Genomic DNA, 115343 nt, shown 5'->3' on the forward strand with positions numbered 1-115343 from the left:
GACGCGCGCGGGCGCGTGGCCGAGCTGCACGAGATCCGTGCGCAGGCGTTGGCCGGGCCGAGCGAGAAGGCGACCCAGGCGCAGCACGCCAAGGGCAAGCTGACCGCCCGGGAGCGTATCGAGCTGCTCCTGGACGCGGGGTCCTTCCAGGAGGTCGAGCAGTTGCGCCGGCACCGGGCGACCGGTTTCGGCCTGGAGGCGAAGAAGCCGTACACCGACGGTGTCATCACCGGCTGGGGCACGGTGGAGGGCCGTACGGTCTTCGTCTACGCCCATGACTTCCGTATCTTCGGCGGTGCGCTGGGCGAGGCCCACGCCACGAAGATCCACAAGATCATGGACATGGCCATCGCGGCCGGTGCGCCGCTGGTGTCGCTGAACGACGGCGCGGGCGCCCGGATCCAGGAGGGTGTCTCGGCGCTGGCCGGCTACGGCGGCATCTTCCAGCGCAACACCAGGGCCTCCGGCGTCATCCCGCAGATCAGTGTGATGCTCGGTCCGTGCGCGGGCGGCGCCGCCTACAGCCCGGCGCTGACGGACTTCGTGTTCATGGTCCGTGAGACCTCGCAGATGTTCATCACCGGCCCGGACGTGGTCAAGGCCGTCACCGGTGAGGAGATCACCCAGAACGGCCTGGGCGGCGCCGACGTGCACGCCGAGACCTCCGGTGTGTGCCACTTCGCCTACGACGACGAGGAGACCTGCATCGCGGAGGTCCGCTACCTCCTCTCCCTCCTGCCGCAGAACAACCGCGAGAACCCGCCGCGAGTGGAGTGCACCGACCCGGCCGACCGCCGCTCGGACGTCCTGCTCGACCTGGTCCCGGCGGACGGCAACCGCCCGTACGACATGACGAAGGTGATCGAGGAGATCGTCGACGACGGCGAGTACCTCGAGGTCCACGAGCGGTGGGCGCGCAACATCATCTGCGCCCTCGCGCGACTCGACGGGCAGGTCGTCGGGATCGTCGCCAACCAGCCGCAGACCCTGGCCGGTGTGCTGGACATCGAGGCCAGTGAGAAGGCCGCCCGCTTCGTGCAGATGTGCGACGCCTTCAACATCCCGATCATCACTCTTCTGGACGTCCCCGGCTTCCTGCCCGGCGTCGACCAGGAGCACGGTGGAATCATCCGCCACGGCGCGAAGCTGCTGTACGCCTACTGCAACGCGACCGTGCCCCGGATCTCCCTGATCCTGCGCAAGGCGTACGGAGGTGCCTACATCGTCATGGACAGCCAGTCCATCGGGGCGGACCTCACCTACGCCTGGCCGACCAACGAGATCGCCGTGATGGGCGCCGAGGGCGCCGCCAACGTCATCTTCCGCCGCCAGATCGCCGAGGCCGAGGACCCCGAGGCCATGCGGGCCCGCATGGTCAAGGAGTACAAGTCCGAGCTGATGCACCCCTACTACGCGGCCGAACGCGGCCTGGTCGACGACGTCATCGACCCCGCCGAGACCCGCGAAGTCCTCATCAGGTCCCTCGCGATGCTGCACACCAAGCACGCCGACCTGCCCTCGCGCAAGCACGGCAACCCCCCGCAGTAACCCAGCGGACTTTCCGCGGTGTCCCCGCGGAAACCTCTCTCACGGAGACTGACATCCATGGACACCCCTGACATCCGCGTCGAGAAGGGCCACGCCGAGCCCGAGGAAGTCGCCGCCATCACGGCGATCCTCCTGGCCCGCGCCGCCGCCCGCACCGCCGAGCCCACCCCGGTCCACCGCGGCCGCCTCCGGGCAGGCTGGCGCCGCCTGGAGCGCGAGCCCGGCTTCCGCGCCCCGCACAGCTGGCGCTGAGCGCCTCGCACAGGCCCCGGCCGCCCTCATGGCGGCCGGGGCCTTCGCGCGCGTACCGTGGCCCCCTTGAGGCCGACGGAGGGGGAACCGGTGGGCGTACCGGGCGACTTGGCGGACGAGGTCGAACTGATCGACGCGCTGTTGAAGCCGCTGGGGGAGAGGCCGGTGGACATCACCGAGCCCGGCTGGATCAGCGGGATGAGGGAGCGTCCGGCCCCCCTGGACGAGGCGAACGTCCGCGAGGAGGCGGAGGCGGCCCTGCGTGAGCTGCTCGCGCTCTACGAACGGGGTGACGAACGGACCCGGCGCGCCGTGCGGGCGCTGCTGAACCGCTGCGCCTCCTTCTGCTGGGCCGTGAGTGCGCCGCGGGGGCGGACCCCCGAGGCCCTCCGCCGGCAGCTGTTGTACCTGTCCGCGCGCGACCAGTGCCACGACCCCCGGGACGAGATGGTCTGGCTGAACGACCTGTGCGAGGAAGCCCGTGACGCACAGGTCGACATCCGGACTCTCCTGCTGGAGGTGGCCGCGCTCTCCAGTGCCGAGGACCGGTACGGGATGGGCTCCGTCAGGGACATCCTGCACAGGGCGGCCGGCCGCGATCCCGTCGGACTCTGGTAGCGCAGGGCAGCGGACAACAAGAACGGCCCCTGTGCCTCCCTCGGGAGGCACAGGGGCCGTTCTGTGGGTGTCCCTACCGCAGGCGGGCCATCAGCGCGTGCTCCACCAGTGTGATCAGCGCCGACTTCGCGTCCGCGCGGTGGCGGGCGTCCGTCGTGATGATCGGGGTGTCGGGGCCGATCTGGAGCGCCTCGCGGACCTCGTCCGGGTTGTACGGCTGGTTGCCGTCGAAGCCGTTGAGGGCGATCACGAAGGGCAGGCCGCTGTTCTCGAAGTAGTCGACGGCCGGGAAGCAGTCGGCGAGACGGCGGGTGTCCACCAGGACGATCGCGCCGATGGCGCCGCGCACCAGGTCGTCCCACATGAACCAGAAGCGGTCCTGGCCGGGCGTACCGAAGAGGTACAGGATCAGGTCCTGGTCCAGGGTGATACGGCCGAAGTCCATGGCGACCGTCGTGGTCGTCTTGTCCCCGGTGTGGGTGAGGTCGTCGATGCCTGCCGAAGCAGACGTCATGACGGCCTCGGTACGCAGCGGGTTGATCTCCGAGACGGCCCCGACGAACGTGGTCTTGCCCACGCCGAAGCCACCCGCCACCACGATCTTCGCCGAGGTGGTGGAGCGGGAAGGACCGCCGCTAGAGCTTGCGAAGTCCACTGAGCACCCTTTCGAGCAGTGTCACGTCTGGCTGGCCGCCGGCGTTCTCGTCGCCGCCGGGCTGATGGATGGCGACCAGTCCCGCCTCCGCCAAGTCGGCGACGAGGATCCTGGCCACGCCGAGAGGGATTGTCAGGAGGGCCGAGATCTCGGCTACCGACTTGATCTCACGGCACAGGTTGCAGATCCGCTGATGCTCGGGCAGCTGGCCCTGCATCTGGTGCGGCTGCGCAGTGGTGTGCACCAGCGCCTCGATGGCGAGCTGGTAGCGCGGGCGGGTCCGGCCGCCGGTCATGGCGTACGGACGCACCAGTGGGTTGTTCGACGCCCCGGCGGGCGCCGGCTCGGGGCCGCGGCGCTGCGGCTGCACGGGCTGGATACGCGGCGCCTGCGGCTGGTCGTACGGCGACGGGCCCGGACCCTGCGGGCTCTGCGGCGCGTACGGCTGACGCTGGCTCGGAGCGGAGGGGAAGTTGTAACGGTTCGCGTTCTGGGAACCGTCGCCCTGACCCTGGGCAGGGCCGTACGACCAGTTACCCGGATTGGAACCGCCTGGGGGTGTTGCCACTTTCTCTCCTCCTCCGACTGTGCCTGGCACCCATCACGTGGAAGCCGCGTCCCGAAACCCTACGGCCTCGGGACGCCAATACGCACCGTCCCGTTGTTAGTTGAGAAGGCTCCCTTGGAGCTCCGCACGAAGGTCGGGCGTCAGGACCGTACCGGCACGGTCCACCAGAAGGGCCATCTCGTACCCAATGAGGCCGATGTCCGCCTCGGGGTGGGCGAGGACCGCCAGCGAGGAACCGTCGGAAATGGACATGATGAAGAGGAATCCCCGCTCCATCTCCACAACCGTCTGGTTCACGCTGCCTCCCTCGAAGATCCGGGAGGCGCCTGCCGTCAGTGACGTCAGACCGGAGGCGACGGCCGCGAGCTGGTCGGCGCGGTCGCGGGGGAAGCCTTCGGACATCGCCAGAAGGAGTCCGTCGGCGGAGACCACCACCGTGTGGGACACCCCCGGGGTGTTGTCCACGAAGTTGGTGATCAACCAGTTCAGGTTCTGTGCCGCCTGGCTCATCGGGCTCACACTAACGCTCCTGGTTGTAGGTGCTGTCAGGACCGAAGCCCTGGCCGTTCGTTTCACTGCCTGCGTTGCGTCCGCGCTGGACGCCTCGACGCAGGTTGCTCAGCCTGCCTCGGACGTCCTCCGGGGCGCGGGAGACCTGTGGGCCTCCCTGGGGGGTGCTCTCGGCGGCGCCCTCGACCAGGTTGGCCTTGGGCACCCGCCGCGGCAGGCCGGAGGAGGTGACCCCGCCCGCCTTGGGCTTCCGGAGCTGCGAGGCCTGCTGCCAGCGCTCGTCGTTCGCCGAGCGCCAGTTGCTGTCGCCGTTGCTCTCCGGGGTGGGGGCCGGCGCTTCGCGGTTCACGGGCCGCGCGGCGCCGTTCGAACCGCTCGCCGCGATCGATCCACGGCGGGGCAGTCCGGCGTCGGTCAGCGCGTGGGCGGCGGAGGAGGCCGGTCCCGGACGGTCGAAGCCTACGCGGTCCTGCTCACTCGCGTCAGCGGCCTGCGTGGATTCCGCTTGCGGAGCGTACTGGTCCGGGTAGCCGTTCTGGTAGCCGTTCTGCTGCGGCCAGTCGTCCTGGTAGGGCTGCTCCTCGTACGGCGCGAAGCTCTCCGCCGAGGACGCCCGGTCCGGCGTGCGCTCCTCCTGGGCCGGCTCCGCATACGCGGGGTCGGGGTAGCCGCCGTTCGACGCGAAGGCGCCGTTCTGCGGCACACCGCCGTTGGAGGAGAAGTCCTCGCCCCGCGTCCCAGCGCCGTTCGACGCCAGGAACGGGTCCTCGTACGCCGGGCGCTGCCGCTCCTCGTACGCCGTCTGCTGGTCGTACGCCGCGGGCTGCTCGGCGTAGCCGGTGGCCCCGGCCGCGCCGGGGTCGTAGCCGTTCTGCGCGGCCGCGTAGCCGTTCTGGGCGTCGTACGCCGGCTGCTGCTGGGTCTGGTCGAAGCCCTCGGTGTACGCGGGCGTCTCGGGGGACTGCTGCTGGCCGGGCTGGCCGTGCGTCTGGGCCTCCAGGGCCGCCCGGCGCTCCTCGCGCATCAGGGAGCGGCCCACGGGGTCCAGATCGCGGAGGTCGTCGGGGACTTCGGTGTAGCGGCTGTCGTCGAAGCCGAGTTCGGCCGCCGTGCGCATCGGCTGGTTGAAGTCCTCACCCTGGTACTGCTGCTCCGGGATGATCTGCGAGACGGTGAACTCGTCGCGGTCGGCGGCCTGTTCGCCGCCACCGCCGTGCGTGATCGCGTCCGGCAGCATGACCAGCGAGGTGGTGCCGGCCTGCTCGCCCGAGGGGCGCAGCTGGACGCGGATGCCGTGCCGGTCGGACAGCCGGCCGACCACGAAGAGGCCCATGCGCTGCGAGATCGCGGCGTCCACCGTCGGCGGGTTGGCCAGCTTGTGGTTGATGTCGGCGAAGTCCTCGGCGGTGAGGCCGATGCCCTTGTCGTGGATCTCGATCATGACCCGACCGTCGGGGAGACGGGTGGCCGTCACACGGACCTTCGTCTGCGGCGAGGAGAACGTCGTCGCGTTCTCCAGCAGCTCGGCCAGCAGGTGCACGAGGTCGGTCACGGCGCGGCCGTGGATCTCGGCCTCCGGCACGCCCGACAGCTCGATGCGCTCGTACTGCTCCACCTCGGAGGAGGCGGCGCGCAGGACGTCGACCAGCGGGACCGGCTGGTCCCAGCGGCGGCCGGGCTCCTCGCCGGCGAGAACGAGGAGGTTCTCGCCGTTGCGGCGCATACGGGTCGCGAGGTGGTCCAGACGGAAGAGGTTCTCCAACTGGTCCGGGTCGGCCTCGTTGTTCTCCAGGTCGGTGATCAGGGTCAGCTGGCCCTCGATCAGCGACTGGTTGCGGCGCGACAGGTTGGTGAAGATCGCGTTGATGTTGCCCCGCAGCAGGGCCTGCTCGGCGGCGAGCCGGACGGCCTCGCGGTGGACCTGGTCGAAGGCGCGGGCGACCTCGCCGATCTCGTCGGTGGTGTTGATCGGGATCGGGGCGACCCGGGTGTCGACCCGGCCGGGGTCGGTGCGCGAGAGCTGGTCGACCAGCATCGGCAGACGCTGCTCGGCGATACCGAAGGCGGCGTTGCGCAGCTGGCGCATGGACTGGCTCATCTGGCGGGCCATGAGACCGGCGATGATGAACGCGGCGAGCAGGGCGATGACGACGATGCCACCGTTGACGATGGCGTCCTGCTGGGCGTCGGAGGCGATCTGCCCGGCGTCGGTGACCGCCCGGTCGATGAGTTCCTTCTCGACCTGGCTGTAGCCCTCGAACTTCAGGGTCGCGGCCGTCATCCAGGCCTGGGCGGTGATGCCCTGCTGGGCGAGATCGGCGGGCTTCTGGCCGCTGCCGATCGCCTGGATCATCTTGTCCATCGCGGGCGGGGCGACGTAGTCCTGACCCGCGGCGTCCGCCTTCGCCTTGGCGTCGGCGGCCAGCTTCGTGCCCTCCGCGGTCTTCTGCTGCATGACCTGGGTGAGCCGCGCGGCGTCCTGCGTGGTGCCACCGGAGACGTACTCCTGGATGGCGACGTTCTCGAGGTAGGCGTAGGAGGTGAAGGCCCTGACCTGCGCCGCGAAGACCGTCTCGTCGGGGCTCGGCCGGACCAGGAGGTGCATGCCGATCGCGCGCTGCAGCGACTCGGCGCCCTTGGCGAGCGCGATGGCGTACACGGTGCGGCCGTACGCGGTGATGTTGCCGGTGCCCAGGCCGAGCTCGTTGGAGAACTCCATCAGCAGGTGCTCGACCGCGACGTAGCCCTCTTCGGTCTTCACCGGGTCCATGGCCTGGGTGTAGGCGGCCGCGCGGATCTTCGCGAGGGCCGGCTCGGCCTTCTCCACCAGGTCCAGGCGGCGCTCCAGGCCCTGCTTGGCCGGCATGCCGACGACTTCCTTGTGGAAGGCGGCGGCCTTCTGGTCGGTGAAGGCGCGAGCGTCCTTGACGGTCTCGTCGTCCTTCTTGTTCTGCAGGAGCGGCTGGGCGGAGACGTCCCGCTCGTTGAGGAGTGCCTCGGCGTACTCACCGGCGGCGGCCACGATCTTCGCGACCTTCTCGGCGTCGCGGGCCTCCTGCCAGGTGTCGATCGAGCTCTTCACCTGGAAGCCGCCCATGACCAGGCCGACCAGCACGGGTATGAGCAGGATCGCGTTCAGCCGGGTCGGCACGCGCCAGTTGCGCGGGGAGAGACGGCCGCCGCTCTTCGCGGGTGCGGCCGTCGGCTCCGAGCCGGGCACAGGGGCGGGCGCCGCTCCGCGCGGCGGCGGGGTGAAGTTGCCCCGCGCCGCCGGCTCGGGACTTTTCTTGCTTCGCCTCACTCGACCAACAACCTCTCGGCGGTCGGCACCTACGTCGTGCCGCAGTGTCTCAGAGCCCGGTCAGCCATCGACCATGAGTACGTCATTGACTATTGGGCAGTTCAGGCATTCCAGCACGACGACCTGCGCTCTTCCAAACAGTGAGAAGTGCCGGTTCGACGTGATGTAAGCCCCAGATAAAACGGTCAAAAAGAACGAGCCCCGTCAAAAGACGGGGCCTTCGTGCGCGCAGCGAGACTGAGCGACCGCGACGCGTGGCCGTACCACCCGATTCCTCTGCCGAAACGTTATGAACACCGGAGCCGACCGTGTCAAAGGCCACAGTCGGCTCCCGAGTGTCTACGACAACTGCCGTACGGCACGGTCTGTTTGAGGGCTACCGCAGCCGTGCCATCAGCGCGTGCTCGACCAGCGTGATCAGCGCACTCTTGGCGTCCGCCCGGTGCCGGGCGTCGGTGGTGATGATCGGGGTGTCCGGCCCGATCTGCAGCGCCTCGCGCACCTCTTCGGGCTGGTACGGCTGCTGCCCGTCGAAGCCGTTGAGGGCGACGACGAACGGCAGACCGCTGTTCTCGAAGTAGTCCACGGCCGGGAAACAGTCCGCCAGACGCCGGGTGTCCACGAGCACCACCGCGCCGATGGCGCCGCGCACCAGGTCGTCCCACATGAACCAGAAACGGTCCTGACCCGGCGTACCGAACAGGTACAGGATCAGGTCCTGGTCGAGCGTGATACGGCCGAAGTCCATGGCCACCGTGGTGGTGGTCTTGTCCCCGGTGTGGGTGAGGTCGTCGATGCCCGCGCTCGCGGACGTCATGACGGCCTCCGTGCGCAGCGGGTTGATCTCGGAGACGGCTCCCACGAACGTGGTCTTGCCGACGCCGAAGCCGCCCGCCACCACGATCTTCGCGGAGGTGGTGGCCCGGCCTCCGTCAGAGCTTGCGAAGTCCACTGAGCACCCTTTCGAGCAGCGTCACGTCCGGAGCGCCGCCGTTGTTCTCGTCGCCGCCCGGCTGGTGGATGGCCACCAGGCCGGCCTCGGCGAGGTCCGCGACGAGGATCCGCGCCACGCCGAGGGGCATGGCGAGGAGCGCCGAGACCTCCGCGACCGACTTCACCTCGCGGCACAGGTGGCAGATGCGCTGGTGCTCCGGAAGGAGCCCCATGAGCGCTGCCGGGTCGGCCGTGGTGCTGATCAGTGCCTCGATGGCGAGCTGGTAGCGCGGCCGGGTCCGGCCGCCGGTCATCGCGTACGGACGCACCAGCGGCTGGTCGCCCTCGTCCCCGTACGGCTCCGCGTACGGATCATGAGAGGCGGTGGGCGGGGTCATGGATCCTCCGGGCGGGACAGCATGTCTCGGTCAGTCGTGCCGTCCGTCGAGGCCGGTGGGGGGATTGTGTCGGCCGGACGGTGATTTGGTGCGGTGGGTGTTGCCGGGACGGTCAGTGGAGCAGACTGCCTTGGAGCTCGGCGCGCAGGTCCGGGGTGAGCACCGCGCCCGCGCGGTCGACCAGCAGCGCCATCTCGTAGCCGACGAGGCCGATGTCGCACTCGGGGTGTGCGAGGACGGCGAGGGACGAGCCGTCCGAGACGGACATGAGGAAGAGGAACCCTCGCTCCATCTCGACGACCGTCTGTGCCACATGCCCGCCCTCGAAGATCCGGGAGGCCCCGGCCGTCAGCGAGGTGAGCCCCGACGCGACGGCCGCCAGCTGGTCGGCACGGTCGCGCGGGAAGCCCTCGGACATGGCGAGCAGGAGCCCGTCGGCGGACACGACGACGGTGTGGGACACCCCGGGGGTGTTGTCCACGAAGTTGGTGATCAACCAGTTCAGATTCTGTGCCGCCTGGCTCATCTGGCTCAACTAACGCTCCTGCTGGTGAGTGGGGTTCGGGAAGCTGCCGGTCTGGCCGTTGCCGACCTGACGACCCTGCGCGATACCCCGACGGAGATTGGTCAGCCGTCCGCGTACGTCGTCAGGCGCACGCGAGACCTGCGGACCGGTTTGGTGCTGTTGCTGCTGAGCCGTGCCCGGGACGAGGTTCGCCCGGGGCACCCGGCGCGGCAGGCCGGAAGTGGTGACGCCGCCCGCGGCCGGCTGCCGGACGCGCTCGGCCTGACGGACGAGCTCGTCGTTCGGCGACGTACGCCACGAGGACGTCGTGGCGCCGCCTGCCGCGGGACGCTGGGGAGCAGCCGGAGCCTGCGGCTGCTGTTGCTGCGGCGCCGGAGCGGAGCCGTTGCCGTTTCCGTTGCCCTGCTGCCCGCGGAACCAGTTGGTCTCCAGCGTGTCGTACAGCGGGGTACGGCCGTCACCCGGACCCGGGGCCGGCGGCAGTGCCCACCCGTCACCCCGCCCGTCGTCGGGTCGCGGCGCGGCGCCCCTGTTGTCGGGCTCGGGACGGGCGGCGGGGCGCGGCGGGACGGGCTGCTGCTGTGGGGAGCCGTAGCCGTTGCCGCCGTTGGTCTGGGGTCGTTCGAACTGGCCCGTGGACGCCGGGTCCTGGCGACCGGGCAGGGCGTGCCGGCCGGTGGTGGAGCCGTCGTAGCCGGGCGCGGGGAACTGACCGGTCGAGCCGTTGTCGTAGTCCTGCTGCGGGGCGAACCGGCCCGGACCCGCCGGGGCGTTCTGGCCGCCCGGGGCGCCGAAGACGTCGGAGCGGACGAAGCCGTCCTGCTGGCCGCCCGCGCCGGGGGCCGGGAACTGACCCGTGTCCTGGCTGCCGTTGACGGCCGGGAACCGGCCCGTGTCCTGGGCGCCGTTCACACCGGGACGGGAGAAGTCCGCGGGGCCACCGGGGTTCTGGCGCTCGTCGATCCGGGGGATCGCGGGTATCTCCGCGGTCGAGCCGGGACCCTGGCGGTCGTCGATGCGGGGCATGCGGGAGGTCTGCGCGACGTCCGGCTCCTCGTGGCCGCGCGGGGCGTCCAGCGGGGTGCGCGGCACCGGGGGCTGGGCGTTCTCGTCGCCCCAGCTCGCCGAACGCTGCTGGTTGCCGCCGGGCAGCTCGGCCCGTGGGCCGCCGCGCGGCGGAAGCTGCGCCTGACGGCCACGGCCGCCCTGCTCGCCCCGGTTGTCGTTCTGGCGCTGCGGCTGCGCGGGCGGACGGCCGCCGCCGAACATGTCCTGACCCTGGCCGGGCGCACCCGGACCGGTCGCCTGGAGACCCTGCGGCGCACCCGGTGCCTGTCCGCCGAAGCCGGCGCCCGCGCCGGCCGGAGCCGGGCGGCCCTGCTGCGGGGAGGCCGGACCTTGCGGTCCGCGCGGCGCACCGGGACGGCCACCGCCGTCCCGGCCGGGCAGCGCGGCCCGGGGACCCTGGCCGGGGGCGAGGCGGCCGCCCGCACCGGGACCGGCGCCGAGGGCACCGCCGCCGGCCGGCGCACCGCCGCCGAGGGCACCGCCCTGCTGGCCCTGGCGACGGGCCGCGGCGGCACCGGCGGCGGCCTGCGCGGCGGCGGGACCGCCGGACACGGCGCCCTGACCGGGCTTGGGCTGCGGCTTCTTGCCGCCCTGGGCGACGTCCACGGGCAGCATGACCAGCGCGGTCGTACCACCGGAGTCGGACGGGCGCAGCTGGATGCGGATGCCGTGCCGCTGCGACAGACGACCGACCACGAAGAGGCCCATGCGGCGGGAGACGGAGACGTCCACGGTGGGCGGCGAGGCGAGCCGCTCGTTGATCGCGGCGAGGTCCTCGGGGGAGAGGCCGATGCCGGTGTCGTGGATCTCGATCAGCACCCGGCCGTCGGGCAGCGCGTGACCGGTGACCTTGACCTTGGTCTGCGGGGAGGAGAACGAGGTGGCGTTCTCCAGCAGCTCGGCGAGCAGGTGCACGAGGTCGTTGACGACGCGGCCGGCCACTTCGGTGGTCGGCACGGACGCCAGCTCGATGCGCTCGTACTGCTCCACCTCGGACGCGGCGGCGCGGAGCACGTCGACCAGCGGGACCGGGCGGGTCCAGCGGCGGCCGGGCTCCTCACCCGCGAGGACGAGGAGGTTCTCACCGTTACGGCGCATACGCGTCGCGAGGTGGTCGAGCTTGAAGAGCGAGGACAGCTGGTCCGGGTCGGCCTCGCGGGACTCCAGTTCGGAGATGAGCGAGAGCTGACGCTGGATGAGGCCCTGGGAGCGGCGCGAGAGGTTGGTGAACATCGCGTTGACGTTGCCCCGCAGCAGGGCCTGCTCGGCGGCGAGGCGGACGGCCTCGCGGTGCACGTCGTCGAAGGCCGCGGCCACCTGGCCGATCTCGTCCCGGGAGTGCACACCGACCGACTCCACGGACGTGTCGACGTCCTGCGGGTCGGACTCGGACAGCTGCTTGACCAGCTCGGGCAGCCGGTCCTGGGCGACCTTGGTGGCGGTCTCCTGCAGGCGGCGCAGCGAGCGGATCATGGACCGGGCGACGACGAACGCGCCGACCAGCGACACACCGAGCACGAGCAGGATCAGCGCACCGGAGATGATCGCCTCGCGCTCCGACTCGGCGCGCAGCTCACGGGCCGTCTGCTCCATGTCCTCGAGCAGCGTGGTCTCGATGTTGGTCATCTGCCGGATCTTGGTCGAGCTGGCGTCGAACCAGTCCTGGTACGACCGCTTGTCCAGCGAGGAGAGACCACTGGCCGAGCTCAGCGCACGGGTGGCGTAGGTGTCGGCGTCCTCGATCGTCGGGCTGCCCTGCTCGATGGGCTGCAGCAGCTCCTCGGCGCCCTCGTCGCCGTAGATGCTGCGGAAACTGGCGAGCTCGGAGTCCTGGTTCTCCAGCGCGGCCTCGGCGTACTGCCGGTCGTTCTCGGAGAGCTTGCCGAAGTCGTCGTCGTTCACCGGCAGCGCGGCCGAGAGGGTGGCGCGCTGGACGGAGGCGTACTCCTTGGCGGAGGAGAAGGCGGCCAGCGCGCGGGTGCGCTGGATCATCTCCGGGTTGCTCGTGGCCTGCGCCATGTCCTGCGACAGGTCGAGCAGGGAGGTGATGAGGCGGTGGTAGGCCTCCACCGTCTGGGTGGAGTTCTTCGGCTCCGCGTAGGCCGTCTTACGGATCTTGGCGATGTTGCCGAGGTCGCCGAGGAGGCCCACGAGGCTGTCGCGGACGCCCTGGAGGTTGCCGTCCTTGCTGGAGGCGTCGATCTCCTCCGAGGCGTCGCTGAACGCGGACAGCTGCCGGTCGGTCTTCTCGCGGACGCCCTTGACGGTGAAGTCGGTCGCCTTCGCGCCGTGCGCCAGCGGACCGGCGGACCGGTCGCGCTCGTCCTGCAGCGCGGCGGCCAGGTCCGTGGCCTGCTTGGTCATGTCCGTCAGCAGCCGCATGTTGTCGAGCTGCTTGATGTCGTCCATCGACTGGCTGATGCGCAGGGTGCCCAGCGTGGTGGCCGCGACCACCGGGAGGGTCAGCAGCGCGACCAGACGCGTGGAGATGCGCCAGTTGCGCAGTGCCATGCGCGAGCCGGTGCTGGTGGGGCCGGCGGGCGGGGTCACCGTCGGAGTCGGGGGAAGGGCGCTCGACGACGTGGACGCGGCGGGGCGCCCGGGGCGCTCACCGCCGTCGCCGGACGGGGCCGGACCCGGGTTCTGGGCGTGCTGGGGCGAGGAACCGCGGTCGGTCCCGCCATGCGGCTCCGGCTCTGCCGAAGCGCTGCCATCCCTCTTGAAACGTCCCTGCACTAGCGTCGCAACCTCTGGACCAGGCGCCCCTCCGCGTCAACGGAAGGACGGTGTCGGCGTCTTGAAGGGCGTCCTGAATACGCCCTCCGAGTCGTGAGTGACCGGCGCTGGTTCCCCCTTCCGCCGCCACTCGGCGCTGCTGTGCGCCCTTTGCGCGCCGGCTCGATCCCGCGGCGGTCCGTGAGATTCCAGCACAGTGACGGATCTCCAACAAGGTGTGTTGGCCGGGCTGTGACATCCGTGACAGCCCGTAAGGGGTGGATCACCACACGTAGAAGGTGATCCAGGGTAACCCGGTCATACCAGGGCGAAGCCCGGATGGGTGACAGGTGTCCCAGTCGCCATGATCAGGAGCGGAATGAGGGCTTCAGGTGGCAGATGTCCGTTTCGTTGCGGTGCTTTGAGGGTCTGAATTGACCGTTTTAACCGTGGATCCGTGAGGAAACTCACACGCCGATCATGTGACCTTCACGCGATCAACGGGAATGGCGTGCCTAGCCTGAGGCTTTACAGAAATGGCAAAACCGACAAGCCGCGCCCACGCGCGGGCCGCGCCCCGGCCCGCCGGGCGCCCGGACAGGACAGGGCCCAGTACAACAGTGAAGACGACGACGATGTTCCACAAGATCGCCAACCCGCGGCGCACGACGCTGGCGCACCTCAGCGACGCCGACGACCTGACGCTCCCGGAGCAGCCGGAGCACTCCGTCGATCTGCCGGCCCAGACTGCCAACCCCAAGCGCACCATCCTCACCGAGGTCCCCGTCGGGGCCTCCGCCGCGTCTTCCGCGGAGTAGTACGCGCGCGAACCGCCGCATGCTCAAGGCGGCGGCCACGGATGTCAAGGGCGTCCCCGTCCGGGGGCGCCCTTCCGCGTTAGCCTGGAGCGTCACACTCCAGCCAGCTCAGCAAGGGGCCAACCAACCCGTGCGCATCGCCAGGTTCTCCATCGACGGGAACGTCGCCTTCGGCGCGGTCGAGGGCGACAAGCCGGACGAGCTCGTCCTCGACATCATCAAGGGCATCCCGTTCGCGGAACACGAGCTCTCCGGCACGAAGGTGCCGCTGAGCAAGGTCCGGCTGCTCCCGCCCGTGCTCCCCAACAAGGTCGTGGCCTTCGGCCGCAACTACGCCGAGCACGCGCGCGAACTCGGCAACGAGGTGCCCGACGCCCCGTTCGCCTTCTTCAAGCCCTCCACCTCCGTGATCGGCCCCGGGGACGACATCCAGTACCCGCCCTTCTCCGAGGACCTCCACCACGAGGCGGAGCTCGCCGTGGTCATCGGCCGTATGTGCCGCGAGGTCCCGCGTGAGCGCGTCAAGGACGTGATCTTCGGCTACACCTGCGCGAACGACATCACCGCGCGGGACGTCCAGAAGCGCGAGAAGCAGTGGGCGCGGGCCAAGGGCTTCGACTCCTCCTGCCCGCTCGGCCCCTGGGTGGAGACCGACCTCGACCCGAGCGACCTCACCATCCAGCTCACGGTCAACGGCCAGCAGCGCCAGCTCGGCCGCACCAGCGAGATGATCCACTCCATCGAGGACCTGATCGTCAACATCACCGAGGCCATGACGCTGCTCCCGGGCGACGTGATCCTCACCGGCACCCCGGCAGGGGTCGGCCCCCTCAACGTCGGCGACGAGGTCGCCGTCACCATCGAAGGCATCGGCACTCTCACCAACAAGGTTGTCAAGCGTGGCTAGCGCACCCGGCTCCCCCGTACGTGTCCGTTTCTGTCCGTCGCCCACCGGTAACCCCCACGTGGGCCTGGTCCGCACCGCCCTGTTCAACTGGGCGTTCGCCAGGCACCACCAGGGCACGCTGGTCTTCCGCATCGAGGACACCGACGCGGCCCGCGACTCCGAGGAGTCCTACGAGCAGCTCCTGGACTCGATGCGCTGGCTGGGCTTCGACTGGGACGAGGGCCCCGAGATCGGCGGCCCCCACGCGCCGTACCGCCAGTCGCAGCGCATGGACCTCTACAAGGACGTCGCGGCCAAGCTCCTGGACGCCGGCCACGCCTACCACTGCTACTGCTCCCAGGAGGAGCTGGACACCCGCCGCGAGGCCGCCCGCGCCGCCGGCAGGCCCTCCGGCTACGACGGCCACTGCCGCGACCTGAGCGCGGAGCAGGTCGAGCAGTACAAGGCCGAGGGCCGCGAGCCCATCGTGCGCTTCCGCATGCCCGACGAGACGATCACCTTCACGGACCTGGTCCGCGGCGAGCTGACCTTCACCCCGGAGAACGTCCCGGACTACGGCATCGTCCGCGCCAACGGCGCCCCGCTCTACACGCTCGTGAACCCGGTCGACGACGCGCTGATGGAGATCACCCACGTCCTGCGCGGCGAGGACCTGCTCTCCTCGACGCCGCGCCAGATCGCCCTCTACAAGGCACTGATCGAGCTCGGGATCGCCCAGCAGATCCCCCGGTTCGGCCACCTGCCGTACGTGATGGGCGAGGGCAACAAGAAGCTCTCCAAGCGCGACCCGCAGTCGAGCCTGAACCTCTACCGGGAGCGCGGCTTCCTCCCGGAGGGCCTGCTCAACTACCTGTCCCTGCTGGGCTGGTCGCTCTCCGCCGACCAGGACATCTTCACGATGGACCAGATGGTCGCGGCCTTCGACGTCGCGGACGTCAACCCCAACCCGGCCCGCTTCGACCTCAAGAAGTGCGAGGCCATCAACGGCGACCACATCCGCCTGCTGGACGTGAAGGACTTCACGGAGCGCTGCCGTCCCTGGCTGAAGGCGCCGTTCGCCCCCTGGGCGCCGGAGGACTTCGACGAGACCAAGTGGCAGGCGATCGCCCCCCACGCCCAGACCCGCCTGAAGGTGCTCTCCGAGATCACCGACAACGTCGACTTCCTCTTCCTCCCCGAGCCGGTCTTCGACGAGGCGAGCTGGACGAAGGCGATGAAGGAGGGCTCCGACGCCCTCCTGCGCACGGCCCGCGAGCAGCTGGACTCGGCCGACTGGACCAACCCGGAGTCCCTCAAGGAGGCCGTCCTGGCCGCCGGCGAGGCCCACGGCCTCAAGCTCGGCAAGGCCCAGGCCCCGGTCCGCGTGGCCGTCACCGGCCGCACGGTCGGCCTGCCCCTCTTCGAGTCCCTGGAGGTCCTGGGCAAGGAGGAGACGCTGGCCCGCATCGACGCGGCACTGGCGAAGCTGGCGGCGTAACGCGCACACGCGTGAGGGGCGGCGACCGGGTCACCGGCTGCCGCCCCTCGGCGTTCACCCGGACGGCGTCGCTCTCGTCGACGAGGCAGGCACTCCGCGTCGTACGTCGCGCGGGCCGTGACCGATCAGTGTGCCGGCCCACACCGCACCCCCGTCCCGACCGCCGGGAACGCCGGACGCGCCCCCCACTCGCGCGTTACGGTCGGTGGCATGGCGATCAGAGCCGTTGTCTGGGACGTCGACGACACCCTCTTCGACTACACGACCGCGGACCGCGAGGGCATGCGCAGCCACCTCGCGGCCGAAGGCCTCCTCGACGGGTACGGCAGTCCGGAGGAGGCGCTCACCCGGTGGCGGGAGGTCACCGACCAGCAGTGGGCGCGCTTCTCCGCCGGCGAGACCACCTTCGAGGGCCAGCGCCGCGATCGCGTACGGGTCTTCCTGGACCGGGAGATGACCGACGCCGAGGCCGACGCCTGGTTCCAGCGTTACATCGGTCACTACGAGGCCGCCTGGGCCCTCTTCCCGGACGTGCTGCCCGTCCTGGACGCCCTCGCCGCCAGCCACCGCCACGCGGTGCTCTCCAACTCCAGCATCCACGTCCAGGACCGCAAGCTCCGCGTCCTCGGTGTGCACGACCGCTTCGAGGCCATCCTGTGCGCCGCCGAGCTCGGCGTCTCCAAGCCGCAGGCCGCCGCCTTCCTCGCCGCCTGCGAGGCCCTCGCTCTGCCCCCGCACCAGGTGGCGTACGTCGGCGACCACCCGGAGATCGACGGACAGGGCGCCGCGGACGCCGGTCTGCTCTCCGTGTGGATCGACCGCTACGGCGCTACGGCCACCGTCGAGCTGCCGTCCGGACGCCACCGGATCGTCACCCTCGCCGAACTTCCCGCGATCCTCGGCACGGATAGTCGTTTTGGTGCGCAGTCCACCTTCGGGTAATGTTCTTCCTGCGCCGCCGAGGAGCGGGCCGAGAGGCCGGAACCCGGAGGCGCAAAGCTAGAACAAGATCCCCTCAGGGGCTTGCGTTCCAGTGGCCTATGGTGTAATTGGCAGCACGACTGATTCTGGTTCAGTTAGTCTTGGTTCGAGTCCAGGTAGGCCAGCTCGCAGAGCTCATCTGCACTCGCGGATCACATCCGCAAGCCCCCGTTGTGTAGCGGCCTAGCACGCTGCCCTCTCAAGGCAGTAGCGCCGGTTCGAATCCGGTCGGGGGTACTGATCTCGATCAACTCGGGATCGCTAGGGCCCCCGTTGTGTAGCGGCCTAGCACGCCGCCCTCTCAAGGCGGTAGCGCCGGTTCGAATCCGGTCGGGGGTACGACTGGTCTAAACCACATTGGTCTATGGTGTAATTGGCAGCACGACTGATTCTGGTTCAGTTAGTCTTGGTTCGAGTCCAGGTAGACCAGCTCGGACCTGCGGAAACGCAGAGTCCACGCCCCCGTTGTGTAGCGGCCTAGCACGCCGCCCTCTCAAGGCGGTAGCGCCGGTTCGAATCCGGTCGGGGGTACGCGAGACAAAGGCCCTCCACTTCGGTGGGGGGCCTTTTCGTGTTTCCGGCTCACTCGAAGCCGTATCTGCGCGCCGACTCCTCCTCCTGCGCCAGCCGGTGCAGCGCCTGGAGCATGGGCTCGACGAAGACGGCTCCCGCGACCGCCGTCTCGACCTTCTCGGCCTCCGAGGGCTGGGTCTCCACGAAGTCCAGGACGGCCGCCTGGTGCATCAACCGGCCGTAGGACCCGATCAGTTCGGGGTCCCAGTCGTAGCCGAGCCGCCGGAGCGTCGCCACCGCCACCACCAGGGAACGACAGGCGGGGGAGACGGCGATCAGGGCTTGGCCGTTCGACCAGCCCAGTGTCTCCAAGAGCTGTTCCACCTCACGGCGCGCGGCCCGCACGTGCTCGTCCTCCGTCTCCGGCTCCGGAACCTGCGGCAGGGCCCACCAGTGGCTCCCCGATCATGCTGTCGATGTTCCGCGTGCTGGGGGAGCTCGCGCGGGACGGCGACCGGGGGGCTGCTGGGGCGCGTGTTGCTCACTGCTTCACCGCGGACGTACTACCTGGCCCAGTACTGGGAGTCCAAGGAGAAGCTCTATGCGTACGCGGCCTCGCCCGGCATGTTCCACCATCGGGCGTGGGGGCGCCGACCGTAAGGAGCGGGTGGGGAAGGTGCGAGGCGACGTCGGGTTCCGGCACGAGGCGTACATCGTGCCCGAGGGGTCGTACGAGTCGATCCACGTCGACATGCCGCCCTTCGGCCTCGCGGCGGCCACGGGGGTGCCGCCGGTCGGGAACCGGGGGCGGCGGGCAGCGCAGCGGTTCGCGCACCGCTCGTCCGGGGCGGCCGGGGGACCGTCTGAGGGGGGCGGGGAACCGAGGGGGGCCTGCCGCGGCGTTGAGGCGGGCACCCTTTCGGTGACGTCCCGAAAGCCCCCGGGGGTCAGCCGGTGCGGCGCAGCGCCTCCGACAGGCGGGCCGCCGCGTCGATGACCGCCTGGGCGTGCATACGGCCCGGGTGACGGGTCAGGCGCTCGATGGGACCGGAGACCGAGACGGCGGCCACCACGCGGTTGGAGGGGCCGCGGACGGGCGCGGAGACGGACGCGACGCCCGGCTCCCGCTCGCCGATGGACTGGGCCCAGCCCCGGCGTCGTACGCCCGACAGGGCCGTCGCGGTGAAGCGGGCGCCCTGCAGGCCGCGGTGGAGGCGCTCGGGCTCCTCCCAGGCCATGAGGATCTGCGCCGAGGAGCCCGCCTTCATCGTGAGCGTCGAGCCGACCGGGACCGTGTCCCGAAGGCCGGACAGGCGTTCCGCCGCGGCGACGCAGATGCGCATGTCGCCCTGGCGGCGGTAGAGCTGCGCGCTCTCGCCCGTGACGTCACGGAGATGGGTGAGCACCGGGCCGGCGGTCGCGAGGAGACGGTCCTCGCCGGCGGCCGCGGCCAGTTCTGCCAGGCGCGGGCCGAGGATGAAACGGCCCTGCATGTCGCGCGCCACCATACGGTGGTGTTCCAGAGCCACGGCCAGCCGGTGGGCCGTGGGTCGTGCCAGTCCGGTCGCCGCGACCAAGCCCGCGAGGGTGGCCGGACCGGACTCCAGGGCGCTCAGGACAAGGGCTGCCTTGTCCAGAACGCCGACGCCGCTACTGTTGTCCATGCAACGATACTCACGTCTCACTCTGTGAAACGCAAGTTCAATTTTCCGTGGAACGCGCCACCCTGGATGTCACGAAGGCACAGTGGCCCGCGGATCGAAACGGGCCCGGCGGCGGGCGCCCGGACAAGGGGCGCGGGCGGCGGCCGCCTCCTCAAGATCTCTAGTTGGGCCGGTGGACGCTTGCCGGCCGAAGGGAAAGCGATGGGTAGGACACTCGCGGAGAAGGTCTGGGACGACCACGTCGTCCGGCGCGCCGAGGGCGAGCCCGACCTCCTCTTCATCGATCTGCACCTGCTGCACGAGGTGACGAGCCCGCAGGCCTTCGACGGCCTCCGCAAGAGCGGCCGCCGGGTGCGCCGTCTCGACCTGACCATCGCCACCGAGGACCACAACACCCCGACCCTCGACATCGACAAGCCCATCGCCGACCCGGTCTCCCGGGTCCAGCTGGAGACGCTGCGCAAGAACGCCGCCGAGTTCGGTGTGCGGCTGCACCCGCTGGGCGACGTCGAGCAGGGCGTCGTGCACGTCGTCGGCCCGCAGCTGGGTCTGACCCAGCCCGGCATGACCGTCGTCTGCGGCGACTCGCACACCTCCACGCACGGCGCCTTCGGCGGCCTCGCGTTCGGCATCGGCACCTCCCAGGTCGAGCACGTGCTGGCCACCCAGACCCTGCCGATGGCCCGCCCGAAGACCATGGCCATCACCGTCAACGGCGAACTGCCCGAGGGCGTCACCGCCAAGGACCTGATCCTGGCGATCATCGCGAAGATCGGCACCGGCGGCGGTCAGGGCTACGTCCTGGAGTACCGCGGCTCCGCCATCGAGAAGCTCTCGATGGAGGCCCGGATGACCATCTGCAACATGTCGATCGAGGCCGGCGCCCGCGCGGGCATGATCGCCCCCGACGAGACCACCTTCGAGTACCTCAAGGGTCGCCCGCACGCCCCCGAGGGCGAGGACTGGGACGCGGCCGTCGCGTACTGGAAGACGCTGAAGACCGACGAGGACGCCGAGTTCGACGCCGAGGTCGTCATCGAGGCCGCCGAACTGTCGCCGTTCGTCACCTGGGGCACCAACCCCGGCCAGGGCGCGCCGCTTTCGGCGGACGTCCCCGACCCCGCTTCGTACGAAGACGCTTCGGAGCGCCTCGCCGCCGAAAAGGCCCTGGAATACATGGGGTTGGAGGCCGGGCAGCCGCTGCGCTCCATCAAGGTGGACACCGTCTTCGTAGGCTCCTGCACCAACGGCCGTATCGAGGACCTGCGCGCCGCCGCCGAGCTCCTCAAGGGCCGCAAAGTCGCCGACGGCGTACGGATGCTGGTCGTTCCCGGCTCCGCGCGCGTGGGTCTGCAGGCCGTCTCCGAGGGCCTGGACGTCGTCTTCAAGGAGGCCGGCGCCGAGTGGCGGCACGCGGGCTGCTCGATGTGCCTCGGCATGAACCCCGACCAGCTGGCCCCGGGGGAGCGCTCCGCGTCCACCTCCAACCGCAACTTCGAGGGCCGGCAGGGCAAGGGCGGTCGTACGCACCTGGTGTCGCCGCAGGTCGCGGCGGCCACCGCGGTCCTGGGCCATCTGGCCTCCCCGGCCGACCTGTCCGACGCCGAGACCCGTACGCCCGCTGGAGTCTGATCAGTCATGGAAGCATTCACCACGCACACCGGCCGGGCCGTCCCGCTGCGCCGCTCCAACGTCGACACCGACCAGATCATCCCCGCTCACTGGCTCAAGAAGGTGACCCGGGACGGTTTCGAGGACGGGCTGTTCGAGGCCTGGCGCAAGGACGAGACCTTCATCCTCAACCAGCCCGAGCGGCAGGGCGCGACCGTTCTGGTCGCCGGTCCCGACTTCGGCACCGGCTCCTCTCGTGAGCACGCTGTCTGGGCGCTGCAGAACTACGGCTTCAAGGCCGTGATCTCCTCCCGCTTCGCCGACATCTTCCGCGGCAACTCGCTGAAGAACGGCCTGCTCACGGTGGTCCTGGAGCAGAAGATCGTGGACGCGCTGTGGGAGCTCACCGAGAAGGACGCGACTGCTGAGGTCACTGTGGACCTTGAGGCGCGTGAGGTGCGTGCCGAGGGCATCACCGCCTCCTTCGAGCTGGACGAGAACTCCCGCTGGCGGCTGCTGAACGGGCTGGACGACATCTCCATCACCCTCCAGAACGAGGCCGACATCGCCGCGTACGAGGCCAAGCGCCCGTCGTACAAGCCGCGGACGCTCCAGGCCTGATCCACGTCCGTCCGCGACTGATCCGTATCGGATCCGCGCGGCAACCGGTCGAGTTTCGGCCACCGCGAGACACCCCCCGTACCCCCGATCGGCCCGATCGGGGGTACGGCCATGTCCGCGCCCGTTCGGCCCCGCCGCTCCTCACGCTTCCTCCCAACTTCCCACGTTAAGGCGGTGGTTGCCGGGGTACGCGCCCTGTGTGGACGCGGCTTCCGAAGGTGCCCGGAAGGCTGTCTGAGGCGGCAGTTGCCCCCTGAGCGGGCGACAACTCGCCCCAGATGGCACAATCTGTGCATGGAACACGACGGCCAACTCGAGCTCTATACGGCGGTCGCGAACCAGCTCAAGGAAGCGCACGCAAGGGTGCGCGCACTGCAAGTCCCGGAGGGCGTACGGATGGCGCTGACCCGGAAGCTGCTGGTCATTACGGCCGCGGCCAAGCACGATCTCGCCGATGCGGCAAGGCGACTGGAGCGGTTCATGGCGGACCTCGACGAGGGGCGAATGCCCGAAGAGGGCCGCTGATCGCCTCCGGAGCAGCCGAGTTCGTTGCGGCACAAGGGTGATTAGCCCGTTTCGTGTTTGATTTGCGGTATATATCTGCCTAACGTGCGAAAAAGCTTGAACACTTTCGTTCTGGCGATGTCTCCGAAGGGGAAGACGTGAACAAGGCGCAGCTCGTAGAAGCGATTGCCGACAAGCTGGGCGGCCGCCAGCAGGCCGCCGACGCGGTCGACGCGGTCCTGGACGCCATCGTCCGTGCGACCGTCGCGGGGGAGAGGGTCTCGGTCACCGGCTTCGGTTCGTTCGAGAAGGTCGACCGCCCGGCGCGTTACGCCCGTAACCCCCAGACGGGCGAGCGGGTTCGGGTCAAGAAGACGTCCGTTCCGCGCTTCCGCGCAGGCCAGGGCTTCAAGGACCTGGTGAGCGGCTCGAAGAAGCTGCCGCGCGGTGGCGAGGTCGCCGTCAAGAAGGCCCCCAAGGGCAGCCTGTCCGGCGGTGCCACCGCGACGGTCAAGAAGGCCGCCGCGAAGAAGGCCGCCCCTTCGAAGAGGGCGACGGCCGCCGCGAAGAAGACCACCCCGGCGAAGAAGACGACGGCTGCCGCGAAGAAGACCACGGCCGCCGCCAAGAAGACGACCGCGAAGAAGGCCACCACCAAGAAGACGGCCGCGGCCGCCAAGAAGACCACGACGGCCAAGACCGCCGCGGCCAAGAAGACCACCGCCAAGAAGGCGCCGGCGAAGAAGGCGACGGCCACGACGGCCCCCGCCAAGAAGTCGACCGCCCGCAAGACCACCGCCAAGAAGACCACTGCCCGCTAGGCACAGGGGTTCAGGGGCACTCACACGCCGGGCCGGACTCCCTCTCGGAGCCCGGCCCGCGGTGTGTCCGGAAGATCTTCGGCGTTCAGAACGTCTGCAGCGTCACGAGGGTGACGCGCCGGGCGTCCCCCTCGCCCTCGGTCTCGATCCGCACCCGTTGACCCGGCCGCAGCAGCCGCAGCCCGCCCGCGTCGAACGCCGGCGCGTCGAAGGGCACCGGGGTGCCGTCGTCCAGCAGCACCTGTCCGCTGCGGGTGTCGGGGTCGTACGTGTACGCGGTGGCCTGCATGGTCGGCAGCCTACTGCCCCGGAATCAGCAGGCGCGCGGCCGCCGCGGCCGTTCGGGGGCCCACCCCCAGGGCCAGGGCCGCCCGCAGGTCCTCGCCGGTGTCCACGTCCTGGCGTACGGAATCCACCGTGTCGAGGCGGAGTTCCGCGGCTCCCGAGGCACGGTGGCGGACGCGGGAGTCGGCGCCGAAAGCGGGGAGCAATTCATGGCCGGGGGCCACCGCGAGAAGGGTCGTACCGATTGCGGCCGCATCGGGGAGAAAAGCGCGAGGGAATTCCCCGGCCGCGTCCAGGACCCGGGCCAATTCCAGCGGGCGGAGGGCGGGAAGGTCGGCGTTCAGGGCGGCGAGCGCGCTGTCGGGGCGCGTGGCGCGTACGGCGTCCGCTCCGTGCGCGAGAGCGGCGTTCAGGCCGGAGCGCGGCTCGTCGGGGACGATACGGGCGCCCAGCGCCGCGAGCTCCCGACCGGCCAGCACATCGTCCGTGACGACTGCCACATCCCGTACCGCCGGGCAGGCCAGGGCGGCCGCCACCGTGTCCTGGGCGAAGGCGAGGGCGAGTCCCGGGCGCAGCCCGTCGGCCGCGGTGTCCGCGAGCCTGCTCTTGGCGAGCGCCAAGGGCTTCAGGGGTATGACCAAGCTCCACTGCACCGGTGTACCGTCCCTCTCTCGTCGCCGCCATTGTCACCCGGCTCTTCCGGCGGCAGCGTGATCGGGGCGTACGGTGTTCTCGACAGACCGGCGGCCCGGGGCGACACTTGTGCGGCCCCCTGGCCCCGGAGGGAAGTCAGGGAAGTCCTAGAGGAAGGTGTCCGCGTGCCCCGCCGCAGAATCGGCTTCTGGTACCGCTTCGCAGCGGTCCTCTGCAAACCGCCGCTGGTGGTTCTGATCAAGCGGGACTGGCGCGGAATGGAACACATTCCGGTCGAGGGTGGATTTATCACCGCGGTGAACCACAATTCACACATCGACCCCTTCGCATACGCGCACTACCAGTACAACACCGGAAGAGTGCCGCGATTTCTGGCGAAGAGCGGGCTTTTCAAGAAGGGATTCGTGGGCGCCGCGATGCGCGGCACCGGACAGATCCCCGTCTACCGCGAGAGCACGGACGCGCTCAGCGCCTTCCGGGCCGCGATCGACGCCGTGGAGCGCGGCGAGTGCGTCGCCTTCTACCCCGAGGGCACCCTCACCCGCGATCCCGACGGCTGGCCCATGACCGCCAAGACCGGTGCCGCGCGCGTCGCCCTGCAGACCAAGTGCCCGGTCATCCCGATCGCGCAGTGGGGCGCCAACGAACTGCTGCCGCCCTACGCCAAGAAACCCAACCTCCTTCCGCGCAAGACCCACCACGTCCTCGCCGGCCCGCCCGTGGACCTCGCGCGGTTCTACGACAAGGAGATGACTCCCGAGCTGCTGAAGGAGGCGACGGAGGTCATCATGGCCGCCATCACCCGCCAGCTGGAGGAGATCCGCGGCGAGAAGGCGCCGGACACGCCCTACGACCCGCGCCGGGAGCGGATCGAGCAGCGGCGCCGGACGCAGGCACAGACGCAGCCCGGTCGGTCGACCGTCCGAGAAGGGGAGAGCGGCACGTGAGCAAGCCCGTCAAGGCGGCTGTCTTCGGCACCGGATCGTGGGGCACCGCCTTCGGCATGGTCCTCGCCGACGCGGGCTGCGAGGTGACGCTCTGGGCGCGCCGCGCCGAGCTCGCCGACGCGGTCAACTCCACGCGGACCAACCCCGACTACCTCCCCGGCGTCGAACTCCCCGAGAACCTGCGCGCCACCGCCGACCCGGCCGAGGCCGCCCGCGACGCCGACTTCACCGTCCTCGCGATCCCCTCGCAGACCCTGCGCGCCAACCTCGCCGAGTGGCACCCGCTGCTCGCCCCGGACACCGTCCTCGTCTCGCTGATGAAGGGCGTCGAACTCGGTACGACCATGCGGATGAGCGAGGTCGTCGAGGACGTCGCCAAGGTGGGCCGGGACCGTGTCGCCGTCGTCACCGGGCCCAACCTCGCGAGGGAGATCGCCTCGCGCATGCCCGCCGCGGCCGTGGTCGCCTGCACCGACGAGACCGTCGCCCAGCGCCTCCAGGCCGCCTGCCACACGCCGTACTTCCGCCCGTACACCAACACCGACGTGGTGGGCTGCGAGCTGGGCGGCGCGGTGAAGAACGTCATCGGGCTCGCCGTCGGCATCGCGGACGGCATGGGGCTCGGCGACAACGCCAAGGGCTCGCTGATCACCCGCGGCCTCGCCGAGACGACGCGGCTCGGCCTGGCCATGGGCGCCGACCCGCTCACCTTCTCCGGGCTCGCCGGGCTCGGTGACCTGGTGGCGACCTGCTCCTCGCCGCTGTCCCGCAACCACACCTTCGGCACCAACCTCGGCAAGGGCATGACCCTGCAGGAGACGATCGCGGTCACCAAGCAGACCGCCGAGGGCGTCAAGTCCTGCGAGTCGGTACTGGATCTGGCGCGCCGGCACGGCGTCGACATGCCCATCACCGAGACGGTCGTCGGCATCGTGCACGAAGGCAAGCCGCCGGTGGTGGCGTTGAAGGAGCTGATGTCGCGCAGCGCGAAGCCCGAACGACGCTGAGCAACCCCCCGAGTCGACGCTGTCTCCGGGCCCTACCACCGGGTACTCTCAACGCGATATGAGCACCGAGAACCTCCCCCAGAGCCCCGAGCAGCCGTCTCGCAAGCCGCGTGTGGCCGTCGTGTTCGGCGGCCGCAGCTCCGAACACGGGATCTCCGTGGTCACCGCCGGCGCCGTCCTCAAGGCCATCGACCGGACCAAGTACGAGGTCCTGCCGATCGGGATCACCCGGGACGGCCGGTGGGCGCTCACCGCCGACGCCCCGGAGCGCATGGCGATCACCGACCGCCGCACGCCCAGCGTCGAGGAGCTCGCCGAGTCGCAGGAGGGCGGCGTGGTGCTTCCCGTCGACCCCGCGAGCCGCGAAGTCGTCTACAGCGAGCCCGGATCGGTGCCCAAGGCGCTCGGCGAGGTCGACGTCGTCTTCCCGGTGCTGCACGGCCCCTACGGCGAGGACGGCACCCTCCAGGGCCTGCTGGAGCTCTCCGGCGTCCCGTACGTGGGCTCGGGCGTGCTCGCCTCGGCCGTCGGCCAGGACAAGGAGTACATGAAGCGGGTGTTCACCTCCTTCGGGCTGAAGGTGGGCCCGTACGTGGTGATCCGGCCGCGCGAGTGGCAGCAGGACGAGCCGGCCGCCCGTAAGAAGATCATCGACTTCGCCGGCGAGCACGGCTGGCCGCTCTTCGTGAAGCCCGCGCGCGCGGGCTCGTCGATCGGCATCACCAAGGTCGACGACCTGTCGGGGCTCGACGAGGCGATCGCCGAGGCCCAGCGGCACGACCCGAAGGTCCTCGTCGAGGCGGCGCTGCGCGGCCGCGAGATCGAGTGCGGGGTGCTGGAGTTCGAGGACGGGCCGAGGGCCTCCGTACCCGCCGAGATCCCGCCGCCGGAGGCGCACGCGTACTACGACTTCGAGGCCAAGTACATCGACTCCACCCCCGGGATCGTCCCGGCCCCGCTGACGCCCGAGGAGACCGCCGAGGTGCAGAGGCTCGCGGTGGACGCCTTCGAGGCGGCGTCCTGCGAGGGGCTGGTCCGCGCGGACTTCTTCCTCACGGAGGACGGGGAGTTCGTGATCAACGAGATCAACACGATGCCCGGCTTCACGCCGATCTCGATGTACCCGGCGATGTGGCAGGCGAGCGGCATCAGCTACGAGGAGCTGGTGGACCGGCTCGTCCAGGCGGCCCTGCGCCGTTCGACGGGGCTCAGGTAGCCGCCTGAGGGGCGCGGGGCCGTATCGATACGCGGCTCGGCCGCGCTGGGGTCCCCGCGCGTGGGGGTCCCTCCCGCGCATGGGGGGCCTTCCCGCTCAGGGGGTCCCTCCCGCTCGTCGAGCGAAGCCGAGAGTGGGGGAGAAGCCGAGAGCGGGGGAGCGACCAGCCACACGCGACCCGCACGCGAACGACGGCCCCGCCGGCGCGGCGACTAGTCGGCGATCCCCTCGGGGATCGCCTTCTTGATGGCGGGGGCCAGGTCGATCAGCACCGACGAACTGTCCGTCCCCTTCGGCACCGTCACCTCGACATAGGCACGGCGACTGGCGGTGGTGAAGCGGTACCCCCCGTCGTCCCGCTTCTCCATCAGCCAGTCGACGCCGTTCACACCGCCGGCGACCGCGTCCGGGTCGGCGCCCTGGGCCACCTTCGGATCCACCATCTTCGGCGGCCGCTCCACACCGCAGCGCAGTATGATCGCCGGGTTCCCCCAGCCCGCGGTCAGCGCGGAGGCGGGCTCGGGATCCCGGCGGTCCAGACCGTCCACCTTCGACGGCAGCGCCTCGTCCAGGTTCCGGCACAGTTGCACGGCTTTCGCCGCGGGGCTGGGAACCGCCGCCGACGCGTCACCGTCTGCTGAGGAGCAGCCCGCCGCGGCCAGCAGGAGGGCCAGCGAGGGCAGAACAATTGGCCGGTGACGGAAAGGGTTCACCGGCCAAGCGTAGACGGGGGCTACAGATGCACGACCGGGCAGGTCAGGGTACGGGTGATCCCGTCCACCTGCTGGACCTTGGCGACCACCATGCGGCCGAGGTCGTCGACCGTGTCGGCCTGGGCCCGCACGATGACGTCGTACGGGCCCGTCACGTCCTCGGCCTGGACGACCCCAGGGATCTTGCTGATCGTCTCGGCGACGGTCGACGCCTTGCCGACCTCCGTCTGGATCAGGATGTACGCCTGTACCACGGAACCTCCACGGCGGCCACGAGGATCATGTGGGGAAAAGGAACGCCACGGTATCGCGTCGCCGCTCGCCGCGGGGAGACCTGCGGGGGCCACGGCTCGCGCGCCGGGGTGCAGGCACGAAAGAAGTTGACGGTCTCCTCGACGGTATCGAGGACACTGGTGACGCGCGACCGGGCACGGACAGGGACAGAAGGGGAGCTAGGGCGATGAAGGGCACTGTTGGTGAGCTCGGGGAGTTCGGGCTCATCAGGGAGCTCACCTCCCGTCTCACCACCACCCCGGCGGTCCGGGTCGGACCCGGCGACGACGCCGCGGTGGTCGCCGCGCCCGACCGCCGGGTCGTGGCCAGCACCGACATCCTGCTGGAGGGCCGGCACTTCCGCCGCGACTGGTCCACGGCGTACGACGTGGGCCGCAAGGCCGCCGCGCAGAACCTCGCCGACATCGCGGCGATGGGCGCCGTGCCGACCGCCCTGCTGCTCGGCCTCGTCGTACCCGCCGAACTGCCGGTGACCTGGCCGACCGAGCTGATGGACGGCCTGCGCGACGAGTGCCAGGTCGCCGGTGCCTCGGTGGTCGGCGGCGATGTCGTACGCGGCGACATGATCATGGTGTCGATCACCGCGCTCGGCGATCTGCGCAACCAGGAGCCGATCACCCGGGCCGGCGCCCAGCCCGGCGACCTCGTCGCGGTGACCGGCTGGCTGGGCTGGTCCGCCGCCGGGTACGCGGTCCTCTCCCGCGGCTTCCGCTCGCCCCGCGCCTTCGTCGAGGCCCACCGCCGCCCCGAACCGCCCTACCACGCGGGCCCGGCGGCCGCCTCGCTCGGCGCGACCGCGATGTGCGACGTGAGCGACGGACTGATCGCCGACCTCGGGCACATCGCGGAGGCCAGCAAGGTCCGCATCGACATCCGCTCCGGCGCCATCGACATCCCCTCGCAGATGAACGACATCGGCCAGGCCGTCGGCGTCGACCCCATGCAGTGGGTGCTGACCGGGGGAGAGGACCACGCGATCGTGGCGACCTTCCCGCCGGACGTGAAGCTGCCGGCCCGCTGGAAGGTGATCGGCGAGGTCCTCAACCCGTCCGCCCTGCCCCAGGTGACGGTCGACGGGGCGCCCTGGACCAGCAAGGGCGGCTGGGACCACTTCGGGGACATCGAGTCATGAGTCTGCCGAGGGCGCTGACCGTGGCCGGCTCCGACTCCGGTGGGGGCGCGGGCATTCAGGCCGATCTGAAGACGATGCTCGCGCTCGGCGTGCACGGCATGAGTGTCGTCACGGCCGTCACGGCTCAGAACTCCCTTGGCGTGCAGGGCGCTTGGGAGCTGCCCGTGGAGGCGGTGCGGGCGCAGTACCGCAGTGTCGTCGACGACATCGGCGTCCAGGCCGTGAAGACCGGGATGCTGGCGTCCGCCGAACTCGTCGAAACCGTCGCCGAGTTGATCGCCGGTACGGACGTGCCGGTCGTCGTCGACCCCGTGGGTGTCTCCAAGCACGGGGACCCGCTGCTGGCGTCCTCGGCACTGGACTCGGTACGCACCAAGCTGCTGCCGGTGGCCACCGTCGCCACCCCGAACCTCGACGAGGTGGCCCAACTCACGGGTGTCCACGTCGAGTCCGAGGAACAGCTCCGGGAGGCGGCGGCGGCCGTGCTGGCCCACGGGCCGCGCTGGGTGCTCGTCAAGGGCGGTCATCTCCCCGGTGACGCCGTCGACTTGCTCACCGACGGGTCTGAGGAGCACTGGCTGCACGCACCCCGGCACGACAACCGGCACACGCACGGCACGGGCTGCACCCTCGCCTCGGCGATCGCGTCACACCTCGCGAAGGGGCGGTCCGTGCCGGAGGCGGTGGCGGCGGCCAAGGCGTACGTCACGGGGGCCATCGCGGCCGGGTTCGCGCTGGGCGGGGGGATCGGGCCGGTGGATCACGGATGGGGGCTCGGGGCGGGGCGAGGCGGCGCTTGGACGCCTGGGCCGTCGTCTGCGTGATCGTTCAAGCGGTCGCTTGAACACCCGGCGCTCACTCCGGGGCACAGCAAAGAGCCGGTCCACCGAGATGGACCGGCTTTCTGCAGCGAACCAGCAGTGGCCGCGCGCGATGGGGGTCCCCCCGCCTCGAGCGAACTCGAGAGGTGGGGGATGTGCGTCAGCGCGAGACCTTGCCGGCCTTGATGCACGAGGTGCAAGCGTTCACGCGCTTCGGCGTCCCGCCGACCACGGTACGCACACGCTGGATGTTCGGGTTCCAGCGGCGGGACGTACGGCGGTGCGAGTGCGAGATGTTGTTGCCGAAGCCCGGCCCCTTGCCGCAGACGTCGCAGTTGGCAGCCACGGGTCACTCCAAAGACTTCAGATGCACTTACGGTTGATCCCGGCATGCCGGGATCGCGATCGTAGGATCAAAGATCTGAGTGGCGTTGCCAGGGGGAGAGCCCGATCTGCATCGGGCAACCGGAGCAGCATACAACGACTGCGCCAGTACAACGAAACTACCATGCCTGCTCAGGGGCCCGGCCCCGGCCCTCTTCCGGGGGGCACCCGCCCTGGGTCTACGCTGCGTCCCAGTCCAGCAGCTCAAGGAGGCGCAGGTGCCGCAGGTGCCGCAGACATTCTTCGATGCTCTCGCGGTGCGCACCTGGTGCGGTCTCGCGCTGCGCGCGCTGGGGCGGGCACGCGAGGAGATCGACGCGATCAACGTCTATCCGGTCGCGGACGGGGACACCGGCACCAACCTCTACCTGACCGTCGAGTCGGCGGCGACCGCCGTCGAAGCCGTGTTCTCCGGGTACGAGGCCGGCTCGGCGCCCGCCGGGAGCCCCTCGCTCGCCGACGCCGCGCGCGCGATGGCGCACGGCGCGCTCATCGGCGCGCGCGGGAACTCCGGGACGATCCTCGCGCAGCTGCTGCGCGGCATGGCGCAGGTGCTGGCCGCCGAGGGTGAGGCCGCTCACACCGACGCGGACGGGCTGCGCCTGGCCCTGCGGCGCGCGGCCGACTCCGCCCGCGGGGCCGTGGCCCACCCCGTCGAGGGCACGGTCCTGTCGGTCGCCTCGGCCGCCGCCGACGCGGCCGAGGGTGCCGAGGGGGACTGCGGGACGGTCGCACGGGCTGCCTACCGGGGGGCGTGCGCGGCCCTCGCCGCGACCCCGGGCCAGCTGGCCGTCCTGGAGCGCGCCGGGGTGGTCGACGCCGGTGGGCGCGGGCTGGTGGCGGTGCTCGCGGCCCTGGTGGAGACGTTCACGGGGGAGAGGCCGGGGGTTCCGGTGCCCTCCGGTGCCGACACGCACGCGTGCGTGGGGACCGCGGGGCCCCTGGAGTCCGCCGAGGCGGAGGCCTGCGGCGCCGACCAGGCGGCGGACGAGGGCGGTCCCGCCTTCGAGGTCATCTACCTCCTGGAGGCCGAGGACGCGGCCGTGGACCGGCTGCGGCAGCGGCTCGACGCCCTCGGGGACTCGCTCGTCGTGGTCGGCGGCGACGGCCTGTGGAACGTCCACGTGCACGTCGACGACGCCGGCGCCGCCGTGGAAGCGGGCGTCGAGGCCGGACGGCCGTACCGGATCCGCATCACCCACTTCGGCGCCGACGACGTGCACGCGCGCGGGGGTGAACGTTCGCCCCGCGAGCGCGCCCAGCGGGCGGTGGTCGCCGTCGTCCCCGGCGAGGGCCTGGCCGGGCTGTACGCCGAGGCCGGCGCGACGACGGTCCTCGCGCGCCCCGGGGAGCCGCCCGCGAGCGGCGAGCTCGTCGAGGCCGTACGCCGGGCCCACGCGCGTGAGGTCGTGCTGCTGCCCAACGACGCCGACCTGCGCCACACCGCGGCCGCGGCGGCCGAGCAGGCCCGCTCGGAGGGCGTCCGGGTGGCCCTGATCCCGACCCGGTCCGCGGTCCAGGGGATCGCCGCGCTCGCCGTGCACCAGCCCGACCGCCGCTTCGACGAGGACGTCGTCTCGATGACCTCGGCGGCCGGCGCCACCCGCTACGCCGAGGTCGCCGTCGCCGAGCGCCAGTCCTGGACCATGGCCGGCATCTGCCAGGCCGGTGACGTCCTCGGCCTCATCGACGGCGACGTCGCCGTCATCGGCGCCGACGTCACCGCCGCCGCCGAAACCGTCCTGGACCGCATGCTGGCGGCGGGCGGGGAGCTGGTCACCCTGGTGCTGGGCGACGAGGCTCCGGAGGGGATTGCCGAGCGGCTGGAGGGGCGGGTGCGGGAGGGGTACCTCGCGGTGGACACGGTGGTGTATCGGGGTGGGCGGCAGGGGGCGTTGTTGTTGATCGGTGTGGAGTAGGGGGAGGGGGAGTGGGCTGAGGTGGGGGGCGGGGGATCGTTCAACGATTCTCCTGCCTGTGGGGCATTGTTGAACGATCCCCGCGCTGGGAGCGCCTCGGGGAGGATCGTTGAACGATCTCCGTGCTCGGGGCGCCTTGGGGGGATTGTTGAACGATTCCCTGGTCCTGATGGGATCGTTCAACAATCCTTCCGTCGTCAGGGGATCGTTCAACGATCCTTCTGTTCCTCCGCAACCTGAAGCAACTGCTCCGCCTCCGCGCGCCGAGCCCCCACCATCTCGTCACCCCCGCCCTCGAAATCGACCTCCGCCTCCCCGTCCGCGTAGGCCCGAAGCACCGCACGTGCGCGTGCCGCCGCGTCCGCCGGCCGCCCCAGGTCGGTCTCCAGCCAGCCCGCGGCCAGTTCGGCGCCGGTGCGGGCGTGCAGGGCGTCGTCCCCGAGGGAGACGAACACGGCGACCGCCTCCGCCATCTGGCACAGGGCCTCCTCCAGCGCGGCCCGGATCGCGTCGTCGTCGGCGTCCTCGGAGGCCGAGCGGGCGAGCAGGTCGCCGTACTGGCGGTGGGTGTGACCGAGTTCCACGACGAGCCGCACGCGCGTCTCCTCGTCGTCCGCCGCGCCCAGCGCGTCCGCGCACTCCTCGACGGCGCTCGTCATCAGCTCCCGCGCCGCCTCCGTGCCGTCCTCCGTGCGCAGGGCCAGCCACGCGCGGGCGCGCAGGGAGCGGACGAGGCCGTGAACGTTGCCCAGGGAGCGCCACAATTCGCCCGCGCGCGCGTAGGCCTGGTCTGCCTCGGCCGGCAGCCCCGCCTGGCCGAGGGACTCGGCGGCCAGGTGCGCCAGGGTCGCGTGGTCGTGCTGCTCGGGCCAGTGGCGGGCGGTCTCGGCGGCCTGGAGCCGGCGTTCGGCGGCGGCCCGGTGCTCGCCGAGCTCGCTCAGACAGTCGCCGAGCCACCACTGCGTCTGGACGACGACCCCGTCGCCGTGCGTCTCGGCGCTCAGGTCCGCCAGCGCCGACTCCAGCACCTCCGCGGCCTCGGCCCAGCGGCCCTGCCGTACCAGGAACCCGCCCAGCTGGTGCCGCGCCCACGCGCCGAGCGTCGGGCCCTCGCCCGCCTCGTCGGCCCAGTGCGCCGCCTCCAGGGCGTGCTCGGCGGCCTCCTCCGCCTCCCCGCGGCCGCCGACGACCTCAGCGAGCTGGAGATGCAGCTGGGCCCGTCCGACCGGCTCCAGGAAGGCGCCGCCGTGCTCCAGAGCCGCCCGCAGCGCCCGCTCCGCCTCCACCAGGTCGCCCAGCTGGTGCGCGAGCCCGGCCAGCCGGGCCTCGTACTCCACGGCGAACCACGGCAGGCCCGCCGCGACGAACTCCCCAGCCGCACGCGCGAACAGTTCCGCGCCCGCCTCCGCGTTCCCCGAGCGCGCCGCCAGCTCCGCGAGCATCGCGTGCCCCTCGGCGACCCGCGCGGCGAGCCGCACGTCGTCTCCGGCCCGCCCGTCGACGAGCGCGAGCAGCTCCCGTACGGCCGTCTCGGCCTCCGTGAGGACGGACTCGGGCAAGGGCCCGTCGGCCTCGTGGACGCGCCGCATCAGGATCCGCGCCCGGCCCATCAGGACGCCCGCCGCCTGCCGCACCTCCGTGCCGCCCTCGGCGTACAGCGCGAGGACGCGGTCGTAGGGGTCGGCGACCGCCACGAGCGCCTCGTCGACGTCCCCCGCGAGGGCGCGGACGTACGCGGCACGCGCGCGTGCCGCCAGAGCCTCTCCCGGGTCGCCCGCCTCCGCGTACAGCTCCGCGGCCCGCTCGAACGTTTCGGCGCCCTCCGGGCCGCGTCCCATCGCCTCGTGGTCGACGATCTCCGCGCGGTCGCGCGCGTCCAGCTCGATCCCTTCGGCGGCCCGCGCCACCGCCGCCCACGCCTCCACGGCGTGCGGCTGCAGAGTGTCCGACAACCGCCGCGCCTCGGCCAGCAGGTCGGCCGGCTCCGGCTCGGCGGCCTCCTGTGTCGGAGCGGGAGGCGCCACCACCGAGGGCGCCGGCCGCGCCGCCCGCACCCCCAACGGCAGCCGCTCCACCAGCGGCCGCTGCGCCATACGCGCGCGTGCCCGCTCACTGACGTGCGACGTGCCGTTGCGCTCGTCGTAACGGGCGGCCAGGGCGAGGGCCTCCCCGCGCGCGTGGGCGGCGAGGTCGGCCGCGGTCCACACCCGCCCGGCCGGACCGGGCACCTGCTGCCCGCCCAGGCCCAGTTCCGACAGCCGCCCCATGAGCAGCACCACCACGCTCAGGAACTCCAGCCTGCTGCGCGGATGCCCCTCGTCCGTGAAGTACGCCGGCCGCTCCGCGAGCAGCTCCAGGCCCCGCGCCTCGTTGCCCGTCAGCGCGCAGAACTCCACATGGTCGGCGTACGCGCCCCGCATGCTCTCCATGGCCCGCACCAGCCGGAAGCCGCGCAGGTGATGGGCGCGCGCCTCCTCCGGACGGCCCAGCCGCAACAGCGGCACGAGGGACGACGCGAGCACCGTGTGCGGCTCGTGCGCGCACGTGTACGCGCCCTCCAGGACGGGCGCCCACAGCTCGAGGGCCTCGGCGTCCCGGCCCCGCTCCGCCTGCCACCAGCCCTGTCCGTGCAGCTCGCAGGCGTGGCAGTCGGCCATGCTGTCCCGGTCCGCGGCCAGCCAGGCGGCGAACGCCCGCTCGGCCCGCGCCACGTCCCCGACGTGCGCGGCCACGCTGAACTCGGCGCTGCGCACGGCCCGCTCGGAGTGCCCGGCGAGCCGGTAGCGGTGCTCCATCTCGCCCAGCCACTTCTCCACCGACGCCAGCGGGATGTGCGGCTGGTCGAGCATGCCGGCCGACATCCACTTGAAGACCCAGTGCAGCGAGTGCGTCTCGTACTCGTCGAAGTCCTCGGGCCGCTCGTCCCACATGCGCAGCAGCCGCGCGAACGGGACGAACATCTTGGCCTTCTCGGAGCTGTAGTTGTAGACCTTCAGCTGGTGTCCGAGCGCCTCGATCACGGCGAGCGGGATGTTCAGCTTCTCGGCCTCGACGAGCAGCTGCTCCGCGCGCGCGTTGCGGGCCGGGCCCTCCGGCTGCTCGGAGTTCTCCGCCATCGCCCGGCGGAGCGAGTCGAAGTCCGTGATCTCGGTCATCAGTGACCGTCCTCCCCCGGTGCGGGCTCCCCATGAGCGGACTCCCCGTGCGTGGCCCATTCCAGGAGGCCGATGAACGCGCGGTTCAGCAGCGCGGAGTCCGCGGGCCGCAGCGGACGCTGCGCCATCAGCAGCGCCTGCCCGTACAGCGACTCCGAGGCCGTGCCGATCAGCTCGGGATCGTTCAACGAACTGATCCTGCGGATCAGCGGGTTGAAGTGGTTGAGCACCAGACGCGCGCGCGGAGCGCTGCCCCGCAGCGAGCCCAGGATGCCCGCCCACAGGTCGTCGGCCTGCGCCTCCTCCTCCGCCCGTGCCTGCTCGTGCCGGGCGGCCCGGTCGTCCAGGTGCAGCGCCGGCACCGACAGCGGGTGGAAGGCGCGCAGGACGACGTCACAGCCCAGCGGGTCGAGCTTCGCGCGCGCGGCCGCCAGGAAACCCGACAGCGCCAGCTCCTCGGCCGGGTCGACGGCGTCCAGGTGCGCGGTCACGGTGTCCGCGTCCAGCTCGGCGACCACCGTCCCCGGCCGCACCGACGGCAGCGCCTCGACCAGCTCGCTGTCGTACGTGTAACCGCCGTTGATCACCCCGACACCCTGCGCGGACGCGATCGGCGCGACCTGCCGGTACTCCTCCACGGTCCGGGTGAAGTGCACCACGGGGTGACGCTGCGCGAACTCCTCCAGGGACAGCCGTCCGTCGGTCGTCTCGAAGGGCAGCCACGGCAGCATCGTGCGCAGCATCTCGCTGTCGTGCCGCGCCAGTGACTTCACACCCAGGTGGTGCACGGCCAGGAAGGCCGCGAGCCGTTCCGGGTCCCCGGCCGCGAGCCCCGTCAGCCACGACCGGATCCGCTCGCCCAGGGCCTCCCGCACCGCCGCCAGCGTCTCGTCCTCGTACAAGGACTCGCGCGAGGCCGTGGGCCGCAGGCTGTCCGTGTCGAGCACACAGCGCACGAAGAACGCCCAGTCGGGCAGCAGCTGTTCGGCCCGCTCGGTCAGCAACATGCCCTTCAGATGCACGCGATGACTCGCCCGCTGGGCCGGACTGACCGCCGCCGGCAGCACGTACGCCACCCCGCGGATCCCCGCCAGCGGCACGTCCAGCTCGATCGAGTCCAGCGGCGTGAAACCGAACAGCTCATGGCAGTGCCGGGCCAGCGCCACCCGCCGGTTGGCGGGGGAGGGGTACGCCCGGTCCCAGGGCGCCGGCAGATCGGTGACCGCCTCGTCGCCGACCCGGACGTCGTACGGCAGCAACGAGCCGAAGTCGCGCGCCAGCTGCAGGACCCGCTCCTCGGTGAGCCACTCCCCGGCGCCGGCGCGCGCCACCAGGTGCACCGTGGTACCCGGCTCGGGGCGCTCCTCGTGGGGCAGCGTCCGCACCGTGTACGAGCCGTCGTCGCGTGCTGTCCACTCCACGGGCGGCGAGCCGGGCGTACGGGCGCTGCAGCTGACCACCCGGATCCGCTCGGCCACGACGAAACAGGCCAGGAGCCCGATGCCGAACTGCCCGAGGAAGTCGGACCGGGCCTCCTGCAGCCCGTCCGCCCGCTTGGAACTGCGTCCGATGGTCGCGAGCAGGTTGTGCACGTCGGCCTCGGTGAGACCGACCCCGGAGTCCTCCACCCGCAACTGACCGCCCGACGCGAACAGCCGCACCCGCGCCGGGGCGTCGGGCTCCTCGGCCCGCCGGGCGGTGATGGCGTCCACGGCGTTCTGCAGCAGCTCGCGCAGGTAGACCTTGGGACTGGAATAGAGGTGATGGGACAGCAGGTCCACCAAACCACGCAGGTCGACCTGGAACGTATGAGGTGACTGTGATGCCTGGGATGACTGTGAGGTCTGGGAGTCCATCGCTGCAGCGCCGGGGATCGGGGGATGGTCGACGGCGCGGGGTCGGGCGGTCCCGGTGGGGCGGTGACCGCGGTGAGATGGCCGGAGCGCGCCATCCTAGAGCCCGAACGAGCCGTCTGACCAGGGGTTTCAAGACACGTATACGGCATTGTCAGTGGTGTGGTGTGCAATGGATCTCGTGCCCGCACTCGAAGAACCACTGAAGAAGGTGCTCGGCCCACCGACCGCGAAGGTGATGGCCGAGCACCTCGGCCTGCACACCGTCGGCGACCTCCTGCACCACTACCCGCGCAGATACGAGGAGCGCGGCCAGCTCACGCACCTGGCCGACCTCCCCATGGACGAGCACGTCACGGTGGTCGCCATGGTCGCCGACGCCCGCCTGCACACCTTCGCCTCCGCCAAGGCCCCCCGCGGCAAGGGCCAGCGGCTGGAAGTCACCATCACCGACGGCAGCGGCCGCCTCCAGCTGGTCTTCTTCGGCAACGGCGTCCACAAGCCCCACAAGGAACTCGTGCCGGGCACGCGCGCGATGTTCGCCGGCAGGGTCTCCGTCTTCAACCGCCGCCTGCAACTCCAGCACCCGGCGTACGAGTTGCTGCGCGGCGACAGCGAGGAGACCGTCGAGACCTGGGCGGGCGCCCTGATCCCGATCTACCCCGCCACCGCCAAGCTGGAGTCCTGGAAGATCGGCAAGGCGGTCCAGACGGTCCTGCCCAGCGCCCAGGAGGCCGTCGACCCCCTCCCCGGCTCCCTCCGCGAGGGCCGCGGCCTGGTCTCCCTCCCCGAGGCCCTCCTGAAGATCCACCGCCCGCACACCAAGGCGGACATCGAGGACGCCCGCTCCCGCCTCAAGTGGGACGAGGCGTTCGTCCTCCAGGTGGCCCTCGCCCGCCGCCGCCACGCCGACGCCCAACTCCCGGCGGTCGCCCGCAAACCCAAGCCCGACGGCCTCCTGACGGCCTTCGACGACCGCCTCCCGTTCACTCTCACCGACGGCCAGCAGAAGGTCTCCCGGGAGATCTTCGACGACCTGGCCACCGAGCATCCGATGCACCGGCTGCTGCAGGGAGAGGTCGGATCGGGAAAGACGCTGGTCGCCCTGCGCGCCATGCTCGCCGTCGTCGACGCCGGCGGTCAGGCGGCCATGCTCGCCCCGACCGAGGTCCTCGCCCAGCAGCACCACCGGTCCGTCGTGGAGATGATGGGCGAGCTCGCCGAGGGCGGGATGCTGGGCGGGGCCGAGGACGCCACCAAGGTCGTGCTGCTCACCGGGTCGATGGGAGCGGCCGCGCGGCGGCAGGCCCTGCTCGATCTCGTCACCGGAGAGGCCGGGATCGTCATCGGCACGCACGCGCTGATCGAGGACAAGGTCCAGTTCCACGACCTGGGCCTCGTCGTGGTCGACGAACAGCACCGCTTCGGCGTCGAGCAGCGCGACGCCCTGCGCGGCAAGGGCAAGCAGCCTCCGCACCTCCTCGTCATGACGGCCACGCCCATCCCGCGCACGGTCGCGATGACCGTCTTCGGCGACCTGGAGACCTCCGTCCTCGACCAGCTCCCGGCCGGCCGCTCGCCCATCGCCAGCCATGTCGTCCCGGCCGCCGACAAGCCCCACTTCCTCACCCGCGCCTGGGAGCGGGTCCGCGAGGAGGTGGCGAACGGCCATCAGGCCTACGTCGTCTGCCCGCGGATCGGCGACGAGGAGGACGACCCGAAGAAGTCCGGCAAGAAGAAGTCCCCGGAGGACGAGGCCGAGAAGCGCCCGCCGCTCGCCGTCCTCGACGTGGCGGACCAGCTCGCGAAGGGCCCCCTGAAGGGCCTCGGGGTCGAGGTCCTGCACGGTCGTATGCCTCCGGACGACAAGGACGCGGTCATGCGCCGTTTCGCCGCCGGCGACACCGATGTCCTGGTCGCCACGACCGTCATCGAGGTCGGCGTCAACGTCCCGAACGCCACCGCGATGGTGATCATGGACGCGGACCGCTTCGGCGTCTCCCAGCTCCACCAGCTGCGGGGGCGCGTCGGCCGTGGCTCGGCGCCCGGCCTGTGTCTGCTGGTCACCGACATGCCGGAGGCCGGCGCGGCCCGCCAGCGCCTCAACGCCGTCGCCTCCACCCTCGACGGCTTCGAGCTCTCCCGTATCGACCTCGAACAGCGCCGCGAGGGCGACGTCCTCGGCCAGGCCCAGTCCGGCGCCCGCTCCAGCCTGCGCGTACTCGCCGTCATAGAGGACGAGGAGGTCATCGCCGAGGCCCGCGAGGAGGCGGCGGCGGTCGTCGCGGCCGACCCGGAACTGGAACGCCTACCGGGCCTGCGCACGGCGTTGGACGCCCTTCTGGACGAGGAGAGGGAGCAGTACCTGGAGAAGGGATGAGCCGTCCCGCCCGACGAGCGCGGGACGGTGCCGGTGTGCGGCTGCGGCGCGCGGGCCCGATCCACCACCACGGACCCGCGGCCGGGCACGCGCCGGAGCACCCGTCATCCGTCCCTGCCAAACTGGACGCGTAACGACACCACGAACAAGGACCCGAGATGACCCGCGTGATCGCCGGCACCGCCGGCGGACGTCGTCTGGCCGTCCCGCCAGGGACCGGCACCCGTCCCACCTCCGACCGCGCACGCGAAGGTCTCTTCTCCACCTGGCAGTCCCTGCTGGGCGGCCCCCTGGACGGCGAACGCGTCATGGACCTCTACGCCGGCTCCGGCGCCGTGGGACTGGAGGCGCTCTCCCGCGGCGCGAGCCATGTCCTGCTCGTGGAGGCGGACGCACGAGCGGCCCGCGTCGTCCGGGAGAACGTGAAGAACCTCGGCCTCCCCGGCGCCGAGGTCAGAGCGGGCAAGGCGGAACAGGTGATCCGGGCGGCACCCCCGGCCGAGCCGTACGACCTCGTCTTCCTGGACCCTCCGTACGCCGTCGCGGACAACGATCTTCGGGAGATTCTGCTCACACTCCGCACGGAGGGGTGGCTCACGCCCGAAGCCCTCGTCACCGTGGAGCGCAGCACCAGAGGCGGCACCTTCGTCTGGCCGGACGGCTTCGAGGCGATCCGGTCCCGTCGCTACGGCGAGGGAACGTTTTGGTACGGTCGCGCCGCCTCTACGTGCGAAGACGCACGATGACCGGACCGGAGAGCGAGGGATCACAAGTGCGCCGCGCCGTCTGTCCCGGGTCGTTCGACCCGATCACCAACGGACATCTCGACATCATCTCCCGCGCCTCCCGTCTCTACGACGAGGTCTACGTCGCGGTGATGATCAACAAGTCCAAGAAGGGCCTGTTCGAGATCGACGAGCGGATCGACCTGATCCGCAGGGTCACCGCCGAGTACGCGAACGTCAGGGTCGAGGCCTTCCACGGCCTCCTGGTCGACTTCTGCAAGCAGCGCGACATCCCGGCCATCGTCAAGGGCCTGCGCGCGGTCAGCGACTTCGACTACGAGTTGCAGATGGCCCAGATGAACAACGGCCTCTCCGGCGTCGAGACCCTCTTCGTCCCCACCAACCCCACTTACAGCTTCCTGTCGTCCTCCCTGGTCAAGGAGGTCGCGACCTGGGGCGGAGACGTTTCCCACCTGGTCCCGCCGGTCGTCCTCGAAGCGCTCACCGAGCGGCTCCGGAAGGACTGACCTCCTGACGGTCCGTCACCCGGTGTCCGCCGGACACCTCAGGGCCGTACAGTCGTCCCGTCCGTCTCCAACACAGCTGTAGAGAGTGGCGAGCAACCGGTGGACGTGCAGAAGAAGCTCGACGAGATCGTCACAGCGGTCTCCAGTGCCCGGTCGATGCCGATGTCGGCCTCGTGCGTGGTCAACCGCGCGGAACTGCTCGCCCTGCTGGAAGAGGTGCGCGCGGCCCTGCCCGACTCCCTCGCCCAGGCCCAGGAGCTGATCGGCGGCCGCGCGCAGATGGTCGAGCAGGCCCGCCAGGAGGCCGAGCGGATCATCGAGACCGCGCACGCCGAGCGCGGCTCCCTGATCTCCGACACCGAGATCGCCCGCCGCTCGCAGGCCGAGGCCGACCGCATCCTCGCCGAGGCCCGCAAGGAGGCGGAGGAGATCCGCGCCGAGGCCGACGACTACGTCGACTCCAAGCTCGCCAACTTCGAGGTCGTCCTCACCAAGACCCTCGGCTCCGTCGGCCGCGGCCGCGAGAAGCTCCTCGGCACCGGTCCCGGCCTCGACGAGCAGGGCTACGAGGACGAGGACGCCCCCGAGCGCAGCCACGACCCCGAGACCCTGCGCCGTGACGCCGACGCCTATGTGGACGCCAAGCTGGGCGCCTTCGAGGCGGTCCTGGCCAAGACGCTGGAGGCGGTCGGCCGCGGCCGGCAGAAGCTGCACGGCCGGATCGCCACCGACGACCTCGGCGCCCTCGCCGACGACACCACGACCTTCCAGCACTCCTCCGACGCCGACTACCTCGCCGACCTCGCCGCGCTCGCGGAGCAGGACACCCCGGTCGAGCAGCCCGCCCAGAGCCCGTACGACCAGCAGCAGGACGCCTACTCCCCCGGTCTCGACTTCGCTCGACCGGGAGGGGCCCCCTTCCAGCAGCAGCCGGACCCGTACGGCGCCGGCTACGGGCAGCAGCAGGGCTACGGCCAGCAGCCCGACCCGTACGGCTACCAGCAGGCCGACCCCTACTCCCCCGCCTCCGGCTACGCTCCGGCGGGAGGAGCCTCCTTCCAGGGCTACGACACCCAGCAGGCGGCCTACGACCCGCAGCAGGCGCAGCAGGCGCAGCAGCCCCAACAGGCTCAGCAGGAACCGCAGAGGGGCTACGCCCTCGACGAGACCAGCCTCTTCGACACCGGCATGATCAGCGCGGAGCAACTGCGCGCCTACGAACAGGGCCGCGGCCTGTAAAAGCCCCGGGCCGCCGGGGAAGGGGGCCCGGATTGGGCTGTGGGCGAAAGCTCCAGTATCCTGGCTCTTCGGTCGCGCGTACGTCCGCGATCACCGCTGCCCGCAACACCGAAGGGCAGCGGCCCTCAGAGCTCGGAATCGAAAGCAGGAATGGCTCCTAACGCCCGCCTCGACCACCGCAAACCTCTCGTGTTCGACACGCACGAGCTGGGGCGGCGTCCCGGTGCGCTGCAGCGGCTGACCCGCACGATCGACGCTCCCAAGGACCTCGGTCTCCAGGGAGTCATCGGAGTCCCGGAAGGCGCCCCGGTGGAGCTCGAACTCCGGCTCGAGTCGGTCATGGAAGGTGTGCTCGTCACAGGCACCGCCCGTGCACAGGCCGAGGGGGAGTGCGTAAGGTGTCTGGAGCCGCTCGAGCTCGATCTCGAAGCGGACTTCCAGGAGATGTTCTCGTACCCTGACGCCGATGACCGTGGCCGCGTGAAGGCGGAACCGGCCGACGACGCCGAGGAAGACGAGGACAGGCTCTTTCTCGAGGACGGCCTGTTCGACCTCGAACCCGTGCTGCGCGATGCGGTGGTGCTCGCACTGCCGATGCAGCCGGTGTGCCAGGACGACTGCCCCGGCCTGTGCTCCGAGTGCGGAGAGCGGCTGGCGGACGACCCGGACCACCACCACGACGCCGTCGACATCCGTTGGGCGGCATTGCAGGGACTCGCCGGTTCACTCGAAGACGGCGAGAAGGACGAGATGAGCGGCGCCGAAGCGGGCGTCGACGAGAAGCAGGAGAAGTAGCCGTGGCTGTTCCGAAGCGGAAGATGTCGCGCAGCAACACGCGCCACCGCCGGTCGCAGTGGAAGGCTGCGGTCCCCACCCTGGTTGCGTGCGAGCGCTGCCACGAGCCCAAGCAGCAGCACATCGCGTGCCCGTCTTGCGGCACCTACAACAAGCGCCAGGTCCTCGAGGTCTGAGCGGCTGGTGAGAGGCTTCATGTCTGACGCCAAGGCAACTGGTCCCCGCCAGCGCGGGGGCGGTCCGGCGGACAACACGGCCTCGTCCCACACGCTTCTGGAAGGGCGGCTCGGCTACCACGTCGAGTCCGCCCTTCTGGTGCGTGCGCTGACCCACCGCTCCTACGCGTACGAGAACGGCGGTCTGCCGACGAACGAGCGGCTGGAGTTCCTCGGGGACTCCGTGCTCGGCCTCGTCGTCACGGACACGCTGTACCGCACCCACCCCGACCTGCCCGAGGGCCAGCTGGCCAAGCTGCGGGCCGCGGTGGTCAACTCGCGTGCGCTGGCGGAGGTCGGTCGCGGCCTCGACCTGGGCTCCTTCATCCGGCTCGGCCGGGGTGAAGAGGGCACGGGCGGCCGGGACAAGGCGTCCATCCTCGCCGACACCCTGGAAGCGGTGATCGGCGCGGTCTATCTCGACCAGGGCCTCGACGCGGCCTCCGAACTGGTGCACCGCCTGTTCGACCCGCTGATCGAGAAGTCCTCGAACCTCGGAGCCGGCCTGGACTGGAAGACCAGCCTCCAGGAGCTCACCGCGACCGAAGGCCTCGGCGTCCCCGAGTACCTGGTCACGGAGACCGGCCCCGACCACGAGAAGACCTTCACTGCTGCCGCCCGCGTCGGAGGCGTCTCGTACGGCACCGGCACCGGCCGCAGCAAGAAGGAGGCGGAGCAGCAGGCCGCCGAGTCCGCGTGGCGGTCCATCAGGGCCGCGGCGGACGAGCGGGCCAAGGCGGCCAAGACCGTCCAGGCCGTCGACGGCAGCGCGGATCCGGAGTCCGCCTCCGCCTGATCCACCCCACGAAACGAGCGCCCGCCCCCGCTGAGGGTCGGGCGCTCGGCTCGTACACCGGTTCTACGGGGGAGTGCCATGCCCGAGTTGCCCGAGGTCGAGGTCGTCCGGCGCGGACTGGAGCAGTGGGTCGCCCATCGCACGGTCGCCGAGGCCGAGGTGCTGCACCCGCGTGCCGTACGCCGTCATATGGCCGGCGCGGACGACTTTGTGCACCGTCTCAAGGGGCACCGCGTCGGCGTGCCGAGCCGTCGCGGCAAGTACCTCTGGCTGCCGCTGGAGGACACGGCCCAGGCGATCCTCGCGCACCTCGGGATGAGCGGGCAGCTCCTGGTGCAGCCGCAGGGGTCACCCGACGAGAAGCACCTGCGCATACGCGTCCGCTTCGCCGACGCCCTCGCCACGGAACTCCGCTTCGTCGACCAGCGCACCTTCGGCGGTCTGTCGCTGCACGACACCACCCCCGACGGCCTGCCCGACGTCATCGCGCACATCGCCCGCGACCCCCTCGATCCGCTGTTCGACGACGAGGCCTTCCACCAGGCGCTGCGCCGTAAGCGGACCACCATCAAGCGGGCCCTGCTCGACCAGTCGCTGATCAGCGGCGTCGGCAACATCTACGCGGACGAGGCCCTGTGGCGCACCCGCATCCACTACGACCGCCCGACCGCGACCTTCACCCGCCCCCGCACCGCCGAACTCCTCGGCCACATCCGGGACGTGATGAAGGAGGCCCTCGCCGTCGGCGGCACCAGCTTCGACAGCCTGTACGTCAACGTCAACGGTGAGTCGGGCTACTTCGACCGGTCCCTGGACGCGTACGGGCGTGAGGGCCTGCCCTGCAAGCGCTGTGGCACGCCGATGCGCCGGCGCCCTTGGATGAACCGGTCCAGCTACTACTGCCCGAAGTGTCAGAGGCCGCCGCGCGTCTCGTCGTAACGCCCGCGGGCCTCGAGGACGTCGTCCATCCGGCCCTCCACCAGGTGGATCAGGCTCAGGAGCCGGTCGGCCACCTCGTGGCCCAGCGGGGTCAGTTCGTAGTCCACGCGGGGCGGGTTGGTCGGCTGGGCCTCGCGGTGCACCAGGCCGTCGCGCTCCAGCGCGTGCAGGGTCTGGGACAGCATCTTCTCGCTCACGCCGTCGACGCGGCGGCGCAGCTCGTTGAACCGCAGTGAGCCCTCGTGCAGCGCTCCGAGTGTGAGCGCGCCCCAGCGCCCCGTGACGTGCTCCAGCGTGCCGCGCGAGGGGCAGGCCTTGGCGAACACGTTGTAGGGGAGGTCCTGCTCCGGAGTGCGCTCGTGAGTGCCGTTCATGCCCCAAGCGTACGCGAACGCAGCGCTAACCAACAGGTTGCACTAACCACAAGTTAGTGCTTTCCTGTGGTTACCGCTGGCGAGCTGCGGCTTCGCTCACGCCTTCCCTTTTCTCACCTTCACGAGGAGTACGCACGTGTCGACCCCTGTTGTCTCCATCGCCTACCACTCCGGCTACGGCCACACGGCCGTCCTCGCGGAGGCCGTCCGGTCGGGTGCCGTCGAGGCCGGTGCCGAGGTGCACCTGATCAAGGTCGACGAGATCACTGAGGAGCAGTGGGCGCTGCTGGACGCCTCCGACGCGATCGTGTTCGGTTCGCCGACCTACATGGGCACGGCGTCCGGCGCCTTCCACGTCTTCGCCGAGGCCACCTCGAAGCGCTGGGCCACGTCGGCCTGGCGGGACAAGCTCGCCGCCGGCTTCACCAACTCCGCCTCCAAGAGCGGCGACAAGCTGCACACGCTGCAGTTCTTCCAGATCCTGGCCGCCCAGCTCGGCATGCACTGGGTCAACCTCGGCCTGCTCCCCGGCTGGAACAGCAGCGCCGCCTCGGAGAACGACCTCAACCGCCTCGGCGTCTTCGCCGGCGCGGCCGCCCAGACCAACGCCGACGAGGGCCCCGAGGCCGTCCACAAGGCGGACGTGGCGACGGCGGAGCACCTCGGCCGCCGGGTCGCGGAGACGGCGAAGGTGTTCGGCGCGGGACGCGCGAGCCTGGCGGCCCAGGTGCATTGACCCGCACCGACGAGTCACCGCCGGTTTCCTGCGACTCGCTCCGCCGGACAGGCCTGGGCGCAGTGCCCTGCGAGGCCGGGACCTGCTGAGTCCGCCGGGACGGGCGGGGGCGTGCGAGAGGTGGCCTAGTAGCCGAAGTCCTGCGTCCACCAGGGGCCGCCGGAGCCGAAGTGGACGCCGACGCCCAGGGTCTTGAAGTCGCAGTTCAGTATGTTGGCGCGGTGGCCGGGGCTGTTCATCCAGGCCTCCATCACCGACGCCGCGTCGGTCTGGCCCCGGGCTATGTTCTCGCCGCCGAGGTCGGATATGCCGGCCTTCTTGGCCCGGTCCCACGGGGACGCCCCGTCCGGGTCGGTGTGGTCGAAGAAGCCCCGCGCGGCCATGTCCTCGCTGAACTTCTCGGCGAGATCCGCCAGCGCGCTGTTCGCGGCGAGGGGGCTGCAGCCGACCTTGGAGCGCTCCTCGTTCACGAGCGCGAGGACCTCCGCGGCGGCCTGGGCCTCGACCGAGACCTCCGTCGGCGCACTGGGCTTCTCCGGCGCCTTCGCGGCCGCCCTGGGCGGGGTCTTCGCCGGTTCCTTCGTCGGCGTGGCCTTCGGCTGCTCCGTCGTCGGCGACGCGCTGGGCGACGCCTTGGAGGCCGAGGGGGCGGGGGAGGAGGACGCCGAGGCCGAGGGCGACGTCGACCGGCCGGCGTCGCGGCTGGTCGTCGTACCGTCGCGGCCGGCCTCCAGGGTGCCGGACGTGCCGCCCTGCTCGGAGGCCGAGTTGGTCGGCGAGTCGGCGGCCTGCACCTTGTCGGAGCCGCCGCCCCCGCCGAGCTGGTAGTTGTCGAGGCCGGGCACCACGCCCGAGGCCACCGCGACCGTGCCGAGGGCGACCGCCGCGGACACCCCGAGCAGACCCGTCTTGACCGGCGTCACGGCCTTCCTCCGGCGGCGGCGGCCCGAACCGCCCCGCCCCGAGCCCGGCCGACGCGGACCGCCGTCCGGCGCGAAGCCCTCGGCCGGGAGGACCGCGGTGTCGGCGGCCGCACGCACGTACTCGTCGTCCGTCGCGTACAGGTACTCCTGGCTCCTGGCGACGGTGTCCGCGTACGCCTCCGGGTTCAGGTACGGAGCGATGCCCGCCGTGGGGTCGTCGGCGCCGTACGAGTCCGGTGCGTACGAGCCGTCGGTGTGCTCGGCCCCCGTGGCGCGGCCCGTGGCGGCGCGGCCGGCGGCGGAGCGTCGGTGGCGTCCCATGTCCTGGCCTTCCTCGTCCAAGCGGTGTCCCTGCGGTCGACCCGCGCGCCCTGTGGCGCATGACTCCAGATGGTCAACCTGACTCACTCGATCGAGTGAGTTTCATATGAGATGCATTGGGTGGGGACGGTACCGCATGCCGCTGGGGGAGGAAGTGTCCCGAGTGACATTGCCTGGTTAGGTAGCACCCATGAGCGAGGATGTACGGCTGGTCGCCTGGGTGCGCGGACGCGTCCAGGGCGTGGGATTCCGCTGGTTCACGCGAGCCAAGGCGCTGGAGATCGGCGGCCTGAGTGGTTTTGCTCTCAATTTGGCCGATGGTCGGGTCCAGGTGGTCGCCGAGGGGTCCCGGCGGGGCTGCGAGGGCCTGCTGGACTGGCTCCAGAGTGACGACACGCCCGGGCGCGTGGACGGAGTCACCGAGATATGGGACACACCGCGCGGCGGCTACGACGGCTTCGCCGTCCGCTGACGACGGGGTGCCCGCGCACCGCGCGGAAGCGGAGGGGCATGCCACCGGCAACTGCCCCAAGCAGAAAGGAGCAGGTGGTTGCCAAGAACCGCTTGCGGTGGCAGGCTCCGCACGCAAGGATGATCGCCACGCCCTGAGGGCCCCGCAGGAGTCGCAGCGCCGCCGTTTCCGGCCGCGCGCCCCAGGGTTGCCCGCCAATACGGGGCGTGATCGTGTTGACCGTCAAACTTTTTGGTGAGACGCTGAAAGCACCCCGCGCACCTAGCTGTTTGGCATGGATGAACGGCAGCAGGAACAAGATCCTGCCAACACCGCGGGTGCGAATCCCTCACGACCCACACCGCTTCGGTCGGTCACTCAGTGTGGAGGACCATCCATCATGGCAAAGGCGCTTCTCGGTTACGTCGGCGGCTCCGACCCGCGACTCCTCGCCGAGATGCGACGGCTCCAGCAGCGCGTCCAGGATCTGGAATCCGAGCTCGTACGGATCCAGGCCGAGAACGACGCCCTGACGGCTGCCGCTTCTCACGACAGGATCATGGAGAGCATCGACGCACACCAGGCGGAGCCTGCGCTCACCTGATCGCTGCACCGCTCCACAACAGCACACGCACCGGTTGGGCGATTCTTTTCAGCCGCGTCGGACCGCTCAGTTGTCAGAAGTTGCAAGGGACGCTTCGGCGTCCCTTCTTTCTTTCCCCGCTGTTCCTTCCCCCGCGCATCCTTTCAGTCTCTTTAACGTGTGGTGTGCCCTGCGCGTTCATGGGTGAAACCGCGGGTTCATGGAGTGAGACATCCCCGGAAGGTAGAGTCCACCGGCGTGCACCTCAAGGCCCTGACCCTCCGAGGGTTCAAGTCGTTCGCGTCGGCGACCACACTCCGGTTCGAGCCGGGGATCACGTGTGTCGTCGGACCGAACGGCTCGGGCAAGTCCAATGTCGTGGACGCGCTCAGCTGGGTCATGGGCGAACAGGGCGCCAAGTCGCTGCGCGGCGGCAAGATGGAGGACGTCATCTTCGCCGGCACCACCGGCCGCCCCCCGCTGGGCCGCGCCGAGGTGTCCCTGACCATCGACAACTCCGACGGGGCCCTGCCCATCGAGTACGCCGAGGTCACCATCACGCGGATCATGTTCCGCAACGGCGGCAGCGAGTACCAGATCAACGGCGACACCTGCCGTCTCCTCGACATCCAGGAACTCCTGTCCGACTCCGGCATCGGCCGCGAGATGCACGTCATCGTCGGCCAGGGCCAGCTCGACTCCGTGCTGCACGCCGACCCGATGGGCCGCCGCGCCTTCATCGAGGAGGCCGCGGGCGTCCTCAAGCACCGCAAGCGCAAGGAGAAGGCGCTGCGCAAGCTGGACGCGATGCAGGCCAACCTCGCGCGCGTGCAGGACCTGACGGACGAGCTGCGCCGCCAGCTGAAGCCGCTGGGCCGGCAGGCGGCGGTCGCGAGACGAGCGGCCGTCATCCAGGCCGACCTCCGCGACGCCCGCCTGAGGCTCCTCGCCGACGATCTCGTACGGCTGCGGGAGGCCCTCCAGGCCGAGGTCGCCGACGAGGCCGCGCTGAAGGAACGCAAGGAAGCGGCCGAGCAGGAGCTGAGGAAGGCGCTCCAGCGGGAGGCGCTCCTGGAGGACGAGGTCCGGCAGCTCACTCCCCGGCTCCAGCGCGCCCAGCAGACCTGGTACGAGCTGTCCCAGCTCGCCGAACGGGTCCGCGGCACGATCTCGCTCGCCGACGCGCGCGTGAAGAGCGCCACCTCGGCGCCCCCCGAGGAGCGGCGCGGCCGCGACCCCGAGGACATGGAGCGCGAGGCCGCCCGTATCCGTGAGCAGGAGGCCGAGCTGGAGGCCGCCCTCGAAGCGGCCCAGCGGGCCCTCGACGACACCGTCGCCCACCGTGCCGAACTGGAGCGCGAACTCGCCGTCGAGGAACGGCGTCTGAAGGACGTCGCCCGCGCCATCGCCGACCGCCGCGAGGGCCTCGCCCGGCTGCACGGCCAGGTCAACGCGGCCCGCTCCCGCGCCGCCTCCGCCCAGGCCGAGATCGACCGTCTCGCCGCCGCCCGCGACGAGGCCCAGGAACGGGCCGTCGCCGCGCAGGAGGAGTACGAGGCCCTGAAGGCGGAGGTCGACGGCCTCGACGCGGGCGACGCGGAACTCGCCGAGCAGCACGAGGCGGCCAAGCGGCGGCTCGCCGAGGCGGAGGCCGCGCTCGGCGCCGCCCGCGAGGCCGCGACCGCCGCCGAACGCAAGCGCGCCGCGACCCAGGCCCGCCACGAGGCCCTCGCGATGGGCCTGCGCCGCAAGGACGGCACGGGCGCGCTGCTGGCCGCGAAGGATCGTATCGGCGGGCTGCTGGGACCGGCCGCGGAACTCCTCACGATCACCCCCGGCTACGAGGTCCCCCTCGCCGCCGCTTTCGGCGCCGCCGCCGACGCCCTCGCCGTGACCACCCCGTCCGCCGCCGCCGACGCCATCCGCCTGCTGCGCAAGCAGGACGCGGGGCGGGCGGCCCTGCTCCTGGCCGGGGACGAAGAGGGGACGCCGTCGCCCGCGCAGGGCGGCACGGCTGCCGGCGCCGGGTTCGCGGGAGAGGGCGTGCCCGGGCGGGTCGGCGGCTCGGGCGTGGCCGGTCAGGGGGCCAGGGTCGAAGGAGGCGTGGGGTCCGCGGACGCCGGCGCCGCGGTGGCGTCGGCTGGTGGAGCCGAGGCCCGCGTCGACGGGCCGCGGTCGGTGGGTCTGGACGCGACCGCCGGATCTGCCGACGCGGCGACCCGGTCCGTCGGCGCCGCCCAGCCGGCGGCGGCCGCCCCGCTCCCGGCCGCCGGGCCCACCGCGGACGACTCCCCTCAGCCCCTCCCCGCGGACACTTCCGAAGGCACCGTCGCCCACCGCTCCGCCGGTCCACCCTTCGCCGCCGATCTCGTCCGCGCCCCTTCGGACCTCGTGCCCGCCGTACGGCGGCTGCTGCGCGGGATCGTCGTGGTGGGGACGCTCGAGGACGCCGAGGATCTCGTCTACGCGCGGCCCGATCTCACCGCCGTCACCGCCGAAGGCGATCTGCTGGGGGCGCACTTCGCGCACGGCGGGTCCGCCGGGGCGCCCAGTCTGCTGGAGGTGCAGGCCTCTGTGGACGAGGCCGCCGCCGAGCTGGAGGAGCTGGCGGTGCGGTGCGAGGAGCTGACCGAGGCACAGCATGCGGCGGGGGAGCGGCGCAGGGAGTGCGCCGGGCTCGTCGAGGAGCTGGGGGAGCGGCGGCGGGCCGCCGAGCGGGAGAAGTCGGCTGTCGCCCAGCAGCTCGGGCGGCTCGCCGGACAGGCGCGCGGTGCCGCGGGAGAGGCCGAGCGGTCGGTTGCCGCGGCCGCCCGGGCGCAGGAGGCGCTCGACAGGGCCGTACAGGAGGCCGAGGAGCTGGCCGAGCGGCTGGCCGTGGCCGAGGAGATGCCGGTGGAGGAGGAGCCGGACACCTCCGTGCGCGACCGGCTCGCCGCCGACGGGGCCAACGCGCGGCAGACCGAGATGGAGGCCCGGCTCCAGGTCCGTACGCACGAGGAGCGGGTCAAGGGGCTGGCCGGACGGGCCGACTCGCTGGACCGGGCCGCCCGCGCGGAACGCGAGGCACGCGCGCGTGCCGAGCAGCGGCGGGCGCGGCTGCGGCACGAGGCCGCCGTCGCCGAGGCCGTCGCCTCCGGCGCGCGGCAGCTGCTGGCGCATGTGGAGGTGTCCCTGGAGCGCGCGGACGCCGAACGCGTCGCCGCCGAGGCCGCCAAGGCCCGCCGTGAGCAGGAGCTGGCCGCCGCCCGCGGTGCCGGGCGCGATCTCAAGGCAGAGCTCGACAAGTTGACGGATTCAGTCCACCGGGGCGAGGTACTCGGCGCCGAGAAGCGGCTGCGGATCGAGCAGCTGGAGACGAAGGCGCTGGAGGAACTGGGTGTCGAACCGGCCGGGCTCATCAGCGAGTACGGACCGCACCAGCCGGTGCCCCCCTCGCTCCCCGCCGAGGGCGAACAGCTTCCGGAGGACCCCGAGCACCCGCGCAACCGGCCGAGGCCCTTCGTGCGGGCCGAGCAGGAGAAGCGGCTGAAGGCGGCGGAACGCGCCTACCAGCAGCTCGGCAAGGTGAACCCGCTGGCCCTGGAGGAGTTCGCCGCGCTGGAGGAGCGCCACAAGTTCCTCAGCGAGCAGCTCGAGGACCTGAAGAAGACCCGCGCCGACCTGCTGCAGGTGGTGAAGGAGGTCGACGAGCGCGTCGAGCAGGTCTTCACGGAGGCGTTCCGGGACACCGCCCGCGAGTTCGAGGGCGTGTTCAGCCGGCTGTTCCCCGGCGGTGAGGGGCGGCTGATCCTCACCGACCCCGACAACATGCTCACCACGGGTGTGGACGTCGAGGCCCGGCCGCCGGGCAAGAAGGTGAAGCGGCTGTCGCTGCTGTCGGGTGGCGAGCGGTCGCTGACCGCCGTCGCGATGCTGGTGTCGATCTTCAAGGCGCGGCCCAGCCCGTTCTACGTCATGGACGAGGTCGAGGCCGCCCTCGACGACACCAACCTGCAGCGGCTGATCCGCATCATGCAGGAGCTGCAGGAGTCCTCGCAGCTGATCGTGATCACGCACCAGAAGCGCACGATGGAGGTCGCCGACGCGCTGTACGGCGTGTCCATGCAGGGCGACGGTGTGTCGAAGGTGATCAGTCAGCGACTGCGCTGACCACCGGCGGGCTGATGCAGCACGCCTTCAAGAAGTGAACGCATAGGACCCTTCCTTGCAACTTCTTGTCTGCGTTCTCACATTTCCCGGCGTTTGATTTTGAAACTTGAAGGCATAAGGTCAACAGCGTTGCATTTACCTTCAGGTACCACCTACCTGGAAGGGCTGACCCCCCACGTCGGCGACGTTGCCGACGGCCCGAGGAGTTGAACGTGACCAGCACAGCGCAGGCACCCAAGTCAGGAGCCACGACGGCTCACCCCGAACATCTCGGGCACGTCATCTTCATCGCGGCGGCGGCCGCGATGGGCGGCTTCCTCTTCGGCTACGACAGCTCCGTGATCAACGGCGCCGTCGAGGCCATCCGGGACCGGTACGACGTCGGCTCCGCGGCTCTGGCCCAGGTCATCGCCATCGCCCTGATCGGCTGCGCCATCGGCGCCGCGACGGCGGGCCGCATAGCCGACCGCATCGGGCGCATCCGCTGCATGCAGATCGCCGCCGTGCTCTTCACCGTCAGCGCCGTCGGCTCGGCGCTGCCCTTCGCACTGTGGGACCTCGCCTTCTGGCGCGTCGTCGGCGGCTTCGCCATCGGCATGGCCTCCGTCATCGGCCCCGCCTACATCGCCGAGGTCGCCCCACCCGCCTACCGCGGCCGCCTCGGCTCCTTCCAGCAGGCCGCGATCGTCGTCGGCATCGCCATCTCCCAGCTGGTCAACTGGGGTCTGCTCAACGCCGCCGGCGGCGACCAGCGAGGCACGCTGATGGGCCTCGAGGCCTGGCAGGTCATGCTCGGCGTCATGGTGATCCCCGCCGTCCTCTACGGACTGCTCTCCTTCGCGATCCCCGAGTCCCCGCGCTTCCTCATCTCGGTCGGCAAGCACGACCGCGCCCGTGAGATCCTCGCCGAGGTCGAGGGCGGGGACGCCGACCTGAACGCCCGTATCGCCGAGATCGAGCACGCCATGAAGCGTGAGGAGAAGTCCAGCTTCCGCGACCTGCTCGGCGGCGGCTTCTTCTTCAAGCCGATCGTCTGGGTCGGCATCGGCCTGTCGGTCTTCCAGCAGTTCGTCGGCATCAACGTCGCGTTCTACTACTCGTCGACGCTGTGGCAGTCGGTCGGCGTCGACCCGACGGAGTCGTTCTTCTACTCGTTCACGACGTCGATCATCAACATCGTCGGCACCGTGATCGCGATGATCTTCGTGGACCGCGTCGGCCGCAAGCCGTTCGCGATCATCGGCTCGGTCGGCATGGTCGTCGGCCTCGCCCTGGAGGCCTGGGCCTTCTCCTACGACCTCGTCGACGGCAAGCTGCCCGCCACCCAGGGCTGGATCGCCCTGATCGCGGCCCACGTCTTCGTCCTCTTCTTCGCCCTCTCCTGGGGTGTGGTCGTCTGGGTCATGCTCGGCGAGATGTTCCCGAACAGGATCCGCGCCGCCGCCCTGGGCGTGGCCGCCGCCGCACAGTGGATCGCCAACTGGGCCATCACCGCGAGCTTCCCGTCGCTGGCCGACTGGAACCTCTCCGTGACCTACGTGATCTACACGGTCTTCGCCGCGCTCTCCATCCCGTTCGTCCTCAAGTACGTCAAGGAGACGAAGGGCAAGGCGCTGGAGGAGATGGGCTGAGCCTCGTCCCGAGGCCCGGGCCCCCAGCTCGAGGAGACGGGCCAAGTCCCCGCTGCCCTCTCCTCGACCCCGTAAGGCGTACTGCCCCGGCTCCGACCCAGAAGGTCAGGCGAGCCGGGGCAGTACGCCTTCGCAGAACAGCCGCAGACTGCGCCACCCCTCCGCCACGGGCATCCCGCCCGCCAGCGGATGCAGGACGAGACTGTCGAGCCCCTGGGCCACGCACTCGTCCGGCGTGAGGATCCGGTACACACCCTCCGCCCGCAGCTCCCCGACCGTCGACGCCCCCGACTTCACGGCCGAGCGGACGGAGCCGTTCTGCCAGGACGCGTACGTGCGCGCCTCGTGCAGGAAGTGGCCGCCGTACTCGGCCCACGCCCGGTCCGGATCCTCGGCGACGTGCAGCAACGGGGTCTCGGCGGCGGGCATCATCGTCCACCCCTGCGTCCCGTACTCCACGAGCCGCTCCTTGTAGTACGCCTCCAGTTCCGGCAGGTGCGCGCTGGGGAAGAACGGCAGCCCGAGCCGGGCGGCCCGACGAGCGGCGGCCCGGGAGGAGCCCCCGACCAGGAGGAGGGGGTGCGGGTCGGACTGAGGGCGCGGGGTGACCCGTACCGTACGGCCCCGGTACGCGAACTCCTCGCCGGTCCACGCCTTCAGCACGGTCTCCAGCAGCTCGTCCTGGAGCCGGCCGCGCTGCTTCCAGTCGACGCCGGCGCGGGCGTACTCCTCGGGCCGGTATCCGATCCCGGCGACGGTGACCAGCCGGCCGCCGCTCAGCAGATCCAGTACGGCGATGTCCTCGGCGAGCCGCAGGGGGTCGTGCAGCGGGCCGATGACCGCCGAGACCGTGACCGCCAGCCGACGGGTCGCCCCCAGCACAGCGCCCGCGAAGACGAACGGCGAGGGCAGCCAGTTGTTCTCGGCACCGTGGTGTTCCTCCGTCTGCACGGTGGAGACCCCGTGCTCGTCGGCGTACGCGGCCATCTCCAGGGCCGCCCGGTAGCGGGTGCCGAGCTCGGCGGGGGAGGCGCCGGGGGCGACGAGGTTGAAGCGGACGACGGTGACGGGCATGGGGGTCTCCCTTCGGAGGGGGTCTCCCTACGGGGTGGGGTGGACCGTAGCTGACGGAGCGTCAGATCGCCATGGGGTGAGGTGAACAGTCGTAGGCTCGGACCATGACCCGACCTGTCGTTCCGACCGACCCGCGGGAGGAGGCCGGCCGGGGGCGGGTCGCCCTCTGGCTCGACCCCGAGGACCTGCGGTGGCTCGCCGAGCACTGCCGCTGCCCCGAGGACGCGCCACCGGAGGAGAGGGACCGCTGTCTGCGGCTGCGGTTCCGGGCGAGGGCCGCCCTGCACAAGAGCGGGCTGATCGACTAGCCCTTCGCAGACACCCTCCCGGGGAGCAGGGTCCGGCCCGGGACAGGGATGGATACTGGACGCGTTATGGAAACCGTCATCCTTGCTGTAGTCATCGCCGTGGTCGTGCTCGCGGTGCTCGGCGGGCTCGTCGTCGGCAGCCGGCGGAAGAAGCCGCTGCCCCCGCCGCCCCCCACCGCGCCCGACATCACCGCGCCTCCGGCCGAGCCGCACGTCGGCGACGAGGCCGAGACGCCGCGCGACGAACCGCGCCGCACGATCGAGGAGGTGGACCTCCCGGGCGGTGGCGCTCCCACCGCCGTCGAGGAGCCTCCCGTTGTCGAGGCTCCGCCGATCGAGATCCCGGAGCCCACCGCCGGGCGGCTCATCCGCCTGCGCGCCCGCCTCTCCCGCTCCCAGAACGCTCTCGGCAAGGGCCTGCTCACGCTCCTGTCGCGCGAGCACCTCGACGAGGACACCTGGGAGGAGGTCGAGGACACCCTCCTCACCGCCGACGTCGGCGTCCAGCCCACCCAGGAGCTGGTCGAACGGCTGCGTGAGCGCGTGCGGGTGCTCGGCACCCGCACCCCCGAGGAGCTGCGCGGCCTGCTGCGCGAGGAGTTGCTCGAGCTGGTCGGCACCGAGGTCGACCGCACGGTGAAGACCGAGCCCGAGGACCGCAAGCCCGGCATCGTGATGGTCGTCGGCGTCAACGGCACCGGCAAGACCACCACCACCGGCAAGCTCGCGCGTGTGCTCGTCGCCGACGGCCGCACCGTCGTCCTCGGCGCCGCCGACACCTTCCGCGCCGCCGCCGCCGACCAGCTGCAGACCTGGGGCGAGCGGGTCGGCGCCCACACCGTGCGCGGGCCGGAGGCCGGCGACCCCGCCTCCGTCGCCTTCGACGCGGTCAAGGAGGGCAAGGACATGGGGGTCGACGTCGTCCTCATCGACACCGCCGGCCGCCTGCACACCAAGACCGGCCTCATGGACGAGCTCGGCAAGGTCAAGCGCGTCGTCGAGAAGCACGCCCCGCTCGACGAGGTGCTCCTCGTTCTTGACGCGACCACCGGGCAGAACGGACTGGTCCAGGCCCGCGTCTTCGCCGAGGTCGTCGACATCACCGGCATCGTGCTGACCAAGCTCGACGGCACGGCCAAGGGCGGCATCGTCGTCGCGGTCCAGCGCGAGCTGGGCGTGCCCGTCAAGCTGGTCGGACTCGGCGAGGGCGCGGACGACCTGGCGCCGTTCGAACCGGAGGCGTTCGTTGACGCCCTCATCGGGGAGTGACCCCGACTGACCGACTTCGGTAGGTGACGAGAAGCGCCCGCCCCCAGGTGCAGTAGGGGACGGGCGCTTCGTCATGAGAGTCGGGGGGACCGCGCGAGCGGTGCCGTACGGGTCAGTACGGCGCGCGCGACCGATGCGCCACGTAAGCCAGCGTCCCCAGCAGCAGCCGGGCCGCCGGTGGGTGTGTCGCCGAGTCCAGCGCCGGGGGGCGCAGCCAGCGGACCGGGCCGAGGCCGGCCCGGTCCGAGGGCGGGGCCGTGATGTACGTACCCGCGCCGAGGCCGCGCAGGCCGAGGGAGGTCGGGTCGTCCCAGCCCATGCGGTAGAGCAGGTCGCCGAGGTCGGCGGCGGCGCCGGGCGCGACGAGGAACTGGGCGCGGCCCTCGGGGGTGGCGGTCACCGGGCCGAGCGGGAGACCCATGCGCTCCAGGCGGACCAGGGCGCGGCGCCCGGCCGGCTCGGCCACCTCGATCACGTCGAAGGTGCGCCCGACCGGCAGCATCACCGCGGCGCCCGGGAACTCCGCCCACGCCCTGGTCACGTCGTCGAGGGTGGCACCGGCCGGCACCCGCGGCGCGAACTCCAGGGGGTGCGCGCCCGGCGCGGGACAGTCGGCGCGCCCGCAGGAGCACACGCCCCCCGCGGCGCGCGCGCCGGGCACCACGTCCCAGCCCCACAGTCCCGTGAACTCGGCGACGGCGGTGCACTCGGACGAGCGACCGCGCCTGCGCGCGCCTGAGCGGATCTCGCGAATGCCGCCGATCGTGAAGCCCATGCCCCCTCCAACGGGTCCGACGCGCCGGTGGTTACGCAGCGGACGCGCACCGTGACTCTGCGTACGGTCGACTGCCCCGCGCCACCGGATGCATACGGCGCGCGGAAGCGCCCCGGGGGTTGTGTTCGGACGCGCGCGCCCCTGAGTGCACCGCTCCGCCCACTCCCGGCCGTCCTGTGTCAAGTGAATCGCGTACCGGCCACCGTGAGTTCATCCGAAGGGGTGGCGAATGGTGGCGATTCCGGGATCGCCATGGCTGGAGGCGTGATCGGAGGATTACTTTGAGTGTGCGAGGCCCGGGGGCACATGCACCTGTGGGTATGCCGGAGGCAAGTCGGCTTTCCGTTCGGCGGGTGAGAACCACCGGACGGCGGGCCCTGTTTACCGGCATTCTGATAAGGCTTGGCGCACTCAAGCGACAAGTGGTCTCAGGGATGGGGGCGTTCCAGTGAGCGGCAACGGCGGTAGCGGAACAAGTGCTGGGAGCGCTGCGCACGCTGACAAGCGCCCCAACGAGCTGCTCACCTCCTGGTTCGTGCGCAGCGGCTGGTCCAAGGGCGAGCTCGCCCGTCAGGTCAACCGCCGGGCCCGCCAACTGGGCGCCAACCACATCTCCACGGACACCTCGCGCGTGCGCCGCTGGCTGGACGGCGAGAACCCCCGTGAACCCATCCCCCGGATCCTGTCCGAGCTGTTCTCCGAGCGGTTCGGCTGTGTCGTCTCCGTCGAGGACCTCGGTCTGCGCGCCGCGCGGCAGGCACCCTCCGCGACCGGCGTCGACCTTCCCTGGACGGGCCCGCAGACAGTGGCCCTGCTCAGCGAGTTCTCGCGCACCGACCTGATGCTGGCTCGGCGCGGCTTCCTCGGAACCTCGCTGGCCCTGTCCGCGGGCCCGTCCCTCATCGAGCCCATGCAGCGCTGGCTCGTCCCCTCCCCGTCCGCCCCGCGGGACGACGCGGCCTCCGTCCCGACCAGCCGCGCCCGCGGCCGGCTCTCCAGGCCCGAGCTGGACCTGCTGGAGTCCACCACTGTGATGTTCCGGCAGTGGGACGCCCAGTGCGGCGGTGGCCTGCGCCGCAAGGCGGTCGTCGGCCAGCTGCACGAGGTGACGGACCTGCTCCAGGAGCCCCAGCCCGAGGCCACCGCCCGCAAGCTCTTCAAGGTCGCCGCCGAGCTGGCCCAGCTGGCCGGCTGGATGTCGTACGACGTCGGGCTGCAGCCGACCGCGCAGAAGTACTTCGTGCTGGCTCTGCACGCCGCCAAGGAGGCCGGGGACCGGCCGCTCGGCTCGTACATCCTGTCCAGCATGAGCCGCCAGATGATCCACCTCGGGCGGCCCGACGACGCCCTGGAGCTGATCCACCTCGCGCAGTACGGCAGCCGGGACTGCGCGAGCCCGCGCACCCAGTCGATGCTGTATGCGATGGAGGCCCGCGCCTACGCCAACATGGGACAGCCCGGCCGGTGCAAGCGCGCGGTCCGGATGGCCGAGGACACCTTCGCCGACGCGGAGGAGTGGGACGAGCCGGACCCCGACTGGATCCGCTTCTTCTCCAAGGCCGAGCTGTACGGCGAGAACTCCCACTCCTACCGCGATCTGGCCTATGTCGCCGGCCGCAGCCCCACGTACGCCTCGCTGGCCGAGCCCCTGATGCAGCAGGCCGTGGACCTGTTCGCGAAGGACTCCGACCACCAGCGGTCGTATGTGCTGAACCTGATCGGGATGGCCACCGTCCATCTGCTGCGGCGTGAGCCCGAGCAGAGCGCGACGCTGGCCGCGCAGGCCATGAAGGAAGCCAAGAAGGTCCGCTCCGAGCGCGTCAACACTCGTATCCGAAAGACCGTCGACACCGCCGTACGCGACTTCGGGGACCTCTCCGAGGTCGTGGACCTCACCGAGCGGCTCGCCGTGGAGCTGCCGGAGACGGCCGCTGCCGTCTGATCCACCGATCCACCGAGCAGAACCCTTGAACCCCGGCCGCGGCCGGCCCTCCCGAACTGCCCGACTCGGCTCCCCCATGCCAGGTCATCGGAAGGCCGCCCGCGGCCGGCTTTCTCTTCCTTCAGTGAAGGTTGCGCCACGATAACGATCGAGGCGGGCGATATCCGCCAGTTCATCGACGCGTAACACACACGGCGCCTTCGTCACGGCGGCGAAACAACGAGGGGCTTCCACCGAAACCGCGCTGCGCCAATCTCATGGCGCATAACCGGCCCACCCCTCAATCCGCTCAGGCTTCGCCCGCACGGGGCCGTACCAATGACGAGGAGACGCCGATGGCATCAGCCGCCATCACGCTTGCGGCGGACGCACCCACGCTGTCGTCCGCCAACACAGGCTTCATGCTCATCTGTTCCGCCTTGGTGATGCTCATGACACCAGGACTGGCCTTCTTCTACGGAGGCATGGTCCGCGTCAAGAGCACCCTCAACATGTTGATGATGAGCTTCATCAGCTTGGGGATCGTCACCATCCTGTGGGTGCTGTACGGCTTCTCCCTCGCCTTCGGTACGGACTCCGGCAGCCTCATCGGCTGGAACTCCGACTGGGTCGGCCTCAGCAACATCGGCCTGACGGAGCTGTGGGACGGCTACACCATCCCGATCTTCGTCTTCATGGTCTTCCAGCTGATGTTCGCGATCATCACCCCCGCCCTGATCAGCGGTGCGCTCGCGGACCGCGTGAAGTTCAGCGCCTGGGCGCTGTTCATCACCCTGTGGGCCACGGTCGTCTACTTCCCGGTCGCGCACTGGGTCTGGGGCGCCGGCGGCTGGGCCTTCGAGCTGGGTGTCATCGACTTCGCCGGTGGTACCGCGGTCCACATCAACGCCGGTGCCGCCGCCCTCGGTGTGATCCTGGTCATCGGCAAGCGCGTCGGCTTCAAGAAGGACCCGATGCGCCCGCACAGCCTGCCGCTGGTCATGCTCGGCGCCGGTCTGCTGTGGTTCGGCTGGTTCGGCTTCAACGCCGGCTCGTGGCTCGGCAACGACGACGGCGTCGGTGCGCTGATGTTCGTCAACACGCAGGTCGCCACCGCCGCCGCCATGCTGGCCTGGCTGATCTACGAGAAGATCCGCCACGGCGCGTTCACCACGCTGGGCGCCGCCTCCGGCGCGGTCGCCGGTCTGGTCGCCATCACCCCCTCGGGTGGTGCGGTCTCCCCGCTCGGCGCGATCGCCGTCGGCGCCATCGCCGGTCTGCTGTGCGCCATGGCCGTCGGCCTGAAGTACAAGTTCGGCTACGACGACTCGCTCGACGTCGTCGGCGTCCACCTCGTCGGCGGTGTCATCGGCTCCATCCTCATCGGCTTCTTCGCCACCGGTAAGGGCCAGTCCGCCGCGACCGGCGTCTTCTACGGCGACCACAAGTTCGACCAGCTGTGGAAGCAGCTCGCCGGTGTCGGCGCCGTCCTCGCCTACTCCCTGGTCGTCTCCGCGATCCTCGCCTTCATCCTCGACAAGACGATCGGCATGCGGGTCACCGAGGACGAGGAGGTGGCCGGCATCGACCAGGCCGAGCACGCCGAGACCGCATACGACTTCAGCGGTGCCGGTGGCGGTGCCGCCCGGACCACCGCCGTCCCGACCCCCGTCGTCGGCGCTGCCAGCAAGAAGGTGGACGCATGAAGCTCATCACCGCCGTCGTGAAGCCGCACCGGCTCGACGAGATCAAGGAAGCCCTGCAGGCCTTCGGCGTCCACGGCCTGACGGTCACGGAGGCCAGCGGTTACGGTCGTCAGCGGGGACACACCGAGGTCTACCGCGGCGCCGAGTACACGGTCGACCTGGTCCCCAAGATCCGCATCGAGGTGCTGGCCGAGGACGACGACGCCGAGCAGCTGATCGACGTCATCGTCAAGGCGGCCCGCACCGGCAAGATCGGTGACGGCAAGGTCTGGTCCCTCCCGGTCGAGACGGCCGTACGGGTGCGCACCGGCGAGCGCGGCCCGGACGCGCTCTGACGGCAGAACAGAACAGGAGTCGCTGGGTGACGAGTACGGACGTGCGCAAGGATGCAGAGGACTCGGGACCCAGCGGCTACGCGGCGGCCCGGCTGCGCCTCCTCACCGAGGGGGCGCGGTCCGGGCCGCCGCGCCGTGCGGCCCTCGCCGAACTGACCGACGAATGGCTCGCCGGCCTGTTCACCGCGGGCGCCGAGGAGCTGCGAGGCGTGTCCCTGGTCGCCGTCGGCGGCTACGGCCGCGGCGAGCTGTCCCCGCGCAGCGACCTCGACCTCCTCCTGCTGCACGACGGCAACGACCCCAAGGCGGTCGCCGCCCTCGCCGACCGCCTCTGGTACCCCGTGTGGGACCTCGGCCTCGCCCTCGACCACTCCGTGCGCACGCCGGCCGAGGCCCGCAAGACCGCCGGGGAGGATCTGAAAGTCCAACTCGGCCTCCTGGACGCCCGCCACCTCGCGGGCGACCTGGGCCTGACGGCGGGACTGCGGACGGCGGTGCTCGCCGACTGGCGCAACCAGGCGCCCAAGCGCCTGCCGGAGCTCCAGGAACTGTGCGCCGAACGCGCCGAACGCCAGGGTGAGCTGCAGTACCTGCTGGAGCCCGACCTCAAGGAGGCCCGCGGTGGCCTGCGGGACGCCACCGCGCTGCGCGCCGTCGCCGCATCCTGGCTCGCCGACGCCCCCCGCGAGGGCCTCGACGACGCCCGCCGCCGGCTCCTCGACGTCCGTGACGCCCTGCACCTGACGACCGGCCGCGCGACCGACCGCCTGTCCCTCCAGGAACAGGACCAGGTCGCGGCCGAGCTGGGCCTCCTGGACGCGGACACGCTCCTGCGCCAGGTCTACGAGGCCGCGCGCGTCATCTCGTACGCCAGCGACGTCACCTGGCGCGAAGTGGGGCGCGTGCTCAGGTCGCGCGCCGTGCGGCCCCGGCTGCGCGCCATGCTCGGGGGCGGCAAGCCCGTCGCCGAGCGCTCCCCGCTGGCCGAAGGGGTGGTGGAGCAGGACGGCGAGGTGGTGCTCGCCCGCGCCGCGCGCCCCGAACGCGACCCCGTGCTCCCCCTGCGCGCCGCGGCCGCCGCCGCGCAAGCCGGACTTCCACTCTCCCTGCACGCCGTACGGCGCCTGGCGGCCACCGTGCGCCCCCTGCCCACGCCCTGGCCCGCCGAGGCGCGCGAACAGCTCGTCACCCTGCTCGGCTCGGGGCAGCCCACCATCGAGGTCTGGGAGGCGCTGGAGGCCGAGGGGCTGATCACCCGGCTGCTGCCCGACTGGGAACGGGTGCGCTGCCGCCCCCAGCGCAACGCCGTGCACGTCTGGACCGTCGACCGGCACCTCATCGAGACCGCCGTGCGCGCCTCCGAGTTCACCCGCCGGGTCAGCCGCCCCGACCTCCTCCTGGTCGCCGCGCTGCTGCACGACATCGGCAAGGGCTGGCCCGGCGACCACTCCGTCGCCGGCGAGATCATCGCCAAGGACGTGGCCGCCCGCATCGGCTTCGACCGCGCGGACGTCGCCGTGCTCTCCAGCCTCGTACGCCACCACCTGCTGCTCATCGAGACGGCCACCCGGCGTGACCTGGAGGACCCGGCCACCGTGCGGTCGGTCGCCGAGGCGGTCGGCTCACAGGGCACCCTGGAGCTGCTGCACGCGCTCACCGAGGCGGACGCCCTGGCCACCGGCCCGGCCGCCTGGTCGTCCTGGCGGGGCTCACTCGTCGCCGACCTGGTCAAGCGGGTCTCGGCGGTGCTCGCCGGGGACGCCCCCGAGGAGCCCGAGGCCGCCGCGGCCACCGCCGAGCAGGAGCGGCTCGCCATCGAGGCGGTCGCCACGGGAAGCCCCGTACTGGCGCTGCGCGCGCAGACCGAGCCGCCGGCCGATCCCGCCGGGGAACAGTCCCCCGGCGATCCCGAGCCGCTCGGTGTGGAGCTGCTCATCGCCGTGCCCGACCAGCCGGGCGTGCTGCCCGCGGTCGCCGGCGTCCTCGCCATGCACCGGCTGACCGTCCGCACGGCGGAACTGCGGGCCCTGGACCTGCCGTCCGGCGTCGAGGGCTCCGTCCTGCTGCTGAACTGGCGGGTCGCCGCCGAGTACGGCTCCCTCCCGCAGGCCGCCCGGCTGCGTGCCGACCTCGTACGGGCCCTCGACGGCTCCCTGGACATCGCCGGCCGGCTCGCCGAGCGGGACGCCGCGTACCCGCGCCGTCGCGGTGTCGTGGCGCCCCCGCCGCGGGTGACGGTCGCGCCGGCCGCCTCACGGCTCGCGACGGTGATCGAGGTGCGCGCCCACGACGCCCCCGGCCTGCTGCACCGGATCGGGCGGGCGCTGGAGGACGCGAAGGTACGGGTGCGGAGCATGCACGTGTCGACGCTGGGCGCCAACGCCGTGGACGCCTTCTACGTGACCGGCCCCGAGGGCGCGCCGCTGCCCGGCGAGGAGGCGGCGTCCGTCGCGCGGAAGCTGGAGGAGACGCTGCGCGGGTGACATCGCGGCGTGCCCGGCGTCGATCGGACGTCTCCGACGACGCGGGTCTCGGCCCCGTCCGCTGTGTGCGGCGGGTGGGGCCGATGTCTTGCGGGGCCAGATACCCTGGAAGACGCTCACACTGCCCCCGACTCTCGAGGACCGACGCCGCCGTGTTCGATACTCTCTCCGATCGCCTCTCAGCGACCTTCAAGAATCTGCGCGGCAAGGGGCGTCTGAGCGAGGCGGACATCGACGCCACCGCGCGCGAGATCCGTATCGCGCTTCTCGAAGCGGACGTGGCGCTGCCCGTCGTGCGGACGTTCATCAAGAACGTCAAGGAGCGCGCCCTCGGCGCCGATGTCTCCAGGGCCCTGAACCCGGCCCAGCAGGTGCTGAAGATCGTGAACGACGAGCTCGTCACGATCCTGGGCGGCGAGACCCGCCGCCTCCGCTTCGCCAAGCAGCCCCCGACCGTGATCATGCTGGCCGGTCTGCAGGGCGCCGGTAAGACCACCCTCGCGGGCAAGCTCGGCCGCTGGCTGAAGGAGCAGGGCCACTCGCCCCTCCTGGTCGCCGCCGACCTCCAGCGCCCCAACGCCGTGAACCAGCTCAGCGTCGTCGCCGAGCGCGCCGGCGTCGCCGTGTACGCGCCGCAGCCGGGCAACGGCGTCGGTGACCCGGTCCAGGTCGCCAAGGACTCCATCGACCACGCCAAGTCCAAGGTCCACGACATCGTGATCGTGGACACCGCCGGCCGCCTCGGTATCGACGCCGAGATGATGCAGCAGGCGGCGGACATCCGGGACGCGGTGTCGCCGGACGAGATCCTGTTCGTCGTCGACGCGATGATCGGTCAGGACGCCGTCAACACCGCCGAGGCCTTCCGGGACGGCGTGGGCTTCGACGGCGTGGTGCTCTCCAAGCTCGACGGTGACGCCCGCGGTGGTGCGGCTCTGTCGATCCGCCAGATCACCGGCAAGCCGATCATGTTCGCGTCGAACGGCGAGAAGCTCGACGACTTCGACCAGTTCCACCCGGACCGGATGGCCTCCCGCATCCTCGACATGGGTGACCTGCTCACCCTGATCGAGCAGGCGGAGAAGACCTTCAGCCAGGAAGAGGCCCAGAAGATGGCCTCCAAGCTGGCGTCCAAGAAGGGGCAGGAGTTCACCCTCGACGACTTCCTGTCCCAGATGGAGCAGGTCAGGAAGATGGGCAGCATCAGCAAGCTGCTCGGGATGCTGCCGGGCATGGGGCAGATCAAGGACCAGATCAACAACCTCGACGAGCGGGACGTCGACCGCACGGCCGCGATCATCAAGTCGATGACCCCGGCCGAGCGCCAGGATCCGACGATCATCAACGGCTCGCGCCGTGCCCGTATCGCCAAGGGTTCCGGCGTCGAGGTCAGCGCGGTGAAGGGCCTGGTCGAGCGGTTCTTCGAGGCCCGCAAGATGATGTCCCGCATGGCTCAGGGCGGCGGCATGCCCGGTATGCCGGGGATGCCCGGCATGGGTGGTGGCCCCGGCCGTGCCAAGAAGCAGCCGAAGAAGGCCAAGGGCAAGCAGCGCTCCGGCAACCCGATGAAGCGCAGGCAGCAGGAGCAGGAGGAGGCCGCCCGTCGCGCGGCCGCCGCCCAGGGGGGCGCTCCCGGCGGCGCCTTCGGTCTGCCGGGCCAGCAGGGCGGCCAGGACTTCGAGCTCCCGGACGAGTTCAAGAAGTTCATGGGCTGACGCACACCGTGATGCCGGGACATCGAGACGCAGGACATCGAGACTCCAGGACATCGTGACCCCAGGACATCGAGGGCGCCTTCCTTTCGGAGGGCGCCCTCGGCGCGTGGGAGGCGTTCTCAGCGCGTGCCGATGTCCGCCGTGTGTCGTAACGTCCAGATATGAGCAATGCCGCGCCACCGCGCAAAGCCCCTGATCAGCCGTGGCGCACCGAAGGAACCCCGGACGAGACGCCACGGCGGCCGGGGAGCAGAAGGACGCGCGGGAGATGGGCCGGCCTGATCGTCACCGCGGTGCTCGTCTTCCTGCTGGCCTATCTGGGCCTCACCTATCTGGGCGGGGGAAACGAGCCGACGATCTCCTACACCGAGTTCAGCAGGCAGGTCGACGACGGCAACGTGGCCAAGATCTACTCCAAGGGCGACGCGATCCAGGGTCAGCTCAAGGAGGCCCGGGACAATCCCGGCGGTGACGGCACGTACACCAAGTTCAAGACGCAACGTCCGGCCTTCGCGGAGGACGACCTCTGGCAAGAGCTCAGCAGCCGGCGCGTGACGGTGACCGCCCAGCCGGTCGTCCAGCAGCGCGGCCTGCTGCCCAACCTGCTGCTCTCCCTGATCCCGATCGTGATCCTGGTCGCGGTGTGGATCTTCGTCGTCCGCCGGGTCGGGGCGGGCCTGGGCGGCGCGGGCGGCATGCTCGGCCGCAAGGCACCGCCCAAGCCGGTCGAGCTCCAGCCGGGCAGACAGCGCACGACGTTCGCCGACGTGGCCGGCATCGACGAGGTCAAGGGCGAGCTCGACGACATCGTCGACTTCCTGGAGCATCCCGAGGTCTACCGGAGGATGGGCGCCAAGATGCCGCGCGGCGTCCTGCTCGCGGGTTCGCCGGGCACGGGCAAGACCCTGCTGGCGCGCGCGGTGGCCGGCGAGGCGGGCGTGCCCTTCTTCTCCGCCTCCGCGTCCGAGTTCATCGAGATGATCGTGGGCGTCGGCGCGTCCCGCGTCCGGGAGCTGTTCGCCGAGGCGCGCAAGGTGGCGCCGTCGATCATCTTCATCGACGAGATCGACACCATCGGGCGCGTCCGCGGCGGCGGTGCCTCGGTGAGCGGCCACGACGAGCGCGAGCAGACGCTGAACCAGATCCTCACGGAGATGGACGGCTTCTCGGGGACGGAGGGCGTGATCGTCATAGCGGCGACGAACCGCGCCGACATCCTGGACCCGGCGCTGACCCGGCCCGGCCGCTTCGACCGGGTGGTCAACGTCTCCCCGCCGGACCGGAACGGACGTGAGGCGATCCTGCGGATCCACACCAGGGGGATCCCGCTCGCCCCGGACGTGGACCTCGCCCAGATGGCCCGGGTGACGCCGGGCATGACAGGTGCGGATCTGGCCAATCTCGCCAACGAGGCCGCCCTGTTCGCCGTCAAGCGCAAGCAGGACCAGGTGACCCGGTCCGACCTGTCCGAAGCGCTGGAGAAGGTGCAGCTGGGCGCCGAACGCACCCTCGTCATGCCCGAGGAGGACCGCCGCCGCACCGCCTACCACGAGAGCGGGCACGCCCTCCTCGGCATGCTCCAGCCCGGCGCCGACCCCGTCCGCAAGATCACCATCGTGCCGCGCGGCCGCGCCCTCGGCGTGACCATGTCGACCCCCGAGGTGGAGCGGTACGCGCACTCGGAGGAGTACCTGCGCGGCCGCATCATCGGCGCCCTCGGCGGCATGGCGGCCGAGCAGGTGGTCTACGGGGTCGTCACCACGGGTGCGGAGAACGACCTCGAACAGGTCACCAACATCGCGCGCTCGATGGTCGCCCGCTGGGGCATGAGCGAGCGCGTCGGCCGCCTCTCCGCCCTCCCGAGCGACGCCCAGCAGGCCTACGGGCTCGCGGCCGCCCCGCAGACCCTCGACGTGATCGACGGTGAGATGCGGCGCATCGTCGACGAGTGCTACGAGGAGGCGTGCCGGAAACTCCGCGACCACCGCCACCAGTTGGAAGCCCTCGCCGAGGCGCTGCTGGAGAACGAGACGCTGGAGGAGGCGGACGCGTACCGCATCGCGGGGATCACGCGGCTGACGAAGGAGGAGGTGTGACGCTCGCCCCGCTCTGGAGGCGACGCTGCGAGGTGCCGCCGCTGCGAGGTTCCTCCCAGGGCGTCCGCGCGCAGGTGCTTCTCAGGGCGTCCGGGCGATGAGATAGCGGAAGACGTTCGGCATCCACACCGTGCCGTCCTTCCGGCGGTACGGGTGCAGGGCCTCGGTCACCTCCTTGTCCACCTGCGCCTGGTCCGTCGCGGAGATCGCCGCGTCGAACAGGCCGGTGGACAGCAGGCCCTTGAGGGCGCTGTCGACGCCGGCGTACCCGAACGGGCAGGCCACGCGCCCGGATCCGTCCGGCTTCAGCCCGGCCCGCTGGGCGACCTCCTCCAGGTCGTCCCGCAGGGCGGGGCGCCAACTGCCCGTCGAGCGCAGGGGTTCGGCCAGCTTGGTGGCGACCCGCAGCACGGACGACGTGGCGCAGCGCTCGGGCGGACCCCAGCCGACCAGCACCACGGGCGTGCCCCGCTCGGCCAAGGGCGTGGCGGCCGCGAGCAGTTCGCCGAGCCCTTCGGAGTCCCCCGCGAGACAGCCGATGGGCTCGAACGCGGTCACCAGGTTGTACGCGGGCGTCTGCGCGTCGGCCGCGTCCTCGGGTGAGCCCTCGACCAGCCGTGTCTCCCCACGCGCGCGCGTGCCCCACGCCTCCGGAAGCAGCCGCTGGCGTGCGAGGGCCAGCCGCTCGGGGGAGGAGGCCTCGACACCGGTGAGGGCGGCGCCTCTGGAGGCCGCCATCAGCAGAGCCAGTCCGGAGCCGCAGCCGAGGCCCAGCAGCCGTGTGCCCGGGCCCACTTCCAGTCGCTCGTAGACGGCCTCGTAGAGCGGGACCAGCATCCGCTCCTGGATCTCGGACCAGTCACGCGCGCGTGCACCCAGATCCACGCGGGGCGCCGGCCCCGCGTGAGGCAGGTGCTGCCGCACGAGCGTAGGTGTCATGAAAAAGCGCCCCAATCCGCCGAGAGTTTGCCGCTGTACCCGTTCAGGTGGCCCCCGTCAGTGCGCCCGCACTCCCCCCGTATGCCAGGTAACTCCCGACACGACCCCGCGTCCAGGGGTTGCGGAGCCCTGCTTGCGGTCTGCCCGCGTGTGTGGCGAGATTTCACATCCCGGCAACCTGGAGCCGTACCATCGCGCCATGGCAAAGGCACCCGTTCTCACGCCGCGGGCGGACGACTTCCCGCGGTGGTACCAGGATCTGATCACCAAGGCGGAGCTGGCCGACAACGGGCCGGTGCGCGGCACCATGGTGATCCGACCGTACGGGTACGGACTGTGGGAGCGGATGCAGGCGGAGATGGACGCCCGCATCAAGGAGACCGGCACCCAGAACGCGTACTTTCCCCTGCTGATCCCGCAGTCGTACCTCACGCGCGAGGCGGACCACGTCGAGGGCTTCGCGCCCGAGCTGGCGGTGGTCACGCACGGCGGCGGCAAGGAACTGGAGGAGCCGGCGGTCGTGCGGCCCACCTCCGAGATGATCATCAACGACTACTTCTCGAAGTGGGTGCAGAGCTACCGCGATCTGCCGCTGCTGATCAACCAGTGGGCGAACGTGGTCCGTTGGGAGCTGCGCCCCCGCCTGTTCCTCCGCACGACCGAATTCCTGTGGCAGGAGGGGCACACGGCGCACGCAACGTATGAGGAGGCGCGCGACTTCGCCTCGCACATCCACCGCGAGGTCTACGAGGACTTCATGCTGAACGTCCTCGCGATGGACGTCGTGCCCGGCCGCAAGACCGTCAAGGAGCGGTTCGCCGGCGCCGTCAACACCCTCACGCTCGAAGGCATGATGGGTGACGGCAAGGCGCTGCAGATGGCCACCAGCCACGAGCTGGGCCAGAACTTCGCCAAGGCGTTCAACACCTCGTACCTGTCCAAGGACGGCACCCAGGAACTGGTCTGGCAGACCTCCTGGGGCTCGACGACCCGCATGATCGGTGCCCTGGTGATGATGCACGGCGACGACGACGGGCTGCGGGTGCCGCCGCGGCTGGCGCAGATCCAGGCCGTCGTCCTCGCGATCAAGGGCGACGAGGCGGTTCTGGCCAAGGTCCGCGAGCTGGGTGACCGGCTGAAGGCCGCCGGCGTTCGCGTCCAGGTCGACGACCGCACCGACACCCCCTTCGGGCGGCGCGCGGTCGACTGGGAGCTCAAGGGCGTGCCCGTCCGTATCGAGATCGGCCCGCGCGACCTGGAGAACGGCACCGCGATGCTGGCGCGCCGCATCCCGGGAGGCAAGGAGCCGGTCTCGCTGGACGCGCTGGTCGACCTGCTGCCCACGATCCTCGAAGAGGATCAGGCGCTGCTGCTGAAGCAGTCCCGCGAGCGCCGCGCGTCCCGTACGACGGACGTGTCCACGCTCGATCAGGCCGTCGAGGCGGCCACCGTCGGCGGCTGGGCGCGCATCCCCTGGGCGACTCTCGGCGAGGAGGGCGAGGCCAAGCTGGCCGACCACTCCGTGACCGTACGGTGTCTGGTCGCCGAGGACGGGTCGGTGCCGGACGACGGGGACGCGCCCGGTAACGTCGCGATCGTCGCGCGCGCTTACTGAGACGGCGCCCTCCACCGAGAGAGCGACCGAAACGCCTCTTGCGCCCCCGTCGCACATCCGTACCCCGGCGCGCGGACGTGGTCTGCGCGCCGGGCAAGAGGGGTGGCCCGAAGGGCCACGGTTGAGGGTGGTGGGGGGAGACGGGCGGGCGTACTGGGAACTACGCACCACCTTGCGGTGAGCTGTGAGGCTTCTCCGCAGATCAGCGCACCCGCCCTCGTCAGGACGCATCAGCGGCAACTGACGGGTACGTGCAAATTATTTGAGATGCCCCGGAATAGGAACACAGGGGCACCCCCGCTCGTTGTCATTACGTGAGCACGACACAGACACCACCTGTTCTCGCCGCAGAGCTGGCACAGGCGTGGGCCGACATTCAGCGGTACCACCCCGAGCTGCCGGACCTTGCCGCGCCAGAATCCCTGATCGGGGAGTCGTCGTCCGCATGCGGTCACGAGCTCTCCTTCGAGCGACTGCTTCACGAGGCAGTCCACGGGATCGCCGCCGCGCGCGGCGTCCGCGACACCTCCCGCGCCGGCCGGTACCACAACCGCAGATTCCTCGCGATCGCCGAGGAACTGGGCCTGGACCACCCCGAGGAACCGCACCCCAGCAGCGGCTTCTCGCTGGTCACGCTCAGCCCGGAGGCGAAGCGCCGCTACCGCCCGACGATCGACCGCCTCCAGCGGGCCCTCAAGGCCCACATGGCGGCCACCTCCGCCGAAACCACCCGCGCCTTCCGCGGCCCGGCCGCCCGCCACGGCTCCTCCGGCGGCGGAGTCCGCGTCAAGGCCGTCTGCGACTGCGGCCGCAACGTCCGGGTGGTCCCGTCGGTCCTGGCCCAGGCCCCGATCGTGTGCGGGGGCTGCGGCAAGCCGTTCCGGATCCCGGAGATCGCGGGCGCGGCGTAGTCGCCGAGCGCCCGGTACCGGCATCTCGTGGCTGCCGGTCGACGGCGAGAGCGCGGGGTGTTCGTCAACCGCGGGCAGTCGTGCCTCCCCAGTGCCCCAAGGGTCTGGGGGCCCCAGGGCGGCACGGGTGGGCGCGGCCGGCACCCCGTCGGCGCCGGGCTGCGCACCCGACGTAGGACGCCGGGTGCGCTCCAGGCATGCCCGGACGCGGGCCGAGCCCCCTCGGCTCAAGGCGACCCGCGGGGTGTGGCACAATGGCTAGCTGTACTCGACAGCCGCACAGGACCCCTCTCTCCTCCGGCTGACGCGTCCATCGGGCACTCGGGTACCGCAACCCCACGCGGCAATCTCGCCGTGCCCCACCACGTCAAATCCAGGAGAACCCACTCCCGTGGCAGTCAAGATCAAGCTGAAGCGTCTGGGCAAGATCCGTTCGCCTCACTACCGCATCGTCGTCGCCGACTCCCGCACCCGTCGTGACGGCCGTGCGATCGAGGAGATCGGCAAGTACCACCCGACGTACAACCCGTCGGTCATCGAGGTCGACGCGGAGCGCGTGGCGTACTGGCTCGGTGTCGGCGCCCAGCCGACCGAGCCCGTGCTCGCCATCCTGAAGAAGACCGGCGACTGGCAGAAGTTCAAGGGCGAGCCCGCCCCGGCTCCGCTGCTCGTCGCCGAGCCGAAGAAGGCGCGCCCGTCGTTCGAGGCCCTCGGTGGCGACGACGAGGGCAAGGGTGAGGCGATCACCCAGAAGAAGAAGGCTGAGAAGAAGGACGAGGCCGCGGCTGAGTCCGAGTCGACCGAGGCCTGAGCAGCATGCTCGAAGAGGCGCTTGAGCACCTCGTGAAGGGCATCGTCGACAACCCTGACGATGTGCAGGTCGCCTCGCGCGACCTGCGCCGCGGGCGGGTGCTCGAGGTCCGGGTCCACCCGGACGACCTCGGCAAGGTGATCGGCCGCAACGGCCGCACCGCACGCGCCCTGCGCACCGTCGTGGGCGCCATCGGCGGCCGCGGTGTCCGCGTCGACCTCGTCGACGTCGACCACGTCCGCTGACGCTTTGACGCAACCGGCTCGGGCCGGGGAGGGCCACTGGGCCGTCCCCGGCCCGCAGTCGTATACGGCAGCCGTTACGACCAGGTACGACAGGTACGACAGGAGATCTTCGAAAAGTGCAGCTCGTAGTCGCACGGATCGGCCGCGCCCACGGCATCAAGGGCGAGGTCACCGTCGAGGTCCGCACCGACGAGCCCGAGCTCAGGCTCGCCCCGGGTGCCGTCCTGGCCACCGACCCCGCCTCGGCCGGCCCCCTGACCATCGAGACCGGCCGGGTGCACAGCGGCCGTCTCCTCCTGCGCTTCGAGGGCGTCGCCGACCGCAACGCGGCCGAGGCCCTGCGCAACACGCTCCTGATCGCCGAGGTGGACCCCGAGGAGCTCCCCGAGGGCGAGGACGAGTACTACGACCACCAGCTGATCGACCTCGACGTCGTGACCAAGGACGGTGTGGAGGTCGGCCGGATCACCGAGATCTCGCACCTGCCCTCGCAGGACCTCTTCATCGTCGAGCGGGCCGACGGCACCGAGGTGATGATCCCGTTCGTCGAGGAGATCGTCACGGAGATCGACCTCGAGGAGCAGCGCGCGGTCATCGACCCGCCGCCCGGCCTCATCGACGACCGCGCCGAGATCGCCTCCTCGCGGGACTCGGCCGAGGGCGAGTCGTAATGCGCCTCGACGTCGTCACGATCTTCCCCGAGTACCTCGACCCGCTGAACGTCTCCCTGGTCGGCAAGGCACGCGCGCGTGGACAGCTCGACGTGCATGTGCACGACCTGCGGCGGTGGACGTACGACCGCCACAACACGGTCGACGACACTCCCTACGGTGGCGGGCCCGGCATGGTCATGAAGACCGAGCCGTGGGGCGACGCCCTGGACTCCGTCCTCGCCGACGGCTACGAGACCGGCGCGCACGCCCCCGTGCTCGTCGTCCCGACCCCCAGCGGCCGCCCCTTCACACAGGAACTCGCCGTAGAGCTCTCCGAGCGCCCCTGGCTGATCTTCACGCCGGCGCGTTACGAGGGCATCGACCGGCGCGTGATCGACGAGTACGCCACCCGGATACCGGTCCACGAAGTCTCCATCGGCGACTACGTCCTCGCCGGCGGCGAGGCGGCCGTCCTGGTGGTCACGGAGGCCGTGGCACGGCTGCTGCCCGGAGTGCTCGGCAACGCCGAGTCCCACCGCGACGACTCCTTCGCGCCCGGCGCCATGGCCAACCTCCTGGAAGGCCCCGTCTACACCAAGCCGCCCGCCTGGCGCGGCCGGGAGATCCCGGAGGTGCTGCTCAGCGGCCACCACGGGAAGATCGCGCGCTGGCGCCGCGACGAGGCCCTCAGGCGGACGACGGCCAACCGGCCCGACCTGATCGAACGCTGTGACCCCAAGGCCTTCGACAAGAAGGACCGCGAGATGCTCTCCATCCTGGGCTGGGCACCCGACCCCCAGGGCGAGCGGCACGGCCGATTTTGGCGCAGGACCGAGGGCGTGGAAGAATAGGTCGCTGTTGTGCGCCGTCCGGCGTGCGCCCCTGCCACAGGGGGACACGACGTCCGCCCCGACGCGCACGACTCTCATCCGAACATCTAGTTCCCGTTGATGACCTGTGGCATCAGCGAAGAAAGCAGACGAAATGTCTCACCTGCTCGACTCCGTCGACGCCGCGTCGCTGCGCAGCGACGTCCCGGCCTTCCGCCCGGGCGACACCGTCAACGTCCACGTCCGCGTCATCGAGGGCAACCGCTCCCGTGTGCAGCAGTTCAAGGGCGTTGTGATCCGCCGCCAGGGCGCCGGTGTCCGCGAGACCTTCACGGTCCGCAAGGTCTCCTTCTCCGTCGGCGTCGAGCGCACCTTCCCGGTGCACACCCCGATCGTCGAGAAGATCGAGCTCGTCACCCGCGGTGACGTGCGTCGCGCCAAGCTGTACTACCTGCGCGAGCTGCGCGGCAAGGCTGCGAAGATCAAGGAGAAGCGCGACAACTGAGCGCGCTCGGGGGTTCACAGCGGGGCCGGATAGCATCTGGCCCCGATGGACACCGAAGCACAGTCGACGGAGCGCGACCGCTCCTCCCACCCTTCCGTTTCCGAGGAGACCCCGGACACGGAGGGAACGGAGGGCCGGTCGCGTTTCTCGTTGGTGGCGCGGATCACGGACTGGGTCCCGGGCGGTCGCATCAGCCTGACTCTGCTGATCTGCCTGCTGTTTTTGCTGCTCTTGAACGTTTTCGTGGTCAAACCCTTCCAGATTCCCAGCGGATCCATGGAAAACGGATTGAGGATCGGCGACCGCGTTCTCGTAAATAAGTTGGCGTACCGTTTCGGTGCCGAGCCCCGGCGCGGGGACGTGGTTGTGTTCGACGGCACCGGGTATTTCGGGGACGCCGACTACATCAAGCGCGTTGTGGGTGTAGGCGGAGACCACGTGGTCTGCTGCGACAAGGAAGGGAGGCTCCAGGTGAACGGCCGGCCGGTCGACGAGTCGACGTTCCTGTACCCGGGCGACAGCCCGTCCACGGTGCCCTTCGACGTGGAGGTGCCCGAGGGCACCCTGTTCGTCCTCGGCGACCACCGCAGCGCCTCCAGCGACTCCCGCGACCACCTGGGCTCACCGGGGGGAGGCATGATCCCCGTCGACGACGTCATCGGCCGCGCCGACTGGATCGTCTGGCCCTACGCCCATCTCACCCGCCTGCACCGCCCGAGCGCCTACGCGCGCGTGCCCGACACCGGCGCCTCGAAACACGCGGCGGGCGCCCATGGGTAATCGCGGCAAGCCCCGCGGCGTCCCCATCACCGCCGCGGACAACCTCCTGCCCACCGGCGTCCGGCGCGCCGCCAGTCCCGCCGGCGGCCGTACGCGCGCGGAGCGACGCAAGCTCCAGCGCAAGGTCAAGCGCAAGCGCAGGCGCGGCGCCGTCCGGGAGATCCCGCTCCTCGTCGGCGTCGCCGTTCTCATAGCCCTGGTCCTGAAGACCTTCCTCGTGCAGGCCTTCGTGATCCCGTCCGGCTCCATGGAGCAGACGATCCAGATCGGCGACCGCGTCCTGGTCGACAAGTTCACCCCGTGGTTCGGGTCCAAGCCCGCGCGCGGGGACGTCGTCGTCTTCAAGGACCCCGGCGGCTGGCTCCAGGACGAGCAGACCACCACGAAGAAGGACGACCCCGTCGTCGTCAAGCAGGTCAAGGAAGCGCTGACCTTCATCGGTCTGCTGCCGTCCGACAACGAGAAGGACCTCATCAAGCGGGTCGTCGGCGTGGGCGGCGACCGCGTCCAGTGCTGTGACGCTCAGGGACGGGTCACCGTCAACGGGGTTCCCTTGGAAGAAGGGGCCTACCTCTACCCCGGCAACGCCCCCTCCAACACCCCGTTCGACATCACCGTGCCCCAGGGGCGGTTGTGGGTCATGGGCGACCACCGGGCGAACTCCGCGGACTCCCGTGCTCACCAGGACACCGACTACGGCGGCACCGTCTCCGAGGACGAGGTGGTGGGACGGGCCATGGTCATCGCCTGGCCCCTGGGCCACTGGAACACCCTCAAGGAACCGCAAACCTTCTCTTCGGTGACCGACTCGGCCGTCGCGACGACCGCGTCCGCCGAGACGTCGCATAGGGTTGCTCCTGACGATCCGAACGGAACGATCCGACTCCCGAGCCCTGCGGAACTCCCGCTCGTTATGGGAGTGGTGGGCCTGCGCCGTATGTGGGGCAGGCAGCGGCACAGAGTAAGGAGTTGGCGTGGGGGATGTGGCGGTTGGCGCACGGTCCGGGCACGACGGCGAGGAGCACCGCGGACGTCCCGTGGGCGCGCCCGGCCCGGCTTCGGACGGCGCCGTGACCTCCGGGAGTGACTCCCCGGCGGCCGGAGGCGACGGACCCGTGGACGGGCAGCCCCCCACGACGGAGCCCGGGCCGGACGACGGCGCCCCCAAGGCGAAGAAGCCCCGCTCCTTCTGGAAGGAACTGCCGATCCTGATCGGTATCGCGCTCGTCCTCGCGCTGCTGATCAAGACGTTCCTGGTGCAGGCGTTCTCGATCCCGTCCGACTCGATGCAGAACACCCTCCAGCAGGGTGACCGCGTCCTCGTCGACAAGCTCACCCCGTGGTTCGGCTCCGAGCCGGAGCGCGGCGAGGTCGTCGTCTTCCACGACCCCGACAACTGGCTGGCGGGCGAGCCCACCGTCGAGCCGAACGCCCTGCAGACCTTCCTCAGCTGGATCGGCCTGATGCCGTCCGCGGAGGAGAAGGACCTCATCAAGCGGGTCGTCGGCGTCGGAGGCGACACCGTCTCCTGCAAGAAGACCGGCCCCCTGACGGTCAACGGCAAGGCACTGAACGAGCCGTACGTGTACCCGGGCAACACCCCGTGCAGCATGGACGACTCCGGCGGCCAGTTCACGGTCAAGGTCCCCAAGGGCTACATCTGGGTCATGGGCGACCACCGCCAGAACTCGCGCGACTCGCGCTACAACCAGACCGACAAGAACCACGGCATGGTCCCCGTCGACGAGGTCGTCGGCCGCGCCATCGTCAAGGCCTGGCCGATCAACCGCTGGGGCACGCTGCCGGTGCCGGACACCTTCGACCAGGACGGCCTGAACAACCAGGCGTCGGCCTCCGCCGCCCTGACGGCCGCGCCGCAGAGCCTCGCCCTCGCCGGCGTCGTCCCGGTGGCCCTGTGGCGCCGTCGGCGTGCCCAGGCGTCCGAGACCCGCTGATCCCGCTTCGCAAACCCTTTCCCAAGGTTGTGTCCTCGGCCCCCGAGGAAGGGCTGACCCGGCTCGGTACCGCCGGGTAGGGTGCGGATCCATGGGTGGCGAGAGCACAACACGTACGGCCCCGCACAGCGGTGGTGGCACCAGCAGCGGCCCGGTGGGCAGCCGGACCGGACAGCGTCTGTCCGGTGTGGCCGTCGCGCTGGGCCTCGTGCTGTTCCTCGGCGGATTCGGCTGGGCGGCGCTGACCTACCGGCCGTACACCGTGCCCACCAGTTCCATGTCTCCGACGATCAAGGCCGGTGACCGGGTGCTGGCCGAGGTGGTCGACGGCGACGAGGTGCGCCGCGGGGACGTCGTCGTGTTCACCGACAAGACCTGGGCGTCCAACGCGCCCGTGGTCAAGCGGGTCGTCGCGGTCGGCGGCGACACGGTCTCCTGCTGCACGAACGGCAAGCTGACCGTCAACGGCAAGCAGATCGAGGAACCGTATCTGCCCGAGGGCAGCCTCGCCGAGATCAAGAACTTCCCCACCGTGAAGGTCCCCCAGGGACGCCTGTTCCTGCTCGGTGACGAACGCCAGGGTTCCCTGGACTCCACCGCCCACCTCACCGACGCCGCCAGCGGCACGGTCGCGCGCGGCGCGGTCAAGGCCCGCGTCGACGCCGTCGTCTGGCCGATGGACGGCATGCTCAAGCGACCCACCGGCTTCGAGACGCTCGGGACCCTCTCCCAGCCGGGCCCGCTGGGCACCATCGGCTGGCTGATCGTGGCCGGAACGGTGCTCGTCCTCGGCGGCGGCGCGTACGGCCCGATCGCCAAGCGTGCCGCCCGCCGGCCCCGCCCGGAGCCCGCCGGTGCCCGCTGAGACGACGGACGCGGGCGTCGACTCCTACGAGGGCGGGTTGCGCAAGGTCGCCCGGGTGGTGCTGCTCGACCCCGAGGACCGCATCCTGCTGCTGCACGGCCACGAGCCGGACGATCCGGCCGACGACTGGTGGTTCACGCCCGGTGGCGGCGTGGAGGGCGACGAAACCCGTGAACAGGCCGCGCTGCGGGAACTCGCCGAGGAGACGGGCATCACCGACGTCGAACTCGGCCCGGTGGTGTGGCGGCGGATGTGCTCCTTCCCGTTCGCGGGCCGCCGCTGGGACCAGGACGAGTGGTACTACCTGGCCCGTACGACCGTGACGGCGACCGGGGCCACGGCCCTGACCGAGCTGGAGCGGCGCAGTGTCGCGGGAGCGCGCTGGTGGACGTGCCAGGAACTCACCCGGGCACATGAGACGGTGTATCCGACCAGACTCGCCGAGCTGCTGCGCAGGCTGCTCGACGAGGGTCCCCCGGCCAGGCCCGTAACCCTTGACACGGAAATCGTCTAGCGGCTCACGGGACTGGCGCACAATGGGGGGATCGCACGGCTGAAGGGGAACATGCCATGAGCGCCGAGGACCTCGAGAAGTACGAGACCGAGATGGAGCTGAAGCTCTACCGGGAGTACCGCGATGTCGTCGGTCTGTTCAAATATGTGATCGAGACCGAGCGGCGCTTCTATCTGACCAACGACTACGAGATGCAGGTGCACTCGGTCCAGGGCGAGGTGTTCTTCGAGGTGTCGATGGCGGACGCCTGGGTGTGGGACATGTACCGGCCGGCCCGGTTCGTGAAGCAGGTACGCGTGCTCACATTCAAGGACGTGAACATCGAGGAGCTGAACAAGAGCGATCTGGAGCTTCCGGGCGGGTGAGGAATCGTCGTCCTCGCGGTCCGCACGGCCCTGCCGGAGCTCGTGTGGGTGACGGGGTTGTCCACAATCGCTGAGTTGCGCACCAAGATCCTTTTCGTGGCGGCGGATGCGTGAACGTTGGCGCCGGAGGTGGTGCCGACATGAACGCAGATCTGGCACGTGGTGCACTCGGCAGGTACGGCGAGGAGCTGGCCGCCCGACGGCTGGCCGACGCCGGGATGACGGTCCTGGAGCGCAACTGGCGCTGCGGCAGGACCGGCGAGATCGACATCGTCGCGCGCGACGGCGACGTCCTCGTCGTCTGCGAGGTCAAGACCCGCAGGGACGGCGGTTTCCAGCACCCCATGGCGGCGGTGACCCCGGAGAAGGCCCAGCGGCTGCGCGGCCTCGCCGAGCGGTGGATCCAGGCGCACGGGGGAGCCCCGCCGGGCGGCGTCCGCATCGACCTGGTCGGCGTCGTCCTGCCCCGCCGTGGGGCCGCCGTCGTCCAGCACGTGCGGGGGGTGGCCTGAGATGGGGTTCGCGCGGACGTGCTCGGTGGCGCTGGTGGGCGTCGAGGGAGTCGTGGTCGAGGTCCAGGCCGACCTGGAGCCCGGGGTCGCGGCCTTCACGCTGGTGGGACTGCCGGACAAGAGCCTCAGCGAGAGCCGGGACCGGGTGCGGGCGGCGGTGGTCAACTCGGGCGGCGAGTGGCCGCAGAAGAAGCTCACCGTCGGCCTGAGTCCCGCCTCGGTGCCGAAGGCCGGCAGCGGGTTCGACCTCGCTGTGGCGTGTGCGGTGCTCGGCGCGGCCGAGCGGATCGACCCCCGGGTGCTCGCCGACATCGTGATGATCGGGGAACTGGGCCTCGACGGGCGGGTACGGCCGGTCCGGGGGATCCTGCCCGCCGTGCTCGCCGCGGCGGACGCCGGGTACGAGCAGGTGGTCGTACCGGAGTGCGCCGCCGCCGAGGCCTCGCTCGTCCCGGGCGTCTCCGTGCTCGGTGTGCGCAGCCTGCGGCAGCTGATCGCCGTCCTCGCGGACGAGCCCGTCCCCGACGAGGAACCGGACGAACTGGGCCGTCCGGATCCGCTCCTCGCCGGCCTGCGGGTGCCCGGGACCGCCGCGGCCACCGGCATGCACGGCGTCGGCGCCCAGCACGACCAGGGACACGACCTCGCGGACGTCGTGGGGCAGCGCTCGGCGCGCACGGCGGTGGAGGTGGCCGCGGCGGGCGGACACCACCTGTTCCTGGAAGGACCCCCAGGGGCCGGCAAGACCATGCTCGCGGAGCGGCTGCCGGCCGTGCTGCCCCGGCTGAGCCGGGACGAGTCCCTGGAGGTCACGGCCATCCACTCGGTCGCCGGGCTCCTTCCGCCGGGCAAACCCCTGATCGACGTCCCCCCGTACTGCGCCCCGCACCACTCGGCCACGATGCAGGCGCTCGTCGGGGGCGGCGCGAACATCGCCCGTCCCGGGGCCGTGTCGATGGCTCACCGCGGGGTGCTCTTTCTGGACGAGACTCCCGAATTCAGCAGCCACGCCCTCGACGCCCTGCGGCAGCCCCTGTTCTCCAGACTTCGATGTGTCTCATGAGACATCGGCGGGGTGTCTATGCTCGGGCTGGAGAGGCTGCATGAGCCGTCGGGCACCATAGCGCCGGGGAGGTCGGCTGGGTGATCCCGTCGCTGTCCGGGAGTCGGTCCAGATGCCGCAGGACCGTGGCGGCCGGCATTAGTCGTCCCTCGGGTTCTCTAGCCGGTCTGCGCGTGTTGCTCTGTCTCTCGGAGCTCCCAGCTAATGGCAGATTCACGAGAAGCGACAGCACCCGCGCACACCGATGAGGCTGTTGCCGCTCCAGGCAGACCCTACGAGCTACCAGAAGCTCCAGCGGTGCGGATGGTCGGGATCGGTGGGGCGGGCGAAGACGTTGAGCTCGCCGGAGCGGCCCACGGTGACCTCGGTGGGGGTTGCGGACCGAGAGTCGGGCAGGTCTCGGTCCTAGCGGCCGACCGTCGGCGGGGCCGTCGGGTGCCACTCGCGGCTGTACCGGACCCCGGACGGATGGAGGTACGCCGTCCATTTCACCGGGTCGGCCGGCATCGCCGACTGCACTCTCGCTGGTCCTCCGCCCTCGTCCGAGCCGGATGTCCGGTCTCAGTGCAGGTGGCGAACGGCTCGCCCAACATGCCGAATAGACCAGGGGCGAGTTGGCGTGGCTTGACCGATCCGGGGCTGCTGAAGCCGTTAGGAATCCCGGGTCACGACAAACGGGACGAATTGCATTTAATGCAACACTCACCACGGCGCCGGTGCGGCTGTTTGTGCTGGTCGTAGGTGCGGCGCTGCGCCGGCAGTCCGAGATGTTCCGGTCACTGACCTGCACCCTAGGAGGTAAAGTCGACAATGATGCATCTGATACAACAAGCTTGTGGATACTCAGGAGCTGCGATGGGGCCGCAGCGGTGCATGCCGCGGACAGGCAAACGCCATCAAGTAGCGCGTGATCTATGACGCGCCGCGATGGAGCCACGGCCAGATAGGCCACGCACAAAACTACCGACGCCGGGAAGAACCCGCAATGAGACCGCGGCCAGCCAGACCCGGGTCGTAGCCGGGCATGATGCCGCCCGTCGCCTTGCGATGGGGCCGCGGCCAGGCCGCGGACAGACCGACGACGCCACCCGGTCGGCCGTCATTGTCAATGCTGCGATGGGGCCGCGGCCAGCAGACCACGGACGAAGCCGCCAGTGCGGTTTCAATCGCGGATGCCCGAGGCTCCTGCGATGTGGCCGCGACCAGGCAAGCCACGGATAGTCCCTCCCGAACCGTGACGCGTGGGCCACGTTCAAACTTTTGCGACAGGGCCACGGTCAGGGCAGACCGCGAACAGGTCCCATGACGGGTTTACATCGTGAGCCTCGTCCCCACTGCGACGGGGCCGCAGCCGGGCAGGCCACGGACAGAACTCGGCGGTGGCGATGGACCCAGCCGGGAACGTGCTGCGATGGGGCCGCGGCCGAGCAAGCCGCGGACAGTTGTACGTCACGTTCGAGCCCTGCGGAGACTGCCGCCTGCGATGGGGCCACGGCCGGACAGGCCGAGGATAGGGCTACCCAGTTTGGGAAGTCCGCAGGATTGTCGTACCTGTGATGGGGCCGCGGCCGTGCGAACCACGGACAGGCCGCCGGCCATCGCCAAGTTGGTGGAGGACAAAGCTTTGCGATGGGGCCGCAGCCAGGCAAGCCACGGACAGCCTGTCCCGTCCACGAGAACAGCTCGGACTCCGCGTTCCTGCGATGAGGCCGCAGCAGGACATGCCGCGGACAGGAAGTACGCCTGAAAGGTCGCCAACGGCCTGCGCAACCTGCGATGGGGCCGCGGCCAGCTAGGCCGCGGACAAGTCGTAGTCGATGCCACCTGCGGTGGAGTACTGGTGCCTGCGATGGGGCCGTGGCCGGGCAAGCCGCGAACAGTCCGACGCAATCGTCCTCCAGTGGCTGCTCGACGAACTGAGATGGGACCGAGGCAGCATGGGGCCCCGGACAGTGTAGGTCTCGGACTCCAGAGTCCGCGTGCCGGTGACCCTGCGATGGGGCCGCGGCCGTCTCGGCGACGGCCTAACCCTTTCGGCCGTCGCCGAGACCGGGTCGGCGAGATCGTCCTGCGATGGGGCCGCGGCCAGACAGGCCGCGGACGGACAGCCTTGCTGAGGATGCCTGACGCGGGAATGTTTCCGCCTCTGCGATGGGGCCGCAGCCTGGAAGGCCGCGGACAGATAGGCCTCCGTTAGCAGCAGCACCAAGTTCTCCTGACTACGATGGGGCCGCGGCCGGACAGGCCGCAGATAGCCGGGGTTGGTGCTGAGGAACGTTTCGCCCGTGCCCCTGCGATGGCGCCGCAGTTGGGAGGGCCGCGGACAGGCGGGGGCAGCGAGTTCATCGACGACGACGTGGTCCTGTGATGGGGCCGCGACCGGACAGGCCGCGGACAACTGCTCGCCGTCAATGTGCCGGGCTTCCCCGTGCCCCTGCGATGGGGCCGCGACCGAACAGGCCGCGGATAGGTTCGACCGGCGACGCGCCGGACGCGGCGACAACGTCCTGCGATGGGGCCGCGGCCGTGCAGACCGCGGACAGGGTCAGGCCGGTGGCCGACACCAGGTTACGGGGCGGCCTGCGATGGGGCCGCGGCCGGGCAGACCGCGGACAGGCCGCGTCCCCGCACCATAGCGGCTGGCTGTGACTACCTGCGATGGGGCCGCAGCCAAGCAGGCCGGGGATAGGCCAACTTCGGTGCGCCACAACGGTAGTTGATGGCGCTGCGATCGGGCCGCGGCCGGCTAGGCAGCGGACTGCGGCGCGTACTGCCAGGATGGCCTCGCCTACTGTCGCCTGCGATGGGACCGCGGCCGGACAGGCCGCGGACAGGAACGGGTACGGCATCTCGGCGTGGCGCCTGGAGAACCAGCGATGGGGCCGCGGCCGAGCAGGCCACGGACGGCGGGTTCGACACCGAGACGACGGGACTGGATTGGTGCCTGCGATGGGGCCGCGGCCGGGCAGACCGCGGACAGCATCCTCGGCGCGCTCGGCGTTACGTGGGCAGTCCCCCTGCCATGGGGCCGTGGCCGGGCAGGCCGCGGACAGGTCTGCGTGCAGTGGTAGCGGGGGTGGTCCGGGTCGCTGCGATGGGGCCGTGGGCCGAGCAGCCCGGGGGCAGGTGGGCCATGGGCGACGTCGAGGCGATCGGCTTGGTCCTGCGATGGGGCCGCGGCCGATCAGGCCGCGGACAGACCGCGTCCCCGCACCATGGCGGTCGGCTATGACTACCTGCGATGGGGCCGCAGCCGGGCAGGCCGCGGACAGGTCGCTGCGCTCGCGCGGGATTCTCGACCCCGTAGCCCTGCGATGGGGCCGCGGCCAGGCAGACCGCGGACAGGGTGCGTGAGCTGCGGGTCCTGTCTGGCGTGGTAGTTGTGTCGCTTTTAGCGAGGACAAGTAAGATCTTTTCGGGCATTACGCTTTGATGTATTGCGCGTGTTGCTGGTGTGCTTGCGGTTCCGAAGTAAGGGTAGGGAGGAGGAGCCCCAAGCCGAAGTGACTGTACCGGCCGAGGGCGATGGGGCCGCAGCCAAGCAGGCCGCGGACAGCAAGGCGGTCTATTACAAAGCCGGTTGGCGGGTCTACCTGCGATGGGGCCGCGGCCGGACAGGGCACGGACAGACGCGAGCGGCGACGTCATCGATATCTACTACGCGATCCTGCGATGGGGCCACGGCCGGCAAGCCACGGACAAGTGCGCCTGAGCAAGATTCTGCAGCATTGCGACCATCCTGCGATGCGGCCGTGGCCTGGCAGGCCACGGACAGTTGGGGCGGATTCGGCGGGCAGAACACATGGGAACTCCTGCGATGGGGCCACGGCCGGGCAGACCGCGGACAGCAGAATGGACTGCCCTATCAGTGGGCCGGTAACGGCCTGCGATGGGGCCACGGCCTGGCAGGCCGCGGACAGTTTTTCGAGCGTACGGCCGAGGGCACGCCGTGCGTCCTGCGATGGGGGCGGACGGTGAGAACGCGGGCAGGTGAATGTGCGCTGAGCAACGGCGAGCCGGGCTTCTGTCTGCGATAGGTCCGCCGCGGACAACGGCGGATCCGGCGCACACACTCTGGCGATCACCAACCTGCGATGGGGCCGCTGCTGGCCAGACCACGGACAGCCGGGGTTGGTACTGAGGAACGTCTCGCCCGTGTCCCTGCGATGGGGCCGCGATCCGGCAGGCCACGGACAGCCGCCGAATTCTTCTCCCGCACCCGTCGGCGAACCTTGCTGCGATGGAGCCGTGCCCGGACAGACCGCGGACAGCCGACCAAGTCGGGCCCGAAGGACGCCGAGAAGTGGCCCCTGCGATGGGGCCGCGGCCGGGCAAGCCGCGGACAGACGGGCGGCCGGGCCGACGGCACGAACGACGCGGTACCTGCGATGGGACCCCGGCCTGGCAGACCGCGGACAGCTGACGACCGGGCGCATCCGCTTCAGCACGCTTGAGCCCCTGTGATGGGGCCGCGGCCTGGCAGGCCGCGGACGGTTCGGCGAGGCGGGCGTACACGAAGTCCTCGCAGCGCCTGCGATGGGGCCGTGGCCTGGCAGGCCGCGGACAGTGCCGGCCGGTCCGCTGACGAAGTCGTCGGCCTGCGTCCTGCGATGGGGCCGCGGCTTGGCAGACCGCGGATAGACCCGGTCCAAATCGTGTTGGATGAGGACGTGAAGGACCTGCGATGGGGCCACGGCTTCGCAGACCGCGGACAGGGCCTCCAGCCGCAAGTACGTATGCTGAGTGCCAGTCCTGCGATGGGGATGCGGCCTGGCAAGCCGCGAACAGTCCGACACGATCGTCCTCCAGTGACTGCTCGACGAGCTGCGATGGAGCCGCGGCCGGGCAGGCCACAGACAGTCGACGGCAAGCAGGTGCTGGGCCCGCTGGACGGGTGCCTGCGATGGGGCCGCGCCCTTTCAGGCTGCGGACAGGCTGGAACTGGTTGTCGACCGACGCGCCGTTCAGGGATGGGGCCGCGGCCTGGCAGGCCGCGGACAGCTGGCGGACGGGACGGTGACGCTTAACGGCGTCTTCCTGCGATGGGGCCACGACCTGGCAGGCCGCAGACAGCACCGGGCGCGTCGTCCCACAGACCTCCAGGGGGTGCCTGCGATGGGGACGCGGCCTGGTAAGCCGCAGACAGATCCGCAACCTTACCGACGGCATGTACCCGATCGACCTGCGATGGGGCCACAGCCTGAAAGGCCACGGAAAGTGCGGTAAAAGGCGGAACCTGCCATGTCGGCTGACCACCTGCGATGGGGCCGCAGCCTGGCAGGCCGCGGACAGTCGACGCCGTCGTGTTGGTAGGGGTGCAGCTTGCCGGTCCTGTGATAGGGCCGCAGCGGGGCAGGCCGCGGACAGCGGTCGCAAACCGCTTGTTCTGCTGAATGATCTTGAAGCTGCGATGGGGCCGCACGGGCAAGCCACGGACAGTTCCTCCCCAGCCGTAACGCATGGGCCACCTTCAAGCTCCTTCGATAGGGCCGTGGTCAAGCAGGCCACGTACAGCGGCAGCTCCACTGACACGCCCTCCGGCTGCCGATACCTGCCGTGGAGCCGTGGCCCCAAACAAACCACGGAAATACCAGCGATTTGAGAATCAGATCGACTGGATTCACCTGCGATCGAGCCGCGGCCGAGTGGGCCGTGGACAGGGTGAAACGAGGGGCCGCGGCCCAAGCAGGCCGCGGACAGTACCAGCATCCGAACCGATGAGGGCGTGATCCGCCCTGCGATGGAGCCGCGGACTGGCAGTCCGCGGACAGGGTCGTAGTCGGGAGACCACTGCTGTCGGGTCACGCGCCTGCGATGTGGCCGCGGCCTGACAGGCCGCGGGCAGCCTCGTCCAGGACGGCATGCGGGCCAAGCTCCTCGTCCTGCGACGGGGCCGGGGCCTGGCAGGCCGCGGACAGCCCACAACGCTCGGGCCGTCACCGACGTCGAGTACGACCTGCGATGGGGCCGCGGCCGGGCAGGCCGCGGACAGGCCGCGTGAGCTGCAGGTTCTGTGCCTGGCGTGGTAGTCGTGTTGGTCCCCGGCATAGGCAAGTACGGCTCTTTCAGACATTACGCTTCGGTGCCTTCCGCGTGTCGCTGGTGCGCTTGCGGTTCCGAACTCAGGGTGGGGAGGAGGAGTCCTAGGCCGAAGTGGCTGTGGCGGCCGAGGGCAATTGGTCCGCTGACGGGTTCGTTGAAGATGAGGTGGAGTCCTCGGCTAGGTCGGTTGTCGTTACGGGTCTCGCGTTTTGTCCAGCGGTGTTGGGTGTAAAGCGGCCAGTCACCTTGAAGAACCTTGCTGCAGGCTGGGGCGGGGTATTTACGGTGGGCGAGTTCGCGGGCCGCTTCGAAGGCGAAGAACTCGGCGAATGTCTGGCGCTTCTTCGGGTGACGCACTGGGACGAAGGGGGTGAGGCTGGTATGGCGAGTGGCGGGCTTTGTCCATTCGGCGGGGAGGACATCGACCGCTGCTCCGTAGGCGGTGACGCGGAGGTGGAGGCGGCGGGGGCCCGGGACACCTTCCGGAACGCCGATGGTCCCGATGGTGGCTTGGTGGATGGCGTCGAGTTCCTCGGCGTCGAGTCCTCCGGGGGTCCAGATGATGATTTCGTCGATGCGGCGGTCGTGGTTGCTGTCCCAGGGCAGGAAGTGGGCGTGGTGGTGGCCGGTGAGTGGCGTGCCGTCGGCGGCCTTGCCGGCGAGATTGCTGTATCGCGGGGCTTGCCTGCCGTTGCCTGGGGTTAGGGGCTTGATGCAGCGGGATCGGAGTGCGTCGGTGAGCGGCAGGGTCTGGGTGAGCGGGGGAAGTGCGGGGCCGTTGATGGTGAGCCGGACCGCAGTGATCTTCTCGTTCTTGCGTTTGGCCCTGGGCCGGTGCGTTGGTGGCGGTGCGTGGGGGTGCGTGATGGGCGTGGCGTAGGACAGGAGTCGGCTGCCGGGCGGGTAGAGCAGTGAGCGGGCTCGGACGTCGGTAGGGCGCATGGTGAGCCCGTCGAGGTCCAGTGGGATGGTGGGAGCGAGGAGTTCGAGGTTTGTCCACCCGGTGGGGGCGAGGTCGTCGTCGTTGAGCTGGACGGCTGGGGTGTGGGTGTCGGTGGGGATGTCATCGGCGCTGGTGAGCAGGCGGGCTTCGACGATGCTGTCCGCGCGGCCGAGGTAGGGCAGGGATTCTGCGAGCTGGGCCAGGGTCTTGGCCTGGTCGGCGGCAAGGTCGCCGGGCCATTGGACGTAGATGGTTGCGTCACCGCCAAGGACGGCGAAGGCGTCCAGGGCGAGGTCGGTGCCTGCGCTGCTGCCGGAGCGATGGGTGCTGTCGGGGAAGTAGTGGCGGCTGTGGCTGAGCTGGTGTGGCGGGATGCGGTAGGTGGGCGGGGAGGACAGTCGGGCGAGAACCTGGTGGACTTGTTCGGCGTCCAGGTCGGGGCAGCGTTCTTTCCATGTGGAGTAGAGGGCGCGCAGGATGCGCCAGGGTGAGGGGGGCATTTCGACGGCGCCTTCGTTGACGAAGTGTGCCCAGGGGTTGGCGTGGTAGCGCTTCCAGGGGAAGTGCAGAGCAAGGGTGATCACTGGGCGCCGCCTGCGGTCTTCTTCTTGGGCTTTTCGCCGTTCCACAGCACGGTGAGGGCGCCGTGGGTGGGAAGGTCGGCGGTGACCCGCGGGAGGAGTTCAGCGACCCGGGCGGTGAGTTCGTCGCGTTCGGGGAGATCTCCGGCGTTGCCAGTGGGCTTGGCGACGGGTTCGAGGTCGCAGGCGGTGCGCAGCCGCAGGCCACCGTCGAGGAAGCTGCGGATCTCCCACAGAGCCAGCGTGGTGAGGAGTTCGGTGCGGAGTTCGCCGAGTCCGTAGGACCGCAGGAGGGCGGTGTCGACGGCGAACATCGCACGGATTTCACGTGCGGTCCATTCCACGCGGTGGAAGGGGACGGACCCGTAGCCTTCACTCGTACCGCCGGCCCCTTCGCTCTGGTCGCCGAGGGCGTGCCGGACGCTGTCGCTCTTGCGTCCGCCGCTGACGGCGCGGCGGACGTCGTGGGCTTCGATGACGGCGGAAACGGCACGGGTGAATCGCGGCTGGCCCCACCACGCTTTGTTGTTGAAGAAGGTGCCGTGCAACAGCACGAAGGGGTCCAGGCCCATAAGCGCGTCGGCCATGGCCGGGAAGTTGAGCGGCTTGTCGTTTTCCAGCCCCAGTCGGCTGGCGATGAGGTCGAGCATTTTGGTGCCGTCGAGGGTGGCTTCGCGGACGAAGGCGGAGGCGATCCGGTGGGCCTCAAGGCGGCTGGAGGTCAGGAATTCTTCGGGCGTGCTGGCGCGGTGGACCCGGATGTAGGGCAGGTCGGCGATGAGGTCGACGGGCCGCTGGGCACCGTGGTCCCAGGCGGTGGCCTCCAGGCGGTTGGCCATCGACTGCACGGACTCCACCAGGAGGGACGGAGTCGTGGTTCCGTCGTCGGCGAAGGTGTCGAAGGTGCCGGCGCCGATGTCGGGAAAGCCGGTGGGCTGGAAGGTCGATCCGAAGGCAGGGCGCAGGGGGACCTCGAAGCGGATGCGGTGGAGATCGGTGGTGATCACGGAGTGTCCTTTCACGTGCACGGTCTTCAGGTGGTGACGGGGGATTCCTTGTCGGGGCGAGACGCGGTCGCGGCGCTCAGCGCCTTGGCGCGGTCGCGGGTCTGGACGCGCATCAGGAGTGCAGCAGCCAGACGCGTGCCGTCGGTGTGGTGCGCAGCCACGGCGCCGGCGCGGTCCGGTGGGCTGCCGACCAACGGCCGGCAGCCGGCGAGTTGCAGCCGCAGCAGCGCGTCGTCGAGAACCCCGGCGGGGCCGGCAGCAATCAAGCGGGCGATCCAATCGGGGCGCGGGCGCAGCGTCGCGGTGAAGGCGACGGGGTCCGGTCCCCAGGTGGAAACCAGCCTGAACGGGTCGGTGGCGAAGAACGGCAGCAGCACGGACAGCACCGGATTGAGTGCCCGTCCGTGGTGTGCCGGGGCTGGCTGGCTGGTGGTCCAGCCCAGGGTCATCAGGCCGCGCAGGTAGTCGGCGGTCACCTCGTCATCACACTCCCCGTCTACGAAGCTTTCGAGGACCGGGAGTGCCACTGTCTGCCCGACGGGAAATTCCGCGGCGGGTAGTTCCGTGTCACCGGGCGAGGCTTCGAGGATCTGCAGGCGCAGGCGGTGGGCCTGGGCGAGTGCCTGCGCGAGGGTGGAGCCGAGGAGTTCGGTGCCGGTGGCTGGGCTGTCGGCCCACACCAGACGGTCCCTGCTGCGGGTCACCCGGGTCAGCAGCGGCCGCAGCGCGGGCATGGCACGCTCGGTGCGGGTCTCGGCGAGGGAGGCCAGGGCAGAGGCCAACTGCAGCTCAAGTTGGCTGGCAGTATCGGGCGGTGGGTTCCAGATGCGGGCTTGGCGCGGCTGGTAGGGGGCGATGTCCTCCCGGAGGCGTCCGGAGCGGGCGACGGCCTCGTGCAGGTGGCCGAAGGAGATCACGAAGCGGGCCATGGCGGTGGTATCACTGCCAGTGATGGCGGCGAACAGGGCTTGATCACACTGGCGGAGCAGGGCGGCTACTCCTGCAGGGATCTTGTCTTTGCGGCGCAGCCGGGTCAGCCACACATACGGCTCTGCGAGCAGGCTGTGCTCGCCGCGTAGGGCGACCGGGACGTCGGTGGCCCGGATGGCGATGGGGTTTTGGCCGAGGCGTTCGACGATGACGAATCGGCGGAAGGCGGCCAGGTTGCGGTCGACGCCGAGGGCGGAGATGGCCAGGGCGAACAGCAAGCCGTCTTTGGCCTGGGCCCCCGCCCACCGTGCCCGGCCCTCACCAAAGAGCTGTTCCAGTTCGGCCAGATTTGCGGGCCGCTCCCACAAAGGTGCCCAGATCTCGCCCTTGGCAGTTTCACCAGCCGAGGCAGTGGGGTGCCCGATGGGGGTTGCGTGAACGCTGAACGGCCAGGCCGCCCCCGGCTCGGCAGCGTTGCGGCGGACTGCGGCACTGGCGAACAGCAGCAGCCCCTCGCAGGTCAAAATGGTGCGCCAGGGGTTGACGAAGCCTTGCTTATCGGGCTCGCCCCAGATGGAGGCCAGGACTCCTCCGGCACGGCCGGGGTCGAACTGGCCGACCGCTCCTCGCTTGTATGGGATGTCTTCGGCCCCGGTCAGGGCGGCGCGTGCCCATGCGGCGGCATGGCTGTGGTCGGCTTTGGGGCCGAGGACCAGGGCGAGATGCTGGAGAAAGGTGGCAGACAGCTCCTGGCGGCCGAAGTTGCCGCCCGTGCCGGCCACCGGGTTGAAGTGGACCTCCGGGCCGCTGAGGACGGCAGCCACGTCGATCCAGGGCAGCGCCTCATCGGGGAAGGAGTTGCGGCACAGGCTGATCACGGACTGCTTGTGCTGTTTGGCCCACAGGCTCTCACCCGCCCAGCCGCGCGCACGCCCTTCGGCCACAACCTTGCGGCCTGCGGCGATGGCCTCTCGCAGTACCGCCAGGCGTGGATCGTGGCTGTCCTCGACCTGGGCCAGGATCCTTTCGGCCTCCACGCTCTTGCCGTTGCCGGCGAACCCCGCTCCGGCGTTCCACGGGGAGACGATGGGGCTTGGTTTGTAACAGCTGATGAGCCACGTGGTCAGCTCATCGATGCTGCATGCGCTGGTGAGGACGGGGAGATCGTCTGCCCAGCGCAGCCGTGTGGTGGTGTCGTGCTGTGTCGCCAAAATACGCAGCAGGCCGAGCGCACTGAGGTAGCCGCCCAGTGTCGTAGCGCGCAATCCGCGCAGCGGAATCTGGATGCTCACCACAGCACCTCCTGCTCGAATGCACCCGCCGGTGTGGGAATCGGCAGCGGGGCGGCCGACGACTGCTCGTCCGACGCGACGGCCTGGTCCGGTGCGGGCTGCGGTGTGCGATACGCCTGACTGGCCCGCCAGTCCGCGACACGCACAAGTGCCTCCAGCAAGGCAAGCCGGAACGGCCCAAGCTGGGACAGAAGCTGGGAGATCCGCTGCGTCCAGGAGGGACCTCCGCGGGGATCACCTCCAAGAAAGAGCACAGACGGGTCGACGACGATGCGCGGGAGCACCTTCCCGCCCGGCAGATCGACCGGGCCGACCTCCTCCGCCGGTTCGACGCCCAGAACCCGGGGCGGCACTCGTTCGGCCTCGCCCGGCATAGAACGCACCGACACCCGCACCTTGCCGTGGTGCGCCGCCGCAAGGTAAGCGATCAAGTCTGAGTACTCGCTGCCGTCCAGGAGGGTGCTGTCCGGATGCAACAGTGCCAGCGCACTGATCAGTTCGTGCCGGAAGTACCTGCGCTCGTGCCGACCCATCCGGTGACGCGATTTCGCCCAGGGTCCTTCGCCCGGCGGCTGCTCGCCTTCGGGACAACTGCGGCGGACCGTGTTGGCGAACACGGAGTGCGCCTTGCCTAGGTCGTGATAGCGACCGGCCAGCCGAGCGGCCTCCAGGTGTCCGGCGGACAGCCCGTCCATTGGAGCCAAGCCCTCTGCCACCAGCCCGACTTCCCGTTCGACGTCCTCAAGGTGCTCGATCAGGTCCACCCACCGATCGGCGCAGGAGGCATCGTCCTTGCTCATGCCGTCCGGAGCTTTCCCGGTCCGGACTCGGGAGGTCACCGGACATCGGTGCTTCAGACCCCACCCGAGCTTCGAGTCGTACCAGCCTGAGGCGGTAGAGGTCAGCAACACGGCGCCGGGCCGGATGTCCGTGAACTGGGCCCGCCGCCAGGCGTCCTCCGCCGCGTCCGCGACCCACAACGGGCCCAGAGAGTCCTTCACGATCGTCTTGAGGTCCCCGACCGGCGCAGGGCACAACTCCTCGCGGGCAGGAAACGCCTCGCGCTCGCCCGGCCTGCCGTCCGTCCAGTCGCGCCACGCCACCAGGGCCGTAGTGTCCTGGCCGTCCCTGATCCACTGGGAGACGTCGATGTCCGCACCGCTCAGGTCGGGCATGGTGTCGAACAATTGCAGTAGATCACGGCGCCGCAGGACCGGGTGGACAACGAGCTTGGGGACGACGGGCATCTCCTGGAGCATCGTGGAGGTCACGCAGGTTCCCTCCAACGACGTGAGCGCCTCCACCGCCATCTCGACATCCTCTTGCTCATACGGCGTGTACTGCCCCCGCCCGGAGGGAGGCGGGGCCCACAGCAGGTTGGCACCTTCTGGAAATTCACCGGCGCGGTTACACCGGCCGGCCCGTTGCACCACCGAGGAAAACAGGGCCGCCTCGGTGAATAGCACCCGAGACGAGAGATCTACCCCAGCCTCCAAGACCTGAGTACTCACCACGATCTGACCGATCGCAGACAACGGAGCCTTCAGCTCGTCCATCAGCCCCTCCCGCTCGGGCGGTCGGAACCGGGAATGCAACAGCACCACTTCCGGCCCGCCCCTGCGAACAAGCTTGGCCAAGGCCGCCTGAACCGCCACAGCGCGCTCCACCGTGTTGAACACAGCAATCGTCCGCGTTCCCGGCACGTGACGCGCGACCAGGACCTGCGCGACTCCCGCCGGGTAGGCCGCCGCCGACTCAGGCACCTCCACCTGTTCAACCTGCCGCACCGAGTTCAACCGCACGGCCAGGCCACCGACCCGGTCGTCTTCCCCCAGTTCCACCACGCCTCGCACCTCGCGGTGGTCGGGTGTGCACACCTCGTGCGGCGCAAGCGTCGCCGACATCCACATCGACCGCGACGGGGCGCCCGTACCCAACTTCTCCCGCAAACCCTGCAGTTGAGCTGACGTTGGCAGCCCCGGCCCCATCAACTGCGTCTCGTCAAAGACGAACTGCACACCGCTGTGGAGCAACCCAAACGACACCGGCCATTGCGCACGTGACTCCCCATATCCGCGCATCAACAGGCGGGACAGCAACATGTCCTGCGTACCGATGAACACCGCGGTCCGCGACGGATCCATACGCCACGCGTCATCGTCACGGTGCTCGCCCCCCATGAACACATGGACCCCCACCGCCCCGGCTAGGTCAGCGTTGGCAATCCACTCCCGGACCACGGCCGCCGTCTGCTCGACCAATGACCGCAGCGGCAGAACGAACACCAACCGCCGAGCCTCGCCGGCGCGCACTGCGGTCTCAGGATGCTCCAGACGGCGCCACAACCACGGCAAAACCCCAGCCGCTGTCTTGCCCGCCCCCGTGGGAACCCGCAGTAACTCCGGCAGGCCCTCCGCCGCAAGCCGCTCCTGGTACGGATACGGCCTCGCATCTGCATCCTGCATCGCAGCACGAAACAGCTCCACGAACGTGCGCCTCACGCTCACCCCTCCCCAAACACAGTGCAGTTGGCAGCCAGGCCGCATACTGACACGCCCCACTGACAACCGCCCCTGACCAGGCAAATGCCACGACTGCCACCGAACACAGGCAACTCACGTGCTTGGCTTCACCTGCGGTTCCTCTTGCTTCCCACCTTGCTTCACAACCAACACCGCCAGCCGTCCGATCGCCCAGCTTGAGCCCAGTCACCGGCTGTGGGCCCGGGCCGAGGGCCGCATCCAGACCGCACGTTCGACCGGTCTGCGCAAACTGCCCCCGCACGAGACCGTGCAGAACAAGGTGTGGCTGGAGTCGTCCAGCTCGCGCTCGACCTGTTGGCCTGGATGCCGATGCTCGCTCTGACCGGCAAAGCCTGCCTCTGGGGACCCCGCCGCCTTCGGCTCCCCCTGTTTTCCCCAGCCGACCAGCTCGTCACCACTGGCCGACGCAGGATTCTTCGACTCGTGGCCCACTGGCCTTGGACCCACGAGATCACAGGCGCCCTCGAACGACTCGCGCTCCTGCCGAATTCCGGCTGACCAGCAGCTCTCCCGCCCCTACGAGAACACCAGCCCAGCCCAGAACAGTGGAACCCGGCGCCCACCCGAGGCGACATTCGGGCCCCTGCCCGCCCTCCACCGACCACCGAAAAACGAAACGGTCCACCGACTACGTCGGCGGACCCTCACGAAAGATCAGGGCTAGCAGCTCTGCGCTTCGACGGGCCTTCCTGCCAGTCACTTGCTCCGGGGCATCGAACAGGACTACAGGGCCTATCGCGTTCGCCTCGACTTGAGTACTGCATGCTTGGAACACTGCCTCTTCCCCAGTCGGAGACGAGGGAACGGGGCTGTTTTTGCGGGTGCGGCGCGATCGTGGAGATGGGAAGGTAGTTCGTTCAGGGCCACGACGTCACCGCGGCCGCCGCCCTGCGCGCTGTGGAGGGATTGCGCCTCCCGCATCAGCTGGTCTCGGCGGGTTTCGGCCCGGAGCGCTCGGTGGTCGAGGCGGCTGTCCGGGAGGCGGGCTGGGTCCGCTGCCCAGGGTGCGTGGATGTCGGGCTGTCGGCCAACCACACCTGCACCGACGCCCCGGTCGGCGACCAGTCCCCCTCCTCACGCGAAGCTGGACTGGAGCAGGAGCGCGAACTCGCGCTTCCGGGCCCCGCCCCAGCGCTGCTGGTCGAGTCCGGGGCTGCCCGGGGCGGCCGACCCGACATGGGAGACGGTGCCGCTGCATCTGCGCCAGCAGCTCCGGAGGCCCGCGCAGGAGCTGGTGTCGCCCGCACGAGGGCCGCTGGCGGCGCAGGAGAACCGGCGTCTGCTGTCCGCGGTGAGGGCTGCTGCCGGGATGCGGATGACAGGCGCACACTGGCGCCTACTGCTCACCACCGACCGGACGACTTTCGGCAGCCCGCGCAGCCAGCGTGCTCAGGCGCTGTACGCGGTGCTGCAGCAGGTGGCGGTCCGGCACGCGACGCCCGCCGAGGATGAGGGCGCTGCGCCAAGCTTCCCTAATCTGTTTCATCGTTCGGATCCATAAAGAGCCCTGCATATCGACTCCAGTCGCGTCGCATGTCTTCTGCCCTGGCTCTTTGCCTGGCGGACGGGATTTCATCCTCCATGCGTGCCCAGGAAAACAGCAGTAACCACAGCATTCGAGACGTCTCCTCATCCCGCTCCATGGCCTCTGCAATGGATGCTCCCATTGGGTGCGCGACATTCAGTTTCACGATAAGTCTGCCCGCGATGTGCTCTACGGAGAACATGTCAGGCCCGGGCCAGGCAGACTCCATAAACACAGCCCTAAATTCCTGCTCGGCAGACCTACTGTCGTCAGACGAGGCCCCCGGGGCTGTCGCCGATGTGTCTGATACGTCTCCGTCGTGAACGGGTTGCGCGGCCGATGCCGTCTCAGGTTCTACAACGAGAGGGTCTGGAGGCTCGGGGGCCTCCGCAGTAGGACCGGCCTGCTGCCCGGGCCGGGAGCGGTTCAACGACTCGTCCAGGAGTGGCACTATGGGAGGCTCAGAAGCGGTCTCGCCGTAGTGCGCATCCACCCATAGATCGCGAAACCTTTCTAGCTCAGGCTTGATGGACTCGAACCGGCCGAGAATCAGCAGAGCCGCCACCAGCGCTTGCAGCTTTACCCAGACCGGGAAACTCTTGCCATTCAGGATATTCGCAACTGCTTGGTGTGAAATTACGTCTGCGGCGAACGAAGCCTCTGCGGCTGCCGCGCTAATCTTTCGAGTCCCCGGACATCCGGCCTTTTGATAAGCCATGTGAACCGCTTCGAGCAGGCTGCGATGGCTTCCAGGCGGCAGTTCAGACTCCGGTGGCATCGAGATTTTCTTGCGGCGCCCCCCGCTCAATTTCGCCCCTTGCTTGTCGTGAGTCAGATCACAGCGTCAAAAGCTTCTCCGTCACTGCTTGAGCTATCCCTCCTGCAATGGCTGATGCCACAGCGATAGCAACTGTGATGGCGACTGAACGCCCCTCCCGCTCCTCGGAAGTTTTCTCTGACTCGTGGTCCTGATCGTCGGCCATGCATCCATGCTCCACGGCCCGCTCGACCCGATGAACGACAGTGGACACATGTTGACAGAACTTTACAAGCACTCAACAGGGGCCTGTAGTCGGCTAGTTCCGAGAATGGACGCATCCGATCAACCCGGACTGGTGGACCGTCACGGCCGCCGTCGCAGGGCCGCTTCAGTCACATGATGCCCGCCCCGCGTCGACGGAAAGACAGACGGCGAAAGGCGCGGCCCGTCCCGAACAGCCATCGCCTGACGGGCCACCGACCGCGGCGGCGGACCGGCCGGACGTGTGCGGCCGGTGTGTTGTTTACAGTCGGAGCTACTCATCGGAGTTCGTACCGCCGTTCGCGTGCTGTGAGGCGCAACTCCACTGGACGTCACCGGTATCCGGACAGACCTGCCACCACTTCAGGAAGTCAATCGCCGCCAGCCGGGCGAGCGCACCGGGCAGGTCCTGGGCCTCCACGCCGCACTCGCGGGCCATCCGGTCGGCCTCGCCCTGACCCCGCCCGGTAACAGGGTCACTGTGCGCGGCGACGTGGATGCTCAACAGATGCCCGAGCCCGCTTTCGCCAGCCGTTCGCGCTCCGTGTCCGGCGCGTAGTGCCCAGTCTGCAGCGCGCTGCCGGTCAGGGCGGGAGGGAGACTGGCCGAGCAGTGCTGGGTCCTGCAATTCGATGATCACTTCGCCCGGCCGCGGGCTGGTGCACACACAGAGCCAGCGAGCCTGCTCGAGTTCCTGCCACGGGTACGGCGTGCTGAGGCGAAGGCTGCGCAGGACGCCCACCGGCAGCCGGACCTGCATGCGCGAGTCCATGCGCAGCGCGCACTGCAGGGCGACCAGCCTGGCCGCTGCCGAGACGCCGTGAGGAAGCGCGACGGCGAGGTAGCTGAGCATTTCCGCCACCCGGATCCGGTCGCCCGGCCCTCTGGCCCGACGCTGGCGCCGACGGGCGGCACCGCGACGTTGATGCGGTGAGACGAGCAGCGTGTCCGGTACCACGGCTGCCTGTTCCGTGGCTGCCGCACAAGCCGTGCACACATCGGCCAGTCGCCAAAGCCGACCGCCGTGCTCTCGAGCCAGGAGCAGCCGGACGGGGCCGGCGCAGCCGCGGTGGCGGGCGTGCCAGCGGCATCCACACTCGTGGCACTGGCAGATACGAAGGTGAGTTGCGCGCATATCGGCGCGGGCGTGCCTGGCGAGGTGGGCCAGGGCGGCCGCGCGGGCGGACGCGGGGGCGACGCGACCACCGCCCAGCGGGCAGTGTCGGCAGACGAGGGTGATGCCGCCGGGATGGGAACGCAGCTCCACGGTCCACGCGCGCGCCGCCGCAGAACAAGGTGTGCGCAGCCTCATCGGTGCGTGCTCCTCCCGCCGCCTCGTGCTGGCCCCGGCCCGGGGCGGGCAGGGACGGCCGCCCACCGTAGTGCAGACCTCTGCCCTGCTGCTGCCGCCTCACCAGCTCAAATAGGGCAGAGGTCTGCACTGACAGGGCAGGGGTCTGCCCCGTCGGATGAGCAGGTGACGATCTTGCCGCCCGAGCCGGACCTGAACGCGCTGCGTCTGAAGCTCGCGCGTCTGCGCTCCGAGCACGGGTGGAGCTATGACGAACTCGCGGCGCGAAGCGGCCTGGCCAGGCGGACCGTCATCGAGATCGAGCAGGGCCGAACCGTCGGTAGCCTCAAGACCTGGCACGCCTTGGCGCACGCCCTCGGTACACCACTCGACGACCTGTTCAGCACGCTGTGCGAGGGTCACGACTTGCCCGGCTCGCCCGACGGCTGAACGGGCGCCTGCAGCCTGCGGGAAATCACCCGAACCGGCCATCCGGCATCGAAAACGTGATCGCCTTTTCGTGCACGCGTCGCACAGTTAGGGGCCACTTGGGGGACCTCGCGGCGCAGGTCCCGGTGAGGCGGCGTGTTGCCTGGCAGCTTCGTCCTCATGCGCTCCACACCTCCTCCTGCTGCCCGGCGCTGGGACGGCAGCCCGGTTCATGTCCCTGCCCGCCGGTCCCTGCGCGTTGCGCCCGACGCGGTCAGCCGACTTCTGCGCTGCGCCCAGAGCGACCGGTGCCGCGACTGCGGCAACCGGATCGAGTGGTACCAGCGCGGCAGGCACAGTGCCGTGCGCCTGCATCCGGGCGAAGTCCTCGTGAGCGCCGTGCCGGCCGCCTGCCGCTGGCACGTCAGCTCCGGCGTCGCCCACCCGTCGCACGATGGGACGCCCTGGTGCCGCCTGCCCCACGCCGTGCTGTGCCCCGCCCGCCCCGCCCCACAGGCGGCTCCCGAACTCGCCGAGCTGCGGCGCATGCTGGCCGTCAACACCCGCCGCCTGATCGACGCCGGCGCCTTCACCCCGCCACCGGCCGAACCCGCTTGCAATCCCGCGCCCGCCGCGTCCGGCTGCCGCCCGGCCCGGCCGACCGTGCAGATCCTGTACGTCCGCTACCTTGCCGCCCGTCCCGTCGAAGAGATCCAGTGCGTCGCCCAGACCCGGCGCCGCCACCGATGCACCAGCCCGGTCCTCACGTCCGGCACCCGTGGCGGGCAGTGGAGTCTGATGCCCGTCGCAGCTCACGCCGGCCAACTGGCCCCAGCCGCTGAGACCATGGCTGTCTACAGCCTCGCCACCTTGCCCTACGCGGAGCAGCTGCGCTGGCGTTCCCAGCGCTGCCCGCAGCACTCCGCCATTCCCACCGCGGCCGACCTGGCCCTGGCCGAGTGGAAGCCCTTTGACCCGCTCCTGCACAGCGACCACATCCACACCCGGGTGCCCACGCTCAGACGCCGGGGCGGGCCCGCAGGTCACCCCAGGTGGGGGGTGCGGGTGTGACGCGGCACTACGCCATCGAGATCATCTTGACCCGGCCCGCCTCCTGCCGCGAACTGCGCGCCCGCCAGCACGTGGCGCTCGCCGAGAACGCCGACCGCACGCGGCTGATGACCCTGCAGAGCGCGAAGAGCCCGGCCACTGCCCTGCACCGAATGCGGCGCACACTCGACGGGCAACTGCCCATAGACATCCTCGCCACCCACTACCCCGACCACAGCGGCCACCTTCTGGTCAACGTGAACCTCGGCCGCACCACCACCAAGGCCGTCCGCAAGGCAGCGGCGGCCAACGGTCAGCGCCCCAGCGACTTCCTCGGCCAGCGCCTGGCCCAGGAAGTCGAGCGCAGCGAGCAAGAACGCCAACGCCGCCTGACGGCCCGCCTGGAAAGCCTGCTCCAGCAGCACACCCGTGAAGAAGTGCTCTCCTGCGCGGCCAGCCTCCTCAACCGCCGCCAACCGTCCGCCGCCGCACCCTGACCACCGCACCGCGACGCCGTGCGCGGCGGCCTCGTCTTCCAGCTCTCTCTTGCGCAGTACGGAGCTCTTGTTGCACACCCCGACCGATGAACAGGCGCACGCCGCCGACACCTTCCGCGCCGGCCACCACCTCGTCCTGCAGGCCGGGGCCGGCACCGGGAAGACCAGCACCCTTGCGCTTCTGGCGGCCAGTACTTCACGCCGGGGCAGGTACCTGGCCTTCAACAAGGACATCGCCCGCGACGCCGTGAGCCGCTTCCCGCGCACGGTGCGGTGCAAGACGGCCCACGCCACGGCCTACGCCGCCCTCGGCCACCGCTACGCCCGCCGCCTCAGCAGCCCACGCCAGCCAGCGTGGAAAACCGGCCAGGCCCTCGGCATCACCCGCCCCGTCCGAATCGGGAAGCGCGACCTCACACAGCGGACGCTGTCCCACGCCGTCGTACGAACGGTGACCCGCTTCTGCTACTCCGCCGACCGCAGCCTGACCCGCCAGCACGTGCCCCGCATGCGCGGCCTGGACACACCCGAAGAGCAGGCCCACCTCGCGGAGGTGATCCTGCCGTTCGCCGCCAAAGCCTGGACAGACCTGCAAGATCCCGAGCTCGGCACGGTCCGCTTCGAACACGACCACTACCTGAAGATGTGGGCCCTGACCGGACCGAAGATCGAGGCGGACCACCTCTTCCTCGACGAAGCCCAGGACACCAACCCCGTCCTGGAACACGTCTTCACCGCCCAACGCGACCATGCTCAGCTGGTCATGGTCGGCGACTCAGCCCAGGCCATCTACGGCTGGCGCGGCGCCCGCGACGTGATGACCGGATTCGACGCGGTGCAACTGCCCCTGACACGCTCCTTCCGCTTCGGGCCGCAGATCGCGGCAGAGGCCAACCGGTGGCTCGCCCTCGCCGACGCCTCCATCCGGCTGACCGGAACGGACACCATCCCCGCCGAGGTCGGCGACATCACCTGCCCCGACGCAGTGCTGTGCCGCACCAACATCGGCGCCATGGCCGAAGTCATGCGCCTGCTCGCCGAGGGACACCGCGTCGCCCTGACCCGGGGAGGACAACAACTGGCCGCACTGGCCCACGCCGCCCGCGACCTGAAGGACGGCCGCCGCACCAACCATCCGGAGCTGGTGCTGTTCTCCTCCTGGGGCGAACTGCAGGACTACGCCGCCTACGACCCGGCTGGCCGCGACCTCCAGCCCTTCGTCGATCTCGTCGACACCCACGGACCCGACGCCATCCTCACCGCCGTGGACGAACTGACCGACGAATCGACCGCCGACGTCACCGTCTCCACCGCCCACAAGGCCAAGGGCCGCGAATGGCCCACCGTGAAGATCGCCGACGACTTCCCCGAACCGAAAGACACCGACCAGCACGATGCCCAGGGCCGCCCCATTCCGGAACCTGTGAGCGACACCGACGCCCGCCTCGCCTACGTCGCCGTCACCCGCGCCCGCAGCCGCCTCGACCTCGGCGGCCTGTCATGGATCGACAGCCATCCCCAGGCGGCGGGCCAGACCGCCACGTAGCGCAGCCACCGGCGCCACCGCACCGGCCGGCCGCAGCTCTGTCTCCTCCTAACTGTCCGCGGCGGAGACGGGGAAGAAGCCATGCCTGCCCGGTCCGGTGCCGGTGAACCGGTAGCTGCGGGCTTCGGAGAGCACGTCGATGGGTGGGTCGCCGTTCTCGACGACGACTGCCTGGCCGGGGAAGTCGAGCATGTCCCGGTAGAAGTGGTCCACCACGTGGGAGGTCAGGTCGACGTCTTCGCCGATGGGCTCGTCGCTGATGGGGTCCCGGTAGGTCACCACGGGCGAGTCGAGGACGACGAAACCCGGATGCGGCCTGTCGTTGCTCAGACAGAACTGTGCCAGCGCGGTGGTGAACGCCGAGTGCAGGACCGAGCGGACGCCCTTGCCCCGGCTGGCACGGGGACGGCCTCCCGCGCGGACGTCCATGGCGTACTGGTCGTACTCCGCGAATTCCACGGCGGGGACCTTCCACGCTTCCAGCGTGCGGCGCAGCGTCTCGTCGAAGGTGGACAGAATCCGGTTGGGGACGTACTCGGCGGGCCGCTGCCCAGGTCCGACCGTTTCGCCGTCCAGCCGTGAGCGCCGCTCCTCCAGTTCGTCGATCCGCGCGTGCAGCTCAAGACTCCGCTCGATCTCCGAGCGGACCTGCAGGTGCTCCTCCATGCGTTGCCTCAGAGGCACCAACTGGTCCTCCGTCGCGCGGATCTCCGCCTCCATACGGACCGTCTCCTGCATCAAGGACGTCCGCCGTGCGCTGAGCGTGTCGAACTGGGAGCGCAGGTCTTCGATCGTGGGAAGCAGATCGGCCAGCAGGGAGCTGGTCTTCGCGGTCTCGTTCTGCACCGCGAGGTGCAGCTGGGTCGTCTCGTGCTCCCCGTGGCCGGGATTTTGGTGTTCTGGCTCGGCACCGCAGAAGACACACGTGCCGACGCGGAAGTAGCCCAGAAGGCTGCCAGCCTCGGTCACCATTTCCAGGCGCGCGAGGTCGGAGCGGTACTGCTCCTCCAGCAGCCCGAACCGGGAGACCAGGTCACCCACTTCCGCCAGACGCGACTCCACCGCGGACAGCTCCTCGGTCGCCCTCATCCGGCTCGTGACCGCGCCGAGGTGACGGTCGGTGATCACCCTCAGGGTGGTGGAGTGTTCGTCGATGGACGTCTGCAGGCGTACCTGACGGTCCCGCAGGTCCCTCACGTTCTCGTTCGTGGTCAGTTTGCTCTGCAGATCGAGGATGATCTGGTCGAGCAGCGCGATCTTCCCCTTGTTGACGCGGCGCTGTCCGGCGTTGAGGCCGGTGTCGACGTCCGGGTCGCCGTCCCCGGTCAGCATCAGCCGCATGACCGAGGCTGCTGAGGTTTTGCCGCTCGCGGCGGACGAGTGCAGGACCGGGGACAGGGGGTCGACCATGCGTGTCTCAGGAATCACGCAGAGATGTACGAGATCGCGCAGGGCCAGCCCCCGGCTGCCGCCCGCCTCGTTCTTGCGGATCCGTAAATCTGCCAGCCCCAGCTCGCCCAGCAGGAACAGCGACAGGCTGTTCTTGCTGCGCGCCGTGTGCGCCGCAGTGACCTGCGTATCGGCGAAACCGGTGACCAGATCCCGCAGATCGTCCCGGTAGATGTGGATGGTGTTGCTGCGCGGTGCGCGCAGCAGGGTCAGCGCGGCTCCGTCCGGCAGCCGCAGCCCAAGCAGGATCTGGCTGTAGCCCTCGGCCTCCGGGACCTCGGGCGTTCGGGTGCCGCCAAGCATGTAATCGATGGACTCGACGATGAACGACTTGCCGGTGTCCGAGGCCCCGTAGATCACCGTCAGCGCCGGGTCGAACTCCACGCTCGCGGTGGGCTTGCCCATGCCCGCGTAGGTGAGATGGACCAGCCGAAGATCATCCATAGCCTGCCCCGCCCCGGGAGAGTTCGGCGAACGCGCGGTCGACGATCTCCTGTGTCGCGGCCCGGGCGTTGGACCGCGCCGCGAACTGGTGGACCGCCCACTCGGCTCGCTCTCGCAGAGACTCGACGTAGGGCGCCTCCAGGACATCGACGAATACAGGGCCCCGGTCGGTGGCCGTATACATCAGGCCCTCGCTGCGGTCCACTACGCCCGCCAGGCCAGCCCTGATCAGAACCAGGAGCGCCTGTTCCAGTATGGCCCGCTTCATCCCGAGCTCGCCTGCGCGTCCGGGCAGGTCGGGATGGAGACTGGGAGGCCCGTCGTATTCACCGCTGTGGAGCAACACATGGTCCAAAGCGACCAGCTGTGCGAGGTCCATGGGCTCGGGGTGGCTCTCGGCCAAGAGGACAAGGGCGCGTACGCCGACCTCAATGGGGCTGTTGAGCGGGGTCACTTCTCTCCCTCCCTGCACCATGTCAGACGCTCCTCGTTCGCCAAGTGATGGCATACCCCTTTCCGGGCCTTCGGCTCCACGAAGGGAACCAGAGCCGTCGGGGTCAGCTGGACGGTCCCGGCAGCCTCCATGACAGCGCCGTGCCGCTCCCAGCCGTCCGGATACGAGCGGGCGGCCACCTCCACGACGATGTCGTACACGTCCTGCTTCACCCGCTCGAAGTACGCCGGCTTGGTGGCGTCGCGGGCGAACACGCGCAGGGCCTCGGCCGCGTAGAAGGCCACGCGCTGGCGTTTGAGGTGCTCGTCCGCCTCCCGGACGCTGGGTACTTCCTCCAGGCTGTCGATCGTGCCCGGATAGCGCTCGCGGTAGACGTCGACGAGACACTGGACATAGCGGGTTTCGTCCTCGCTGTGCTGCGCAGGCGGAACCATCTCCTGCGGTCCCTGTTCGAACGGCGCATACGGGAAGCGGTCCGCCCAGTGCGGGGTGGTTTTGTGCAGCGCGAGCATCTCGTCCAGGTCGATGCACTCGAAGATGGAGAAATCGGTGCCCGCGGCCAGGTCCTCGACGGCTCTTCGCTGCTCAGCGGTGAGGTCGGTCACGAGCTTGTCCCTGGTCGTGGACAGTTCCTGCAGGAACTTGGCCCGGCAGTCGGTCGGCTTCGCGAACAGGCGGGGCAGGCTGCGCGAGATCCTCGGCGCGACGAACACGTACCGGGTGGGAACGGTGAACTCGCCGGCCGCGGCGGCCACGAACATCTTGCGCATCTCCTGGGCCGCGATGGCCCAGGCCACGGCAGCGGCGTACCGCTTGCACTGGTAGTTGTGCCATTCCCCCTCCAGCCTCTCCCGCGACAGGTGGCCGGCCACGTCGATGCCGTGGTCGCCTGAGCCGCCATGCCGTTCGACCATGACGTATTGCAGCTCCAGTGCCGGAACCCACTCCTTCACGAACTCTTCGAACTGGTCAGGGTCGTAGAAGGAGACCATCTGCTTCGGCGACGGCATCGGCGCCATGCGCAGCCTAGGGGGCAGCACTGTCAACGGCGGCGGTTCTGCCTCCCCCGACCCTGCATCGTGCAGATCCGACACCCCGTCATCCCCCCGTTGTGGCAAGCGACATCAACAACTGTCGCTCCTGAGCAGACGCGATTCATACCCGTGGCCGGTCTCACCAAACAGCCGGACAAGGGCGCGCTGTCTCATTGCCGACTCCGCTGGCCGGGGACGGGTACGGGCGGCGACTGTCCGGCTTCGCTTCAAGGACGGCTCTTCCTCGCGTGCCGCCCGCGGCCAGGCCACGCACTCCGGCCAGCTCCACCTGACCCTGCGCGCGTCGGCGGGCACGGTATGCGGCGCCTCGGCATTGATGCCGACACAGGGCGCGCGTGTGGGGGAGCGTGACCATGGTGCGGCAGCGGAGCTCCACATCAGCGCAGGCCGGTGAGCCACGTGACCTTGGCAGCCGGCGCGATTTTCTTGTTCACCAGGGCCTCGGTACGCCCGTCCCATGCGGGGCCGGTGGTGGCCATAACGAACTCGTCCGCACTGAGATCCTCGATCAGCCCCTTGAGGGCGGCGCAGCGCTGTGCCTCCCTGCGTTTCGTCGGCTCGAGACGGTCGCTGATCTCGGCTTCGCCGATGACGATCCGGCCGTCGACGATGGCCCAGAGGTCGACTTCGATGTCCGGGTAGCCGTCCCGGTGGACGATCGCCTCGGGCATGTGCAGGAAGGATTGCGCGGACTTGGCGAGCGTGGCGAGGGCGAGGACCGGCACGTGGATGTTCGAGCGCAGGCCCTGATAGGCGACCTCGTCGAGACCGTAGTACCACTGTGGCTCCAGCTCCTGCCCCTTCCAGGCGGATCGGACGATCGGGCTGTGCTGTCGGCAGCGCTGGCATCGGAATCCCGGCCCGATGTCCTCCAGCCGGTAGAAGGCCGTGCCGACGCACTGCCCGCAGGTCAACAGAAGGCCCCTCGCCGCGATGGACCGCTGCAGGTACCCATCGAGCAACTGCCGGGACGATTCCTCGCTCCCGCCGGTCATCGCGCTACGTCGGCGAGCGCGAGATACTTGCGGTCCTGATAGACACGTCCCGACTCATCCCCGGCAGGCCTCCATCCGGACAGCAGGCTGGCGGCAGGACCTGCCGTGAGATCGGTGGCAAGGGCCGCGAAGCCTCCCCACAGCTCGATCATGCGCCGGGTGTAGCGGCCCTTGTCGGACTCCTCCAGGGTGACGCCAGCTCCCGTAAGGAGGGCGGTGAACACGTCGCGGGCGGGCGGGAACCGCACCCGAACCTGGACCAAGGCTGCGTCTCTAAGCTCACGATCACCGGAAATACGCAAATTTAACGTATCACCGGTAGCACCACGTCCCCCCTTGGTGACCTGACGGGGGCGGTAGTCCCTTCCTACGGCGCGTCGGCCGGGCGGGTGCGCGGCTGGCTCGGGCACTACGGCGCAGGTTCGTCGGGCCGTTTGAGCTGGCCGAACCTCATTCCGTCCACACGCGCCGCTTGCCCGGTACGGATGAGGCCGATCGTGTCGGTGAGATTGACATGCGTCCTCCCGACGATCTTCTTGGCCCTTCGGGTGACGACGTCGTGAAGCACTTCGTACCGGGACACGGGATGGCCCAGGTAGCGTTGGAACATGCAGTTTCACATCACCGAGGGGGAGCTTCGTGCGGTTCTGCACGAAGTTGAGCTCAGTGCCGCTGCGCTGCGAGGCCAGCTTGAGGACGGCGCCTCGGCAGGCCTAGGCTCTGTGAACGTCGCTGAGGCGAAACGGCTGTTGAAGGCGATGAGGGACACAGAACTCGCGCTGCGAGACGGAATCGTCTACGCCCTGTATGACCCCCGCACCGGCGCAGTCCGCTATGTGGGGGAGACGATGAACCCGATGCGTGAGCGGCTTGCTGGCCATCGAAGCAAGCGCGGCCGGCCGGTCGGGCAGTGGTGGGCACAGCTCAGAGAGCAGGGTCTGGAGCCATTCTGGGACACCGTGGGCTGTGTACCGGCGAAGTTTCGCAAGGCGTGTGAGCAGCAACGGATCTTTCAACACATCTGGCTTGGCTGCGACCTGCTGAATCGGTCCAATGCCGGTGACGACGCCGCCGCATATCTGTGGCTCCAGGAACACGCAAGGCGATCGGCGGAGGCGGAGGCGCGACAACTCCACTGGCACGGGGACGATGACGGGTACTGGGACGAGAAGGAGCCGGATTACTTCGTCTGGCACTCCCTTCGCCGCTGGCGGCACCTCGTCCGCGGGGCGCACTGCCCGGAATGCTCGGCCCGGCCCGGACGGTTCTGCACCGGCATGCGGCAGTCCGCTCGATCACTGAGTGAAGGGCGTTCGAACCACCTTGGGAGGATATCTGCGCGAGTCCGTCACGAAGGCGGCTGGGAGACCTGGGCTGCCCACACGTCGACTGCCGGTCGTCCGCGCTCCTGGCAGTACGTCAGCGCTTCGTAATCGGCGGGTTGTGGGTTCTCTGGGGCTCGAGCAGGGGACTCGAACCCCTCGGGGCACCGGAGACCGGTGCCCTGGCGGCTGCCTCAGCACAGGGTCCCGGGTGGGTACTTCATCACCGCCTCCTGGTGCGGGTCCCAAACCCATATCCACGAAGTGCGCCACAGGACGGGCAGTTCATAGACCGGCTCGGCGTACGGGCTGGCCTCTTCCCCGGTAACGGGATTCCCGGTGGATGCGTCCACCCAGCCGGTCTCGACGAGCGACGGCCGCCAGCTGGAATCGCCCACGAGGATCGCCTGGACGTACCGGATTGCGACGGTGTCCTCGGCCCAGGGAAGTCGCCACTCGCGTTCGTGCATCCAGGTCGATCCCACTCCCGTGCGGACGCTCCAGTGCGCGAGACCAGCCTGCTGGAACTGCGCGTGTACCGCGTCCGGGACGTAGGCGACGGAGCCCCCGCCGGCGCTGAGGATCGCGGAGCGGTGGGTGACGATGCCCCAGGGGGAGAACCGGCCGATGCCGATGAGGTACTTGAGGTGGTCGGGGGGGCTTTCGGAGAAGCAGATACACGGGGTGGTCGCGCCAAACGGCGCGTACGCCCGGAACTGCTTCTCGCGCAGGATGCTGTCCAGACGCTCCTGCGCGCTCATGCCCTGGATCTCCTCCGGCACCGAGTCGGGCCGTTGCCCGTTGCGACCGGTGAAGTGGTACAGAGAGTCGCTCTGCGCCGGGCCGACGACTTCCAGATCCAGCATCGTCACCTTGCAAGTCCCCCCTTCGTTTAGCCGCGATCGTGACCCCCGTACGTCATACACGAAGAGAGAGGACCCGAGAGGCGCAGTGCGCTACTCCATGTCGCACGTACAGGGCGAGCAGCGATGGACCGGCGTCGGCGCTGCGCAGCAGGGTGGACCTGACGGGTCGTCCGTGCCGGGAGTGCGAGTAGCCCCGCTGTTCATGGTGTCCTCAGCCGCGCTGGGCCAGCTCGCGGCCGCCGGCCTCATCCGGACTGCGCCCGGCTCTGGCACCTTCGCCGTCCGGCCGAACCCCCTAGGAGTCGAACCCCGTGCTGGACGTCCTGGCGGTCGCCTCCCTGTGCCGGACCCTGGCCGCGCGCTCCTTCGGCCCGGGTCGCCCCGGTGCTGGAGAGCGGCGGCGGGGACGGCGACACCTCCGGGGACCGCGAGGGGCCGCTGACGCGCCTGGTTGATGTCTCCGCCCTGGAGGGCCTGGACCGGCACGTCCTGCGCTGGATGAACGAGGCTTTGCTGTCTGCCGCTCGCCGCCTGATGGCGGACGGCCCGTGCGAGGGCGACACCCACGTCATCGCGACCACCTGGGCGCTCCCCCGCGACGGCGGCCGCCGCCCGGCTCCTCGGATGCGGTCTGCATACGCCGCTTCGTTGACCCGAGGTCCTCGAGTTGCTGCGCGGGACCACGCATATGAACCTGGCATAAAGGAAGCACCTCATAGATCTGCACTCTCCGTGGTCGACCGATCGCCGACCGTTTAATGCGTCTTTCTCCATATTCAATGCGGGAAAAAGCTGCGGGCTGCGATCTACCAGATCGTTGACGGTCACGCAAGGGATGTCAACACATGGCGAATGAGGAACTCTTTGACCCAGCCGCGCTCTCGGCGATTTGGCTCCTTCTTCAGTCTGAGACTATGGAAGAGGCCCGGGACATTGTCGAGCGACACCCAGTGCTGCTTGGCGATGATGCACTTTACGCCATCGACGACTTCGCCCTTGTTGCCCGGCAGCGTGGTGAAGCAGAAACGGCGTTCGAACTTGGGCAGTGCAGAATGCAACTCCAACGCTGCGCCGAAGTCGGGGTCGAGTCGGCATTTGCCGAGGAGCGCCGAAAGCGAGATATGAGGTGGATTGCCTCCGCCTTTGTGCAGGCATCCACTCCATCAGAGTCGCAGCGCCTATTGCAGGAGCACCCCGAGCTACAGGAAAATCCGATACGCGACCTGATCGACGAGATGATCCAGGTAGCTGGCTTGACAGGGAATACCCAGGCGGTACTACGTCTTGCACGCAGCCAGAATCTTCTCAGCGCCTACCAGGACAAAGGCGTCCAGGCAGCCGTGGCTGCGGCTTCTCGGGATCGGGAGACATCCCCCTGGGTGCAGCTGCCGCCCAGCGAGATTGGTGACCTAATATTCGCCCAAATGATCAGGGGGCTGACGGGCGATCTCACAGCAAGAGTCGTGGTGAGCGTAGCCCAACGTGCCCGCTCTGTAGCCGCAGTGATAGAAGCACCTACATGGAGACAAGCCGGGAGGTTGGTTCGGCGACACCCCGAACTCCTCGATGACAATGTCTGTGAAGTGCTGGAACAACTGAGAATCGACGTAGGGCACGCAGGAAAATCCGAAATCGCACCTATACTTGGAGAGCACGGCAAGTTCCTGAAGCGTTATCGGGAGGTAGGGAAGCGGGCCGTCAAGGAGTTCCAAAAGATGAGGACTGGCGCTCCACATGAGTCCTCGACAGGTCCGGTCGAGTCCCGTCAGAGAAACGAATTTTCCGTCCCTTCCTCCTTTGCTGACCGCTACCGGGCGGCGGTGGATGCGGACCGCCAGGCGATGATCGGGGGTCCACCAGGATTGGCTGCGGCAGTGGGTGCCTGGAATGCTATTCTGGATCATCCTGACTTCGGTGGGACACACCGCGATTTTCAGCATGTGGTGTTCAGTTGCGCGGCCACCGCGTATGAGCGCCAGCATGAATTGATCAAGAAGAGAGCTGCTCTGGACGGCGCAATCCGCTGCCGGAAGGCCGCCATAGACCTCTCGCCCAACAAGGACTGGGCTGTCCGCTCAGGGTGGCTCACCCTCCTCGGAGTGAGCCTGCTACAGCGCTATGACCGAGACCGGAACCTGGATGACCTCAACGCGGCCATCGAGGCACACGACCAGGTCAGGACTGCTTCGGTCGAGTTGGACGCAAAAGACATATCACGCTTCGGGAACGCTCGGGAAAGCCGATTTCACCACACAGGAAGCGTCGAGGACCTCAACTGTGCGGTAGCTCTCCACAGCGAAGCGGCCGATCGCGCCAGAGCTGAAGGCCGTCCAAGCCCGGAGTATGCGGCGAACGTAGCCAGTGCCCTGTGGGCTCGTGCCGAGTACACCGGAGAGATCTCCGACTATGACAGGGCTGTGGAAGAGGCGCGCTCTGTCGTCGCTGCCGCAGAACAGCAGGACGATCCTCACCTGTACCAGCATCTGGCGACCCTCGCCACCATCTTGAGCAGCCGTTTCGACCGTCTGGGAAGCCTGGCCGATCTCGATGACGCAATCGCTTACGACCGTCAGGCACTTGACGTACTGCCCGCACCCGAAATCGACATTGCTCAGATGCTGAACGGTCTCGCCGCGGACTTGCGCAAGGGAGGAGCAGGGGATCTCGCCGACGTCCTCAGCCCGGAAGAGCCCGTTGAGCACGTGCGTGAGCACCCCGCACTTCCTGGGCTGCTCTCCCATCTCGGCAGTGATCTGGCCGCCCGCTTCCGCATATCAGGTGATTCCCAGGACCTTGACGAGGCGATCACCAAGCATCGCGAGGCCGTCGAGGCAACACCATCGGGGGATCCTGACCGACTGCGATGCCTGACCAATCTCGCTACCGCGCTGGCCACCCGGGCACAGATCCTGAACGACGCAAACGACGCAAACGAAGCCGTAAAGGTCGCGCAGGCAGCAGCCGACGCCGCCCCACATGGTCACCCCATGCGCCCAAGGGCACTGTCTAATCTTGCTATCGCCCTGGCCAGACGATACGAGCACACGCGTGACCCAGCGGAGTTGGACCATGCGGTCTCCATAGCCCGTGACAGCGTGCGCGAATGCACCGACCTCGATAGGGCTGATCGCGCCCGATTTCTGCTCACCCTCGGGCACGTGCTGCGCGTCCGCTCCGAGCTTGAAGGAGAGCACACCCTGCCTGACTGGGAAGACGCGTTGCGGTCGTGGCAGGAGGCCGCGGAGCTCACCGCGGCGCCCGCGGCCATCCGCGCGATGGCCGCACGTTCCAGTGCTGATGCGCTCTCCACCCGCGGCAAACATGACCAGGCATTGCGTTGGTACACCCGCACGGTGGAACTCCTTCCGCTGGTGGCTTGGCGAGGCATCGGCCGAAAGTCCCAAGAACGCCAGCTCGCTGTCTGGACCAGTTTGGCCAATAACGCTGCAGCCTGCGCCATCAATGCCGGGCGTCCCATGGAAGCTCTCCAACTCCTCGAACAGGGCCGCTCCGTACTGTGGTCACAATTGCTGGAGACGCGCACTGATCTCACCGACCTGCGCAGTGTCAATAAGGACCTGGCGATGGAGCTGGAGAACGTTCGTGCAGGCCTCGATCGCGATCCAGAACTGACGGCCCTAGACCAGACGCCCTTGAATAAGCGCCCAGCGGAGGACCACCGTATGGCTCAAGCCATGGAGTGGGACACGCTTGTCGAGGAAGTCCGGAAACTCCCCGGATTCGCATCGTTCCTGCGACCACCGCCAGCAACTGACCTATACCGCGCCGCGGCAGACGGCACTGCCGTAGTGATCAACATTAGTCAGGAGCGCTGCGATGCCATCGCTGTCACCACATCCGGGGCCGAGCTGATCAGACTCCCAGAGCTGACGCTTGAATCGGCAATGACCAAGGCCAACGACTACCTGCAGGCGATCCAGCATTACGAGTCTGCGCAGACTCAACTCGCCTTGACGCAGCGACCGCAGGCCGACGATCCCCCCAGCGCCTTCCACCAATACACATCCACCAAGCTCAAGCTGCGCGCCACGCGAGACGCAATGGAGCAACTCCTACAGGAGACACTCGAGTGGGCGTGGGACGTGATCGCCGAGCCCGTGCTCACCCACCTTGGCTTCCTCACCACCCCCGGCGAACAGGATCAATGGCCAAGGGTGTGGTGGTGTCCCACCGGTCCACTTACGGTGGTCCCCCTCCATGCGGCTGGCTACCACGCTCCGGGTGCCCCCTCAGGCCAAACCGTGCTGGACCGCGCGATCTCCTCCTACACCCCAACGCTGAGAGCGCTCTACCAAGCCCGGAGTAGCTCTCCCGCTACGGTAGGCACGCGCCCACAGCAGCGCATGCTCGTTGTCGCGATGCCCAACACGCCCAACCTGGCGCCACTGCCCAATGTCGAACGCGAGCGAGACCTACTCACCCACGAATTTTTCCCCGGACGCAGCACCGTGATGCATGGGCACCAGGCGACCCGCGAGGCCGTACGTGCGGCCTTGGGCAGCCATCGATGGGTGCATTTCAGTTGCCACGGCATGCAAGACCTTGCGGAACCATCCTTCGGGGGCCTCTATCTGTACGACCGCCCGCTGTCCCTCACGGACATAAGCGCCGGCCAATTTCATGGTGAGTTCGCTTACCTGTCGGCCTGCAAGACAGCGATCGGCGGTGTCCATCTCCCCGACGAAGCGATCACACTCGCCGCCGCACTGCACTACACCGGATACAGCCACGTCATCGCCACCCTGTGGTCGGTCTACGACCCTGCCGCTGCTGACGTGTCCGAGGCCCTCTATCGCCGACTCACTACGAACGGTCATTTCACTCCCGAGCACGCCGCCACCGCGTTGCATCACACGATCCGTCAACTACGAGAGCGCTACCGCACCGAACCCAGTGTCTGGATTCCCTTCACACACACCGGCCCGTAAGCGCAGCCAACGAATGCAAACCCAACGGGAAGGGGCCAATGATGCCTGAATCGTCAGATGCGGACATAACGCCGATGACCTACCGAGAGATCAGCACTCCGGACTTTGCACAACAGGCTGCAGAAACATGGCAAATCCGGCAGGTACGTCCAGGCATGTCCATGCTGTGTGGGCCCTGCCCACGGTGCGGCATCTACATCGAAGTTCCAGACTTCGACTCGGTAGTGAAAGGACGGTCGATCACCACTGCGGCTGCCTCCCCGCCCTATCCCTCATGGAATGAGGGCATCCCAGTCGCGTGCACCTGCAGCGAGGAACACCCCGGCCGACCTGAGGACGCAGTCGGGTGCGGCGCGTACTGGGTCTTCGACATTCAGGAGGAATGAGGAGGAGGTACCCGGTGACGCCCACCATCCGCCCAGGCAGACCGGCCGACCCCGCTGATCTTCTCCGCGCTCAAGAACGCGAGCAACTACTGCGCACCGAACTGCCCACGGTCCGGACCGCGGCCGTCGCATGGCGCAACGGATTGACCGGACTACTTGCTGCGCTCGTCGGGTTCAGTTTGATCAAGGGCCGGTCCGACGTAAGCACGCTTGCACCCGGCTGGGCGGCGATGGTCGGCATACTCCTGCTATTGGCTCTAGCAGCCGGAGCCGGCGGTGCCGTTGCGTTGCTCCGCGCCGCACATGGTCGCCCCGCCGCAATCGCGCAGCACACCCTTCCAGTGCGCAGCGTCGTGGAGCACTTGGAAGCGCTAGTCTCAGCCAAAGCCCTCAAGTACGGCATCGTCATGACCCTCAGCTGCGCCGCCTTGCTTGCAGCGGCAGTCGGCGCCACGTGGTACGGCCCGACCAGGACAGCTACGCCCGGTCCCCCGACCTGCGGCATCCAGAGTACGACCCATAACACAATGTCGGCGTTGCCCCTCCTAAATACGTCGCCCTGAAGAAGGGGGAGGACCGTCCCAGCCGGTCAGGGCCCCTGGGGATCGACAGGCCTTCGTAATATGTGGTGCCCAAATCGCCGGGTCCTTCCTCTGATGGCTTTCGGCGGAAGGACGACAACACAAGGCAACTGTCCGCAGAAGCCGTGGTGTCCGTCCTGCCGGACGAACGTTGCGGGAAACTGCGGACCGGCCTCGTTCATCCTGTCCAGGGCATCGGCGATCACATGGGTCCAGGGCCAGTGCTTGGCGAGGCGGAGGTAGCGGCGGCGGCCGGTGGTGACGAGTTGGGCGGCGGTGGAGAAGAGCCGGAGCCGCAGGCGGCGGGGCTCCCAGAGCCGGGCTTGGTCGGTCAGGGCGAGCAGGGGCATCCAGGCGAGCAGGTCTCACTGGCTTCTCTGCCTGCGTGCCGTCGCGGCGCTTGCCGCGGGTGCGGCGTGTCCGGATCGGATTGGGGACCTGGTACTCGCTGGCCGCCCACAGGTAGAACAGCAGGCCGTTGCCTCCGGCGTCCGGACGGATGTCCGGCCGAGCATCTGAGCCCAGACAACGCTTCGACCCTGGGTGGTAGTTGAGCTTCGTGAGGCAGAATAGGGAGCTGTCGCAGTTGTTCCTGAAGCCGGTTGGGCACCAAGGTGCTTCCGCCGGCCTCACGCTTCGTGGCTGACGGCGGCCACGGCGAGGAAGCAGAGTGTGCTGAACGAGCTCGGCGTCTTCTGCGAGCGGTTCTTCGGCCTCGGTTTTGGTGGAGGTGAGTGGGAGTGCCGCAGCCGTGTTAGAACCGGGCAGAGGGGAAGCCAGAGGGCATCGCATGGGCACCGTAGACGAACAGATTCGTAGTGCTGCCAGCACGATCTCTTCGAACATTACGTCTCTGGGCCACGATCGAGCCCTACTGGCACAGAACATCCTCAGCCAGCTTCGCAACTTGGTCGAGGGCGTCATGGTGCGAGTTCACGCCGGCCGCGGAGACGTGGAGTTCCAGTACTCCTCCGTAAAATCTGCGGCAGGTCACGTGAGTTCGGACGCCAAGCTCAACTTCCTCGGGAGATTTCATAAGCTGCTTCAGATCAGCGCGTCGCACTACACAATGGGCGGCGATCCTTCCGAGCGGCTGATGCTCAAGTACTACGACTACCTGCTTCGGATTCGAGACCTGGCTCGTACTCAGCTCGGTCTCGATATCCTTCCGAATCTGGAAGACTTTCCCGTCGACCTCGACCCCTCGCTTCAGGAGTACCACGAAAAGATCGCGGCTCGGCTCCTGGCTGCCCGCTCGTTGCCGCTCAGCCAAGCTCCCAAGGCTCGCTACTACATCCACACAGTGCGACCCTTCTATACGGGCGGGCGCATCTACTACGAGGTGACCTTCTACAACGCCGTTAATAGGGTGAGCAAGTTCGATCGCATCATTGGCTTCACGGACATCGAAATCACTGACAAGCACGCGGCCAATCTGACGCTTGCGAGTGACTCGATTCAGGTACTCGGGCAGACCATGCCGATCACGATCATCCGCGAGTGGGAAGTGTCGATCCGGCCATGCGAGTTCGACAACTTCGCAAGGATCTTCGGCCAGACCATCAGTGCATCCTCCGGCAGTCCCGAGTATCGCTACCTGGCGCAGTATCTGACTGCAACCTCATCGAGCCTGCTCGACCTCGTAGACCTCTCAGATGATCAGTACTCGCGAGTGAGGACCTGGGTAACGCAGCGGTCGCAGGCCCCCCAGATCTTCCCCGTGCTGG

General features: G+C 69.8%; 94 protein-coding genes, 5 tRNA genes and 5 pseudogenes (1 of these 104 running past the window's edge). 68 read left to right on the top strand and 36 right to left on the bottom strand.

The genetic code is table 11. From position 1 onward, the window contains the following. Window positions 1-15 precede the first annotated feature (15 nt). The 3 genes from ACPT94_RS24370 (at window position 16) to ACPT94_RS24380 (ending at window position 2418) form a co-directional block, all read left to right on the top strand. Window positions 16-1548 carry an acyl-CoA carboxylase subunit beta gene (locus ACPT94_RS24370; RefSeq protein ID WP_425246875.1) on the top strand — a complete coding sequence of 511 codons (1533 nt, stop codon included), beginning with the start codon at window positions 16-18 and terminating at the stop codon, window positions 1546-1548. Window positions 1549-1605: 57 nt separating this feature from the next. After that, window positions 1606-1800, top strand: a complete 195-nt coding sequence (locus ACPT94_RS24375; protein ID WP_360352091.1) for an acyl-CoA carboxylase subunit epsilon — start codon at window positions 1606-1608, stop codon at window positions 1798-1800. A 66-nt stretch (window positions 1801-1866) separates the two neighbouring features. Next, entirely contained in the window at window positions 1867-2418 is a 552-nt protein-coding gene (locus ACPT94_RS24380) for a hypothetical protein (protein ID WP_425246821.1), read from the top strand. 73 nt (window positions 2419-2491) lie between these two features. Here ACPT94_RS24380 and ACPT94_RS24385 read toward each other — a convergent pair whose 3' ends face one another. From ACPT94_RS24385 to ACPT94_RS24420, 8 genes are all read right to left on the bottom strand, one after another. Next, window positions 2492-3073: a GTP-binding protein gene (locus tag ACPT94_RS24385; RefSeq protein ID WP_026248371.1), complete on the bottom strand. Its 582-nt coding sequence runs from the start codon at window positions 3071-3073 to the stop codon at window positions 2492-2494. Further along, window positions 3054-3641: a DUF742 domain-containing protein gene (locus ACPT94_RS24390; protein ID WP_360352086.1), complete on the bottom strand. Its 588-nt coding sequence runs from the start codon at window positions 3639-3641 to the stop codon at window positions 3054-3056. Before ACPT94_RS24390 ends, ACPT94_RS24385 begins: the two co-directional genes overlap by 20 nt. Window positions 3642-3737: 96 nt before the next feature. Beyond that, window positions 3738-4151 (bottom strand): roadblock/LC7 domain-containing protein, encoded by a 414-nt coding sequence (locus ACPT94_RS24395; protein ID WP_004983065.1) that lies wholly within the window; start codon window positions 4149-4151, stop codon window positions 3738-3740. A 10-nt stretch (window positions 4152-4161) separates the two neighbouring features. After that, on the bottom strand, window positions 4162-7452 hold the full coding sequence (locus ACPT94_RS24400; protein ID WP_360352083.1) for a sensor histidine kinase: 3291 nt from the start codon (window positions 7450-7452) through the stop codon (window positions 4162-4164). A 376-nt stretch (window positions 7453-7828) separates the two neighbouring features. Further along, complete coding sequence (locus tag ACPT94_RS24405; protein WP_132855910.1) at window positions 7829-8404, bottom strand: GTP-binding protein; 576 nt, start codon at window positions 8402-8404, stop codon at window positions 7829-7831. Continuing rightward, window positions 8385-8783: a DUF742 domain-containing protein gene (locus tag ACPT94_RS24410; RefSeq protein ID WP_019058642.1), complete on the bottom strand. Its 399-nt coding sequence runs from the start codon at window positions 8781-8783 to the stop codon at window positions 8385-8387. Before ACPT94_RS24410 ends, ACPT94_RS24405 begins: the two co-directional genes overlap by 20 nt. A gap of 112 nt (window positions 8784-8895) precedes the next feature. After that, entirely contained in the window at window positions 8896-9309 is a 414-nt protein-coding gene (locus tag ACPT94_RS24415) for a roadblock/LC7 domain-containing protein (RefSeq protein ID WP_189937672.1), read from the bottom strand. A 9-nt stretch (window positions 9310-9318) separates the two neighbouring features. After that, entirely contained in the window at window positions 9319-13113 is a 3795-nt protein-coding gene (locus ACPT94_RS24420) for a sensor histidine kinase (RefSeq protein WP_425246822.1), read from the bottom strand. A gap of 599 nt (window positions 13114-13712) precedes the next feature. Here ACPT94_RS24420 and ACPT94_RS24425 point away from each other — a divergent pair. The 9 genes from ACPT94_RS24425 (at window position 13713) to ACPT94_RS24465 (ending at window position 17806) form a co-directional block, all read left to right on the top strand. Then, window positions 13713-13910, top strand: a complete 198-nt coding sequence (locus tag ACPT94_RS24425; protein WP_360343688.1) for a hypothetical protein — start codon at window positions 13713-13715, stop codon at window positions 13908-13910. A 130-nt stretch (window positions 13911-14040) separates the two neighbouring features. Further along, window positions 14041-14817, top strand: a complete 777-nt coding sequence (locus ACPT94_RS24430) for a fumarylacetoacetate hydrolase family protein (protein WP_360343691.1) — start codon at window positions 14041-14043, stop codon at window positions 14815-14817. Then, the gene (gltX, locus tag ACPT94_RS24435) at window positions 14810-16294 is read left to right on the top strand and encodes a glutamate--tRNA ligase (protein ID WP_425246823.1); all 1485 of its coding nucleotides are present in this window, start codon (window positions 14810-14812) and stop codon (window positions 16292-16294) included. The genes ACPT94_RS24430 and gltX overlap by 8 nt, the downstream gene beginning before the upstream one ends. 210 nt (window positions 16295-16504) lie before the next feature. Then, window positions 16505-17236, top strand: a complete 732-nt coding sequence (locus ACPT94_RS24440; protein WP_360343697.1) for an HAD family hydrolase — start codon at window positions 16505-16507, stop codon at window positions 17234-17236. A gap of 92 nt (window positions 17237-17328) precedes the next feature. Further along, window positions 17329-17400, top strand: a tRNA-Gln gene (locus tag ACPT94_RS24445). A gap of 39 nt (window positions 17401-17439) precedes the next feature. Further along, a tRNA-Glu gene (locus ACPT94_RS24450) sits at window positions 17440-17512 on the top strand. A gap of 29 nt (window positions 17513-17541) precedes the next feature. Continuing rightward, a tRNA-Glu gene (locus ACPT94_RS24455) sits at window positions 17542-17614 on the top strand. 19 nt (window positions 17615-17633) lie between these two features. Further along, window positions 17634-17705, top strand: a tRNA-Gln gene (locus ACPT94_RS24460). A gap of 28 nt (window positions 17706-17733) precedes the next feature. Continuing rightward, window positions 17734-17806 (top strand) — tRNA-Glu (locus ACPT94_RS24465). A gap of 51 nt (window positions 17807-17857) precedes the next feature. On the opposite strand, the pseudogene ACPT94_RS24470 reads toward ACPT94_RS24465, so the two are convergent. After that, window positions 17858-18250 (bottom strand): annotated as a pseudogene (locus tag ACPT94_RS24470) (MerR family transcriptional regulator); the annotation flags it as partial. Between ACPT94_RS24470 and ACPT94_RS24475 the strand changes: the two are divergent. Continuing rightward, window positions 18250-18644 (top strand): annotated as a pseudogene (locus ACPT94_RS24475) (monooxygenase family protein); the annotation flags it as partial. The pseudogenes ACPT94_RS24470 and ACPT94_RS24475 overlap by 1 nt on opposite strands. A gap of 91 nt (window positions 18645-18735) precedes the next feature. Here ACPT94_RS24475 and ndgR read toward each other — a convergent pair. Further along, window positions 18736-19452, bottom strand: a complete 717-nt coding sequence (gene ndgR / locus ACPT94_RS24480) for an IclR family transcriptional regulator NdgR (protein ID WP_015036427.1) — start codon at window positions 19450-19452, stop codon at window positions 18736-18738. A gap of 201 nt (window positions 19453-19653) precedes the next feature. Here ndgR and leuC point away from each other — a divergent pair, with 201 nt between their 5' ends. The 4 genes from leuC to ACPT94_RS24500 all read left to right on the top strand — a co-directional run bounded on the left by leuC (window position 19654) and on the right by ACPT94_RS24500 (window position 23009). Next, window positions 19654-21084, top strand: a complete 1431-nt coding sequence (gene leuC, locus ACPT94_RS24485; protein ID WP_360343701.1) for a 3-isopropylmalate dehydratase large subunit — start codon at window positions 19654-19656, stop codon at window positions 21082-21084. 6 nt (window positions 21085-21090) lie between these two features. After that, window positions 21091-21684, top strand: coding sequence for a 3-isopropylmalate dehydratase small subunit (leuD, locus tag ACPT94_RS24490; protein WP_360343704.1), 594 nt, complete (start codon window positions 21091-21093; stop codon window positions 21682-21684). Between the two features lie 294 nt (window positions 21685-21978). After that, the gene (locus ACPT94_RS24495; RefSeq protein ID WP_360343707.1) at window positions 21979-22209 is read left to right on the top strand and encodes an SCO5555 family protein; all 231 of its coding nucleotides are present in this window, start codon (window positions 21979-21981) and stop codon (window positions 22207-22209) included. A 137-nt stretch (window positions 22210-22346) separates the two neighbouring features. After that, a complete protein-coding gene (locus ACPT94_RS24500; protein WP_360343710.1) occupies window positions 22347-23009 on the top strand; it encodes an HU family DNA-binding protein in 663 nt (220 codons plus the stop codon). 85 nt (window positions 23010-23094) lie between these two features. Here ACPT94_RS24500 and ACPT94_RS24505 read toward each other — a convergent pair whose 3' ends face one another. Both ACPT94_RS24505 and cofC read right to left on the bottom strand, forming a co-directional pair. After that, window positions 23095-23298, bottom strand: coding sequence for a hypothetical protein (locus tag ACPT94_RS24505; RefSeq protein WP_360343713.1), 204 nt, complete (start codon window positions 23296-23298; stop codon window positions 23095-23097). A gap of 10 nt (window positions 23299-23308) precedes the next feature. Then, a complete protein-coding gene (gene cofC / locus ACPT94_RS24510; protein ID WP_360343716.1) occupies window positions 23309-23947 on the bottom strand; it encodes a 2-phospho-L-lactate guanylyltransferase in 639 nt (212 codons plus the stop codon). A 165-nt stretch (window positions 23948-24112) separates the two neighbouring features. On the opposite strand from cofC, the gene ACPT94_RS24515 reads away from it, so the two are divergent. From ACPT94_RS24515 to ACPT94_RS24525, 3 genes are read left to right on the top strand one after another with little or no spacing between them, the layout of a single operon-like run. Further along, complete coding sequence (locus ACPT94_RS24515) at window positions 24113-24895, top strand: lysophospholipid acyltransferase family protein (protein ID WP_360343719.1); 783 nt, start codon at window positions 24113-24115, stop codon at window positions 24893-24895. Continuing rightward, window positions 24892-25902, top strand: coding sequence for an NAD(P)H-dependent glycerol-3-phosphate dehydrogenase (locus tag ACPT94_RS24520; protein ID WP_360343722.1), 1011 nt, complete (start codon window positions 24892-24894; stop codon window positions 25900-25902). Before ACPT94_RS24515 ends, ACPT94_RS24520 begins: the two co-directional genes overlap by 4 nt. Before the next feature lie 58 nt (window positions 25903-25960). Beyond that, window positions 25961-27118, top strand: a complete 1158-nt coding sequence (locus ACPT94_RS24525; RefSeq protein ID WP_360343725.1) for a D-alanine--D-alanine ligase family protein — start codon at window positions 25961-25963, stop codon at window positions 27116-27118. A 212-nt stretch (window positions 27119-27330) separates the two neighbouring features. Here the strand turns inward: ACPT94_RS24525 and ACPT94_RS24530 are convergent, their stop codons facing one another. Together ACPT94_RS24530 and ACPT94_RS24535 are read right to left on the bottom strand one after the other, a co-directional pair. Beyond that, window positions 27331-27831 (bottom strand): DUF3515 domain-containing protein, encoded by a 501-nt coding sequence (locus ACPT94_RS24530; RefSeq protein ID WP_360343728.1) that lies wholly within the window; start codon window positions 27829-27831, stop codon window positions 27331-27333. A 20-nt stretch (window positions 27832-27851) separates the two neighbouring features. Continuing rightward, entirely contained in the window at window positions 27852-28085 is a 234-nt protein-coding gene (locus ACPT94_RS24535) for an Lrp/AsnC family transcriptional regulator (RefSeq protein WP_037677600.1), read from the bottom strand. A 206-nt stretch (window positions 28086-28291) separates the two neighbouring features. Here ACPT94_RS24535 and ACPT94_RS24540 point away from each other — a divergent pair, with 206 nt between their 5' ends. Then, window positions 28292-29257 (top strand): thiamine-phosphate kinase, encoded by a 966-nt coding sequence (locus ACPT94_RS24540; protein WP_360343732.1) that lies wholly within the window; start codon window positions 28292-28294, stop codon window positions 29255-29257. Beyond that, a complete protein-coding gene (gene thiD / locus ACPT94_RS24545; RefSeq protein ID WP_425246824.1) occupies window positions 29254-30081 on the top strand; it encodes a bifunctional hydroxymethylpyrimidine kinase/phosphomethylpyrimidine kinase in 828 nt (275 codons plus the stop codon). The genes ACPT94_RS24540 and thiD overlap by 4 nt, the downstream gene beginning before the upstream one ends. A 157-nt stretch (window positions 30082-30238) precedes the next feature. Here the strand turns inward: thiD and rpmB are convergent, their stop codons facing one another. After that, entirely contained in the window at window positions 30239-30424 is a 186-nt protein-coding gene (rpmB, locus tag ACPT94_RS24550; RefSeq protein ID WP_003993230.1) for a 50S ribosomal protein L28, read from the bottom strand. Between the two features lie 256 nt (window positions 30425-30680). On the opposite strand from rpmB, the gene ACPT94_RS24555 reads away from it, so the two are divergent. Beyond that, window positions 30681-32381: a DAK2 domain-containing protein gene (locus tag ACPT94_RS24555; RefSeq protein WP_425246825.1), complete on the top strand. Its 1701-nt coding sequence runs from the start codon at window positions 30681-30683 to the stop codon at window positions 32379-32381. 209 nt (window positions 32382-32590) lie between these two features. Here ACPT94_RS24555 and ACPT94_RS24560 read toward each other — a convergent pair whose 3' ends face one another. Then, window positions 32591-35536 carry a tetratricopeptide repeat protein gene (locus tag ACPT94_RS24560; RefSeq protein WP_425246826.1) on the bottom strand — a complete coding sequence of 982 codons (2946 nt, stop codon included), beginning with the start codon at window positions 35534-35536 and terminating at the stop codon, window positions 32591-32593. Beyond that, a complete protein-coding gene (locus ACPT94_RS24565; RefSeq protein ID WP_425246827.1) occupies window positions 35536-37392 on the bottom strand; it encodes an HSP90 family protein in 1857 nt (618 codons plus the stop codon). Before ACPT94_RS24565 ends, ACPT94_RS24560 begins: the two co-directional genes overlap by 1 nt. A 169-nt stretch (window positions 37393-37561) precedes the next feature. On the opposite strand from ACPT94_RS24565, the gene recG reads away from it, so the two are divergent. The 8 genes from recG (at window position 37562) to mutM (ending at window position 45005) form a co-directional block, all read left to right on the top strand. After that, complete coding sequence (gene recG, locus ACPT94_RS24570; RefSeq protein ID WP_360343747.1) at window positions 37562-39769, top strand: ATP-dependent DNA helicase RecG; 2208 nt, start codon at window positions 37562-37564, stop codon at window positions 39767-39769. A 158-nt stretch (window positions 39770-39927) separates the two neighbouring features. Beyond that, a complete protein-coding gene (gene rsmD, locus ACPT94_RS24575; protein ID WP_425246828.1) occupies window positions 39928-40515 on the top strand; it encodes a 16S rRNA (guanine(966)-N(2))-methyltransferase RsmD in 588 nt (195 codons plus the stop codon). A 26-nt stretch (window positions 40516-40541) separates the two neighbouring features. Further along, window positions 40542-41021 carry a pantetheine-phosphate adenylyltransferase gene (coaD, locus tag ACPT94_RS24580; protein WP_360343955.1) on the top strand — a complete coding sequence of 160 codons (480 nt, stop codon included), beginning with the start codon at window positions 40542-40544 and terminating at the stop codon, window positions 41019-41021. A gap of 99 nt (window positions 41022-41120) precedes the next feature. Beyond that, a complete protein-coding gene (locus ACPT94_RS24585; protein WP_425246829.1) occupies window positions 41121-42260 on the top strand; it encodes a F0F1 ATP synthase subunit B in 1140 nt (379 codons plus the stop codon). A 150-nt stretch (window positions 42261-42410) separates the two neighbouring features. Further along, window positions 42411-43055, top strand: coding sequence for a YceD family protein (locus tag ACPT94_RS24590; RefSeq protein ID WP_425246876.1), 645 nt, complete (start codon window positions 42411-42413; stop codon window positions 43053-43055). 2 nt (window positions 43056-43057) lie between these two features. Next, the gene (rpmF, locus tag ACPT94_RS24595) at window positions 43058-43231 is read left to right on the top strand and encodes a 50S ribosomal protein L32 (RefSeq protein WP_003951102.1); all 174 of its coding nucleotides are present in this window, start codon (window positions 43058-43060) and stop codon (window positions 43229-43231) included. Between the two features lie 7 nt (window positions 43232-43238). Beyond that, on the top strand, window positions 43239-44066 hold the full coding sequence (rnc, locus tag ACPT94_RS24600) for a ribonuclease III (protein ID WP_425246830.1): 828 nt from the start codon (window positions 43239-43241) through the stop codon (window positions 44064-44066). A gap of 78 nt (window positions 44067-44144) precedes the next feature. Then, window positions 44145-45005 (top strand): bifunctional DNA-formamidopyrimidine glycosylase/DNA-(apurinic or apyrimidinic site) lyase, encoded by an 861-nt coding sequence (gene mutM / locus ACPT94_RS24605; protein WP_360343759.1) that lies wholly within the window; start codon window positions 44145-44147, stop codon window positions 45003-45005. On the opposite strand, the gene ACPT94_RS24610 is transcribed toward mutM, so the two are convergent. Then, window positions 44978-45379 carry a winged helix-turn-helix transcriptional regulator gene (locus ACPT94_RS24610; RefSeq protein WP_360343762.1) on the bottom strand — a complete coding sequence of 134 codons (402 nt, stop codon included), beginning with the start codon at window positions 45377-45379 and terminating at the stop codon, window positions 44978-44980. The two genes, mutM and ACPT94_RS24610, sit on opposite strands and share 28 nt — an antisense overlap. Window positions 45380-45515: 136 nt before the next feature. Between ACPT94_RS24610 and ACPT94_RS24615 the strand changes: the two genes are divergently transcribed. Continuing rightward, on the top strand, window positions 45516-46115 hold the full coding sequence (locus ACPT94_RS24615) for a flavodoxin family protein (RefSeq protein ID WP_425246831.1): 600 nt from the start codon (window positions 45516-45518) through the stop codon (window positions 46113-46115). A gap of 125 nt (window positions 46116-46240) precedes the next feature. Here the strand turns inward: ACPT94_RS24615 and ACPT94_RS24620 are convergent, their stop codons facing one another. Next, complete coding sequence (locus ACPT94_RS24620; RefSeq protein ID WP_425246832.1) at window positions 46241-47359, bottom strand: CAP domain-containing protein; 1119 nt, start codon at window positions 47357-47359, stop codon at window positions 46241-46243. A 190-nt stretch (window positions 47360-47549) separates the two neighbouring features. On the opposite strand from ACPT94_RS24620, the gene ACPT94_RS24625 reads away from it, so the two are divergent. The 4 genes from ACPT94_RS24625 to ACPT94_RS24640 all read left to right on the top strand — a co-directional run bounded on the left by ACPT94_RS24625 (window position 47550) and on the right by ACPT94_RS24640 (window position 54173). Next, window positions 47550-47831 (top strand): acylphosphatase, encoded by a 282-nt coding sequence (locus tag ACPT94_RS24625; protein WP_360343771.1) that lies wholly within the window; start codon window positions 47550-47552, stop codon window positions 47829-47831. Window positions 47832-48210: 379 nt separating this feature from the next. After that, complete coding sequence (locus ACPT94_RS24630; RefSeq protein ID WP_058922942.1) at window positions 48211-48414, top strand: hypothetical protein; 204 nt, start codon at window positions 48211-48213, stop codon at window positions 48412-48414. A gap of 237 nt (window positions 48415-48651) precedes the next feature. Continuing rightward, window positions 48652-52542 carry an AAA family ATPase gene (locus ACPT94_RS24635; protein ID WP_360343776.1) on the top strand — a complete coding sequence of 1297 codons (3891 nt, stop codon included), beginning with the start codon at window positions 48652-48654 and terminating at the stop codon, window positions 52540-52542. A gap of 212 nt (window positions 52543-52754) precedes the next feature. Further along, window positions 52755-54173: a sugar porter family MFS transporter gene (locus ACPT94_RS24640; protein ID WP_425246833.1), complete on the top strand. Its 1419-nt coding sequence runs from the start codon at window positions 52755-52757 to the stop codon at window positions 54171-54173. Window positions 54174-54278: 105 nt separating this feature from the next. Here ACPT94_RS24640 and ACPT94_RS24645 read toward each other — a convergent pair whose 3' ends face one another. Continuing rightward, entirely contained in the window at window positions 54279-55247 is a 969-nt protein-coding gene (locus ACPT94_RS24645; protein ID WP_360343782.1) for an LLM class flavin-dependent oxidoreductase, read from the bottom strand. 104 nt (window positions 55248-55351) lie between these two features. Here ACPT94_RS24645 and ACPT94_RS24650 point away from each other — a divergent pair, with 104 nt between their 5' ends. Next, complete coding sequence (locus tag ACPT94_RS24650) at window positions 55352-55555, top strand: hypothetical protein (RefSeq protein WP_425246834.1); 204 nt, start codon at window positions 55352-55354, stop codon at window positions 55553-55555. A gap of 66 nt (window positions 55556-55621) precedes the next feature. After that, window positions 55622-56824 carry a signal recognition particle-docking protein FtsY gene (ftsY, locus tag ACPT94_RS24655; protein WP_360343788.1) on the top strand — a complete coding sequence of 401 codons (1203 nt, stop codon included), beginning with the start codon at window positions 55622-55624 and terminating at the stop codon, window positions 56822-56824. Window positions 56825-56936: 112 nt separating this feature from the next. Here ftsY and ACPT94_RS24660 read toward each other — a convergent pair whose 3' ends face one another. Then, window positions 56937-57599: a bifunctional DNA primase/polymerase gene (locus ACPT94_RS24660; RefSeq protein WP_360343791.1), complete on the bottom strand. Its 663-nt coding sequence runs from the start codon at window positions 57597-57599 to the stop codon at window positions 56937-56939. Between the two features lie 448 nt (window positions 57600-58047). Between ACPT94_RS24660 and nsdA the strand changes: the two genes are divergently transcribed. Next, window positions 58048-59541: a transcriptional repressor NsdA gene (gene nsdA / locus ACPT94_RS24665; RefSeq protein WP_360343794.1), complete on the top strand. Its 1494-nt coding sequence runs from the start codon at window positions 58048-58050 to the stop codon at window positions 59539-59541. 289 nt (window positions 59542-59830) lie between these two features. Here the strand turns inward: nsdA and ACPT94_RS24670 are convergent, their stop codons facing one another. Beyond that, window positions 59831-59974 (bottom strand): hypothetical protein, encoded by a 144-nt coding sequence (locus tag ACPT94_RS24670; protein WP_425246878.1) that lies wholly within the window; start codon window positions 59972-59974, stop codon window positions 59831-59833. On the opposite strand from ACPT94_RS24670, the gene ACPT94_RS24675 reads away from it, so the two are divergent. The 5 genes from ACPT94_RS24675 to ftsH all read left to right on the top strand — a co-directional run bounded on the left by ACPT94_RS24675 (window position 59919) and on the right by ftsH (window position 67855). Continuing rightward, window positions 59919-61226, top strand: coding sequence for an ammonium transporter (locus tag ACPT94_RS24675; RefSeq protein ID WP_425246877.1), 1308 nt, complete (start codon window positions 59919-59921; stop codon window positions 61224-61226). The genes ACPT94_RS24670 and ACPT94_RS24675 overlap by 56 nt on opposite strands. Further along, on the top strand, window positions 61223-61561 hold the full coding sequence (locus ACPT94_RS24680; RefSeq protein ID WP_003997576.1) for a P-II family nitrogen regulator: 339 nt from the start codon (window positions 61223-61225) through the stop codon (window positions 61559-61561). The genes ACPT94_RS24675 and ACPT94_RS24680 overlap by 4 nt, the downstream gene beginning before the upstream one ends. A 26-nt stretch (window positions 61562-61587) precedes the next feature. Further along, window positions 61588-64044, top strand: a complete 2457-nt coding sequence (locus tag ACPT94_RS24685) for a [protein-PII] uridylyltransferase (protein WP_425246835.1) — start codon at window positions 61588-61590, stop codon at window positions 64042-64044. A gap of 152 nt (window positions 64045-64196) precedes the next feature. Beyond that, a complete protein-coding gene (gene ffh / locus ACPT94_RS24690) occupies window positions 64197-65759 on the top strand; it encodes a signal recognition particle protein (RefSeq protein ID WP_425246836.1) in 1563 nt (520 codons plus the stop codon). Window positions 65760-65920: 161 nt separating this feature from the next. Next, window positions 65921-67855, top strand: coding sequence for an ATP-dependent zinc metalloprotease FtsH (gene ftsH, locus ACPT94_RS24695; protein ID WP_360343807.1), 1935 nt, complete (start codon window positions 65921-65923; stop codon window positions 67853-67855). Between the two features lie 81 nt (window positions 67856-67936). Here the strand turns inward: ftsH and ACPT94_RS24700 are convergent, their stop codons facing one another. Beyond that, window positions 67937-68794, bottom strand: coding sequence for an SAM-dependent methyltransferase (locus ACPT94_RS24700; protein WP_360343810.1), 858 nt, complete (start codon window positions 68792-68794; stop codon window positions 67937-67939). A gap of 199 nt (window positions 68795-68993) precedes the next feature. On the opposite strand from ACPT94_RS24700, the gene proS reads away from it, so the two are divergent. The 15 genes and pseudogenes from proS to ACPT94_RS24775 form a co-directional block, all read left to right on the top strand. Then, a complete protein-coding gene (gene proS / locus ACPT94_RS24705) occupies window positions 68994-70409 on the top strand; it encodes a proline--tRNA ligase (RefSeq protein WP_360343813.1) in 1416 nt (471 codons plus the stop codon). Window positions 70410-70723: 314 nt separating this feature from the next. Further along, window positions 70724-71320 (top strand): hypothetical protein, encoded by a 597-nt coding sequence (locus tag ACPT94_RS24710; protein WP_360343816.1) that lies wholly within the window; start codon window positions 70724-70726, stop codon window positions 71318-71320. 391 nt (window positions 71321-71711) lie between these two features. Further along, on the top strand, window positions 71712-72131 hold the full coding sequence (gene rpsP, locus ACPT94_RS24715) for a 30S ribosomal protein S16 (RefSeq protein ID WP_189937321.1): 420 nt from the start codon (window positions 71712-71714) through the stop codon (window positions 72129-72131). A 5-nt stretch (window positions 72132-72136) separates the two neighbouring features. After that, window positions 72137-72376 (top strand): RNA-binding protein, encoded by a 240-nt coding sequence (locus tag ACPT94_RS24720; RefSeq protein WP_005479813.1) that lies wholly within the window; start codon window positions 72137-72139, stop codon window positions 72374-72376. Window positions 72377-72492: 116 nt separating this feature from the next. Continuing rightward, window positions 72493-73047 (top strand): ribosome maturation factor RimM, encoded by a 555-nt coding sequence (gene rimM / locus ACPT94_RS24725; protein ID WP_360343820.1) that lies wholly within the window; start codon window positions 72493-72495, stop codon window positions 73045-73047. Beyond that, complete coding sequence (trmD, locus tag ACPT94_RS24730) at window positions 73047-73880, top strand: tRNA (guanosine(37)-N1)-methyltransferase TrmD (RefSeq protein ID WP_360343823.1); 834 nt, start codon at window positions 73047-73049, stop codon at window positions 73878-73880. The genes rimM and trmD overlap by 1 nt, the downstream gene beginning before the upstream one ends. 133 nt (window positions 73881-74013) lie before the next feature. Then, window positions 74014-74364 carry a 50S ribosomal protein L19 gene (gene rplS, locus ACPT94_RS24735; RefSeq protein WP_020128707.1) on the top strand — a complete coding sequence of 117 codons (351 nt, stop codon included), beginning with the start codon at window positions 74014-74016 and terminating at the stop codon, window positions 74362-74364. 45 nt (window positions 74365-74409) lie between these two features. After that, window positions 74410-75144, top strand: coding sequence for a signal peptidase I (lepB, locus tag ACPT94_RS24740; protein ID WP_360343828.1), 735 nt, complete (start codon window positions 74410-74412; stop codon window positions 75142-75144). Beyond that, window positions 75137-76231 (top strand): signal peptidase I, encoded by a 1095-nt coding sequence (gene lepB, locus ACPT94_RS24745; RefSeq protein WP_425246837.1) that lies wholly within the window; start codon window positions 75137-75139, stop codon window positions 76229-76231. The genes lepB (ACPT94_RS24740) and lepB (ACPT94_RS24745) overlap by 8 nt, the downstream gene beginning before the upstream one ends. Continuing rightward, the gene (gene lepB, locus ACPT94_RS24750; RefSeq protein ID WP_360343834.1) at window positions 76119-77099 is read left to right on the top strand and encodes a signal peptidase I; all 981 of its coding nucleotides are present in this window, start codon (window positions 76119-76121) and stop codon (window positions 77097-77099) included. The genes lepB (ACPT94_RS24745) and lepB (ACPT94_RS24750) overlap by 113 nt, the downstream gene beginning before the upstream one ends. A gap of 91 nt (window positions 77100-77190) precedes the next feature. After that, entirely contained in the window at window positions 77191-77964 is a 774-nt protein-coding gene (lepB, locus tag ACPT94_RS24755; protein ID WP_360343837.1) for a signal peptidase I, read from the top strand. Then, window positions 77954-78478, top strand: a complete 525-nt coding sequence (locus tag ACPT94_RS24760) for an NUDIX hydrolase (protein ID WP_360343840.1) — start codon at window positions 77954-77956, stop codon at window positions 78476-78478. Before lepB (ACPT94_RS24755) ends, ACPT94_RS24760 begins: the two co-directional genes overlap by 11 nt. A 56-nt stretch (window positions 78479-78534) precedes the next feature. Next, window positions 78535-78843, top strand: coding sequence for a DUF2469 domain-containing protein (locus ACPT94_RS24765; protein WP_003965949.1), 309 nt, complete (start codon window positions 78535-78537; stop codon window positions 78841-78843). A gap of 110 nt (window positions 78844-78953) precedes the next feature. After that, window positions 78954-79355, top strand: coding sequence for a YraN family protein (locus ACPT94_RS24770; protein ID WP_360343843.1), 402 nt, complete (start codon window positions 78954-78956; stop codon window positions 79353-79355). Between the two features lies 1 nt (window position 79356). Beyond that, window positions 79357-80391, top strand: a pseudogene (locus tag ACPT94_RS24775) (YifB family Mg chelatase-like AAA ATPase); the annotation flags it as partial. A 6099-nt stretch (window positions 80392-86490) separates the two neighbouring features. On the opposite strand, the gene csb2 reads toward ACPT94_RS24775, so the two are convergent. The 4 genes from csb2 to cas3g are packed head-to-tail and all read right to left on the bottom strand — an operon-like array spanning window position 86491 to window position 93714. Then, window positions 86491-87987, bottom strand: coding sequence for a type I-G CRISPR-associated protein Csb2 (csb2, locus tag ACPT94_RS24780; protein WP_425246838.1), 1497 nt, complete (start codon window positions 87985-87987; stop codon window positions 86491-86493). Next, a complete protein-coding gene (gene cas7g / locus ACPT94_RS24785) occupies window positions 87984-88991 on the bottom strand; it encodes a type I-G CRISPR-associated RAMP protein Csb1/Cas7g (protein ID WP_425246839.1) in 1008 nt (335 codons plus the stop codon). Before cas7g ends, csb2 begins: the two co-directional genes overlap by 4 nt. A 26-nt stretch (window positions 88992-89017) precedes the next feature. Next, window positions 89018-91213, bottom strand: coding sequence for a type I-G CRISPR-associated protein Cas8g1/Csx17 (cas8g1, locus tag ACPT94_RS24790; protein ID WP_425246840.1), 2196 nt, complete (start codon window positions 91211-91213; stop codon window positions 89018-89020). Further along, the gene (cas3g, locus tag ACPT94_RS24795; protein ID WP_425246841.1) at window positions 91210-93714 is read right to left on the bottom strand and encodes a type I-G CRISPR-associated helicase/endonuclease Cas3g; all 2505 of its coding nucleotides are present in this window, start codon (window positions 93712-93714) and stop codon (window positions 91210-91212) included. Before cas3g ends, cas8g1 begins: the two co-directional genes overlap by 4 nt. 157 nt (window positions 93715-93871) lie before the next feature. Here cas3g and ACPT94_RS24800 point away from each other — a divergent pair. Both ACPT94_RS24800 and ACPT94_RS24805 read left to right on the top strand, forming a co-directional pair. Beyond that, window positions 93872-94254 (top strand): annotated as a pseudogene (locus tag ACPT94_RS24800) (transposase); the annotation flags it as partial. A gap of 688 nt (window positions 94255-94942) precedes the next feature. After that, the gene (locus ACPT94_RS24805; RefSeq protein ID WP_425246842.1) at window positions 94943-95257 is read left to right on the top strand and encodes a hypothetical protein; all 315 of its coding nucleotides are present in this window, start codon (window positions 94943-94945) and stop codon (window positions 95255-95257) included. Window positions 95258-96117: 860 nt separating this feature from the next. Here the strand turns inward: ACPT94_RS24805 and ACPT94_RS24810 are convergent. Together ACPT94_RS24810 and ACPT94_RS24815 are read right to left on the bottom strand one after the other, a co-directional pair. Next, on the bottom strand, window positions 96118-96264 hold the full coding sequence (locus ACPT94_RS24810) for a hypothetical protein (protein ID WP_425246843.1): 147 nt from the start codon (window positions 96262-96264) through the stop codon (window positions 96118-96120). Window positions 96265-96576: 312 nt separating this feature from the next. Continuing rightward, window positions 96577-97155, bottom strand: a complete 579-nt coding sequence (locus tag ACPT94_RS24815; RefSeq protein ID WP_425246844.1) for a hypothetical protein — start codon at window positions 97153-97155, stop codon at window positions 96577-96579. Between the two features lie 624 nt (window positions 97156-97779). Between ACPT94_RS24815 and ACPT94_RS24820 the strand changes: the two genes are divergently transcribed. From ACPT94_RS24820 to ACPT94_RS24835, 4 genes are all read left to right on the top strand, one after another. Continuing rightward, on the top strand, window positions 97780-98043 hold the full coding sequence (locus tag ACPT94_RS24820) for a helix-turn-helix transcriptional regulator (RefSeq protein WP_425246845.1): 264 nt from the start codon (window positions 97780-97782) through the stop codon (window positions 98041-98043). Between the two features lie 159 nt (window positions 98044-98202). Beyond that, entirely contained in the window at window positions 98203-99093 is an 891-nt protein-coding gene (locus ACPT94_RS24825) for a DUF6083 domain-containing protein (protein WP_425246846.1), read from the top strand. After that, on the top strand, window positions 99090-99569 hold the full coding sequence (locus ACPT94_RS24830; protein WP_425246847.1) for a hypothetical protein: 480 nt from the start codon (window positions 99090-99092) through the stop codon (window positions 99567-99569). Before ACPT94_RS24825 ends, ACPT94_RS24830 begins: the two co-directional genes overlap by 4 nt. Before the next feature lie 70 nt (window positions 99570-99639). Continuing rightward, on the top strand, window positions 99640-101115 hold the full coding sequence (locus tag ACPT94_RS24835; protein ID WP_425246848.1) for a UvrD-helicase domain-containing protein: 1476 nt from the start codon (window positions 99640-99642) through the stop codon (window positions 101113-101115). Between the two features lie 48 nt (window positions 101116-101163). Here the strand turns inward: ACPT94_RS24835 and ACPT94_RS24840 are convergent, their stop codons facing one another. From ACPT94_RS24840 to ACPT94_RS24860, 5 genes are all read right to left on the bottom strand, one after another. Then, window positions 101164-103008: a hypothetical protein gene (locus tag ACPT94_RS24840; protein ID WP_425246849.1), complete on the bottom strand. Its 1845-nt coding sequence runs from the start codon at window positions 103006-103008 to the stop codon at window positions 101164-101166. Then, on the bottom strand, window positions 103001-103462 hold the full coding sequence (locus ACPT94_RS24845) for an ABC-three component system middle component 2 (protein WP_425246850.1): 462 nt from the start codon (window positions 103460-103462) through the stop codon (window positions 103001-103003). The genes ACPT94_RS24840 and ACPT94_RS24845 overlap by 8 nt, the downstream gene beginning before the upstream one ends. Next, window positions 103459-104481 (bottom strand): ABC-three component system protein, encoded by a 1023-nt coding sequence (locus ACPT94_RS24850; RefSeq protein WP_425246851.1) that lies wholly within the window; start codon window positions 104479-104481, stop codon window positions 103459-103461. The genes ACPT94_RS24845 and ACPT94_RS24850 overlap by 4 nt, the downstream gene beginning before the upstream one ends. Before the next feature lie 413 nt (window positions 104482-104894). Continuing rightward, window positions 104895-105512, bottom strand: coding sequence for a hypothetical protein (locus ACPT94_RS24855; protein WP_425246852.1), 618 nt, complete (start codon window positions 105510-105512; stop codon window positions 104895-104897). Beyond that, entirely contained in the window at window positions 105509-105775 is a 267-nt protein-coding gene (locus ACPT94_RS24860; RefSeq protein ID WP_425246853.1) for a hypothetical protein, read from the bottom strand. Before ACPT94_RS24860 ends, ACPT94_RS24855 begins: the two co-directional genes overlap by 4 nt. A 345-nt stretch (window positions 105776-106120) precedes the next feature. Here ACPT94_RS24860 and ACPT94_RS24865 point away from each other — a divergent pair, with 345 nt between their 5' ends. Next, a complete protein-coding gene (locus tag ACPT94_RS24865) occupies window positions 106121-106945 on the top strand; it encodes a GIY-YIG nuclease family protein (RefSeq protein ID WP_425246854.1) in 825 nt (274 codons plus the stop codon). An 83-nt stretch (window positions 106946-107028) separates the two neighbouring features. On the opposite strand, the gene ACPT94_RS24870 is transcribed toward ACPT94_RS24865, so the two are convergent. Further along, window positions 107029-107700 carry a hypothetical protein gene (locus ACPT94_RS24870; RefSeq protein WP_425246855.1) on the bottom strand — a complete coding sequence of 224 codons (672 nt, stop codon included), beginning with the start codon at window positions 107698-107700 and terminating at the stop codon, window positions 107029-107031. Between the two features lie 845 nt (window positions 107701-108545). Between ACPT94_RS24870 and ACPT94_RS24875 the strand changes: the two genes are divergently transcribed. Beyond that, entirely contained in the window at window positions 108546-112649 is a 4104-nt protein-coding gene (locus ACPT94_RS24875; protein ID WP_425246856.1) for a CHAT domain-containing protein, read from the top strand. A gap of 1146 nt (window positions 112650-113795) precedes the next feature. On the opposite strand, the pseudogene ACPT94_RS24880 reads toward ACPT94_RS24875, so the two are convergent. Continuing rightward, a pseudogene (locus tag ACPT94_RS24880) lies at window positions 113796-113981 on the bottom strand (transposase); the annotation flags it as partial. A 425-nt stretch (window positions 113982-114406) separates the two neighbouring features. On the opposite strand from ACPT94_RS24880, the gene ACPT94_RS24885 reads away from it, so the two are divergent. Beyond that, window positions 114407-115343 carry the start of an ATP-dependent DNA helicase gene (locus ACPT94_RS24885; RefSeq protein WP_425246857.1) on the top strand. 1757 nt of this gene lie beyond the right edge of the window, so 937 of the gene's 2694 nt are visible here — the first part of the coding sequence; its start codon is at window positions 114407-114409; its stop codon lies beyond the right edge, outside the window.

Origin of the sequence: Streptomyces aurantiaciflavus (assembly GCF_049808595.1) — a bacterium.
Taxonomy (GTDB): Bacteria; Actinomycetota; Actinomycetes; order Streptomycetales; family Streptomycetaceae; genus Streptomyces.

What these genes read in the sequence shown, in the direction of transcription:
- ACPT94_RS24825 (WP_425246846.1), top strand. Translation starts at nt 98,203, where the DNA reads ATGCGCTCCACACCTCCTCCTGCTGCCCGGCGCTGGGACGGCAGCCCG.
- ACPT94_RS24645 (WP_360343782.1), bottom strand. Translation starts at nt 55,247, where the DNA reads ATGCCCGTCACCGTCGTCCGCTTCAACCTCGTCGCCCCCGGCGCCTCC.
- lepB (WP_360343837.1), top strand. Translation starts at nt 77,191, where the DNA reads ATGGGTGGCGAGAGCACAACACGTACGGCCCCGCACAGCGGTGGTGGC.
- ACPT94_RS24440 (WP_360343697.1), top strand. Translation starts at nt 16,505, where the DNA reads ATGGCGATCAGAGCCGTTGTCTGGGACGTCGACGACACCCTCTTCGAC.
- ACPT94_RS24720 (WP_005479813.1), top strand. Translation starts at nt 72,137, where the DNA reads ATGCTCGAAGAGGCGCTTGAGCACCTCGTGAAGGGCATCGTCGACAAC.
- ACPT94_RS24700 (WP_360343810.1), bottom strand. Translation starts at nt 68,794, where the DNA reads ATGACACCTACGCTCGTGCGGCAGCACCTGCCTCACGCGGGGCCGGCG.
- ACPT94_RS24810 (WP_425246843.1), bottom strand. Translation starts at nt 96,264, where the DNA reads ATGGCCGACGATCAGGACCACGAGTCAGAGAAAACTTCCGAGGAGCGG.
- mutM (WP_360343759.1), top strand. Translation starts at nt 44,145, where the DNA reads ATGCCCGAGTTGCCCGAGGTCGAGGTCGTCCGGCGCGGACTGGAGCAG.
- ACPT94_RS24565 (WP_425246827.1), bottom strand. Translation starts at nt 37,392, where the DNA reads ATGGACTCCCAGACCTCACAGTCATCCCAGGCATCACAGTCACCTCAT.
- lepB (WP_360343828.1), top strand. Translation starts at nt 74,410, where the DNA reads ATGGACACCGAAGCACAGTCGACGGAGCGCGACCGCTCCTCCCACCCT.
- rsmD (WP_425246828.1), top strand. Translation starts at nt 39,928, where the DNA reads ATGACCCGCGTGATCGCCGGCACCGCCGGCGGACGTCGTCTGGCCGTC.
- ACPT94_RS24495 (WP_360343707.1), top strand. Translation starts at nt 21,979, where the DNA reads ATGGAACACGACGGCCAACTCGAGCTCTATACGGCGGTCGCGAACCAG.
- ACPT94_RS24590 (WP_425246876.1), top strand. Translation starts at nt 42,411, where the DNA reads ATGGCTCCTAACGCCCGCCTCGACCACCGCAAACCTCTCGTGTTCGAC.
- leuC (WP_360343701.1), top strand. Translation starts at nt 19,654, where the DNA reads ATGGGTAGGACACTCGCGGAGAAGGTCTGGGACGACCACGTCGTCCGG.
- ACPT94_RS24850 (WP_425246851.1), bottom strand. Translation starts at nt 104,481, where the DNA reads ATGGCGCCGATGCCGTCGCCGAAGCAGATGGTCTCCTTCTACGACCCT.
- ACPT94_RS24410 (WP_019058642.1), bottom strand. Translation starts at nt 8,783, where the DNA reads ATGACCCCGCCCACCGCCTCTCATGATCCGTACGCGGAGCCGTACGGG.
- ACPT94_RS24505 (WP_360343713.1), bottom strand. Translation starts at nt 23,298, where the DNA reads ATGCAGGCCACCGCGTACACGTACGACCCCGACACCCGCAGCGGACAG.
- ACPT94_RS24765 (WP_003965949.1), top strand. Translation starts at nt 78,535, where the DNA reads ATGAGCGCCGAGGACCTCGAGAAGTACGAGACCGAGATGGAGCTGAAG.
- ACPT94_RS24525 (WP_360343725.1), top strand. Translation starts at nt 25,961, where the DNA reads ATGAGCACCGAGAACCTCCCCCAGAGCCCCGAGCAGCCGTCTCGCAAG.
- ACPT94_RS24865 (WP_425246854.1), top strand. Translation starts at nt 106,121, where the DNA reads ATGCAGTTTCACATCACCGAGGGGGAGCTTCGTGCGGTTCTGCACGAA.
- ACPT94_RS24855 (WP_425246852.1), bottom strand. Translation starts at nt 105,512, where the DNA reads ATGACCGGCGGGAGCGAGGAATCGTCCCGGCAGTTGCTCGATGGGTAC.
- ftsY (WP_360343788.1), top strand. Translation starts at nt 55,622, where the DNA reads ATGGAAACCGTCATCCTTGCTGTAGTCATCGCCGTGGTCGTGCTCGCG.
- ACPT94_RS24415 (WP_189937672.1), bottom strand. Translation starts at nt 9,309, where the DNA reads ATGAGCCAGGCGGCACAGAATCTGAACTGGTTGATCACCAACTTCGTG.
- ACPT94_RS24660 (WP_360343791.1), bottom strand. Translation starts at nt 57,599, where the DNA reads ATGGGCTTCACGATCGGCGGCATTCGCGAGATCCGCTCAGGCGCGCGC.
- ACPT94_RS24815 (WP_425246844.1), bottom strand. Translation starts at nt 97,155, where the DNA reads ATGCTCAGCTACCTCGCCGTCGCGCTTCCTCACGGCGTCTCGGCAGCG.
- ftsH (WP_360343807.1), top strand. Translation starts at nt 65,921, where the DNA reads ATGAGCAATGCCGCGCCACCGCGCAAAGCCCCTGATCAGCCGTGGCGC.
- ACPT94_RS24650 (WP_425246834.1), top strand. Translation starts at nt 55,352, where the DNA reads ATGACCCGACCTGTCGTTCCGACCGACCCGCGGGAGGAGGCCGGCCGG.
- ACPT94_RS24680 (WP_003997576.1), top strand. Translation starts at nt 61,223, where the DNA reads ATGAAGCTCATCACCGCCGTCGTGAAGCCGCACCGGCTCGACGAGATC.
- ACPT94_RS24875 (WP_425246856.1), top strand. Translation starts at nt 108,546, where the DNA reads ATGGCGAATGAGGAACTCTTTGACCCAGCCGCGCTCTCGGCGATTTGG.
- ACPT94_RS24870 (WP_425246855.1), bottom strand. Translation starts at nt 107,700, where the DNA reads ATGCTGGATCTGGAAGTCGTCGGCCCGGCGCAGAGCGACTCTCTGTAC.
- ACPT94_RS24670 (WP_425246878.1), bottom strand. Translation starts at nt 59,974, where the DNA reads ATGAGCATCACCAAGGCGGAACAGATGAGCATGAAGCCTGTGTTGGCG.
- ACPT94_RS24560 (WP_425246826.1), bottom strand. Translation starts at nt 35,536, where the DNA reads ATGACCGAGATCACGGACTTCGACTCGCTCCGCCGGGCGATGGCGGAG.
- ACPT94_RS24375 (WP_360352091.1), top strand. Translation starts at nt 1,606, where the DNA reads ATGGACACCCCTGACATCCGCGTCGAGAAGGGCCACGCCGAGCCCGAG.
- trmD (WP_360343823.1), top strand. Translation starts at nt 73,047, where the DNA reads ATGCGCCTCGACGTCGTCACGATCTTCCCCGAGTACCTCGACCCGCTG.
- ACPT94_RS24630 (WP_058922942.1), top strand. Translation starts at nt 48,211, where the DNA reads ATGGCAAAGGCGCTTCTCGGTTACGTCGGCGGCTCCGACCCGCGACTC.
- ACPT94_RS24610 (WP_360343762.1), bottom strand. Translation starts at nt 45,379, where the DNA reads ATGAACGGCACTCACGAGCGCACTCCGGAGCAGGACCTCCCCTACAAC.
- ACPT94_RS24620 (WP_425246832.1), bottom strand. Translation starts at nt 47,359, where the DNA reads ATGGGACGCCACCGACGCTCCGCCGCCGGCCGCGCCGCCACGGGCCGC.
- ACPT94_RS24395 (WP_004983065.1), bottom strand. Translation starts at nt 4,151, where the DNA reads ATGAGCCAGGCGGCACAGAACCTGAACTGGTTGATCACCAACTTCGTG.
- lepB (WP_425246837.1), top strand. Translation starts at nt 75,137, where the DNA reads ATGGGTAATCGCGGCAAGCCCCGCGGCGTCCCCATCACCGCCGCGGAC.
- leuD (WP_360343704.1), top strand. Translation starts at nt 21,091, where the DNA reads ATGGAAGCATTCACCACGCACACCGGCCGGGCCGTCCCGCTGCGCCGC.
- ndgR (WP_015036427.1), bottom strand. Translation starts at nt 19,452, where the DNA reads ATGGACAACAGTAGCGGCGTCGGCGTTCTGGACAAGGCAGCCCTTGTC.
- ACPT94_RS24625 (WP_360343771.1), top strand. Translation starts at nt 47,550, where the DNA reads ATGAGCGAGGATGTACGGCTGGTCGCCTGGGTGCGCGGACGCGTCCAG.
- recG (WP_360343747.1), top strand. Translation starts at nt 37,562, where the DNA reads ATGGATCTCGTGCCCGCACTCGAAGAACCACTGAAGAAGGTGCTCGGC.
- ACPT94_RS24540 (WP_360343732.1), top strand. Translation starts at nt 28,292, where the DNA reads ATGAAGGGCACTGTTGGTGAGCTCGGGGAGTTCGGGCTCATCAGGGAG.
- ACPT94_RS24840 (WP_425246849.1), bottom strand. Translation starts at nt 103,008, where the DNA reads ATGGATGATCTTCGGCTGGTCCATCTCACCTACGCGGGCATGGGCAAG.
- rplS (WP_020128707.1), top strand. Translation starts at nt 74,014, where the DNA reads ATGTCTCACCTGCTCGACTCCGTCGACGCCGCGTCGCTGCGCAGCGAC.
- proS (WP_360343813.1), top strand. Translation starts at nt 68,994, where the DNA reads ATGGCAAAGGCACCCGTTCTCACGCCGCGGGCGGACGACTTCCCGCGG.
- thiD (WP_425246824.1), top strand. Translation starts at nt 29,254, where the DNA reads ATGAGTCTGCCGAGGGCGCTGACCGTGGCCGGCTCCGACTCCGGTGGG.